100 protein-coding genes and 2 tRNA genes (2 of these 102 cut by a window edge) are annotated in these 115,343 nt (G+C 63.0%); 36 read left to right on the top strand and 66 right to left on the bottom strand.

The genetic code is table 11. The annotated features are described in order from the left end of the window. The 4 genes from QQS38_RS13700 to uvrB form a co-directional block, all read right to left on the bottom strand. A protein-coding gene (locus tag QQS38_RS13700) for an FTR1 family iron permease (protein WP_479645911.1) crosses the window boundary here: on the bottom strand, positions 1-8 show its start. The gene continues 835 nt to the left of window position 1, outside the view; the window shows 8 of its 843 coding nt (coding positions 1-8); the start codon lies at positions 6-8; its stop codon lies off the left edge, out of view. A 48-nt stretch (positions 9-56) separates the two neighbouring features. Next, positions 57-389, bottom strand: coding sequence for a cupredoxin domain-containing protein (locus tag QQS38_RS13695; protein WP_479645910.1), 333 nt, complete (start codon positions 387-389; stop codon positions 57-59). Positions 390-420: 31 nt separating this feature from the next. Continuing rightward, a complete protein-coding gene (locus QQS38_RS13690; protein ID WP_479645909.1) occupies positions 421-969 on the bottom strand; it encodes an iron transporter in 549 nt (182 codons plus the stop codon). Positions 970-1,247: 278 nt separating this feature from the next. After that, complete coding sequence (gene uvrB / locus QQS38_RS13685) at positions 1,248-3,338, bottom strand: excinuclease ABC subunit UvrB (protein ID WP_479645908.1); 2,091 nt, start codon at positions 3,336-3,338, stop codon at positions 1,248-1,250. Between the two features lie 328 nt (positions 3,339-3,666). Here uvrB and QQS38_RS13680 point away from each other — a divergent pair, with 328 nt between their 5' ends. After that, complete coding sequence (locus tag QQS38_RS13680; RefSeq protein ID WP_479645907.1) at positions 3,667-4,866, top strand: amino acid aminotransferase; 1,200 nt, start codon at positions 3,667-3,669, stop codon at positions 4,864-4,866. 140 nt (positions 4,867-5,006) lie between these two features. On the opposite strand, the gene QQS38_RS13675 is transcribed toward QQS38_RS13680, so the two are convergent. Beyond that, positions 5,007-6,251, bottom strand: a complete 1,245-nt coding sequence (locus tag QQS38_RS13675; protein ID WP_479645906.1) for a DUF3734 domain-containing protein — start codon at positions 6,249-6,251, stop codon at positions 5,007-5,009. A 9-nt stretch (positions 6,252-6,260) separates the two neighbouring features. Continuing rightward, positions 6,261-7,058, bottom strand: a complete 798-nt coding sequence (locus tag QQS38_RS13670; RefSeq protein WP_479645905.1) for a 3-hydroxybutyrate dehydrogenase — start codon at positions 7,056-7,058, stop codon at positions 6,261-6,263. Between the two features lie 194 nt (positions 7,059-7,252). Between QQS38_RS13670 and QQS38_RS13665 the strand changes: the two genes are divergently transcribed. Further along, positions 7,253-8,224, top strand: a complete 972-nt coding sequence (locus QQS38_RS13665) for a potassium channel beta subunit family protein (protein ID WP_479645904.1) — start codon at positions 7,253-7,255, stop codon at positions 8,222-8,224. 151 nt (positions 8,225-8,375) lie between these two features. Continuing rightward, positions 8,376-9,221: a 23S rRNA (adenine(2030)-N(6))-methyltransferase RlmJ gene (locus QQS38_RS13660; protein ID WP_479645903.1), complete on the top strand. Its 846-nt coding sequence runs from the start codon at positions 8,376-8,378 to the stop codon at positions 9,219-9,221. Between the two features lie 49 nt (positions 9,222-9,270). On the opposite strand, the gene QQS38_RS13655 is transcribed toward QQS38_RS13660, so the two are convergent. The 3 genes from QQS38_RS13655 to cueR form a co-directional block, all read right to left on the bottom strand. Further along, on the bottom strand, positions 9,271-9,564 hold the full coding sequence (locus QQS38_RS13655; RefSeq protein WP_479645902.1) for a hypothetical protein: 294 nt from the start codon (positions 9,562-9,564) through the stop codon (positions 9,271-9,273). 317 nt (positions 9,565-9,881) lie between these two features. Continuing rightward, positions 9,882-10,028 (bottom strand): DUF3563 family protein, encoded by a 147-nt coding sequence (locus QQS38_RS13650; protein WP_479645901.1) that lies wholly within the window; start codon positions 10,026-10,028, stop codon positions 9,882-9,884. A gap of 204 nt (positions 10,029-10,232) precedes the next feature. Then, positions 10,233-10,664: a Cu(I)-responsive transcriptional regulator gene (cueR, locus tag QQS38_RS13645; protein WP_479645900.1), complete on the bottom strand. Its 432-nt coding sequence runs from the start codon at positions 10,662-10,664 to the stop codon at positions 10,233-10,235. Positions 10,665-10,811: 147 nt separating this feature from the next. On the opposite strand from cueR, the gene QQS38_RS13640 reads away from it, so the two are divergent. After that, entirely contained in the window at positions 10,812-11,027 is a 216-nt protein-coding gene (locus QQS38_RS13640; RefSeq protein ID WP_479645899.1) for a heavy-metal-associated domain-containing protein, read from the top strand. Between the two features lie 263 nt (positions 11,028-11,290). On the opposite strand, the gene QQS38_RS13635 is transcribed toward QQS38_RS13640, so the two are convergent. From QQS38_RS13635 to imuA, 3 genes are read right to left on the bottom strand one after another with little or no spacing between them, the layout of a single operon-like run. Next, on the bottom strand, positions 11,291-14,440 hold the full coding sequence (locus QQS38_RS13635) for an error-prone DNA polymerase (RefSeq protein ID WP_479645898.1): 3,150 nt from the start codon (positions 14,438-14,440) through the stop codon (positions 11,291-11,293). A 6-nt stretch (positions 14,441-14,446) separates the two neighbouring features. Then, positions 14,447-15,922: a Y-family DNA polymerase gene (locus QQS38_RS13630; protein ID WP_479645897.1), complete on the bottom strand. Its 1,476-nt coding sequence runs from the start codon at positions 15,920-15,922 to the stop codon at positions 14,447-14,449. After that, entirely contained in the window at positions 15,852-16,559 is a 708-nt protein-coding gene (gene imuA / locus QQS38_RS13625; RefSeq protein ID WP_479645896.1) for a translesion DNA synthesis-associated protein ImuA, read from the bottom strand. Before imuA ends, QQS38_RS13630 begins: the two co-directional genes overlap by 71 nt. A 326-nt stretch (positions 16,560-16,885) precedes the next feature. Here imuA and QQS38_RS13620 point away from each other — a divergent pair, with 326 nt between their 5' ends. Then, positions 16,886-17,776 (top strand): helix-turn-helix transcriptional regulator, encoded by an 891-nt coding sequence (locus tag QQS38_RS13620; protein WP_479645895.1) that lies wholly within the window; start codon positions 16,886-16,888, stop codon positions 17,774-17,776. A 183-nt stretch (positions 17,777-17,959) separates the two neighbouring features. Here the strand turns inward: QQS38_RS13620 and QQS38_RS13615 are convergent, their stop codons facing one another. The 10 genes from QQS38_RS13615 to QQS38_RS13570 form a co-directional block, all read right to left on the bottom strand. Next, entirely contained in the window at positions 17,960-19,474 is a 1,515-nt protein-coding gene (locus QQS38_RS13615; RefSeq protein WP_479645894.1) for a hypothetical protein, read from the bottom strand. A gap of 95 nt (positions 19,475-19,569) precedes the next feature. Continuing rightward, positions 19,570-21,435 (bottom strand): hypothetical protein, encoded by a 1,866-nt coding sequence (locus QQS38_RS13610; protein WP_479645893.1) that lies wholly within the window; start codon positions 21,433-21,435, stop codon positions 19,570-19,572. A gap of 751 nt (positions 21,436-22,186) precedes the next feature. Continuing rightward, the gene (locus QQS38_RS13605) at positions 22,187-22,477 is read right to left on the bottom strand and encodes a hypothetical protein (protein WP_479645892.1); all 291 of its coding nucleotides are present in this window, start codon (positions 22,475-22,477) and stop codon (positions 22,187-22,189) included. Between the two features lie 327 nt (positions 22,478-22,804). Further along, a complete protein-coding gene (locus QQS38_RS13600) occupies positions 22,805-23,869 on the bottom strand; it encodes a hypothetical protein (RefSeq protein ID WP_479645891.1) in 1,065 nt (354 codons plus the stop codon). A gap of 137 nt (positions 23,870-24,006) precedes the next feature. After that, positions 24,007-25,260 (bottom strand): cytochrome P450, encoded by a 1,254-nt coding sequence (locus QQS38_RS13595; RefSeq protein WP_479645890.1) that lies wholly within the window; start codon positions 25,258-25,260, stop codon positions 24,007-24,009. Continuing rightward, positions 25,257-25,889: a CatB-related O-acetyltransferase gene (locus tag QQS38_RS13590; protein ID WP_479645889.1), complete on the bottom strand. Its 633-nt coding sequence runs from the start codon at positions 25,887-25,889 to the stop codon at positions 25,257-25,259. The genes QQS38_RS13595 and QQS38_RS13590 overlap by 4 nt, the downstream gene beginning before the upstream one ends. Before the next feature lie 299 nt (positions 25,890-26,188). Next, complete coding sequence (locus tag QQS38_RS13585; protein ID WP_479645888.1) at positions 26,189-26,614, bottom strand: hypothetical protein; 426 nt, start codon at positions 26,612-26,614, stop codon at positions 26,189-26,191. Positions 26,615-26,668: 54 nt separating this feature from the next. Beyond that, on the bottom strand, positions 26,669-31,468 hold the full coding sequence (locus QQS38_RS13580; RefSeq protein ID WP_479645887.1) for a trehalase family glycosidase: 4,800 nt from the start codon (positions 31,466-31,468) through the stop codon (positions 26,669-26,671). Between the two features lie 130 nt (positions 31,469-31,598). Beyond that, positions 31,599-32,432, bottom strand: coding sequence for a CHAP domain-containing protein (locus QQS38_RS13575; RefSeq protein WP_479645886.1), 834 nt, complete (start codon positions 32,430-32,432; stop codon positions 31,599-31,601). Between the two features lie 125 nt (positions 32,433-32,557). After that, on the bottom strand, positions 32,558-32,839 hold the full coding sequence (locus QQS38_RS13570; RefSeq protein WP_479645885.1) for a hypothetical protein: 282 nt from the start codon (positions 32,837-32,839) through the stop codon (positions 32,558-32,560). A 267-nt stretch (positions 32,840-33,106) separates the two neighbouring features. On the opposite strand from QQS38_RS13570, the gene QQS38_RS13565 reads away from it, so the two are divergent. Continuing rightward, positions 33,107-33,697, top strand: coding sequence for a DUF3455 domain-containing protein (locus QQS38_RS13565; RefSeq protein ID WP_479645884.1), 591 nt, complete (start codon positions 33,107-33,109; stop codon positions 33,695-33,697). 3 nt (positions 33,698-33,700) lie between these two features. Here the strand turns inward: QQS38_RS13565 and QQS38_RS13560 are convergent, their stop codons facing one another. Genes QQS38_RS13560 through QQS38_RS13550 form a run of 3 tightly spaced genes read right to left on the bottom strand, consistent with a single transcriptional unit; the run spans position 33,701 to position 38,048 of the window. Continuing rightward, positions 33,701-35,083 carry a polysaccharide pyruvyl transferase family protein gene (locus QQS38_RS13560; RefSeq protein WP_479645883.1) on the bottom strand — a complete coding sequence of 461 codons (1,383 nt, stop codon included), beginning with the start codon at positions 35,081-35,083 and terminating at the stop codon, positions 33,701-33,703. Then, the gene (gene menD, locus QQS38_RS13555) at positions 35,080-36,951 is read right to left on the bottom strand and encodes a 2-succinyl-5-enolpyruvyl-6-hydroxy-3-cyclohexene-1-carboxylic-acid synthase (RefSeq protein ID WP_479645882.1); all 1,872 of its coding nucleotides are present in this window, start codon (positions 36,949-36,951) and stop codon (positions 35,080-35,082) included. Before menD ends, QQS38_RS13560 begins: the two co-directional genes overlap by 4 nt. Then, positions 36,948-38,048, bottom strand: coding sequence for an aromatic ring-hydroxylating dioxygenase subunit alpha (locus tag QQS38_RS13550; RefSeq protein ID WP_479645881.1), 1,101 nt, complete (start codon positions 38,046-38,048; stop codon positions 36,948-36,950). Before QQS38_RS13550 ends, menD begins: the two co-directional genes overlap by 4 nt. A 386-nt stretch (positions 38,049-38,434) precedes the next feature. Between QQS38_RS13550 and QQS38_RS13545 the strand changes: the two genes are divergently transcribed. Then, entirely contained in the window at positions 38,435-39,397 is a 963-nt protein-coding gene (locus QQS38_RS13545; RefSeq protein ID WP_479645880.1) for a response regulator transcription factor, read from the top strand. Positions 39,398-39,430: 33 nt separating this feature from the next. Here QQS38_RS13545 and sctC read toward each other — a convergent pair whose 3' ends face one another. The 13 genes from sctC to QQS38_RS13480 all read right to left on the bottom strand — a co-directional run bounded on the left by sctC (position 39,431) and on the right by QQS38_RS13480 (position 52,871). Then, positions 39,431-41,275, bottom strand: a complete 1,845-nt coding sequence (gene sctC / locus QQS38_RS13540) for a type III secretion system outer membrane ring subunit SctC (protein WP_479645879.1) — start codon at positions 41,273-41,275, stop codon at positions 39,431-39,433. Positions 41,276-41,362: 87 nt separating this feature from the next. Continuing rightward, positions 41,363-42,817: a helix-turn-helix transcriptional regulator gene (locus QQS38_RS13535; protein WP_479645878.1), complete on the bottom strand. Its 1,455-nt coding sequence runs from the start codon at positions 42,815-42,817 to the stop codon at positions 41,363-41,365. A 266-nt stretch (positions 42,818-43,083) separates the two neighbouring features. Then, complete coding sequence (locus tag QQS38_RS13530; RefSeq protein WP_479645877.1) at positions 43,084-44,235, bottom strand: hypothetical protein; 1,152 nt, start codon at positions 44,233-44,235, stop codon at positions 43,084-43,086. Between the two features lie 145 nt (positions 44,236-44,380). After that, complete coding sequence (locus QQS38_RS13525; RefSeq protein WP_479645876.1) at positions 44,381-44,680, bottom strand: hypothetical protein; 300 nt, start codon at positions 44,678-44,680, stop codon at positions 44,381-44,383. 34 nt (positions 44,681-44,714) lie between these two features. Continuing rightward, the gene (locus tag QQS38_RS13520) at positions 44,715-46,391 is read right to left on the bottom strand and encodes a hypothetical protein (RefSeq protein WP_479645875.1); all 1,677 of its coding nucleotides are present in this window, start codon (positions 46,389-46,391) and stop codon (positions 44,715-44,717) included. 458 nt (positions 46,392-46,849) lie between these two features. After that, positions 46,850-47,662: a type III secretion system export apparatus subunit SctT gene (gene sctT / locus QQS38_RS13515; RefSeq protein ID WP_479645874.1), complete on the bottom strand. Its 813-nt coding sequence runs from the start codon at positions 47,660-47,662 to the stop codon at positions 46,850-46,852. Positions 47,663-47,681: 19 nt separating this feature from the next. Beyond that, complete coding sequence (locus tag QQS38_RS13510; RefSeq protein WP_479645873.1) at positions 47,682-48,194, bottom strand: type III secretion protein SctO; 513 nt, start codon at positions 48,192-48,194, stop codon at positions 47,682-47,684. Between the two features lie 2 nt (positions 48,195-48,196). Then, positions 48,197-49,528 carry a type III secretion system ATPase SctN gene (gene sctN / locus QQS38_RS13505; protein ID WP_479645976.1) on the bottom strand — a complete coding sequence of 444 codons (1,332 nt, stop codon included), beginning with the start codon at positions 49,526-49,528 and terminating at the stop codon, positions 48,197-48,199. 75 nt (positions 49,529-49,603) lie between these two features. Next, on the bottom strand, positions 49,604-50,353 hold the full coding sequence (gene sctL, locus QQS38_RS13500) for a type III secretion system stator protein SctL (RefSeq protein ID WP_479645872.1): 750 nt from the start codon (positions 50,351-50,353) through the stop codon (positions 49,604-49,606). Next, entirely contained in the window at positions 50,338-51,036 is a 699-nt protein-coding gene (locus QQS38_RS13495; RefSeq protein ID WP_479645871.1) for a type III secretion protein HrpB4, read from the bottom strand. Before QQS38_RS13495 ends, sctL begins: the two co-directional genes overlap by 16 nt. Before the next feature lie 14 nt (positions 51,037-51,050). After that, positions 51,051-51,842 (bottom strand): type III secretion system inner membrane ring lipoprotein SctJ, encoded by a 792-nt coding sequence (sctJ, locus tag QQS38_RS13490; RefSeq protein WP_479645870.1) that lies wholly within the window; start codon positions 51,840-51,842, stop codon positions 51,051-51,053. 27 nt (positions 51,843-51,869) lie between these two features. Beyond that, positions 51,870-52,253 carry a type III secretion protein HrpB2 gene (locus QQS38_RS13485; RefSeq protein ID WP_479645869.1) on the bottom strand — a complete coding sequence of 128 codons (384 nt, stop codon included), beginning with the start codon at positions 52,251-52,253 and terminating at the stop codon, positions 51,870-51,872. A gap of 33 nt (positions 52,254-52,286) precedes the next feature. Continuing rightward, complete coding sequence (locus QQS38_RS13480) at positions 52,287-52,871, bottom strand: HrpB1 family type III secretion system apparatus protein (RefSeq protein WP_479645868.1); 585 nt, start codon at positions 52,869-52,871, stop codon at positions 52,287-52,289. Between the two features lie 373 nt (positions 52,872-53,244). On the opposite strand from QQS38_RS13480, the gene sctU reads away from it, so the two are divergent. The 11 genes from sctU to QQS38_RS13425 all read left to right on the top strand — a co-directional run bounded on the left by sctU (position 53,245) and on the right by QQS38_RS13425 (position 62,776). After that, positions 53,245-54,348: a type III secretion system export apparatus subunit SctU gene (gene sctU, locus QQS38_RS13475; RefSeq protein ID WP_479645867.1), complete on the top strand. Its 1,104-nt coding sequence runs from the start codon at positions 53,245-53,247 to the stop codon at positions 54,346-54,348. A gap of 10 nt (positions 54,349-54,358) precedes the next feature. Further along, entirely contained in the window at positions 54,359-56,443 is a 2,085-nt protein-coding gene (gene sctV / locus QQS38_RS13470) for a type III secretion system export apparatus subunit SctV (RefSeq protein WP_479645866.1), read from the top strand. A gap of 29 nt (positions 56,444-56,472) precedes the next feature. Further along, positions 56,473-57,114, top strand: coding sequence for a type III secretion system protein SctP (gene sctP, locus QQS38_RS13465; RefSeq protein WP_479645865.1), 642 nt, complete (start codon positions 56,473-56,475; stop codon positions 57,112-57,114). Between the two features lie 57 nt (positions 57,115-57,171). Further along, the gene (gene sctQ, locus QQS38_RS13460; RefSeq protein ID WP_479645864.1) at positions 57,172-58,449 is read left to right on the top strand and encodes a type III secretion system cytoplasmic ring protein SctQ; all 1,278 of its coding nucleotides are present in this window, start codon (positions 57,172-57,174) and stop codon (positions 58,447-58,449) included. Next, on the top strand, positions 58,433-59,083 hold the full coding sequence (sctR, locus tag QQS38_RS13455) for a type III secretion system export apparatus subunit SctR (protein ID WP_479645863.1): 651 nt from the start codon (positions 58,433-58,435) through the stop codon (positions 59,081-59,083). Before sctQ ends, sctR begins: the two co-directional genes overlap by 17 nt. Positions 59,084-59,113: 30 nt before the next feature. Continuing rightward, positions 59,114-59,377 carry a type III secretion system export apparatus subunit SctS gene (sctS, locus tag QQS38_RS13450; protein WP_325340092.1) on the top strand — a complete coding sequence of 88 codons (264 nt, stop codon included), beginning with the start codon at positions 59,114-59,116 and terminating at the stop codon, positions 59,375-59,377. Beyond that, positions 59,374-60,186, top strand: a complete 813-nt coding sequence (locus tag QQS38_RS13445; protein WP_479645862.1) for a hypothetical protein — start codon at positions 59,374-59,376, stop codon at positions 60,184-60,186. The genes sctS and QQS38_RS13445 overlap by 4 nt, the downstream gene beginning before the upstream one ends. 152 nt (positions 60,187-60,338) lie before the next feature. Further along, on the top strand, positions 60,339-61,604 hold the full coding sequence (locus tag QQS38_RS13440; protein WP_479645861.1) for a secretion protein: 1,266 nt from the start codon (positions 60,339-60,341) through the stop codon (positions 61,602-61,604). A gap of 19 nt (positions 61,605-61,623) precedes the next feature. Continuing rightward, on the top strand, positions 61,624-61,854 hold the full coding sequence (locus QQS38_RS13435) for a type III secretion protein (protein ID WP_479645860.1): 231 nt from the start codon (positions 61,624-61,626) through the stop codon (positions 61,852-61,854). Between the two features lie 153 nt (positions 61,855-62,007). Next, complete coding sequence (locus tag QQS38_RS13430; protein WP_479645859.1) at positions 62,008-62,172, top strand: hypothetical protein; 165 nt, start codon at positions 62,008-62,010, stop codon at positions 62,170-62,172. Between the two features lie 136 nt (positions 62,173-62,308). Beyond that, positions 62,309-62,776 carry a type III secretion system chaperone family protein gene (locus QQS38_RS13425; protein ID WP_479645858.1) on the top strand — a complete coding sequence of 156 codons (468 nt, stop codon included), beginning with the start codon at positions 62,309-62,311 and terminating at the stop codon, positions 62,774-62,776. A 73-nt stretch (positions 62,777-62,849) separates the two neighbouring features. On the opposite strand, the gene QQS38_RS13420 is transcribed toward QQS38_RS13425, so the two are convergent. Next, positions 62,850-63,365, bottom strand: coding sequence for a hypothetical protein (locus tag QQS38_RS13420; protein WP_479645857.1), 516 nt, complete (start codon positions 63,363-63,365; stop codon positions 62,850-62,852). A 222-nt stretch (positions 63,366-63,587) separates the two neighbouring features. On the opposite strand from QQS38_RS13420, the gene QQS38_RS13415 reads away from it, so the two are divergent. Both QQS38_RS13415 and QQS38_RS13410 read left to right on the top strand, forming a co-directional pair. Then, complete coding sequence (locus QQS38_RS13415) at positions 63,588-64,202, top strand: GNAT family N-acetyltransferase (RefSeq protein ID WP_479645856.1); 615 nt, start codon at positions 63,588-63,590, stop codon at positions 64,200-64,202. 315 nt (positions 64,203-64,517) lie between these two features. Continuing rightward, the gene (locus QQS38_RS13410) at positions 64,518-65,843 is read left to right on the top strand and encodes a hypothetical protein (protein WP_479645855.1); all 1,326 of its coding nucleotides are present in this window, start codon (positions 64,518-64,520) and stop codon (positions 65,841-65,843) included. 188 nt (positions 65,844-66,031) lie between these two features. Here QQS38_RS13410 and QQS38_RS13405 read toward each other — a convergent pair whose 3' ends face one another. Next, positions 66,032-68,146, bottom strand: coding sequence for a winged helix-turn-helix domain-containing protein (locus tag QQS38_RS13405; RefSeq protein WP_479645854.1), 2,115 nt, complete (start codon positions 68,144-68,146; stop codon positions 66,032-66,034). A gap of 673 nt (positions 68,147-68,819) precedes the next feature. On the opposite strand from QQS38_RS13405, the gene QQS38_RS13400 reads away from it, so the two are divergent. Then, positions 68,820-70,070, top strand: coding sequence for a hypothetical protein (locus tag QQS38_RS13400; protein WP_479645853.1), 1,251 nt, complete (start codon positions 68,820-68,822; stop codon positions 70,068-70,070). Between the two features lie 80 nt (positions 70,071-70,150). Here the strand turns inward: QQS38_RS13400 and QQS38_RS13395 are convergent, their stop codons facing one another. After that, a complete protein-coding gene (locus QQS38_RS13395) occupies positions 70,151-70,615 on the bottom strand; it encodes a lytic transglycosylase domain-containing protein (RefSeq protein WP_479645852.1) in 465 nt (154 codons plus the stop codon). Positions 70,616-71,063: 448 nt separating this feature from the next. Here QQS38_RS13395 and QQS38_RS13390 point away from each other — a divergent pair, with 448 nt between their 5' ends. Next, entirely contained in the window at positions 71,064-71,771 is a 708-nt protein-coding gene (locus tag QQS38_RS13390; RefSeq protein WP_479645851.1) for a DUF3455 domain-containing protein, read from the top strand. Positions 71,772-71,811: 40 nt separating this feature from the next. Here QQS38_RS13390 and QQS38_RS13385 read toward each other — a convergent pair whose 3' ends face one another. Next, positions 71,812-75,039 (bottom strand): autotransporter, encoded by a 3,228-nt coding sequence (locus QQS38_RS13385; protein ID WP_479645850.1) that lies wholly within the window; start codon positions 75,037-75,039, stop codon positions 71,812-71,814. Positions 75,040-75,599: 560 nt separating this feature from the next. On the opposite strand from QQS38_RS13385, the gene QQS38_RS13380 reads away from it, so the two are divergent. The 5 genes from QQS38_RS13380 (at position 75,600) to QQS38_RS13360 (ending at position 79,312) form a co-directional block, all read left to right on the top strand. Further along, positions 75,600-76,085, top strand: coding sequence for an HD domain-containing protein (locus QQS38_RS13380; protein WP_479645849.1), 486 nt, complete (start codon positions 75,600-75,602; stop codon positions 76,083-76,085). A gap of 520 nt (positions 76,086-76,605) precedes the next feature. Then, positions 76,606-77,052, top strand: coding sequence for a hypothetical protein (locus QQS38_RS13375; protein WP_479645848.1), 447 nt, complete (start codon positions 76,606-76,608; stop codon positions 77,050-77,052). Positions 77,053-77,100: 48 nt separating this feature from the next. Then, positions 77,101-77,799 carry a 2OG-Fe(II) oxygenase gene (locus tag QQS38_RS13370; RefSeq protein WP_479645847.1) on the top strand — a complete coding sequence of 233 codons (699 nt, stop codon included), beginning with the start codon at positions 77,101-77,103 and terminating at the stop codon, positions 77,797-77,799. Positions 77,800-77,813: 14 nt separating this feature from the next. Further along, positions 77,814-78,500 (top strand): prolyl 4-hydroxylase family protein, encoded by a 687-nt coding sequence (locus tag QQS38_RS13365; protein WP_479645846.1) that lies wholly within the window; start codon positions 77,814-77,816, stop codon positions 78,498-78,500. Between the two features lie 92 nt (positions 78,501-78,592). Next, positions 78,593-79,312: a 2OG-Fe(II) oxygenase gene (locus tag QQS38_RS13360; RefSeq protein ID WP_479645845.1), complete on the top strand. Its 720-nt coding sequence runs from the start codon at positions 78,593-78,595 to the stop codon at positions 79,310-79,312. A 50-nt stretch (positions 79,313-79,362) separates the two neighbouring features. Here QQS38_RS13360 and serB read toward each other — a convergent pair whose 3' ends face one another. Further along, complete coding sequence (serB, locus tag QQS38_RS13355; protein WP_479645844.1) at positions 79,363-80,343, bottom strand: phosphoserine phosphatase SerB; 981 nt, start codon at positions 80,341-80,343, stop codon at positions 79,363-79,365. A gap of 399 nt (positions 80,344-80,742) precedes the next feature. Between serB and QQS38_RS13350 the strand changes: the two genes are divergently transcribed. Continuing rightward, complete coding sequence (locus QQS38_RS13350) at positions 80,743-81,621, top strand: helix-turn-helix transcriptional regulator (RefSeq protein ID WP_479645843.1); 879 nt, start codon at positions 80,743-80,745, stop codon at positions 81,619-81,621. Between the two features lie 32 nt (positions 81,622-81,653). On the opposite strand, the gene QQS38_RS13345 is transcribed toward QQS38_RS13350, so the two are convergent. Beyond that, positions 81,654-82,367: a hypothetical protein gene (locus tag QQS38_RS13345; protein WP_479645842.1), complete on the bottom strand. Its 714-nt coding sequence runs from the start codon at positions 82,365-82,367 to the stop codon at positions 81,654-81,656. Between the two features lie 717 nt (positions 82,368-83,084). Here QQS38_RS13345 and QQS38_RS13340 point away from each other — a divergent pair. Further along, on the top strand, positions 83,085-84,020 hold the full coding sequence (locus tag QQS38_RS13340; protein ID WP_479645841.1) for an autoinducer binding domain-containing protein: 936 nt from the start codon (positions 83,085-83,087) through the stop codon (positions 84,018-84,020). Between the two features lie 58 nt (positions 84,021-84,078). On the opposite strand, the gene QQS38_RS13335 is transcribed toward QQS38_RS13340, so the two are convergent. After that, on the bottom strand, positions 84,079-84,870 hold the full coding sequence (locus QQS38_RS13335; protein ID WP_479645840.1) for a helix-turn-helix transcriptional regulator: 792 nt from the start codon (positions 84,868-84,870) through the stop codon (positions 84,079-84,081). Positions 84,871-84,996: 126 nt separating this feature from the next. Between QQS38_RS13335 and QQS38_RS13330 the strand changes: the two genes are divergently transcribed. Both QQS38_RS13330 and QQS38_RS13325 read left to right on the top strand, forming a co-directional pair. Further along, on the top strand, positions 84,997-85,896 hold the full coding sequence (locus QQS38_RS13330; RefSeq protein ID WP_479645839.1) for a LuxR family transcriptional regulator: 900 nt from the start codon (positions 84,997-84,999) through the stop codon (positions 85,894-85,896). 155 nt (positions 85,897-86,051) lie between these two features. Next, positions 86,052-86,633 (top strand): low affinity iron permease family protein, encoded by a 582-nt coding sequence (locus QQS38_RS13325; protein WP_479645838.1) that lies wholly within the window; start codon positions 86,052-86,054, stop codon positions 86,631-86,633. A gap of 14 nt (positions 86,634-86,647) precedes the next feature. Here QQS38_RS13325 and QQS38_RS13320 read toward each other — a convergent pair whose 3' ends face one another. Beyond that, positions 86,648-87,352 (bottom strand): FadR/GntR family transcriptional regulator, encoded by a 705-nt coding sequence (locus QQS38_RS13320; protein ID WP_479645837.1) that lies wholly within the window; start codon positions 87,350-87,352, stop codon positions 86,648-86,650. Positions 87,353-87,563: 211 nt separating this feature from the next. Between QQS38_RS13320 and QQS38_RS13315 the strand changes: the two genes are divergently transcribed. From QQS38_RS13315 to QQS38_RS13300, 4 genes are all read left to right on the top strand, one after another. Beyond that, positions 87,564-88,889: a C4-dicarboxylate transporter DctA gene (locus QQS38_RS13315; protein ID WP_479645836.1), complete on the top strand. Its 1,326-nt coding sequence runs from the start codon at positions 87,564-87,566 to the stop codon at positions 88,887-88,889. A 126-nt stretch (positions 88,890-89,015) separates the two neighbouring features. Then, on the top strand, positions 89,016-90,038 hold the full coding sequence (gene alc / locus QQS38_RS13310) for an allantoicase (protein WP_479645835.1): 1,023 nt from the start codon (positions 89,016-89,018) through the stop codon (positions 90,036-90,038). 11 nt (positions 90,039-90,049) lie between these two features. Continuing rightward, entirely contained in the window at positions 90,050-90,559 is a 510-nt protein-coding gene (locus tag QQS38_RS13305) for an ureidoglycolate lyase (protein WP_479645834.1), read from the top strand. A 64-nt stretch (positions 90,560-90,623) separates the two neighbouring features. After that, the gene (locus QQS38_RS13300; protein WP_277430631.1) at positions 90,624-90,887 is read left to right on the top strand and encodes a hypothetical protein; all 264 of its coding nucleotides are present in this window, start codon (positions 90,624-90,626) and stop codon (positions 90,885-90,887) included. Here QQS38_RS13300 and QQS38_RS13295 read toward each other — a convergent pair. The 9 genes from QQS38_RS13295 to QQS38_RS13255 form a co-directional block, all read right to left on the bottom strand. Beyond that, positions 90,882-91,580 carry a response regulator gene (locus tag QQS38_RS13295; protein ID WP_479645833.1) on the bottom strand — a complete coding sequence of 233 codons (699 nt, stop codon included), beginning with the start codon at positions 91,578-91,580 and terminating at the stop codon, positions 90,882-90,884. The two genes, QQS38_RS13300 and QQS38_RS13295, sit on opposite strands and share 6 nt — an antisense overlap. A gap of 2 nt (positions 91,581-91,582) precedes the next feature. Then, on the bottom strand, positions 91,583-94,453 hold the full coding sequence (locus tag QQS38_RS13290) for a DUF4118 domain-containing protein (RefSeq protein WP_479645832.1): 2,871 nt from the start codon (positions 94,451-94,453) through the stop codon (positions 91,583-91,585). Between the two features lie 75 nt (positions 94,454-94,528). Beyond that, positions 94,529-95,110: a potassium-transporting ATPase subunit KdpC gene (gene kdpC / locus QQS38_RS13285; protein WP_479645831.1), complete on the bottom strand. Its 582-nt coding sequence runs from the start codon at positions 95,108-95,110 to the stop codon at positions 94,529-94,531. 118 nt (positions 95,111-95,228) lie between these two features. After that, a complete protein-coding gene (kdpB, locus tag QQS38_RS13280) occupies positions 95,229-97,364 on the bottom strand; it encodes a potassium-transporting ATPase subunit KdpB (RefSeq protein WP_479645830.1) in 2,136 nt (711 codons plus the stop codon). A 13-nt stretch (positions 97,365-97,377) separates the two neighbouring features. Next, on the bottom strand, positions 97,378-99,186 hold the full coding sequence (kdpA, locus tag QQS38_RS13275) for a potassium-transporting ATPase subunit KdpA (RefSeq protein WP_479645829.1): 1,809 nt from the start codon (positions 99,184-99,186) through the stop codon (positions 97,378-97,380). Then, positions 99,183-99,266 carry a potassium-transporting ATPase subunit F gene (locus QQS38_RS13270; protein ID WP_479645975.1) on the bottom strand — a complete coding sequence of 28 codons (84 nt, stop codon included), beginning with the start codon at positions 99,264-99,266 and terminating at the stop codon, positions 99,183-99,185. The genes kdpA and QQS38_RS13270 overlap by 4 nt, the downstream gene beginning before the upstream one ends. A gap of 238 nt (positions 99,267-99,504) precedes the next feature. Continuing rightward, positions 99,505-99,771, bottom strand: a complete 267-nt coding sequence (locus QQS38_RS13265) for an SGNH/GDSL hydrolase family protein (protein ID WP_479645828.1) — start codon at positions 99,769-99,771, stop codon at positions 99,505-99,507. Between the two features lie 68 nt (positions 99,772-99,839). Further along, positions 99,840-102,254 (bottom strand): two-partner secretion domain-containing protein, encoded by a 2,415-nt coding sequence (locus QQS38_RS13260; protein ID WP_479645827.1) that lies wholly within the window; start codon positions 102,252-102,254, stop codon positions 99,840-99,842. Positions 102,255-102,559: 305 nt separating this feature from the next. Further along, positions 102,560-104,122 (bottom strand): hypothetical protein, encoded by a 1,563-nt coding sequence (locus QQS38_RS13255; protein WP_479645826.1) that lies wholly within the window; start codon positions 104,120-104,122, stop codon positions 102,560-102,562. 591 nt (positions 104,123-104,713) lie between these two features. Between QQS38_RS13255 and QQS38_RS13250 the strand changes: the two genes are divergently transcribed. Then, a complete protein-coding gene (locus QQS38_RS13250) occupies positions 104,714-105,139 on the top strand; it encodes a hypothetical protein (RefSeq protein ID WP_479645825.1) in 426 nt (141 codons plus the stop codon). Positions 105,140-105,197: 58 nt separating this feature from the next. Here the strand turns inward: QQS38_RS13250 and QQS38_RS13245 are convergent. The 11 genes from QQS38_RS13245 to QQS38_RS13195 all read right to left on the bottom strand — a co-directional run. After that, positions 105,198-105,274 (bottom strand) — tRNA-Pro (locus QQS38_RS13245). A gap of 53 nt (positions 105,275-105,327) precedes the next feature. Beyond that, positions 105,328-105,750, bottom strand: coding sequence for a MerR family transcriptional regulator (locus tag QQS38_RS13240; protein WP_479645824.1), 423 nt, complete (start codon positions 105,748-105,750; stop codon positions 105,328-105,330). Between the two features lie 47 nt (positions 105,751-105,797). After that, entirely contained in the window at positions 105,798-106,214 is a 417-nt protein-coding gene (locus QQS38_RS13235) for an integration host factor subunit alpha (protein ID WP_479645823.1), read from the bottom strand. A gap of 55 nt (positions 106,215-106,269) precedes the next feature. Beyond that, a complete protein-coding gene (gene pheT, locus QQS38_RS13230; protein ID WP_479645822.1) occupies positions 106,270-108,699 on the bottom strand; it encodes a phenylalanine--tRNA ligase subunit beta in 2,430 nt (809 codons plus the stop codon). Positions 108,700-108,811: 112 nt separating this feature from the next. Further along, positions 108,812-109,825 carry a phenylalanine--tRNA ligase subunit alpha gene (gene pheS / locus QQS38_RS13225; protein ID WP_479645974.1) on the bottom strand — a complete coding sequence of 338 codons (1,014 nt, stop codon included), beginning with the start codon at positions 109,823-109,825 and terminating at the stop codon, positions 108,812-108,814. 135 nt (positions 109,826-109,960) lie between these two features. Continuing rightward, positions 109,961-110,320, bottom strand: a complete 360-nt coding sequence (gene rplT / locus QQS38_RS13220; protein ID WP_004192938.1) for a 50S ribosomal protein L20 — start codon at positions 110,318-110,320, stop codon at positions 109,961-109,963. Positions 110,321-110,349: 29 nt separating this feature from the next. After that, positions 110,350-110,547, bottom strand: coding sequence for a 50S ribosomal protein L35 (gene rpmI, locus QQS38_RS13215; protein ID WP_115534628.1), 198 nt, complete (start codon positions 110,545-110,547; stop codon positions 110,350-110,352). A 233-nt stretch (positions 110,548-110,780) separates the two neighbouring features. After that, on the bottom strand, positions 110,781-111,302 hold the full coding sequence (gene infC / locus QQS38_RS13210) for a translation initiation factor IF-3 (RefSeq protein WP_479645973.1): 522 nt from the start codon (positions 111,300-111,302) through the stop codon (positions 110,781-110,783). A 49-nt stretch (positions 111,303-111,351) separates the two neighbouring features. After that, positions 111,352-113,259 (bottom strand): threonine--tRNA ligase, encoded by a 1,908-nt coding sequence (gene thrS, locus QQS38_RS13205; protein WP_479645821.1) that lies wholly within the window; start codon positions 113,257-113,259, stop codon positions 111,352-111,354. A 294-nt stretch (positions 113,260-113,553) separates the two neighbouring features. Next, a tRNA-Val gene (locus tag QQS38_RS13200) sits at positions 113,554-113,630 on the bottom strand. Positions 113,631-113,699: 69 nt separating this feature from the next. Continuing rightward, on the bottom strand, positions 113,700-115,343 hold the 3' portion of the coding sequence (locus tag QQS38_RS13195; RefSeq protein ID WP_479645820.1) for a RelA/SpoT family protein. 591 nt of this gene lie beyond the right edge of the window; 1,644 of the gene's 2,235 nt are visible here — the last part of the coding sequence; its start codon lies off the right edge, out of view; the stop codon is at positions 113,700-113,702.

Here is a 115,343-nt window from a genome sequence, read left to right as displayed (position 1 = left end):
TGGCCCATCCGATGCTCTCCGCGCGCACGACGTTCGAGGGCCGTGCGCAAAAACCGCTACTTCACGACGATGACGCCTTGCGCCGCTTGATGGAAATCGTCGAAAAACTTGTATTCGCCCGGCGACTGGGGAGCAACCACCACGACCGATTCAGCGCCCGGCGCGAGAACCTTTTCCTTGCGCAGTTGGACACTTTCGAATTCGGCGGCGCCCTTGCCGGTGTTGTGCACTTCGATGCGGATGCGCTTGCCTGCGGGCACCTCGATGCGCGCGGGCGTTAGCTTGCCGTCGGCCATTTCCAGCTTGACGGTGACCGCATCGTCCGCCCGCGCCGCCATGCAAGCGACGGCCAGCGAACAGGCCAGCGCGACTTTCAAACGCAAATTCATGCTTTCGCTCCCCTTTCTCGAGCCATGCGGCTTAATAGCCGCCCTTCTTGCCGATACCGGCGAACGTGAAGTCGTACTGCAACGTGATCGGCTTGAACCAGGCGCCCACGCCGGTTTCTTTGTCGATATGACGGCCGAACGCCATGTGGCCCGTTTGCATGGGCGGCTCGACGACGATCGTCAAATGGTATTTGCCGGGGCCGGCCAGTTTGACGTTGTCGCCATAATGCGGGCCGTCATCGGCCACCATCGGCATCAAATCGCCCTTGATCGACTGCGCGCCACCCGCCTTCTTCAGTTCGTAGTGAACCTGCAGATAAGGCATCCAATCGCCTTCCGCGAACCCCGTGGGATTCTTTTTAACCGCGTGGATGTCGGCCTCGAGGTGAATGTCGGAATCCGACGCCTTGCGCATCATCCCCTCCGGATCCATCGTGATCGGCTGCAAGTAGACAGCGCCGATTTCCATGCCGCCCTGAACCTGGGGCTTGCCGATCGGATACTCGGCCGCCGATACGGCCATTGCGGCCAGCGCCGCCACGGCCGCCACGCCGCTCTTCATCCAGGTGGAACGATGCATCGAAAACTCCTCTTTTTCTTGAACTGGTCGAAATATTCAACGACGCCACGCGCCGCCGAGAGCCGCCTAACCGTTCGCCGCCAACGTGCTCATGCGCCCGATTCGAGCCGAATCCCGAGCCAACCCGAGCGCTACCGGAAAGGCGAGGAACACGAACACAAACGCAAATGCGAACGATTATCAATCAGCACCAAGTGTACACGAATGGCATCGTTAAGACAAAGCGACCCTTGCGCGCATGGGGTCGCCCCTGCCTAGTCCGCCGAATGGGTTAAGGGTTAGCTCGCGCCCGTGATCGAATCGCCCACGTTCGCGCCGAACGCGCGCTCGCGCAGAACGGCCAGTTGATCGCGCGCGGCCGCGGCTTTTTCGAATTCGAGGTTCTTGGCGTGCTCCATCATCTGCTTTTCCAACCGTTTGAGCTCTTTGGCCAGTTCCTTCTCCGACATATCCTCGAATTTCGCGCGCTGCTGCATTTCCTTGAGTTCGGCGCGGGCGTCATCGGCGTTGTACACACCGTCGATGATGTCTTTGATGCGCTTGACGACGCCGCGCGGGGTAATGCCCATGCGTTCGTTGTAGGCGATCTGCTTGGCGCGCCGCCGCTCGGTCTCGTCGATCGCGCGTCGCATCGAATCGGTGATGCGGTCGCCATACAGAATCGCGGTGCCGTGGACGTTGCGCGCCGCGCGACCGATCGTTTGTATCAGCGAGCGTTCGGCGCGCAGGAAACCTTCCTTGTCCGCGTCGAGGATCGCGACGAGCGAGACCTCCGGAATATCGAGCCCCTCGCGCAACAAGTTGATGCCGACCAGCACGTCGAATGCGCCCAGCCGCAAATCGCGGATGATTTCGACGCGCTCGACGGTGTCGATGTCGCTGTGCAAGTAGCGCACTTTCACGCCATGGTCGGCGAGAAATTCCGTCAACTGCTCGGCCATGCGCTTGGTCAAAACGGTGACGAGCACGCGTTCGTTGACGGCCACGCGCGCGTTGATCTCGCTCAGGACGTCGTCGACCTGCGACGTGGCGGGACGCACCTGCACGAGCGGATCGACGAGGCCCGTCGGACGCACCACCTGTTCGACGACCTGCCCCGTCTGCTTTTTCTCGTAGTCGGCCGGCGTGGCGGAAACGAAGACCGCCTGGCGCATCTTGCGCTCGAACTCGTGGAACTTCAGCGGCCGATTGTCCAGCGCCGATGGCAGCCGAAAGCCGTATTGCACGAGATTTTCCTTGCGCGAGCGATCGCCGTTGTACATGGCGTTCAGTTGCCCGATCAACACGTGCGATTCGTCGAGCAACATCAACGCATCGGGCGGCAGGTAATCGACGAGCGTCGGCGGCGGCTCGCCGGGGGCTGCGCCCGAGAAATGACGAGAGTAGTTTTCGATGCCTTTGCAAAAGCCGAGCTCCTGCAACATTTCCAGATCGAACCGGGTGCGCTGCTCGAGACGCTGCGCTTCGACGAGCTTGCCTTCGCCATGGAAAAACTCGAGGCGCTCGCGCAATTCCGCTTTGATCGTCTCGACCGCACGCATGACCGTTTCGCGCGGGGTCACGTAATGCGACGACGGATACACGGTGAAGCGCGGGATCTTTTGCCGCACGCGCCCTGTCAGCGGATCGAACAGTTGTAGCGACTCGACCTCGTCGTCGAATAGCTCGATGCGCAGCGCCATTTCGGCATGCTCGGCCGGAAACACGTCGATCGTATCGCCGCGCACGCGGAATGCGCCGCGCTGGAAATCGGCCTCGTTGCGGTTGTACTGCATCGCGATCAACCGCGCGATGACATCGCGCTGACCGATCTTGTCGCCGGTGCGCAGCGTCAAGATCATCTGGTGATATTCGCTTGGGTTGCCGATACCGTAAATGGCCGACACCGTCGCGACGATCACCACGTCGCGCCGCTCCATCAGGCTCTTGGTGGCCGATAGCCGCATCTGCTCGATGTGCTCGTTGATCGACGAGTCCTTTTCGATGAACAAGTCGCGCTGCGGCACATACGCTTCCGGCTGGTAGTAGTCGTAGTACGAAACGAAGTACTCGACCGCATTGCGCGGAAAAAACTCGCGAAACTCCGAATAGAGCTGTGCGGCGAGCGTCTTGTTCGGCGCGAACACGATCGCGGGACGACCGAGCCGGGCGATGACGTTGGCCATCGTGAACGTCTTGCCCGAGCCCGTCACGCCGAGCAGGGTCTGATAGGACAAACCGTCCTCGATGCCCTCGACGAGCTGGGCGATCGCGCTCGGCTGGTCGCCGGCGGGCGGATAGGGCTGATAAAGGTGAAACGGGGAACCCTCGAATTCAACGAACTTCGATTCGTCGAGGGCTTCGGCGGCATGCGGCTGAGCTTCGGACATGGAAAAGGCGCTTCCTTCGCCGACAAAAGAGCCATTTTAGCGTTTCGCGGGCGCGCGAGCAGCGCCGTGTCCCCGCGCCCACCCACGCCGCCGCGCCGCAAGCGCTCTGGCAAGCTCGCCCCATGCGAAAAGTGCACGGTCGTTCAAACGGATGGAAGCCGCTCGGGCGTCGAAAACACCCAAAAGCGGCGCCTGGATTGGTTACAATCTCACATTCAGCGCCCGCAAAACCGCCATTGTGGATTCGACGACCCGCCTGACGGCGTCGGCCCCGGCGAAAGCGGCGCATGCATCGGCCCGCCAGTTTCTTACTACCGCCATAGACACCATGTCCCTGTTCTCCGCTGTCGAACTCGCCCCCCGCGACCCGATCCTCGGCCTCAACGAGGCCTTCAACGCCGATACGCGCCCGACCAAAGTCAATCTGGGCGTAGGCGTCTATACGAACGAAGAAGGCAAGATTCCGCTGTTGCGCGCCGTGCGCGAGGCAGAGAAGGCGCGTGTCGAGGCGGCGCTGCCGCGCGGCTACTTGCCCATCGAAGGTATCGCCGCCTACGACGCAGCCGTGCAGAAGCTGCTGCTCGGCGACGCGTCGCCGCTGATCGCCGCGGGTCGCGTCGTCACGGCGCAAGCGTTGGGCGGCACGGGCGCGCTCAAGATCGGCGCCGATTTCCTCAAGCGCCTGAATCCCGCCGCCAAAGTCGCGATCAGCGATCCGAGCTGGGAAAATCACCGGGCCTTGTTCGAAGGCGCAGGCTTCGAAGTGGTCGCTTATCCCTACTACGATGCGCAGACGCACGGCGTCAATTTCGAAGCGATGCTCGCCGCGCTCAACAGCTACGCTGCCGGCACCATCGTCGTGTTGCATGCGTGCTGCCACAACCCGACCGGCGTCGATCTGAGCGATGCGCAGTGGAAGCAGATCGTCGAGGTGGTCAAGGCGCGCAACCTCGTGCCGTTCCTCGATATCGCCTATCAAGGGTTCGGCGACGGCATCGACGCCGATGCCGCGGCCGTGCGACTGTTCGCGGCGGCCGAGTTGAACGTCTTCGTGTCGTCTTCGTTCTCGAAGTCGTTTTCGTTGTACGGCGAACGCGTCGGCGCACTCTCGATCATCACGGATAGCAAGGACGAAGGCGCACGTGTGCTCTCGCAACTGAAGCGCGTGATTCGCACGAACTACTCGAACCCGCCGACGCACGGCGGCGCGATCGTCGCAACGGTGCTGGGCACCCCGGCGCTGCGCGCCACGTGGGAAGAAGAGCTCGGGCAAATGCGCGACCGCATCCGCGCGATGCGCAATGGTCTCGTCGAGGGCCTCAAAGCCGCCGGCGTAGCGCGCGATTTCAGCTTCGTGAACGCACAGCGCGGCATGTTCTCGTACTCCGGCTTGACTTCGGCGCAAGTAGACCGCCTGCGCGAAGAATTCGGCATCTATGCGGTGGGCACCGGCCGCATCTGCGTAGCCGCGCTCAATACGCGCAACCTCGATACGGTCGCGAACGCGATCGCCCATGTGCTGAAGTAAGGCCTCGCGACGCCGCCGACCGAGGGCGCGGGCCGTGTGCGCCACGTGGCTGCGGCTCGCCGTCCCGGCTCCCATGGCCCTTGCTTGACGCCTGGACCCGACAATGGCGCCCTTTCATGGGGGCGCCATTTCGTTTTCGGTCACCGCAAATCGCGGTGGATGTCGTGCGTGACGAACCCCGCGTCGTTTTCCGGCATATCCAGCCAGCCCGGCTGCGCGAGGCTGTCGCGAATGTCGCGCAAACCGCAACGCCAATGCTCGCGCATGGCCGAGGCGCCGAACTGATAGTCCTTGAAATTGCCGTCGAACTCCTTGTCGCGGTAAATCAGTTGGAACACGTTGTACCGATGCGACGACGACAGTTCCTGGGCGAGCTTGCACCACGGATCGTCTCGATGCTCTGGGGCTACCCGCTCAAGCACCTCGCGCAAGACATGCCTGAAGCGTTGCGAGTGCTCCATCATGTCCGTCACGAGCCGGGTACGGCTCGAGTATTGGATGTCCTTCATCCGCCCCTGCACGTCGGTCAGGTTCGTGGGAACGGGACCGCGGGCGCTCCATAGGTCCACCTGAAATGCGAGCGTATCGCGGCGCGGCGAGGCCTGGACGACTTCGGAGAGCGGCGTGTTGGACATGAGCCCGCCGTCCCAGTAAAACTCGCCCTCGATCTCCGTCGCGGCAAACCCCGGCGGCAGCGATCCGGAGGCAATGAAATGCTCGGCCCTGAGCTTCTGATGCTGGTTGTCGAAGTAAACAAAGTTGCCCGTGCCGACATTGACCGCGGCGACCGAAACGCGCGTCTCGCCCGAATTGATGCGATCGAAATCGCATAGGCGCTCGAGCGTCGCTTTCAGCGGCGCGGTGTCGTACCAACTGGCCGTGCCTGGCGAGCCGGAGACGAACGGCAACGGCGGCGGCATGCGCGGCACGAAGAACCCCTTTTGGCCGTCGACGATGGCGCTTAATGCCTGCATCGTCGTAAAGGCCGTGCGCACGGGGCCCGCCGAATCGAATAGCGCATGTTCGACCGCGGGGGGAATCGGCACGCCGTAGGCAGGCTGGCACACCAGATCCCAGAACGCCTTCAATTTTGCGACGCGATGCTCGGGCGCATTGCCCGCGATGATCGCGGTGTTGATGGCCCCGATCGAGATGCCGGCCACCCAATTGGGCACGATGCCGGCTTCATGCAAACCCTCGTAGACGCCGGCTTGATAGGCGCCGAGCGCGCCGCCCCCTTGCAAGACGAGCGCGACTGTCTGGTAAGGAGGCAACGCCGCGGACGGCGCAACGCTCGCCGCTCGGCCTGCCCTGGCTTGCCCGCCGGTATCGCTCGTCGAAGCGGCGGCGCTTGCGCGCACGCGCGTGGCTTTGCGCTCCCCCATGAAATCTCCTTATTGCATGCACCAGCCGTGCGAAACGAGGAACGACTGCCCCGTCAGCGCGGCACTCGGGAACGTGCAAAGGAACAGCACGGTTTGCGCGACATCTTGCACGGTGGTGAAGACGCCGTCCACCGTCTGGCCGAGCATGACGCGCTTCACTACCTCTTCTTCGCTGATCCCCAGTTCTTTCGCCTGCTCGGGGATTTGCTTGTCGACGAGCGGCGTGCGCACGAAGCCCGGACATACGACGTGCGAGCGCACGTTATGCGCCGCGCCTTCTTTCGCGAGCACACGTGAAAGGCCGAGCAGCGCATGCTTGGCCGCGACGTAGGCCGACTTCAGCGGCGAGGCTTCGTGCGAATGGACGGACCCCATGTAGATGACGATGCCGCCGCGATCGCCTTTGTACATGTGCTTGAGCGCGGCCTTGGTGGTGAGAAAGGCGCCATCGACGTGGATCGCCTGCATTTTTTTCCAATCGGAGAAGCTGTAGCTCTCGATCGGGTTCACGATCTGAATGCCCGCGTTCGATACGAGGATGTCGATCGAACCGAACTGCGCGGCGACTTCGTCGATGCCGCTGTTCACAGCCTCCTCGTTCGTTACGTCCATGGCGACGCCCATTGCCTTGCCGCCCGCGGCGCGAATTTCCTCGGCCACCGCCTGTGCACCGGCCAGGTTCAAATCGGCGATCGCCACGGCTGCACCCTGCGCCGCCAGCGTAAGCGCGATTTCCTTGCCGATCCCGCTCGCGGCGCCCGTCACCACTGCGGCCTTACCGTTCAGACTCGTATTCAACGACGACATTCGTCACCCCCTTAAGCATGCATGGACAATGACATCATGGCGCACGGCGTGCGACAAGCTAGCCGAACGTCATATGACTTTCGGCCGAATTCAGCGCGACGACCGACTTCGCTATTGTGCCCCATCGGCCGGCATGAACGCGATTCGGCGCGAATGGGATTAAGCTCTGCGGGTCGACTTTTCAGGAGGCATACATGAATTACCGGCGACTCGGCCGTTCGGGCCTGCAAGTGAGCGAACTTTCGTTGGGCTCGTGGGTGACTTACGGCAATCAAGTGGATCGGCGTGCGGCGCGCGAATCGCTCGCGGCGGCACGCGACGCAGGCGTCAATTTCTTCGATAACGCGGAAGTCTACGCGGGCGGCAAGGCCGAGGAAATCATGGGCCAAGCGCTCAAGGAACTGGCCTGGCCGCGCGTGAGCTACGTCATCTCCACGAAGTTCTACTGGGGCTTGCACGAGGCCCCCAACCAGCACCACACGCTCAATCGCAAGTATCTGCACAACGCGATCGACGGTTCGCTCGCTCGCCTACAACTCGATTACGTCGACCTTGTGTTTTGCCATCGCGCCGATCCCCATACTCCGCTCGAAGAGACGGTTTGGGCAATGAGCGACATGATCGCACGCGGCAAAGCGCTCTATTGGGGCACCTCCGAGTGGAGCGCCGACGAGATCCGCGCCGCTTACGAGATCGCCGAGCGCCACCATCTGCACAAGCCGGTCATGGAGCAGCCGCAGTACAACTTGTTCTGCCGCAAGCGCGTCGAACAGGAATACAAGCGGCTCTATGAAGATATCGGACTCGGGCTGACCACCTGGAGCCCGCTCGCGTCGGGCTTGTTGACCGGGAAGTATCGTTCGGGCGTGCCGGCGGGTAGCCGCGCGGAACTGCAAGGCTACGACTGGTTGCGCGCGCGCCTGGTCGACGCCGACAAGAACGAATGCGTCGGCAAGCTCGAACAGGTGGCGTACGAACTCGGCTGCAGCGTCGGGCAATTGGCGATCGCGTGGGTGCTCAAGAATCCGCACGTCAGCACGGTCATCACCGGCGCATCGAAAGTCGAGCAAATCGCGGAAAACATGAAAGCGAGCGACGTCGCAGCGCGCATCACGCCCGAGATCACGCAACGAATCGAGGAAATCGTCGCTGGCGTCGAGCCGTAGCGGCGCGCAGCGCGCGAGGCGACGAGGGCGCTGCCGTACAATACGCGCCCTGCCCGCGCGTTCGTAAAGCTCGAGCGCCCCGGCTCGCGCGCTCGCCCGGCACGCACCGGGCGCCGCGCAGCCGCCCTGAAGTTTTGACTCTTTCGCCCGTATGCTCAGCTACCGTCACGCGTTTCATGCCGGCAATCACGCCGATGTCCTCAAGCACGCCGTTCTCGTGCAGTTGCTGCGCTACTTGGGGCAGAAGGACAAGGCCTATTGGTACATCGACACGCATGCCGGTGCGGGCGTGTACTCGCTCGTCGAAGGTTACGCGACCAAAACCGCGGAGTTCGAAACGGGCATCGCCAAGCTCTGGCAGCGATCGGATTTGCCCGAGGTGCTGGAAGATTATCTCGCGCAGATTCGCGCGCTGAACCCCGATGGGCAATTGCGCTACTACCCCGGGTCGCCGTATCTCGCATGGCGCTTGATGCGCGCCCAGGACCGGATGCGGCTGTTCGAGCTCCACACGACCGAGATCGAGATTTTGCGTCACAATTTTCGCGATGCCGGGCGGCGTGCAATGCTGTACGCCGGCGACGGCTTCGACGGCATCAAAGCGATCCTGCCTCCGCCACCAAGGCGCGCGCTGGTGCTCGTCGATCCGTCGTTCGAGGATAAGCGCGACTATGCGCGGACGCTCGGCTGCATCGAGGAAAGCCTGAAACGGTTCGCCACCGGCATGTATGCGCTCTGGTATCCGCAGGTGACGCGCACCGAATCGCAGCGATTCCCCGAGCAATTGAAAGCATTGCAGCCGACGAACTGGCTGCATGTCACGCTGACGGTGAGCCGTCCGCCATCGGATGGCTACGGGTTATACGGCAGCGGCATGTTCATCTTGAACCCGCCATATACGCTCGCAGCCCAGATGAAGAAAACCCTGCCCTATCTCGTCGACGCGCTGGGGCAGGACGATACGGCCCAATTCAAGGTGGAATCGCGCGTGGCTTAGTCGCTCGGTATAGCCGGGTAGGCACCTCGCGCGCGCCGGTCGGCGGATCCTACTGGCGGGTCCCAGGCGCCATCCGATAGCGGGAACCGGCGGGGGGTGCGGCTCCGTTGGGCGCGGCCCCGTTCGCCCCCGGCAGCGCGATATACGGCGCGACGACGATCGGCGGTTGGCCGCTCGTCGAATCGAGCTCTGCGGGTGTGGGCAACTGCTGCGCCGGCACCATGGGCGCACGCGAGAATGGGGCGTTTTGCAGAACGAGGCCGCTTTGGCCATCGTGAATGCCCGTTTGCGAATCGAGCACCAACGGCTGGCCCTGGGCCAGCGCATAGGAAGCGATCCCCATCAAAGCAAGACATACCGTCGTTCGGACGGCCGCGAATGAACGAGGTGAGGAAGAAAGGCCCATGGGGATGTCCGCAAAAGTACGCCTTGGCATCTGGCGAGAAACGAGCCACGAATGGTCGTACCTTAACGCGCCCCCAACGTCCGCGCTAGTCGCATGGAGCCGATGCGGCGGGGCCGTCACGACCGATGCGCGCGTCCCCGGGCCGAGCTACGCCGCATACGACAAAGCCTCGCCGAGCCAGCGAGGCTTTCAGATAACGTGCACCTTCGCGCGCAAATAGACGCGCAAGCGGCGATCGTGCGCCGCAGGCTAGGTCAGTTCGAGTAGCCGTTGGTTTCGAGCGAGCGCAGGCGGTGCTCGAGATCGACGATGTCCGACGACGAAGCCAGATACGCTTCGCGGCGGGCGCGTTCGGCCGATTCAAACCAGTTGCTCAGCTTTTCGAGGATGTAGGCAAACATGATGTTCTCCAAGGGTCGGGTTATGTCCCCAGCGGATCGCGCATCAGGGATTTCCCGTAAAAGGGTTAACCCGAATTATAGAGATGTCGGCCGAAATTGCGAGTGAAATGCTTGAATAGTGTGCATTCCGCTTTGGAATGGTGCGCGATCGGCGCTGCGCCACTCAGAAATGCACCATAATCGTGCAATTTCTCGCCCTCGCGCTTACCCTTGCCGGCAATGGCTTTGCGCCTGATCCCCCGGTGCCTGGTCGCTCGCTAAACCGTCGAGAATCGGGCAATCCGGGCGCGTATCGCCGTGACAGTGCTGCGCCAGGTGAGTCAGCGTGTCGCGCATTTCCGACAACTGCGCGATGCGGCGCTCGAGGTCGGCCACATGTTGAAGCGCAATCGCTTTCACCTCGGCGCTGGCGCGCGAGCGGTCTTGCCACAGGGCCAACAGCTTGCGAATGTCGTCGATCGAGAACCCCAGATGGCGCGCTTGGCGAATGAACCGCAAGGTATGGACTTCGGGTCGGCCATAGACGCGATATCCTGCATCGGTTCGCCCCTTTGGGGCCAGCAAGTCGACGCTCTCGTAATAACGGATCATTTTCGCCGTCACACCCGATGCTTGCGCCGCTTCTCCGATGTTCATGTCGCTCTCTCCGGTTGAATGCAGAAAGCGTATACCTTCCCATGGCGGGAAGGTATACGCTTCATCGAAACGGGCGGCAATAAGCGCGAACAGGCAGACCGGACCACCGCGGTACGATCCCAACTTTCTTGAAGAGGAAACCTTGCAATGATCGAATTTCAAGTCGAAGGCATGAGCTGTCAGCATTGTGTGGGCGCCGTGACGAAGGCGATTCGTGCGCTCGACTCGGCGGCGCTCGTCGAAGTCGACCTCGAGAAGGGCCGCGTGCGTGTCCAATCGCAGGCGACGCCCGATAAGATCGGCAGCGCAATCGTCGAGGCCGGTTACGAAGTGAAAGGCAACCGTACGATCGTCGATGCCTGATCGTCGATGCTTGATCGGTAATGCCTGATCGGTAATGCCTGATCGGTGACGCCAATCGATAACGCTCGATACCCGATCGGTCGTACGACGCACTGTGGACCGTTGCGGTGATGGGCGCGCCGGGTTACGCCGGCCCGCCATCACGCCCGACGACACCACAACGCTAATCCGCACGTGGCGGCCGCGGCGTATCGCCGCGCCGCCAGCCGTTGAAGGCGTGTGCAACGAACGCGATGCCTGTGCCGCCGCCCGCTTTTCCCCTCTCAATGGAAATTCCGGCTATCCGACTGCAACCCGCCCAAAAGATGCGATAGATCGACGAGCCGCTTGGCCACGAGATGCCGTACCTGTCCCTGACACTGCCATACGCCGTATACGGCAAGCAACGAAGCGCCGAGCACTTCCTTGCGCTGCTTTTCGAGCAAGCTCGGCCAGATGATGACGTTGACGTTGCCCGTTTCATCCTCGAGCGTCATGAAGATCACGCCTTTGGCCGTGCCCGGCCGCTGACGAACCGTCACGATGCCGCAGCCGCGAGCGGGCTGGCCGTTGCGATAGCCGTTCAATTTCGCTGCCGGCATGAGCCTCTTTTCCAGTAGACGGGCGCGCAACAAAGCAAGCGGATGGCGCCGCAACGTCAACCCCGACGAACGGTAATCGGCCACGATGTTTTGCCCCTCCGTCGGGGCCCCGAGGGCGGGCGTATCGTCGATCGCTACCGCCGCGGCCAGCATATCTTTCTCGGGCACGGCGGCCACCGAATGCCATAGCGCTTCGCGACGATTGCCGGCGAGCCTCGATAGCGCATTGGCATCGGCGAGCACGTGCAAATCGTGTCGATCGAGCTGCGCGCGCCGCGCGAGATCGTGCACGCTCTCGAACGCTCTAACCGCCCGCGCGTTTTCGATACGCTCGGCCACCTCCTGCTTCATCCCGCGCAAAAGCGATAGACCGAGGCGGACGGCCGGACGCGCCGCGCCCGCCACCGGTTCGAGCACGGCATCCCAGCCGCTGATCGTCACATCGGCCGGCAGGATCCGCACGCCGCGCCTTCTCGCATCCTGCACGAGTTGCGACGGAGAATAGAACCCCATCGGCTGGCTGTTGAGCAACGCCGCAAGGAAAGCCTCGGGCTCATGACACTTGAGCCAACTGCTCGTATAGACGAGCAGCGCGAAGCTCGCCGCATGGCTTTCCGGAAAACCGTATTCGCCGAAGCCCTTGATCTGCTCGAAAATCGCATCGGCGAAGCTGCGCTCGTAGCCGCGATCGAGCATCCCATTGACGATGCGGTCGTAATACTTCTGCAAATCGCCTTTGCGTTTCCATGCCGCCATCGCACGCCGCAATTGATCGGCTTCGCCCGGGCTGAAGCCGGCCGCGATGATCGCCACTTGCATCACCTGCTCCTGAAAGATGGGCACTCCAAGCGTGCGGCCCAAAGCGACCTCCAAATCCTTGCTCGGGTAGGTGACGGATTCGAGCTTTTGGCGCCGGCGCAAATACGGATGCACGGCGCCGCCTTGAATCGGCCCGGGCCGCACGATCGCCACTTCGATCACGAGATCGTAGAAGGTACGCGGCTGCAGTCGCGGCAGCATGCTCATTTGCGCGCGCGATTCGATCTGGAAGACGCCCACCGTATCGGCACGCGAAATCATCTCGTAGGTTTTGGCGTCTTCGGGCGGCACGTCCTGCATGTCGAAACGCTCGCCGCGCCGCTCGGAAACCAGATCGAGCGCACGTCGTATCACCGACAGCATGCCGAGCGCCAGCACATCGACCTTTAGCAGCCCTAATGATTCGAGATCGTCTTTGTCCCATTGAATGACGGAGCGATCGGGCATCGCCGCGTTTTCGACGGGCACGAGCCGCGTCAGTTTTCCCCGGCTGATGACGAACCCGCCCGAATGCTGCGAAAGATGCCGCGGAAAATTCAGCAACTGTGCGGCCAGCCGCGCCCAGGCTTGAATCAACGGTTGATTGGGATCGAGTCCGGACTCTTCGAAACGCGCCAGCAAATCGCGGCTCGTATCGAACCAATGGTGCGACTTCGCCACCGCGTCGACGATCTGGGGATCGACGCCGAGCGCCTTGCCCGTTTCGCGCAATGCGCCGCGCGGACGATAAGTCGAGACGGCCGCCGCAATCGCCGCCCGATGCCGGCCATATTTGCGATAGATGTACTGCATCACGATCTCGCGCCGCTGATGCTCGAAATCGACGTCGATGTCGGGCGGCTCGCCCCGCTCCTTGCTGATGAACCGTTCGAACAGCATGTTGCCGCGCGCGGGATCGACCTCGGTAATGCCGAGGCAATAGCAGACGGCGGAATTGGCGGCCGATCCGCGCCCTTGGCACAAAATGCTTTGGCTGCGCGCATAGCGCACGATGTCGAACACCGTCAGGAAGTACGCCTCGTAACGCAGCTCGGCAATCAGGGCAAGCTCGTGTTCGAGCTGTTTTTGCACGTCATGAGGGATGCCGGCGGGAAAGCGTCGCCGCGCCCCCTCGTAGGTCTCTTTTCGCAAATAGGCGGTAGGCGTGAAACCCTGGGGCACGAGTTCATCGGGGTACTCGTAGCGAAGCTCGTCGAGCGAGAACCGGCATCGCGACATGACATTGAGCGTTTCGCGCAGCGTCTCGTCGGGATAAAGATTGACGAGCCGCAAACGCGAACGCAGATGCTGCTCGGCATTGGGCGCGAGTTCGTAGCCGCACTCGTGAATGGGCCGGCCCACACGAATGGCCGTCATCGTATCTTGCAGCGGCTTGCGCGAACGCACATGCATGACGACCTGACCGAGCGCCACGACCGGCACGCCCTGACGGTGCGCGACATATTCGAGCGCGCCGCGATGAATGTCGTCCATCGCTCGCCGATGCAGCACTAGGCCCGCCCAGGCGCGGCCGGAAAACGTTTCATCGAGCCATTCGAGCTGTGCCGCAAGCGCCTCTTCCTTCGCCGGAAAATCGGGCACGAGGATGGCCAGGCAATCGGACATCCCGCGCAGATGCGCGAATCCGCTCTCCGGGCGGGAGAGATCGGACGCCGTCAGCCGGTACTCGCCTTTCGGAGCACGCATGCGCGCGAGCGTGATGAGTTCCGACAAATTGCCGTACCCCTCGCGATTTTGCGCGAGCAGGATGAGGCCGAACGACGGCGAGCCATCGGCATGGCGCAAACGGAAATACGAACCGATGACGAGCGGCAACCCGACCTCCTTCGCGGCCTCGTGCGCACGGACGACGCCCGCGAGCGAGCATTCGTCGGTGATCGCAAGGCCCGCATAGCCGAGCTGGGCCGCGCGCTCGACGAGTTCTTGCGCATGCGATGCGCCATAGAGGAACGTGAAGTTGGAGAAGCAAAAAAGCTCGGCGTACGCCGGCAGCCCACCGAGACCGGGAACCATCGCACATCATCCAAATAGGCCGTGGAGAAACCAGCGCGGCCCCGCTTCGGCGTCGCGGCTACTGACACGTTCGCGGTAAATCCAGTAGTAGCTTTTGTCGTCGGCCTCGGCAACGAAGTAATCGCGCGTGACGAGTTCGCCGTCGAACCAGCCCGCCTCGATGCGCTCGGCCGGCGAAACGACGCGCAGCGGCGATCCGTAAAACGGACGATGCGCCCGCGTGAGCAAACGCACGGGCTCGGCGAGCAGCCAGGCCGGCCGCGGCAAGCCTTCAGGCAGCGAGCCTTTCGCGCAGGGCGCATCGAGCGCGAGAGATGCCCACCGATTGGCGACCTCCGGTCGGTAATCGGCAAGCGGCGCGGGGCGCAAGACGTTTTCTTCGCCAAGCCGCGCCACGAGCAATTCGAGCAACCGCGCATGGCTTTGCGCCGCCGCGCCCGGATCCGGAAAGAGCTGCTCGGCCGCAGGCACCGCCGCTTCGACCTTCACGGCCTCGAGCCGCACCGCGATCATCGGGGCCGCCAATTCGATGCGATGCAACCGCTCCTTCAGCAATCGCAGCAGATGCGCCTCTTGCCAAGCCGGCTCGCCCAGCGCGATTTCGATCGACGTAGGCGCGAGCGCTTCCCGGCCGCGCTCGTGTTCGAGCGAAAGCGTGACGGCCGTCACGGCCAATTGCTTTGCGCAAAGCCAGCCGCACAACTGCACGATCAGACGATGCGCGGCATGCAATGCGCCATCCGCATGCTCGATGCGATCGGGCAATTCCAGCCGTGCGGAAAACGTGGGCGGCAACACGAGCCAGTCGAACAACTCGGGCGCCATGCCGAACGCGCGATCGAGCGAGTCGAGCATATGCTCGCCACAGCGGCGCTGTAACCCGGCGCGAGGCAAGCGGCGAATATCGGCAATCGTCGCGCAGCCTAGACCCGCGAACCACTCGGCGAACGGCCGAGCTTCCGGCACGGCGATCATCGGAAGCGGCGACAAGACCCGCTCGAGCGAGCCGAGTCGCACCACGCGGCGATTGCCATAGCGCGCCAGCAACCATGCGCCCTGGCCCGTGGGCGCAAGGCCGATGCGGACCGTAAAGCCCAGCGTGTCGAGCATCGCCCGCGCCTGCCGGCACAAAGCACGCAGACCGCCGAAAAGCCTCAGGCTCGCGCCGACTTCGACGATGACCACCGCTTCGTCGGCAAGCGCGACATCGGGCGAGAACCGCATCAGCGCCACACCGACTTCGCGTTGCGCCGCGGCTTCGCGCCCCGCATCGCGCTCGTACAGATGAACATCGGTAGACAGCGTGAGCACCCCGCCGCGCTTCATGCCAAGACGGATACCGACCGCCCGCGCCGCCGCATCGGCGATGACGACCTTGTCCTTCTCGAGCGCAACGCTGCCGCCCGGCGGCTCAGGCAGCCACTTCGGCCGGAATACTTCGAGCGCCAGTTTCGGCAAATGGACGGCGAGAAAGACGCGCATGGCGAGACAGCAAAACAGGCGTAGGTTGAAGAGGAATCGATAAAGGCTCCGTGCGCGAGGGCCCTCGTCGCTTCACGATATCGACCATCAGCCCTTCAGCCGAAGGCCGCAGCGCCAACCGCAGCAGCGCGGGCGAGGCGTCTTGCGCAACCGTCGAAGGCCGCACCATCACGAACAGGGTTTCGCCCGACTGCGCCGCGAGATGCAGACGCCGCAGCGACGGCGGCTGCGCATACGGCGCCCAGAAGATCAACGCGCCGCAACTGCCGGCCCGCAGGATTTGCTCGGCTGCCCACAGCGCATCGCCCGTTTTCGGCGCTTTGACATGCAAGAGCCGATCGAGCGGCAGCCCGATATAGCCGAGCCCCAAGCCATTCGGAACTTGCGGCGGCTGCAACAACGCGATCGGCCGTTCGCCCAGCGCGCTCAAAGCAGGCCGCAGCAGCCGCAGTTCGCCGATCCCCGCCTGCTGGACGAGCAAATCGACCAACGCGCCGAGAGGCCAACCGCCGCCGGGCAACTCGGCCGACAACGCCGGATAGCCCGTTTCCACTACGCGAGTTCGGCCGTGCGCAAGCTGCGAGGCGCGCCATAGCGACGGGTGAATCTCTTCGGCACGGAGGGAAGCGGCAAGCATCGGCACACCAATACTGTATATCCATACAGGGATATTACACGCAATCGAGCATAGCGGAACTGGAACTTTTTATGTCGCCCGCTTTTCTCGTACCTTTCACCCGCGCCACGATATCTCGTAAATTCCCCTGCACCTCGTAGCCTCACAGCCTTCCCTACTACGAAATACCAAGCGGCACGGACCGGACGCCGTCAATAAAATCCTTTCAGAGACAGCAGGTGCTACCCGCAGGTGCAACCCGACGGCCCGCCGTCTCCATCCGCGCCTCTCGCAAGCCGCCCGGCGCTGCACTCGCTTCCAAAAAACAACGATAGATAGGAACCCCCATGTCATATCTGGACGTGGTCGACGAACGCGAAGACCTGCACTGCGCATCGACATCGGCGCTTTCGCCCGATTTCAAGTCGAGCGCGCATTGCGAGATTCGCTATATCGACGAAATGGACGTGACCCCGATCGCGCGCGCCGAGGAGACCGGCGAGGCGACCTTCCTCGCCGCGGAACTGGGCGCGGCTCGCACGACCGACGAACGCATTCGCATGATTCGCGGCATTTTGAACATCATCGGCTTTAGCGGCCTCGGTTACGCCGCCTTGAAGCTCGACGCGAGAAAGCAGCCCGAACACGCCTATGTGCTGCGCAACTACCTGTCGACGGACTTGCTGCCGCGGGCGCTCGAAGGCGGCTATCTGCTGCGCGATCCGCATATGCGACGCGCCTTCGAATCGAGCCGGCCGCACGTGTGGGACATGCGCTCGCTCGTGAACGCCTCGCGCAAAGACGGTATCGATCCGCCGCTGCGGCGGTTCTTCGACGGCATGCGCGAAAACGGTCTCGCGAGCGGCCTGGCCTTCAGCTTGCCGATCCCGCGCACGTCGATGCGCGCGCTCATCATGTTCGCCGGGCCGCCCGAGCATTGCGAATGGATCACCGATAGCGTCATCGCCCAGGCGATCGGCTTGGGGCTATCGCTGCACCAGCGCTGCGCTGCATACGTGCAAGCGATCTGTCGTCAAGAAAGCGCAAACGGGCTGTCGCAACTGCAGCAGCGCATCTTGGGCGCTGTCGTCGTCGGCATGTCGGACAAAGCGATCGCCGCGCGGCTCAATACGACCGTCCACAACGTCGACTATCACCTGCGCCAGCTGCGCGAAAAGTTCGGTGCCCGCAATCGCAGCCAGCTCGCGTTTCTCGCGGGCAAGTTGCAAGCGGTGTGAGAGCCGACGTCGACGTTGCCGCGAGCGGTTGCTGCGCCGGGGCCAGGTTGGACCAGATTGAACCGGGCGCAGTCCATCGAAACACGCGCGCGACGGTGCTTTTGAGCGCTAGCGTCCTATCCCGTCGGCGCTTCGAGCAACGACGATCGACAACGAGCGAGGCTGCATGGGATAGGCCTTTGACTAACGGCTCGGCGGTGGGCACCCATGAATGTCTTGCTTCGCAATGTCCTTCAAAGTGCGCGTATCGACGCCCCAAGGACTATTCACGACGGGCAGCACGATCGGCTCGCCAACGAGCGAGCGCTGCGTCGGCCGAGTAGCGCCCGGCTTCGACTCCGGCCCACGTAGTTGCGGCAAATGCGCCGCCCACGCGATCGCTTCGGACTCCTCTTCGGGCCGAAGCAGATGGACACGCTCGTCGATACCGAGCGCCTGAGCCATCCCGTTCATCGCGCGCACGATGTTGAGCGTAAAAACCAGTTGCCATGCTTCTTGCCCGGTGAGGGACTCCCCCCGCTTCATCTTGCGCAATACATCGGCCGCGATATCGAGCCCGCCCTCGAAGCTGGGCGACGTCAGCGCATCGGGCAAAGAATACTTTCCGTTGTTGAAGATGACGTTGCCGTCCCCTCCCACATCGAGCACTTCCCGCGTGTGGTTCATAAAGCGGATGCCATGCACGAGAAAATCTCGCACGCTATCGCCCGCTTCACCGCCCAGGCGACTCGCCTCGTATAACGCTTCCAGCTTCGTGCCTTCTATGACGTATCGGAACTGAGCCTCGTCGAAATCGGCCGGTCGGTTCAGAACCAGGCTGTCGTTGAGTGCGGCATAGCGCTCCGGCTGCGGATAGTCGGTGAGGCGCTCGATGAAACGCAGGCTCAGGCTAAAGTTCAACGAAGAAGGATCGGATAGCTGAGGTAAGAAATCTTGCTCTCGCACGATCGTCAGTAAGCGATATGTCGCTGCGGCATCGATCTTGGGCAATATCCGCGACTCGTCGCGCACCACGCCACGCTGCAGCATGTATTGCAGAGCGGCGCCGCGCACGGGCACGCGGTCTATCTGCGTGCATTGCCCCGGCACGGCGCCATCCGGAAAACCGGCGGTGAGTCGCGCGTACCGCTTCATTTCGTTCGCCGCGAGCCGCTGGCCCCCCGCCTCTATCGCCGGCGGCGTTCGTTGATTCTCTTCTCTGCCGAACAGCGCATTCCACAGGGCAACCTGCCCCATCGACCACGTGCTGATTTTGACGACCTTCCCGGGACGGTTCGGATCCAAGTACACCGCATGATCCGTGCCGTGTCCTATCAGCTTCAACGGTTGTCCCGCAAGAGGATCCACGTTCAGCTGCGCCCAACGGTTCGCCGCTTGCAGCCGCTTGCGCAGGGTTCCGTCGACGTTCGGCGTGACGGCCTTGGCCGCTTGCATCGTCGTTTGGAACGCGCTTTCGTCGAACGTACGGGGACCGACGATCTCGCGCATGAGATCGCTCAACTCGCGCTTTGTCCCTTCGATGCGAACCTTCGCCCGCCGCGGTAAGCGCGCGCTGAGACCGGCCACCGCCGCGCCGCCGCTGACCGCCGATGTCGCTCGCGACACATTCTCGTGATCGCGGTTTCGATCTCCAGCGGCTAACCCCGAGCCGTCGAATCCGCCACTCGCTTGGCGCGTCACGTCTTTTCGTCTGACCATCGTGCCTACTATCCTTCCACTTTCGTTGTGCGCGCAGTCATGAAGCGCTCATGCGTGAATGGACCATCGCTCCCATCCGAAGAACGACGCGGCTCTTACGGGTTGAGCCCCTGCGGCGCTTGCGTCCCGTCGATGCCGCCTTCGCCCTGAGTGCTGCGCGGTGAATCCACCGACTCGCGCCGTCTCACGAATCGCTTCCAGCGCGAATCGAACGAGCGACCGTATGCCCAAATCGACATCGCGCCCACGATCGTCTCGAAGGACCCGGCGATCGCATACAGCACGGGCTGATGCAGAAACCACGGTCCCAGCGCATAGCCGACGACCGGCGAGGACAACGTGCCAGCCATTAGGCCAAGCCGTGCAGGGTTGACTCCAACGGCTTCTTTGACGCCCGCGACCACGGGGTTTTGACGCATCGACAGCTTGCCCTCCTTGCCCAGTGCGCGCAGCAACTTGCGTTGGTTGAAGCGCGACAGACGAGCGTGCACCACCGTGCGCTCCTCTTGGGTGGCGCCGCTCTGTTCGAGCGACTGGTCGACGATACGCAGTAGATCCCGTTTGGAGATCTTCGCCTGATCGACCTTGTCGAGCAGCGCGCGCGTCTTCTCGTCGAGAACGAGATCCGGCGGTAGTTTGTTTTCGCGCTCGAGGCGCTTGTAGTTCTTTGCGAAATATTGGATCGAAAGTACGGAGGTGACGAACGATAGGAACACTGCGCTGGTGGAATACATGGCCCCGCCCGCGTGATCGCCGAGTTCTTTCACGACTTCGTCGATCGAACCGGCCATCCCCAGCGAAAGCGCCGCAGCGGGCCCCGCGATGGCCACTCGTTGCAGCAACTCTTGGTTGGAAACCCCCGCTTCTTTCAGCGCTGAAATCTCTGCGCTTTCGGCCGCCGCATCGTCGCCGGCGGCCGCTACCGCCTTCGCGACGGGACCGAGATTCAGGCCTTTTTCCAGGAGCTCGACGACAGGCGCCAAAACCGCTAGCGACGTGATGATCGCCTTGGCCCCTTCCGAGGTTCGATTGGCATCGTCAAACGTCATTCTGCGGCGCGCGTACTCGCGGCCGAAGAGTTCGTTCAACGAGTGATTGATCTGATCGAGCCGAGCTGCCTTTCCGCCGGCTGGCGACGCGGCCGCCACCGACATCGCACTTTTGGAAAAATCTTTGATCAAGTCGATCGACTGCTGGATGTCGAGCGCATCCTCGAGTGCGCTATCGTGCTGGCGCGTCGCGAGCGCGCTGCGGAACGGGTCGTCCTTGAACTTGGTCAGTGCAACGCGCTTGCTCTTGGCGTTATCCTCGCGAATCTTGGCAAGGTCGTCCTCGGTGACCGTCGGCTCGACGCCGGTTTCGACGAAGTCTCTAAACCAAGTCGAAATGAAGTTGTGCTGAGAGCTGTGCGCGACGTGCCGCATCGCGTCCAGCACGGCATCCGGTGTCTTCGTGCTGCGAATGAACTTCAGTTGCGCTCCCTCTCGCTGTAGCCCATGCAGTATCGGCGCGAGCTCGGGGTGCAGTTCGACAAGTCGCGCGACTTCTTGAGGCGCCGCATCGTTGATGTCGAAGCTCTGCTGCTCGAAGTGCTCTTCGATGAAGGCAGCGGCTTCCGGACCGCTTTCGATATTCAACGCGCTCAGCATCTTTTGCCGTGCAGCCAGCATGGCCTGGGCATCCTGCGGCAACTGCGCCACCACGAGAGGCGGCCAGTTGACCAAATGCTCGGCGTTGAATTCGAGCCATGTTTCACCGTCAACACGCAGCATCAGCGGCTGCAGCCAACTCGGCCCCCCCTCCGCTACGGGTGCAATATAGACAGCCTGACGCTCCGCATCGGTAAGGCTTTCGAACCACGCCTCCATCTGCGCGCCCTGAAGCTCGTCTGCCTTTTTTGCTCTCGCACGCTGACCGAGATGCGCCTCGACCTCGGCGATGCGCTGCGTTTCCGTTTTCACGCGGGGGATGATCCTTCGGGTAGTCTCTATCGCCCGGCGCGTTCTCGATGGCTGCGCGAAACCAACATGACGCTTGAGGGCGTTGGGACTGACCTTCACTTCCGCGGCGTCGGCAGCATCGAGCATCTGCGCGACATACTCGATGACGCTCTCGTCGGGGCGTGCCGCTTCGTTGCGATGTCCTTTAGCCGGCCGCTTTGTTCGTGGAGCGAGACCATCCGCACCCGTCAACGCACGCGCTGGTTGGGCTGCTGTGTCTAGCTTTTTTGCATCGAGATTGCCGTCGTTGCCGCGGTTTCTTCCGTCGCCAGAAGGCGCTGCATTAGCGGGTGGGATTGTGACCATCAAACTGCTCCGGGTGAGGTTCGTAGGGACGAGGGCCGCGTGCTATGCATTGCATTTCTGCCAATGGCATGTCAGGCAAAACGCCACGCCGACATCAAACAGCGGCACTGCGCGCGCACTTCACCGCTTCGTGGCCGATCACTGCTGTGAGTAAGACCTGCATGCGCAGACGATCTTCCACCGTGGCAATGGCGGGTTCCAATTCGAACGCATCGATCGCTCTGCCTGCGGGGCCAATGCCGAGAGAATTTGCCGGTACAGGCGGCGCGGCATGGGTGCCAGAGCTCGAAATCGTTCATCGGCTCGAATCACCTGGCGACAACATCAAGATATATGGCACTGAAACGGATCGGTGAAACTTTATCGCGATCGTTCTCGCGGGATTACCCCGCACACGAAGGCCGCTTCAGTGGAACGAAGATCGGCACTCCTGCGTCACTCGGCGTGTGCTGGTGAGTTCGTAGCGAATCATTTCCGCGTAGTGATAGACGTAATCCTTTCCCGGCGTGACTGCAGCCACGAGCGCGGGCCTGCCGAGTCTTCTTACCCAGAAATATTGCGGACGGACATAGTTGTGACGTTTCTGCTCGGGGTGAATTCGGAACGGAATCCTGCTGACGCCTCGAAAGCCGAGCGCCGATGCGACGTTCGGGAACTCGTCAGCATACGTGCCGTGGACTTCCACTTTGGATCCCAAATCGATCGCTTGCTGCAACGCCGAACGGGTACCTTATTAGCCACGTACAAAGGCAGCGCGTCACGCATCGTGTGCTCTCCGTGCCAGTCCAACGGGATGAAATCCTCGGGACCGGACACGAGTGCTTGAGCATGCGCTTGCACATAGCGACGGAAACCAACGATTGGGGTTCCGAGCGGATAAGCCGAGCGCTTATATTTTTTTAAACCTCCCCAAAGTTCGAAGAGCGGTTGACCGAGCGACGACGGCTCAACGCTTATACCGTCATCGCCGTTCATTCGAGAAACTCCTTGCCCGATATCGTTGAAAAACATCGTCAAGCCACTGCTAGGAACGCATCTCGTCGTTGATTGCCCCCAGCATGCCGTTCAGGTCCGTCAACATGTCTTGCGCGAGCCGAGTCAGGCTTCGTGCATGCTCTGCCGCAGGCGTGTCTTCTTCGCCATCTGCGACAAGCGAATCGGCCTCCCGTGCGGCTTTCACCGCCTCGTTCGTCAAGTGCGCCGCCGCCGATACGTCCTGAAGCGCAAGCACTCGCTTATGTAGACGCGACAGTTGCTCGTCCAAGACCTTGAAAGTCGTCTCGGCCCGCCGCTGCTCCAAGTACGCGACATCTTCGGCTTCGTGAAGCCGGGACGCTTCGGGGTTTTCGCGCGACGTCACTCGATCTAACGCGTCTTCCATCAATTGATCGAAGGGATCGTCCCCGCCTGCCGCACCCACGTCATAGTCCGCGAGCTCAGCCACGCCCGCGACGCTCGGCTCGCGCAACCATGTGGCCACGCGCATGGTGAACCCGTCGTCGATCGGGTCGACCTCTTTGGGAAAGCTGCCTCTCACTTCCTCGACTATCGCTTCCTCATACCAGCCCATCAGCCGTTCCTTGGCCTTCCCGGATACATGGATGGCCTGAGCCAGATCTTGGGCGGCGACACGTACCTCGGAGCGTGCCCGCATGTATGCGCTCCGGGTTTCGTGCAGCGTCGCGTCGACGGACTCGACGATGCGGGGCAAAGCTTGCGCACTCTGTTGCCAGGCGCGGTGCTCATCCGAAATCGAACGCGGCCCAGCGATGAGATTGGGCCGCCCGCTTACGGCGTCCGGTTCGTTCGTTGCAACGCCTTGCGCGTCACCCTCGACATCGGCGCCAGGCGAGAGAGCAAAGCGCGCCCCTTCCGATCGCGCGTCGTTCACGTCGTCGTCGCCGGCGCGTGGCCCGGTTTTCGACGGAAGATCCGTGCGCTTGTACCTTTTGAGCCCTTCCCAAAGTTCCGAGCTAGGTTGACGAAGCGGCGACGGGTCGACGTCCGCGCCCTCGTCGCCGTTCGGACCGATGTTAAATGGCTCGAACCCACCCCCGCCCTTTCCTGCCGGATTAATTCCTTCGCTCATGTATGCGTTCCAAGGTCAATTGTTTCGGTTTGAATGCATTCGTTACGCCCGTCGCATTCTGGTGTCGTCACTGGGAAAAGATCGCCCGTCCTTTCGAGGGACGAATCTCCGGGCCGGGCATCCGCGTGCACCATCGATCAAATGGACGGCCGGATTTGCGTCATCCGCATATTGTTCAGCCAAAGGTCTCGATACCCATGCACCCGGCCGTTTTGGCAGCGCTTGCTCTTTTCTTCGTCGATGGCGAGCTCGGGCATCCGCTCGACGAGCGCGGCCACGAGCACCTCGATCTGCATGATCGACAACATCCTGCCAATGCACGCGTGCGCCCCCATCCCAAACGTCAACGAGCGCCCCTCTTTTCGATCCGGGTCGATTTCATGGGGAGACTCGAACGCACGAGGGTCGCGGTTCGCGGCTCCCAGCAACAACAAGAGCTTGTCGCCGCGCCTAATCTTGCGGCCCCCTAGTTCGATGTCTCGGGCGGCATAGCGGATGATCGCGTGCGCGGCGGTGTCATAGCGCATCAATTCGCGTACCGTCGAGCGGATCGAAGAACTGTCGGCACACCACCTTTGCCAAATGCGTCGGTCTCTGAGTGCAAGCGCGACCACGTTGCCGATCGACACCGTCGTGGTGACGAACCCCGTGACGAACAGAAAGAGAAAGTTGCCCACTATTTCCGAGCGGCTGATCTCGCCTTGTCGTTCGAGCCGCAGAAAGCGGCTGACCGGATGGTCTGGCGTCGCGTCCCGATCGACGCTGTCGATATACGCTTCCAACATCTCGACGAAGTGCTGCGTGCCCTCCTCAAGATGCGCACGTTCGGCATCGGTCAGGAACAGCGAACCCATCAATTGCATCGCCGGCCCGGACGCGCGGAGCCAGACGAACGATTGTTCCGGCGCGATCCCGAGCATCCGGCAAATAGTGCGAATCGGCAACGCTAGCGCCACTTCGGCAAGATTGAATCGCGGCACATGCACGAGCGGTGCAAGCAGGCGCGTCACTTCCTGAGTCACGAACGCTTGAAGATCGACAACGGCTTCGGCGCAAAACAGCGGCGCCATCAACCTGCGCAGCCGCTCGTGCGACGCGGGACCTTGCAGCAGAATCATGTCCTTCAGGCATGCCGGGTGTTTCGAAGTCACTTGCGTGCGAAAGGCTTCATCGGAATTCTGAAGGATTCTGACGATGATCTCGTGGGACGAAATCAGCCATACGCCGCTGGCGTCCCGATACACCGGTTCAGTCCTGCGTAGATGCTCGTAGATCGGATAAGGATCGTTCGTGCCGTTGCCTAGGATCGACGGGATGATGCTGTCCACGGCCCAATTGGGCTCGCCGGATGTGGCGAGCGAACCGCGAACATCGTTCGGTAAAGGATTCATTGAGCGTGAACCAGCGTCTCGAGGTCCAAGCTGCACAGCGCCGCCACATGCCGTGCAATCTTCTCGGGAGACCAGTTCCACCAGGCGATCGACGTCAGCGTGGCGATGGTCTCTTCATCGAAGCGATAGCGAAGCACGCGCGCCGGGTTGCCGCCCACCACCGCATAAGGGGCAACGTCGGACGTGACCACGGCATTCGCGCCGATAATGGCCCCGTCGCCGACTTTCACGCCGGGTAGGAACGTCGCCCCGTTACCGATCCAAACGTCGTTGCCTATCACCGTGTCGCCCTTGTTATGTAGCTTCGCTCCGGGAATGTCCTGCGGGTCCTGCGCAAACAGATGAAACGGGAAATTACTGAACCAATCGAGACGATGATTGGCGCCGTTCACCAGAAATCTGACGCCAGCCGCGATCGAGCAGAAGCGACCGATAATCAGCTTGTCTCCGATCGATTCGAAGTGATACAGCACACTTCGCTCGAAGGCGTCCGCACCGTTGCGGTCCGCGTAGTACGTGAAATCGCCGATTAGGATGTTTGGGCGCGTAATCGCATTCTTTAAAAAAGTAACCGATGGAAGGCCTGGGACTGGATGGCATTCGCCTGGATTCGGAATGACGAAGGGCATGAATCGAATCGCGCAGTTCTCTAATCAGTGAGATCATGCGCGCAGATCGCGCCTGTGCATGCGATTGCCGCGAAGCACGCGCCGCCTCCGCGAAGACATGCGGTCGATCGATACGCCGGCGCCCGCCCCAGGCCCTCGGACTGAATGCGCACGTTCGGACTCGATTGACCGAGCCGAACGTGAACGCTTCCTTGCATCCGGCGATGCTCATCTAGCCAGTTCGGGCTAGGTTCGACGCCTTGGAGATATCTGGCGATTCAAGGCCATCCGCCTCCGGCGACGACCATTCATCGGTATGTCTAGATGCGGCGAAAACCGTTGTTGAATCGAGATCCTTTGAACTCATCCTTTGCGGCTTCTTCCGCCTCCTTCTGGCCCGGCAGATCAGCGAGATGCGCCGGCGTTTGCTGCGTCGTGGCGCCTGTGCCGGAGGAGGAGGACTGAGCGCTGCTCGAGTCCGTGGACGAAGAACTGCTTTTTCCCGCGACAGCAGAAGCAATACGACTAACAATTCCCATATGAATCTCCTTTGAAAGGGAGGGTTGACGGACAACACAAGTCTTCGGCAAGACGGCCGTCGAAACGGCCGGCCGGTCCGAATTTCTGTTCCTTTGGATGAAGATGCGGATGCTCAGCTCGAGCGCTCGGCGCCCTTCGCCCGAAAAGCCGGCTTCCGGTCCGGTCGTTCCGGGACTTCGCTCATTCAGCAGATCGACGCGCGTCACACTGCATGAATCCGAAGCCCGGAAACCGGCTAGCGTTTGCTCGAACGCTTGCGTTCACTGCTCGCCGGGGCGCCGGAAGGCCGACCGCATGCGCTCGGTCATCTGGCGTTGCTGCTGCGCCATGAGATCGAGCTGCCCGATGGCCAGATTCAATGGATCGTCATCGGATCTGGGCAGGCCACGCGCGTCTTGGTAGGCATGCGTCTTCGCCTGGAATTCACGCAGGTGCTGCAGTGTCGATTCGGCTTGCATCGGACGATCGAGGATTGCCTGGCACTCCGGATAGAGCGAAGCAAAATAGGCGAGCGTCTCGTTGGTCATCGTCATGTCGGCTTCGACCTTGTACTCGCCGCCGCCGCCCGGCGTGCCGTCGTAGCCGTTTTTCTCGAACGTATGACCCGTTAGCGTATACGTCGCCCAAGCCCCTTCGGTGAACGCGATCGCAATCGCCTTGGCCTTTTCGTGCTCGCCGATACGCTCCAGGCCTTCGACGGCCTTCAGGTTGTGCATGGCCCATATCCGCTTGCGCGTGTCCCATTGCTCCGGGCTCCAGTCGGCCGCCGTCGACCCAAGCCCGCCAGGCGTAGCCAGACGCTCCAGCACGGCAGAGACCTCCTCGACGGCTTCCGGCGTGTCCTCCTTCGTGGCGATGCCCGCCCAAAGCAGGTTGGCGATTTCCGCCGTATCGAGCGGATGCAGTTCGTTCTCTCGCAGGCGAAGGTAGGCGCCCACGTGGGCACGCCCATCCGGGGACGTTCTGATGAACGCACGCCGAAGCCCTTCGATCCGCTGGTCATGCACTTGCTGAACCTGTTCGGCCATGTCGTGATGTCCGGCGGCTTTCAGTGCGCGGACGATGACTTCCTCGGCTTTGGCAAGGTGCGCGTTTTCCTGCAGGGAGCCCATGAACGGCAATTCCGGGCGGCCATCGACGGGGTTGTCGTGCGCTACGCTCATGTCGATGCCGCTCGCCGCGCTTTGCCGGTAGTGCGCGTACACGAACTCGGGGTCGACGCCCGCCTGCAGCGCCTTACGCGCCGCTCTCACGTCCTCGACATAGCCTTCGGGCCGTGCGCCGTCCGCATAGTCTCGGTTCCGCAGGACGATGTCGCCTTCCGGAGTCATTGCGACGCCGTTGAAAACCTGTCCCGCGGTGATATCGCCGACACCGCGTTGGCGATTTCGGTATTCGATCATCATCGCCCGGAGGTAGGGCACCAGATGGCGGTCGTCCCCCAACGCCGTCGCGTAATCGCCGGCATTGAGCGTGAACGACATGGGCTGCACGCGGCCGCTGTACTGCGACTCATTGCCGTTGTGGACCTCCCCGTCCTGTTCGATCTCGTAAGCATCGTTGTCGAGGCAAATACGGGCACGATCGAATCTGCGGGCGGCCAACAGACCCTTGACCGTCGGAATGCCGTCCCACCCGTAGCGCGCGAACCAGAACCGACGAGACGGCACGGGCTGCGGTTGATGGGGCAATGGTCTCGTCGATGCACCCACCGGCGGAGTTCGCATATCGGTGACGTTCTCCTCGCGCATCCTCTCGACATGCGCGCCCAACGGCACGGCCGGATACGGCTCGTACTTCCAGGGCTCGCCGGGCGGGACCTGTCTCGTGAAGTTCTCTTTCAGGAAATCGGTCAGATCGAAGTCGGACCAGAGTTTGAGCGACTCGAGATCGAGTTCGTCGATCGCGACATCCTCTCCGCCAAGCTGGCCGGTCTTCTGGAACCAGTAGTCGGCCTTCAGTTTTTTGAAATCGCGCATGATCTGCTCAGGGTCGCGCTTGGGCACGCACGTAATGAACGAGATGCTGTCATTGCCGTCGAAGAACGCCCTGAGACGTTGACCGATCGCACTATGCGCGCCGTGGATGTCGGTACGAAGCTGGACCAGTTTGGCGAGATCGCCGTAGGTCTCCATGTGCGTCGGCACGAGTTTCGGTTCGACTCGCCACGCTTTGGGGTAACGGCTGAAGAGGCTGCGCAGTTGCTCCTGCATCGGCGACAATTTGAAGCCGGGCGCTGCGGGCGCAAACCGCGACGGCTCGTTCCTCTTCACCAACCGGCCGCGCTGCTCGCGCGGCGTAACCTGCTCCGGCGGCGTCGTGCCGTTCAAACGGTTCGGGCCCACCGGCGCACTGACCGGCTCGCTCGATCGCATCCTCAAGCCGCGCATCGCTTGCAAGAAATAGACGTAGGCGGCCGGGCCTCCGCCCTTGTGCGCTTCCACGGTGCGATGCTCCGTAATGTCGTAGTCGCCCCAGAAATTCTCGCGGGCCATCGCGTCGCGCATGGCGGCGCCTGCCATGCCAGGGTCGCCGCCGGCCTGCGCAATCGTTTTCGCGAAGTCGAGAAGATCGGCCAGTTTCCGTTGCTCCTCAGGCTTTGCATACTGCAGCACCTGCACGCTGCGCCCGCCTCGCGCCAGCGGCAATTCCGGCGGCAACGCCAAATCGGGTGCAAGCGGCGGCACCAGCACGTCGCTGCCCGCCTGATTCGACCGCCATTTCTCGTAGGTGTCCGGATCCATCGTGACCTGGCGATACACCCTGCCGGTGTCGTCTACGCTGAGCGTCACATTGCGGGAGAGCTTGACGCTGCGATCCTTCCATAACGGATGGAAGTAGGCGCCGAGCCCCGCGCTGCCGCTAATCGGCCCCGCCGGGGTTTGATGCGTGCCGAGCGGCAGGCCGGGCAGGTTTTGACTGACCCCGAACACGCCGAGGCTTCGCCCGACGTCTTCTTCCAAGCTGGTGATGTCCGCTCCCCCCCGCTGGCGGGCCGCCTTGTTGCCGCGCGATACGCCGATCTGCGGCGCGATGCTGGCCCAGCCGTTGGTCGGATGGTGAGGGATGGTGATGGCCGCGACACCGGTCAACAACGCGAAGGTCGCCTTCGAGTTTTCGGCGGCGCTACGTGGAATGACCGACATATGGGGATCGAGCCACGCTGCCTTCGTGAGGCCTTCCCACGATCCTTGCGCGAGTGCATCGACAGCCTTGCCCGCCCGTTGCTTCACCTGTTCGAAGGTCTCGTCTTTGTCGCCCGTGATGCGGATGGTCACGGCTTCCCCCTTCGCTTCCTCCGCATGGCCACCCACTTCACCCACCGCATAACCGCCAACGAGTTTGGGCACCAGATTCCATTGAGCGACCAAGCCCATCACTTTGGTGCGCGTGGTCCGATCCACCGAACGGACGGTGATATCGACATACGCTCCATCGGGCCCCTCGTTTGCGCTCAGCGAAACAGAACTTTCTCGCCCGCGCAGCTTGGCAATGGTCGGCAGCGGCGTGACACTCGGCACCCACGGGATGTAGCTCAACGCGTCGGCCACGAAGTTCGCCCATCCCGTTATGTTTCTACCGCGCACGCCGCTCGATGAAAACTCGATCTCGGAACCCGGTTGCATACCGTCGAGCAGGCTGCCGAAACCTTCGGCCCGGCTCGCCCAGCCCTCGTTCAAACGCGTGAGCGCTTTGATGGGGTTGCCGACTGCCGAATCTTCCTCGAGGCCTCGTGCGCGTGCCATCGAGTGCAACGAATCGATATCGAGCGGCTCGGCGATATCGGCGGCGATGTCCTGCCACACGGGAAGGTTTTCCAGTGTCTTCCTGTCGATATTGAGCAACTCGGCAGTTGCCTTTGCGATCTTGCCTTCGGCAAGATGCCCGACCCTCATCGGGGCACGAAATCCCTTGCGGTCGATGCGCTCGCTCATGACCGTGAGTTTCGCGACCAGTGCTGCGTCGGCGATCACGTCTGCGCGTAGCGTGTCCGGCCTCTCGCCGGCAGTTGGCAAACGCCTTCTCGCATCCTTCGAGATGCCGCTCATGGCTTGCTGCGTCAGGGCATCCATGAGGCGCTGGTCGTTTACCGGGAACCGCTCGCCTTTGAATGCCCGCGCGATCCAACTCGCCGGCTGACCGCCGCGGCCGAGAATACCCCTTACCGTCTTGCGCACGTTGGACAGGGTTTCCGTATCCGTCACCTTCGCGCTGCGGAAAAGAAAGGCGGCTTCGATTTGATCAGGGGTCGGGTTGTCCGATTGCACGGCGAGCAGCGCGCGGGCTGCGAGTGCAATGCGGTCCGCTTCCGGAGAGCCGGAATCAAGCGCCTGCCGCGCCAATTCACTCGCCTCTTCCAGGTTTGTCGCTCGTCCGTTGGCGGCCGGGTGGGTGATCAAATGTCCCGCGGCCGTCAGCGCGGTCGTCATGCGCTCGCGTTGTTCGTCGGTATCGGTCGGTTTCACCCACGGCGATGGCGCCATCGCCTCCAACACTTTCCAACCCAGCGGCGTTTTGGCTAGTGCGCAGTGCGCCTCGAAGATATCGGCTTGCGTCGTGGGGTCGGCTTGCTCGGGATGATGCCAATTGCGAATGGCCGCCGCAGCGCGAGCAGGATCTTGACGCGTCGCATTGGCAAGGACGAACGTGAGCATCACGCCGTGCGAATGACGATGCCCCGTAGCGGCCTGCATCCCCAGCAGCGTCGCGCAGAGCTGCACATGCTCGGGATTGGCCGGGTCCAGACCTGGGAACGACGACGCAATGGTTTGTCGCGCCAAATCCTCTTGCGCCAAAATGCCCTCATCGCCAAAGGCGGCAGACGAATAGCCCGCGACGCTTGCGAAGTGAGCGTTGATGGCATGCTCGAAATCCTTGGAGAAGTCCGCGACCTCGGTGCCCTTATGCCGGCGAAGCCCCCGTAGCAAGCCCGCTCGCTTGGGCACCTCCGGCGCGACGAGCGGGGGCGTGCCGCCAGGGCCGTTGCTCGCGCCGTTAGTCGTAGTGAGCGATCGAGCGGCGCCGGACGAGCTCGGACCAGAAACTTTTCGCGACGCCATACGCGTCTCCTTTTTGCGTTCTTTAGATTCGATGGAGTTCTAGCAGCCACCTCGTCCATTCGCGCGCGACTCTGGTCTCGAGGCCGGAGAGTCGCGCGTGGACGAGTGCCGCGATGGGTCTACTACGGCGCTATCGGGACAAGATCTCTACGCTGTCGCGGTTGCACGTACTACTGTCCGTGCAGACTGCTTGCGATCCATCTCTGAGAACGTTGTTCGATCCAATCAGCACGACATTGCCGTTCTTGTCGACATGGTCGACGATCTCGACATGCTCGTCGCCGCCGACGATGCAGACATCACCCCTTTTCGCGTGGCTCTTGCTCACCTCATGCCAGCCATCCTGATGCAAGAGCTCATTCTTGAGCGTGGCGACGCTGTTGGTATGTTGCGACTGCGGGATCTCGCCGGCTTTCACGAGAACGGCCGAGGCGAAATTCGCGCAGTCCACGTGATCGGAGATGCCGTGATCCATTTTCACGTCCTGGTTAGCGACGATCGAGTCCGCGGAGCGGCCCTGCAATTTCTCGGCAATGTCCGCAGGGTTGCCGCCGGGCGCGATGGGCGCATGACTGCCACCGCTATCGGCCGCGGAATAGTTGACAGGCTGCATGTGGCTCCCGCCACCGCTGCCGCCGCCGGTGCTGTCACCGCCGCTGCCAGCCGATGACATCGCCTCGCTCATCCATGAAATCAGAGCCGACAGAATGGGCAGCAGCGCACTGATCAAGCCGCTGTTGAACGAACTGCCCGCAGAGCTTGAATTCGCGCCCGAGGACGAATCGATTTGCTTCCACTCTTTCTCCCATTGGGCGAAGTCCGCCTGCGAGGAGGACGGCGTTGGTTGGAAGACTTCCGGCGTCGTGGTGAATGTCGCAGTAAGGTACGAAGTTGCCATGGCTTTCCCTTGATGAAATAAACCCGCAGGCGCCCGACAGATCGCCGCGATCCGTTGGTGGCGCACAAGAACGAACTTCCTATCCAGCTAGCGGCAAATCACGAGAAAGAACGACGTGGTCGCCCACTGGGGTCAAGCTGCTGCTATGCTCGCGAAGCAATGAAGCGTCGCTCCGCATCGAGAACCGCGGGTTAAGCGCTCTCGTCGCTGTCGCCGTCGCCGTCGTCTTTGTGATCGCTCTTTTTCAATGCCGAAGCGAAGCCGCCGGCCCCATTGCTGCCCATCGCCGCCGTCATCGACGTCATCGTCGCCATCAGCGCGCTGAGCATCGGTCCGTCCATCGAGCTCGAGCCGGAACTACCGTCCGCCCCGCCGATGCCTAGTAGCGATTCGGCGCCGTTCACGATTGGCGAGATGCCGGTCACGTCGCCCACCACCGACGCGGCACCACTGAGAATGTCTCCGATTGACATGGATTTTCCTCGGCGTAGTTGAAGGGCCCCGTTGCATCGTCTGCCATACGCCGCCGGCGTGGCTCCAACTCACGGGGTAACTTACTATGACGCCAATCGAGATCGCGAAAGGTGCAACCCGCGCATCGGTGCGTGGAAAAACGAAATTGCTGGGTGAAAAGCGAACTGAAAGCATCTGTCGCGCTAACATGCGACGTGTCCCCATATGAGCCTGCGCCGGAAATGAAACATCGCGCCCCGCCCCGCTTCGCTCTTCTCGTAAACCGCGTGGCATCGATCGCGCTGCTTACGAGCGCCGTCGCCGGCTGTGCCGACCCGTCCTCGGCGCAGCGGGCCGCCCGTCCCAGCGAGCCGGTTCTCCCTTCGAACGACACGCTGCCGGCCTCGCTGCGGGCGGCGCCGCAGGAAGTCTTGCAAGAAGCGCTGAGTGCAGTAGGCGAGTCGACGTACGAATGCCGAAGCGAGGGCAGCCGCTTGTCTTGGGCCCTAGCGGGCTCCGACGCGACGCTCGTCGATCGCGCTCGGCACAGCGTGGGCACGGTCATGCCCGGTCACAACTTCATCGCGTACGACGGGAGTCGATTCGCCGGCGCCCCGGCCGGCGAAGAGATCGTTACCGCGGGCGCGTTGACGTGGCAGCGCCTCGTCCCGCGCGATGAGCCCGGCGCGCACAGCGATCGCGGCCGCTTCGCCGCGGTCACCTCCGTGCAGCGCGTGCTGACTTCGGGAGGCGTGCCGCCGGTCGCCTCCTGCAGCCAACAAGGACAATCGCTGCTCGTGCCGTACACCGCAACGTATCTTTTTTATCGAGCGGCCGAAGCCGGAGCCGCCGATGCGGTGTCGACGGCGACACGTTGATCCTCAGCGCGCCATGGCAGCGGCCAGCTCGACTCCCATCTGCTCGAAGCGCACTCGTTCGCCGCTTGCGAACGCCAGACAATGCGCCCGCAACGCGGGCCAATCCTGCACATCGTCGAACAGCCGCGCGAGCGCCTTCTGGTCACCGTCGGCATCGGTGCACGCGGCATACCATCCGTCTAATCCGGCCTCGGTCAGCAACCGTTCCACGCGTTCGTCCAGCGTCAGGCCGAACACCGGCACGCCGCGCGCCAGCGCCAGCACGGCCGCGTGATACCGCGTGGTCACCACGCAGCTCGCGTGCGCAACGACGCCGGCGACATCCTCGAGCGCAGCGACCCCGCGTGCGACGATCGGCAGTTCGAACTCGAGCTGCGCCGCGATATCGGCGCATGCGGGGCGATCCAACTGCTCCATCGCGACCAGCACCGGCGAAAAGCCTCGGGCGCGCAATTGCACCGCCATCCGCGCGAAACGCATGACGTACTCGCGGTACGCGTATGCGCGCTCCTTGTCCCACGTGTGGAAATAAGCGCCTGCATAACGAGGCGGCGTACCGATGTCTTCGGCCGAATCCGCCGCGGCCGGCAAAGCGCGCGCGGTCACCGGCCACCAGAACGGATTGCTCGGGCATAACGCCGCGACCTTGTCACCGAGCCCCGCAACGCGCGCCGTTCGCGAGGGCGCATACGTCCACGCGCAATCGGCGCCGGAGCGAGCGGCGATACCGAGCGCGGCCAGATCGCGCCTGGCTGCGTCGTTCCGGCAGAGGATGTCGACGCCGTCCGCGCTCTGCTGCGCAAAGCGAGTGAGTGCGTCGGTCATCTTGCCGCTATCCACCCCGTACGCGAAAGCGCGGCTTCCATGGGCGACCGCGAGCGCCGCGCCGCCGATCAGAATGCCCGCAAGTGCGTCTGAGAACTTCGACGTGTACGTCGACCCCTCGACGTTGATCACGAGGTCATACGCCGGCATCGCGTAGTCGAGCGCATCGGGTATGTAAGCGGCGTGCAGAGGCATTTTGCGGACCGACGCCAACACGGGATGATCGAGCAGGCCGCCGAGCACGAACAGTTCGAGTTCCAGGCGCCGCGGCGCGAACAGGCGATGCAATTGGCGGATCGTTTCGATCGTCCGCAGATCCGCGCCGGTGTTGCCCGCGCCGGCATAACTGAGCAACAGTACGCGCAAAGATCCGTCCGGCCTCGTTGCTTGCGACCGTTGGACGGATCCTTCGCGACGCGAACGCTCGCGTGCGGATTCGATGCGCGTCAGCATATCCTCGAGAAACACGGCCTCGGGTCGATCCGCGCGCTCGTAGCGTTGCAGCGCCGCAAGGGATGCGGCCGATCGCCGGTCGGCGACCTCGGATATCGGTGCGCTCATCGCATGTGCGCCTGTTGCTGTAGCGTGCTAGCGAGGACCCCCAACTGTTCGACGGCCGAATGCGCAGGCACATCGACTTCGACGATCGTGACGCCCGCATGAGCGCGGGCCGCCGCAAGGGCTTGCCTCAGCGATAACCGATCCTTCGCATGCGCATAGGCGAGTCCGAAGCCACGCGCGAGCGCGTCGAAATCGATGCGATACGGATTGCGGATGGCTCGCTCGAAGCCCGGCGCGGTCGATACGGGCAGAAAATCGAAGATCGCCCCGCCACGGTTGTGCATCACGCAAACGCAGGCCGGCGTGCTCAGCCGCTGTGCGCTACCCAAGGCCGGCAGATCGTGCAAAAAAGCCTGGTCGCCAATCACGAGCAGCCCCGTGTCGCCGCGCCCGATCACTTCACCGAAGAACGTCGACAAGGTGCCGTCGATACCGGATACGCCGCGACTAACGTAGCACGTCTGCACATCTTCGCGATTGTCGTAGAGGATATCGGCGTGCCGCACCGACAGTGAGTTGCCGATGTGAACGAACACGAAGCCACGCGTAGCGAAAATCTCCTGCGCGGCCACGACCTCGCCCCAGGGCAGAGCTTGCACGACCTCCTGCCGAATCGTACGCCCGCGCTCGGCAAGCGCAGCCCAGGCGTCGCGCCACTCGCGCGATACGCACCGCGCTTGGACCGTATCGGGGCTGCCGGCGCTCACCTGCTCGATCAGCGCATCGCCAAGCATCGCAAGGTCGCTCGCAGATGGTGCAACGAGCACATCGCGCGGATCGAGCATCGGATGCAGATAGTCACGCTCGCAAGCACCGCGCGCAACCTTGATGGTCGGCGCCGGGTGCGCGCTCAAATACGCAAGCACGGGCGGCGAAACGGGCGCGAGGCCGAGACGGACGATCAACTCGGGCGGGTATTTCGCGAGCGGCGAACCCTGGGCCAGGACATCGAAGCCATTGACGACCAGCGCGTCGCCGTGCCCGTCGCCAGCCAGGCCTGCGCGCACTCCGCTCGATGCATCCGCGAGAATCGGAAAACCGGTCGCGCGCCCCAGTGCGAGAATCGCGTCGGGCGCCACAGCGGGGTCCGGCCCGGCGACGATCAATCCGCGCAGCGGCCCACTACCGCAAGAGGAGGAACGTGCGAGCACGCGCGCAACGATCTCGCCGGGCGTCTGGCCGGCGCCCGGCTGGCGCCGGCCCCGAGGATCCCAACGCATCGGCTGCGCGCCAGCGAACGTAGCGGCCTCGCGGGTGGCCGGGCTCACGGGCGAAGGTTCGCTCGAATCGAACACGCCCCCGAGCGGCAGGTTGACGTGGACCGGCCCTTGAACACACGCCGCCACCGTGCGCGCCACCTCCTCTTTCACTCCGGCAATCGCCGCGGGCTCGTCGATGGGATCTGGCAAGTCCAGTTGGCTGCGCACGAACGCCCGGCACGCGCCGATGTGATCGCACATCTGACCGAACCCCGCGCCGCGCAAATGCCGTGGCCGGTCGCAACTCAAAACCACGAGCGGGAGATGGCATGCCTCCGCCTCGATCAGCGCCGGCACCAGATTCCCGACGGCTGAGCCGGACGTGGTGACGATCGCGACCGGTTCATCGGTCGCCTTCGCCATGCCTAGCGCGATGAACGCGCCGCTGCGTTCGTCGACCGCGTTCACCCGCTCGATCACGCGTGCGTCGGCGTCCAACAGGATGCACAGCAGCGACGCCCGCGCTCCGCCTGAGAGCACCACGCGCCGAACGCCGAACTCACACACCGCGTCGACGATGCATCGCAACCAGACTTCGTTCAACGACAGCGGTGTCGACCGTGCGCAGTCGTCAACCTCGCTGCGCAAAACCGAGGTGGCCCCGCTCATCGGCCCGCCTCCATCTCTGCTCGCGCGACGACGCGCTGCGCAGCGTCGCAGACGCCGGCATCCCCCGCAGCCGATTCGTTCGCGATCAGCCGCTCCATGATCCGTCGCGCGCGGATCGCACCCGCGTCGATCGACAGCATCACGGGACGCATGGCCCAAAACTCGCGTGTGCCGATGGCTCGCTGCTGGGCCTCGAGCATCGGCAAGTCCTCGTCCCTGAACGGCGCCATCAAGCCCTCGACCGAGCTTTGAACCAGCGCCGCGCCGGCCTCGCCCATTTCGCGCGGCAGGCCGAATGCAAAAAAGTAGTGCGTGCTGGCCTCGGTTTCCGGCGTCAGCCAATGCGCCGATATGCCAACTCGCGTCGCTTCGAGCGGCGCATCCGTTTCACGCACGCGAACGACGATGGTCAAGAGACCGGGCGGCTCCCAGCGCACATCGAGCCCGCGATCGGCCCGCTTGCCCGGCGCCACGCTGAAGGCTTGCGCGACGAACGGCTGCAGCATCTCTGCGCTCGTTTCGCGGCACACCCATACTTTGTCGCCGTCGTCGGCGTGGCGCAACGTGGCGCGCGCCAGGGCGTCGCTGCCCAGCGTGTCGGGATGCAAGTACTGAAAGTGGCTCAAGTCCAAAAGGTTATCGGCACTCAATTGATAATTGGCCTGCGTCAGCAGATAGCCTTCGCTCGTGAAGTATTGGTCCGGATCGAGAAATGGAAAATCTCGTAGTGGCACGCTATCGGCCAGCTCCGGATTCCCCGGCCAAATCCAAACCGCGCCATAACGCTCACGGGTGGGGTATCGACGTACCGTCGCGGCTGAAGGCAGCTTGCCGTCGCCATGCGGATTGAACACGCAACTGCCCGTCGCGCCAAAGCGCAACCCGTGATACGGGCACTCGAGCGCGCCGTCGACGACGCGCCCGCGCGACAATGGGGCAAAGCGATGCGGGCAACGGTCATCGAGTGCAACCGCGGCACCGTGTTCGTCGCGGTAAAGCACGACCGGCCGATTCAGCAGTGTGCGCGAAAAGGGCGAGCCGGCCGTGACCTCCTTGCTGAAGGCAGCGACATACCAAGCATCGTGAAGAAACGCCATACGAGTGAACTCCGCGTCAAACGCCGCGCACAATCGGGCAATGTGCGGCGGCATATCCGTGGCGTCCATGATAAGGATGCGCCGTAGCAATACGTTCAACAATTCTCAGATTGCCTTCCTACGGAAAACAGTAGCTTTTCTCGCCTTCCATTTGCCCATTTCACCAAATAAGCTAACAATAAGCTGACCGAAATAAATACCCGCTCTTATTCAGGCAACAGCAAAACTTTACCGATTTTATGCAGCGCCCGAGAAGCTACAAACGGTTACAAACATGATAAATGCGGCACCTCTACTATGGCGTCGTTCGCTCCGAACTCGATCGCCGGGTTGCAGTTCTCTTTGCGAGGGAGTCCGGCTGGCGATCGGATTCACACGGAGGAAGCATGATGCTCGCAGTAATGACCCAAGACGCCGCCTTGTTCAGCTTGATCTGCCAGTGCCTCGAAGCGGAGGGCACGCAGTGCAGCCGGTTTGACGATCACGTCGCGCTTGCGCGCGCGGTGTATCGCGAGGATTACGGTGCGATCCTCGTCGACGCGGCCGCGGGCATCGATCCCATGCTTCCGGTGCTGGCTCGCCGAGCTTGCTATGCCGACCGTCGTGCGCCGCTCATCGTCGTGGGCGCATCCGACGATCGGAACACCATCGCGCAACTCGTCGATGCGGGCGCCGACGATGTCGTGCTCTCCCCCATCGATCCACGCGAGCTCGCTTTGCGCGTGCACATCGCGCTGCGGCGCTTTCAGCCTGCTCAGCCCGGCGATGCGGACGACCGCCTGGAGTATGGCGCCTATCGACTGGACCGCCGCACCTGCACCGTGTTCGTGGAAGGGGAAGCCATCCGGCTCACCACCCGTGAGTTCGCGATTGCGTGGCTGCTGTTCTCGCGTCCCGGCGAATACGCGAGCCGCCGCCATATCGCGGGCGCCGTTTGGAGCAGTTCCGAAGATATCGTGGGACGCACGCTGGAACAGCACATTTACAAGCTGCGCAAGAAGCTCGATCTGAGCGGCCAGCACGGCATTCATCTGCGCACGATGTACGCCCATGGCTATCGCGTCGAAATGGCCGAGGTCAAAGACGCCGATCCGGACATTTCGCCCGTGGCGCTCGCGCCGAGCAATGTCACGCCCCTCGCACCGCGCGCGGAGAAAACCGAGCGTCTTTCCCATCACGCCGCCTGTGCGGAAATCCATCCCGCCGACAGCGAGACCGCGCGCAATGCGCCGTCTTGGCCCGACCCGGCGGCGGCGGCCGTGCGCGCCGCGTGCAGCACCGGCACGGCGAAGGCCATGTGTCTCACATGGCCCGAGGTTTCACGTTCGCCGTATCGGCGCGGCAGCTAGACTAGACCTCGGCTAGACGCCGCGCGCACGGGCTCAGAACTCGATGATGCGCGGCGACAACAGGAACAGGCGTTCCATGTGGCTGTGCTGGTCGTTACGCGTGCGAAACAGCGCGCCGATGAGCGGGATCTTCGACAACCCCGGTACGCCGGTCTCGCCGTTGGTCGCGCTGTCGAGCCGGTAGCCGCCGATCAACAAGCTCTCGCCCTGCCCCACGAAGGCTTCGGTATTGATCGTGCTCGTCGTGATGATGGGGATGTTGTCGACGCTCTGGCCGGTCAGCGAGCCATCTTCGACATGAACGTTGAGCTTGATCTGCATTTGGCCGTTCTCTTCGACGACGAGCGGCAGCACGCGCAGCGAGACGCCCGTCGACACGCTGTAAAGATCGGCGGACGTATAGCCCGACACACGCACGAAGAAGCGTGTTTGGTTATCCATGATCGCCTCCACGTTGTTCAGCGTCGCGACCTTCGGACTTGCATCGATCCGTGCCAGATTGCTCTGTTGGAGCGCATCGATTCGCGTGAGCAGATAGCGGCCCGCATTGCCGAGCACCGCCGTGAGCGAGGCGCCCGCGGGCGTCGTATCGATAACGGTCGTACCATCCGCCAAGGTCTGCGTGCCGAACGTCGGCTGGATGTTGCCGTTGTAACCGTTTTGTTGCGTCGTGCCGGTGCCTGTCTGCAAATCGACGTGGCTGTTGTGCGCACGCCAATCCACGCCGATCTGCTTGAGCGCGTTGTCGTCGATCTCGATGATGTGCGCTTCGATCTCGATCAGCTTCGGCTTCACGTCGAGCTTCTCGATCAACCCCTGATACTGCCCCTCGCGCTGCGGCACGTCGCGAATCAAGACTGAGTTCGTTCTTGGATCGGCTTCGATCACCGGCAACGATTGCGGTGCGCTTGCGGAGAAGTCGGCGCTGCCGCTGCTGCCATCGCCGCCATAGAGCGTGTTGGAAAGACCCGACAGCATCGGCATGCCGGACGAAGCGCTACCTCCCGCTCCCATGCCGCTCAGCAGGCCCGACAGCCCCGTCCCAACGCTGCCGTTGCTAGGCATGGCGTTCGGCAATGGGGGGTTGATGCCTGCGGTCAGGCCGTTGCCGGCCGCGCTGCCGCTCACGTCCTGCATGGGCTGCATGCGCTGCATCGTCGGTTCCTTGGCAGCCCGATAATCGAACCCGCCGAGCGCCCCCGGCCCCGCGCCGTTCGCGCCTTTCGGGTGATACATGCTGGACAGCACGCTTGCAACGCCCGGCACGGTCACCGACTTTCCATCTATCTCCACTTTGTGATCGGCCGCCCACGCGTGCTGCAGCTTGAACACGCGAATCACCGAACCGGTGCGCTGGTCGGCGTTTTGATCGAGCCGCTTCGCGACTTCGGCCACGAGTTGCACGTAGGGCGCCGGCCCGCTCACGAGCGCCGTGCCTTGACTCGCGTCATAGACGATGGGGAAACGCGGGCTCTCGATATGCAGTTGCGCAAGCGCGCTGTTCAGATCGTCGGTGCTGGCATGATCGAGCTTGATCACCTGACGCGTCACGCTATTGACATCGCTGATCGACAGCACCACGCCGTCATAGAACCATACCAAGCCGAACGTCGACGAAAGCGTGTCGAGAAAGCGCTGGGGGGACATATCGAAATGTCCCGTCACCGTGCCATGCACGTCGTTCGAAATCGTCGCGGGCACGCCCTGGCCGGCCGCGAAATCGCGCAATACGTCTTTGAGGTCTCGCCCCTCCGCCGTCACGTGAACCATGTTGCCATGCCATTTGATCGGCGCCGCGGCATCGGCGATCGTTCCCGCACCGACCAACGAAAGGCACGCTGCCGCCCAGGCTGCGCACATGAGCCGTTTTTGCTTCATTGTTTCCCCGATCGAAAAGTAAACCGCGACAATCACGCCGCGGCGTTGCAAATAAACCGGCGCTAGCCGTGCGCCGGACTGCCGGGCTTATCGTTCTAGCGTTTCGGAAGGTGCTTCTTGAAACTGCCTGCGATAACCGCTGACGAGCGTCGAACGGTTATGCACGCCCCACTTGTTCGCCGCGTTCAGCACGTTGCGATCGCTCACGGCGGGGTCGTTCAACAGTTCGGCGCGAATGCGCTCCATGCGTTGACGCCGAATCAATTCGGTCGGCGACAAGCCAAGGAAGTTTTTGAAGGCGCTCTGCAAGGCGCGCTCGGTGACGCCGATTTCGGCAGCTACCTCGCGTACCGATAGGTCATGGCGATCGAGGTTCTCTTGCAGATAACGATAAGCGCGCCGGTACTTTGCCGGCAGCCGTGCGCCGACGTCGTCGAGCTGCGGCGCCGTGCGGGCGGCGCGGTTCGCGAACGGCGCGATCGCCAATGCGTCGTCGCGCAAGCATTGCGTCGTGATCAATGCATAGCGGCTGTAGTACTGCATCGATTCGCGGGCCCGCCCCTGCGCCTGGCGCAACTTCGAGACGCAGTACAAGTACTCGAGCTGGCGCCGTCCAATGGCGCCCGCGTAATCGACGCGATGCAGCGGCTCCATCAGCATCTCGGCCAATTGCGGCGCCTCCAACGCAAGTGCCGCGAGCACGACCTCGAGCCGCGTCGTGCAAGCGTACTCGTTCAATCCGGCCCGCTGCGCCCAGTTCAGATGCGCGATCACGCCTTCCATCGCCGCACGGCTGCCGGCAGCGAGCTCGCGCAGGTCGCGCAAGTAACCGATCCGATGGCGCAGCAGGGGCGTCGCGACGCGCATGGCCTGCGCTTCGCAGATGTCGGCGCCATCGCCCGCGGCCGCGCCCGTCGACGGGCGCGCATCGACCATCCCCGATCGCCAATAGACATGATCGACGAGCGGCGCGCAAGCCAGCAGTTCTCGCTGCACGGCAAGGTCGAAGCGCAACGTCGCAATCAGATCGCGCCAATGGTTGGCGCCGCTCTCGCTCGATGCCTCGACCAATTGCGCCAGCTCGTCCAACGCGTCGGATGCATCGCCGGAGCGGCCAAGCTGGTGCAGCGTGCAAATGATGCCGAAGCGCGCTTCGAATTGCAGCAGCGGATGGATCTCCTTCTCGTCCATGACGCGCGTGAAGCACGAGAACGAGGTGGTGAGCCGATGCCGAAAGAAAGCTTGCCAGCCCGCGTTGCGGCACGATGCGGCGCGAATCGCATAGCGCGGCGAGCGAATCGCTTTCTGTGCGCGTCGATATTGCTCCTCCAATTCGTCGCCGATCCCGCTCACCATTTCCAGATCGGCACGAAGCTGTAGCAACCACGGCAACTCCTCGCTGCGGTGCCCGCCTTCGAGCCAGCGGCTCGCCTGGGTGCGGGCTGCGCTGAAATTGCCTTCGCACAGTTTGTCGAGAAATCCGTCGGGCAGGCCTCGCACCGAAAGTGCGGACGCGAGAGGGAAATAGGCGGCCGTAAACATCGCGCAACTCCTCGTGAATGTGCCACGCTCGCGCTTCGATGGCGTGAGCGCACGGGAAAGAGACGTGGCGCTCACCGCATTTCGATTCGCTGAGTCAGCAGCGCGACCGAGAGTGCAACCCACAAGGTGCAACCGATCGCATTCGCCTAATTTAGCGAAATGCGATTTGTATATCCCTCAACAAATCTGATTACCTCCGTGAAATTGAGAAGTATTGAGGATTGTTCGAGAAATCGCGTAAAACGTGCCGACGCCAGCCCTTAAAACTACGAAACGGCCCCGTCGCTCGGCATTGCCGGGACCGCTTCCAACGCTTGATACAACTGCGTCAATGCATGATTTGCTTGGCCCGCGAGTTCCTCGGCGAAACGCTGCACTTCCGGCGTGCCGGTTTGCGGTCCGTGTGCGGATGGCGCAGCGTTGAGTGCACGTTTGACCGCTCGCGTCGCGTGCTGCGCAAGTTCCCATGCCTCGCGAAGGCCGACGATCCGTGTTTCATAGGCGTCCATGGGGCCCGGGCGAGCCTCGTCGAATGCCGTGTGCGTGTCGAGGCCAGGTCGCAATTGCCGACGCGCATCGGCCCGGGCTTGCTCGCTCTGTGCCACTGCGCTGCGAGCGGCCTTGCGCTGCGGCAGCGCCTTCGACGCCGCAAGTCGCGTTTTGCGCAGCTGCGCGTCGAGGTCATCGACGATCGCCGAGACTTGCCGCGCGGCCGCTTCCAACACGTCGCGGCTACCAAACCTCGATCCGTCGATGCCGGCGAACGTTCGATCGGACATGCCCGCGTCTTGCGGCAGCGCCGGCTCGTCGCGGAGCGTGGCCAGCGGGACCATTGCGGAATCGTGGAAGCGATGAGCGTCCGGCGCGACGTCGAGCCGCGCGCTGGGGAAGTGCGCCGGGTCTTTCTGCGCTCCCCCCTCGTAGCTGTTCGGCGTGGTGTGGATAAATGGCTTCGGCGGCAGTTCCCGCGCGCGCGCGCTCGGCAGCTCCGCTCGACTCGCACGCGTAACCAACCTCGGCGCGCCATGGATAGCGGCAGCGACGCCTGCCCCGGCGGCATCGAGTTCCGCATTCAACCGTGCGATTTGTTCCTCGGCGAAGCGATCTACCGGCCCCTTCTTGGCTTCGAGCGTCCGGTGATTGCCGGACGGAGCCGCTGAAAGCGCGCGGCGGCGAGGGCCGCCTGTCGCGGGTGCGTTCGGCAAGGGCCTGCCTTGGACCCCTTCGCTTTGCTCGCCGTCGAGGGCTCGCGCGGCATTCGTTTCTTCGTAGCCCGAAAGCCCCGATAAATTGCGTGAACGGGAAGGTTTGACCGGCAGTGGACGCACGTCCCTCGAACTACGGCCCTCTGCCTGCGAGGGCTGCTCGGCGTTGCCGCTGTTCCAGCGCGGCGCATCCCGTTTGATGTTTTTGTCCATGGCTGTCTATCCACATAGGGTATGCGCGTAAGCTACGACATTCCTACGGAAAACAGCCAAGGTGATGCGAAGCGCCGGAAGATTCGGCGAACCCCGCGTGTTGGGACCACGCGGCGCTACTCACGAGTGCGGCCGCCGCACGAACTCACTCCCACTCTTTGACCAAACGCCGATGGCCTTCCCGCGCTTCGCTTTCGGTCGCATGACGCACGCTCGCGAGCGGTCGTTGCGTGTCCACGTCGAACACGACCGATTCGAAAAGCTCGAGGGCGGCCGGATCGGATGCGCTTTCATGCTGAACGCCCAACCAAATCGTCGAAATCCAGCGGCCGTTCGGCAGCGTGGTCTTCTCCACCTGCGCGTAGCTCGCATCGCCTTGCAACGCTCGCCACGTGTTCGCATCCGTCGGCGTGCCGTCTCTCAAGTAGTAGGTGTTCGTCATCATCTGCCTTTATGGTTCGACCTGCCATTCCGTGAGTCTATGCCGTCGCTTCGCTCGGAATCAGCTTTTCCAATCGAGACAAATCCTGCTCTTTGAGCTTCGGCGCGAGATGCTGTGCAATGAACTGCCGCGTCTTCCAGCCGAAAAACTCCAGATACGAAGTATGATTGGGACGCTGCAATCCGGAGGCCATCCCGACGAAAAAGACGTCGTGCTCTTTCCCGTCGACATGCAAACGCGTACACAGCGCGCTCTCATCGAACGCCGGGTCGTCACCGTGCACCGGCACTTTCATCTCCGGCGTCAATTTAGACGCAAGCTTGCTCAGAAAATTCGCACTGGCCGATTTCATGCCCATCGCGAGAATCACACGCCCGCTTTGGAGCTCATGTAAGCTGCCGTCCTTGTCGCGAACCGCCAGCGAAGATTGCCCCGCTTCGTCTCCCGCTGTGATCGTTTCGAGGCGGCCGGGTTGCACATGGACGAGTCCTTCATCGAAATACGGTTTGAGACCCGCGTAGGGTCCCCACAAACCGTTATCGATATCCTCGCGGCTTTTCGGGCCAATCCATACGATCTTGCGATCGCCGAGCAACTCGCGCATCGACATGCCCGCTTTCTCGGCGACCTCGCGAATGCGCAGCAACGGGGTTTTGGACGAATCGCCCCAGCCGACGATCGTGATGTCGCCCGGCGACGCGCGCACGATGTCCAAAATATGCTCGTCCGGTGCATCGACCGTGGCGCGCAGCATGTCTTCGCTGTGCATCACCGCTTGATCCGGCAGCGCTCTTTCTCTCATCGCAGTGAGCCGCGCCGTTTGCTCGTCGATGTACGCTTTGGACGCGGGATCCTTCAATGGCACGCTGGGCCGCCCCAACCCGGTCGCATCGATGATGTGATCGGTCAGCACGTGCACCGTCCGGCCCGACGCGTTATCCCGCATCGTAACGCGATACCGTCCCTGCTTGTTTTCGACCTCCTCGATCTCGGTGACCACCGTGTTGACGAGGACCGGCGAACCCTTTCTCGATGCGGCATACAAACCGATTGCCGCCGCGTCGCCGATATCGGCGGCTGTCGGATAGAGATCGGAATTCAGATCCTCCACTTGCACGGGACTACCGTGCAACGGATTCTGCGAACGCATCGGGTTGTCGAACGCGGCGTGATCGCTGCCGGCATAGCCGCCGCGCGTTTCGCTGTTCAGCAGATGCATGCGCACGGAGCCGAAGTTGCCGTCGCCGGAACTCGATGCGTCGACGACCAAATTGTAGTCTGCGAACCCGAACTCGTGTGCACAATGGGCGATCGTCTGCCCTTGCGGTCCGCCCCCGATCGTCACTTGGGGAATAAAAAATTCGCGCTCGGACAGGCGTGCCCTGATGTCCTCCGATCGGGCCTGCAGGTCCGCCCGGATCGCATGCATCAATGATGCGCGGGTTGCCCCGGGCGCCGCCAACATCAGCATCTCGAGCCGCAACAGCCTGTCCTCGGGGTTGCTCACGCCCTTGGCGAGCGCTTCGGCGGAATAGTGGCGCAGCTTTGCCCCCGCCTCGCCGCGCAGAGCCGGATCTTCGAGCACCCGGCTGCGCAGCGTCCCGACCGCACTGTCCGACAAGGGAGATTCGAGCGTCAGCAGCCGCTTCACGTCGTCGTGAGTCGAGATATCGTATCCGAGCTTGCTGAGCTCTTCGCCGAGTATGTCGAGCAAGTGGTCGCTTTCCACGCCGGCCGAAGCGCTACCGGACGCGACGTCATCGCCGCGGCGCGGCGCGGAAGCACGCCTGCGCGCCGCGTCGGCTGAGAAACGTCGACCGGCCGCGCTGCCCGACAAGCCTCGCAAGCCCCCCAACTCATTGGACTCCTGCAATGGCTTGGCATCGCCGGTATCTGGGGTTGCTTCCGCGCCGGCAGCACCGCCCGCCCCAATTCCATGCGCGGGGCGCAAGTTTCCCGCAGAATGCGGGCGATTATTTCCAGAGGTACGCATACAGCACCCGTCTCCCAGACAATACGCTCTCTATTTGCCGAAGGCTCAATGCAGCACCGCCTCGGCCCTATCGCAATGGCATAAGCTAAACGATGCCATGCGCCAACGTTCGAAGAGCGTAATGGCGCGAAGCGGTGCCTAATGCGCCGAAGGAACGGTCTGATTGGGCGAGCGCGCCGCTACTTGGCCGAACTCGACATCGACTTCAATTGCGCGCCAAGGCCCGTCAATACCAACTGATCCTTCACCTGATTGATGAAGATGCCGATGAAGAGCGCGAGCATCAGAACCGTCAAAGCGCCTTTGACCGGTTGCGCCAAACTGATCAAATCGAGTTTCTCGGCAGACTTCGAAATAAATCCGAATGCGAAATCAACCAGCACCAAAATGAACAACATCGGCGCGGCGAGCTTCGCGGTCGTTTCCATCAGGGTGTCGGTCTGCCGCAACACGAAACTCTCGAGAACGCTCGCGGCCACCGGCGTATTCGACGTGAGCGGCCACCATTGATAAGACTCGTACAGCACGCCGAGCAGAAACGTCATCCCGCCCAGCGCCCAGAACGCGACGCTGGCCACCTGAGCCAGCAAAGTGCCGGTGGGCGTCGAATGGTCCTGGTGCAAGGGATTCGTCATCTGCGCGTTGTTGTACCCGGTCAGATCGTCGACGTAAATGCCGGCGGCTTCGGCCACCCAGAACACGGTCGAGGCGGAAAAGCCCAATACGAGCCCAATCACGATCTCTCTGACGGCGATTTCCACGAGCGCGACGTTCGATAACGTCGTCATCATCGATGCAGGCTGCCCATACGCAATGAAGGAACTGAACAGCAATACGATGCCGTTGCGCACGACGCCCTGAAGAATGCCGTCCGACGTGGGCGGAAAGATGAATAGCATCACGTATAGCCGCAACGAACACAGCCCCAGAACCGTGAAGGCTTGTGTCAGCGTGATGCCAAGCTGAGAAAGGGTCGTCAGAGCATCGTTCATTCGTGGCTCATGGGTTGCGTCATACGGCGGGTCGTGAAGCCAAGCGCATTCGTGCGAGCACCGCTTCCTCGGCCTCTTCGTCCGCGATGTCGTTTGCGGCGTTCACGCACATGCGCCCGATATCCTCGATGCGCTCTTTACACATGTCGATGCGCCCGCGGTTCGCCGCAATCGCACGTATCGAAGCGGCGAGTTCGTCCTCGTGCGCGTGCACGATCTGTTCCGCCTCGGCCAGTTCCTTTTCGCATTCCCTCAGCCGCTGCTCGACGATCTCCGTGTACCGCATGCTGGCGTTCATGTCGGCGAGCGAAAATGCCTCGTCGCCGCACATCATGCGCGCGATGCGGTCGTGGTACGCCTGCAGGAGATCGCTTTCATGACGCACCGCTTCGCGCTTGGCGTCGCGCTGCGCTTCGAGCCGCGCGTGTTCCTCGCGCTCAGACGCCAGCTTCGCTCGCAGCGTCTCCTCGAGCTGCGTGCGGCGCTCGACGGTCCGCTCGAGCGCGGCGGTGCGTCGATCGGCAGAGGGCATCTTCAACGACTCCGGCCGCCTGCAAGCGCAAATAGCCGCGCCTGGGTATCCTGCGCGGAGGCAAATTCCCCGGTTCCTTGAGAGAAGAAGGCGCGAATCGCGTCGATCTTGTTCACCGCTTCGTCGGCAACCGGATCCCCCCCCGGCTTGTACTCGCCGATCTGCAGCAGCATCTCGACTTCGCGATGCTTGGCAAGCAGCTCGCGCACCCGCGCGGCGGCGCGCATATGGTCGGGCGAGGTCACTTGCGGCATCACGCGGGACAGACTTCCCAAGACGTCGATGGCAGGGTACTGATTCTTCGCCGCGATCTCGCGCGACAGGATCATATGGCCATCGAGGATCCCTCGCACTTCTTCCGCTATGGGATCGCTGCCGGATTCGTCCTCGGCCAACACCGTATAGAGCGCGGTGATCGAACCGTGCGATCCCATCCCCGCACGTTCGAGCAAACGCGGCAGCTCGGCGAAGATCGATGGCGGAAAGCCGCGCCGCGCAGGCGGCTCGCCGGCCGCAAGCCCGATTTCCCGCTGGGCGCGGGCAAAGCGAGTCAGCGAGTCCATCATGAGCAGCACCCGCTTGCCCTGGTCGCGAAAGTGTTCGGCGATTGCAGTTGCGACGTAGGCGGCCTTCGCGCGCTCGATGGACGATCGGTCCGACGTCGCGCACACGACTACCGAGCGCGCCATGCCTTCCGGTCGAAGAATCATTTCCACGAACTCGCGCACTTCTCTGCCGCGCTCACCGATCAGCGCGATCACCGTCACGTCGCACGGCGTGCCGCGCGCGAACATCCCCAGCAACGTGCTCTTGCCCACGCCGGCAGGAGCGAAAATGCCCATGCGCTGGCCTTCCGCCAATGTCATCATGCCGTCGACCACGCGCACGCCCGTCGGCAGCGGCGCGGCGATCAGTTGGCGGCTCATGGGGTCCGGCGAGTCGGCGAACACCGGTCTTTCGTCGTCCGCTTCGACCGGGCCCATGCCGTCGATGGGATGCCCGAGCGCGTCGATCACCCTGCCGAGCAACGCATCGCCCACCGGGACCGACAACGGACGCCCGAGCCCGATGACCTGCGTCGAGCGCGACACGTCGGCGAGCCGCGCAAAGGGCGACAGCAACGCGACATCGCGCGTGAAGCCGATCACCTCCGCATGTTGCAGCAGCGCGCCATTGGCCGACCGTAGCTCACAGAGCTCGCCGAGACTCACGTCGAGCCCGCCCACTTTCATGAGCGTGCCGATCACCTCCAACACTTTGCCGCTACGCGCAACGTTGCTCGCCGAGAGCAGTTCTCGTTCGATCGCGTCGGCTAAATCCTCCACAGCGGGCATGCGCCGCTGGCTCGGCTGCGCAGCAAACGCGGCGAAATCGATTTGTGGCGTATCCATCGGGGCGTCCGATCGGGGTCAGTCCGCCGCCGCGTCGGCAGCGTCGGCAATGTTGTGCAGCTCACGCAGCGAATGCTTGAGCGCACGCGCCACGGCCGAGCGCATCGCCCGCAGTTGCGTGGTCAAGCTCGCATCGATAGAACCGAAATCCGACTCGCAAATGCAGCTGCCCGCCTCGAGCCGCTTGTCCGCCACGACCGAAAGCGGGAACGGGCGCCCAAGCTCGCGCCAGCGCGCGGACAGTTTCTCGAACGCAATGCATGCTTTCTCGTAGTCGACCGGGCTGACGCTGACGCGTAGATACGTCGCGCCTTCGACGATGCGGTCGATCGTCGTCAATGCGCGCTCGAACAACGTTTCCGATTGCTGCACCCGCACGATCTGCTCGACGGCCAGCGTGACGATCTCCGCGAGGCGCTCACGCAGCTTCGTCTGAATCTGCCGCTGCTCGTCTCCGACATCGGCAAGCCGATCCATCCAATCGGCCAACGCTTGCTTCTCCCCCGCTTGATAGCCTCGTTGCGCTGCAGATTCGTATTCCCGGTGGGCCTGCTCGATGATCGTCTCGGCCTCGGCGTGCGCCGCATCGACGATGGCCCGCGCTTCCTCGCGCGCCTGCGCGAGCATGGCGTCGCGGTCTTCGGCGAGTTGCGCGTAGCCTTCGTCGATCTCCACCAACGCGCCGAACGCATCGCGCGGAATCACATCCGCATGCGCCCCGACCCGCGCATCCGGCAAAGCGCGATCCGACCTCAGCCAAATAACCATGCCCACTCCGGAATCAATTCAGGCAACCGTGCGAGCAGTCGCGCAGTGCCGAAGGCGTCGACCTCGCCCGCGCTTTCATATATCCACGACGGCGAGCGCATATCGCGCGGTAATGCAAGGCACAGCAAAGAAAACGGCGCGGCGCCGGCGGGCGCATCGCGCAAGAGCAGCGCGCTTCCCTCGCATGCAAGCGCTTGCGCGTCGAGCGTATCCAACGCGCGCGCCGGCGAGCGCACCGTCGAGCGGGCGATCTCGGGCACGCTCGACGCGTCGCGCGCGCCTTCCATGAGCCGGTCGATCGGGATGCCGATCCATTCCGAGAGCTGCTGACGGCTACGCTTGTCGATCAGGCGCCGCACGTCGGCGCGACGCAACATCAGCGCACGCATGCGCAAAACGCGCAGCCCCCACTCGGGCGGCAAGGCGTCGAGCACGGCCAAGTTCGGCACGCGCAGAGCATCCAGCGACGGAGGTCTCACGCCCGCCACACTCGTGAGCGAGCGCGACAGCGCATCGATTCGTGCACGTCCCGCACTCGCGAGCGCGGCGCGCAACGGTTCGATCGCCCCGGTTGCGACGCCGAGCGCGGCGGCAAGCCACGACGGATGCGCCCAGCGCGCAGCGTCGCGAACATTGCGTTCGTACGCGGCAAAGGCAGCCGCCATCCGCGCGAACGGAAACATAGCGGGCGCGCCCATCAAGTGGCCGATGAAGATTTGCGATTCTGGAACCGTGCAAGCAGCGCTTTGAGCTTGGCGCGAAGCGCCTCTTTTCCAGCCGCCGCCGGGATGCCTCGTTTCGTCCACAAGTACAACCCCGCCGCGCAGACGAGGAAGACCAACGCGGCGCCCGCAACCAGATGCACCGGCCAAGATGTTTGCGGCGCCTTCGACACGTCCAAGGGATCGGCCGGGACGGCAGTCACGCTCACGGCTTCGTAGGTGAGCCCTTCGACGCTGTGCATCACGAGCGTTTTGATTTGCGGCAGCAAGGCGTTCACATCGGAATCGGAACGGTATTTGATGAACACCGACGCCGACGAAGGCTTGATCTGCTGCGCGAGCGGATCGTTGTTCGGCAGCACGATTTGCACACGGGCGACCACCACGCCATCGATCTTCGACAAAGTCGCCGAGAGTTCCTGCTCGAGGCCGTAGATGAAGCGCACGCGCTCCTCGGTCGGCGTGGACACGAGACCGTCCTTCTTGAACAGCATGCCGAGGTCGTCGTACTTGTTGTGCGGCAGCCCGCGAGCGCGAAGCACTTGCATCGCGCGCAGAACTTGATCCTTGTCCACTTCGAGCGTCCAGGTCTTGCCGTTGTCCGACGTGGTTTTAGACGCATCGACCCCCTGCTCCAGCAGCGCGACGACCATCTCGTTGGCGTCCTGTTCCGACAGATTGCCGTACAGTTCCTTGTTGCAGCCCGCCAGCGCAGCGAGCACCGCGAACGTCATGCACAGCATGCCGGTGCGTGCGACGCTCGTCATTGCGCCCCTCCTCGTGTGCGGCATGGCTTATTGATTCTTCATCAAGGTGTCGAGCGACGATCTGGACGAATTCATGACGCCCATCTTCGCCTGCATATCGAGTTGCGTACCGGCGATTTCGAGCACCACCTTGGTCCCGGCCGCGGTCATTTCCTGCATCGACATGCCCGCTGCGTTTTGCGTCAACGACAGCGCGTCGTTGACCGATTGCTGCAACTCCGCATCCTGCGCCGCCGCCAGCTTCGCCACGACGTTCGTATCGCCGCCCGTTTCATGCGGCGCCTCCATGCGCGGGCTCTGCATCAACGTCTTGAACTTGTCGCCAAGCTGCTGCATGGACGGGTCGGTCGCCGGCTGCGTAGTCGCCTGCAATGCGGCCTTCACCTGTTCTGGGGTAATGACGACGCTCATGTCCAACCTCCGGGGTATGCAATAGAATCGAGATCAAATGCGCAAATAGTTCGGTTGCGGCGGCACTGCCGCGCGAGCCGACCCTGCCGTGTCGCTCGTCGAAGCGCCCTGCTCGGCCCCTGCCGTGGACGGCCCATCGTTCAACGTCGCGATCGACGCCGGCATCTCGAACCTTCCTCCATTGCGGTAGGCGCGCACGGCCGCCCGGAGGTCTTCGCGCGCTTCCAGCACGCGAACGAGTTGGAGCGTGTCGCTGCTCGGATCTTGTTCCATCGCCTCCGTCGCGCTGACGCGCCAGCTCGGGTCGCCTTTGACGGCCAGACAGAACGCCAGCAGCGCTTTGGCATATGAGAATTGCGGCGCATTCGCGATGACCCACGAGAACACACGAATCGCGTCGTCCCATCGGCCGTTCACCATGTGCAACAACGCGGTGAACGCCTCTAACTCCGCCAGTTTCGGGCGCAGCACGCGCACGGCATCCAGCACCATTTCGACGTCGAATGGGTCGCCTTGCACGGCGGGGAATTTACTAGTAAGCGCCACAGACACGGTCTCGATCAAACCGCTGACAATGTCCTGACTGCAGTCCAGATAATCGGGCGATGTGACGCTCATGGCGCGAGGCTCCTGCAAGGTAGGGGTCTGGGGAACACGAGCCAAGCTCTGCGCGGCCGCTCGCATTCCGATCGTCGACGACAGCCTAACGATACTCATCCGCCCCGCTGTCCCGACACCTAGACCACGAAGCGGGCGATGCTGGGGCGAAGTTCAGCGAAACGATCGCGCATCCGGCGCAACGAACGTAAGTGGTGGGACCGGTGCACATATTGTTCGGGGCTGCGACGCGCTTCGCCGTGCCATCGCCTGGTTCGCGTCGACTAGCGCCCACGGCGTGCAATCCAGTTACCGTCCATCATGGATTCGCATGGCGCGAGGCAGTTCTCGATGCACGCCGCAAGAGCCGAGACGCAGTCTGCAGGGGTAGCCGATGAGTGAAGAAAAAACCGAAGAGCCCACAGAAAAACGGCTGCGCGACGCACGCGAGGACGGCGAGGTAGCGAAAAGCACCGATCTGACCGACGCCGTCACGATGGCTGCGGCGCTCGCCACCCTGATGCTGGCGTCGGGCGCATTCGCGGGCGCGTTGCGTTCGATCGTCTCCACGGCCCTCCAATTCGTGTCGGGCGATCACTCGCTCGAGCACATGTTCGCCAAGACGATCAGCCTCGGTTCGCAGGCGCTGATCGTCATCGTTCCGTGCGTCTTGGCCGCGGCCGCGGCCGCGCTCGCCGCACTGATTCCGCAGATCGGTTTTCAGATCAGCATGAAGCCGGTCGTACCCGATCTTGCCAACGCGAGCCCCGTGTCGGGCATCAAGCAGATCTTCTCGTCGCGCACGCTGATCGAACTGGCGAAGATGCTCGTCAAGTCGGTCGTCATCGGCTTCACCATGTGGGTCACGATCAAATGGATGTTGCCGCTCGTCGTCGGCTCTCTGTATCAACCGCTGCCGCAGTTGTCGAAGATGTTCTGGGACATGCTGATCAAGCTGTGCTGTGTCGCAGCCGTGGCGTTCGCGGTGATCGGCGCCATCGATCTGAAGATCCAGCAGGCGATGTTCTTGCGCAAGCAGCGCATGTCGAAGGACGAAGTCAAGCGTGAGCACAAGGAGCAGGAAGGCGACCCGTTGATCAAAGGCGAGCGCAGAAAGCTCGCGCGCCAATTTGCGACGGAGGATGCACCACGCCTGCGCGTGGGCTTCGCCAACGCGTTGATCGTCAATCCCACGCACTACGCCGTGGCAATCCGCTACGCGCCCGACGAGCACCCGCTACCGCTCGTCACCGCGAAAGGCATGGACGAGACGGCTGCGCAATTGCGGCACTTCGCGCAGGAAGCGAGCGTGCCGATCATCGGCAATCCGCCGGTCGCGCGAGCGCTCTACAAGGTGGGGATAGACGAGCCGATTCCCGAGGAGTTGTTCGAAACCGTCGCGGCCATCTTGCGCTGGGTCGAATCGATCGGCGCGCAAGAGCGGATACGCGCGGCAAAGAACGCATCGCGGCACGGCATGAACCCGGCGGCGCATTGAGAGAGTCCAGATGTTCAAGACATTGAAATTACCCGCATTCGGCGAAGTCGGCATCGCGTTGCTCGTCGTGGCGATCATCTCGCTGATGATCTTGCCGCTACCGCCTGCGCTGATCGACATGCTGCTCGCGCTCAACATCACCATCAGCGTGACCTTGTTGATGATCACGATGTACGTGCCGAACGTGATCTCTCTGTCGGTGTTTCCGTCGCTGCTGCTGTTCACCACCCTCTATCGGCTGTCGCTGAACATTGCCTCGACCAAGTCGATTTTGCTGCATGCGGACGCCGGCCACATCATCGAGAGCTTCGGCGAACTCGTCGTGGGCGGCAATCTCGTGGTGGGTCTTGTCGTCTTCGTCATCATTACGACCGTGCAATTCATCGTGATCGCGAAAGGGTCGGAGCGAGTGGCGGAAGTCGGCGCGCGCTTCACGCTCGATGCGTTGCCGGGCAAGCAGATGAGCATCGACGCGGACTTGCGCTCGAACTTGCTCACGCCCGAGGAAGCGCGCCGCAAGCGCGCCAAGCTAGCGATCGAGAGCCAGTTGCACGGCGGCATGGACGGCGCGATGAAGTTCGTCAAAGGCGATGCGATCGCGGGCCTCATCATCACCGCCATCAACATCGTGGCCGGGATCGCGGTGGGCGTCGCCTATCACGACATGTCCGCGGCGGAAGCCGCCAATCGGTTTTCCATCTTGTCGGTGGGCGACGCGATGGTGTCGCAGATTCCCTCGCTGCTGCTTTCCGTGGCGGCCGGTGTGATGATCACGCGCGTGGGAGACGAAGGCGAATCCAAACCGCTGTCGCTCGGCGACGAGATCGGCAAGCAACTGACCACCAGTGCACGCGCGCTTTATTTTGCGAGCTTGCTGTTGCTCGGCTTTGCTGCGGTGCCGGGCTTTCCGAGCGGGCTGTTCTTGCTGCTGGCCGCCACGTTGGCATTTTGCGGCTACCGCCTCGGCAAACGCGAGCCCGAAGCCGCGACGCATTCGAGCGAGGCGGTCACCGCGATGCAGCGAGCCGGCGCGAAGGTCGACGTGCCTGCCATCCTGACGCGCGCGCCGCAGTTTGCGTGCCCTGTCGGCGTGCGCATCGCCCCCGACCTAGTAGACCGCCTATCGTCTGCCGCGCTCGACAAATCGTTCGGCGCCGAACGCGCGCGCTTGCAGGAATATCTCGGCCTGCCTTTCCCGGGCATCACGATCTGGACCAACGACGCGCTGCCGCCGTCGACGTGCGAACTGCTCATGCACGACGTGCCCTATTGCGCGATCGAGATGCCGCCGGGAAAGGTGATGTTGCCCGATGTCAATTCGTTCGGCGTCGATAGGACGCTGCAGGCGGAAATCGCCGCCCTCACCGATCGGTGCGAACAGCGGGGCGGCCTCGACGGCGGCCCCGGCCCTACATGGTGGATCGAGGAGAAGCAGTTGCCGGCCAAAATGCCGGCGTGGCGTCCTGAGCAAGTCATCGCTCATGCCTCCGTTGCGATGCTGCGCCGGCACGCGTCGCTCTTCTTGGGCATTCAGGAAGTGCAGTGGATTCTCGATCAGCAGAATGCGGAATACCCGGGGCTCGTGACCGAAGTGCAAAAGGTGCTGCCGCCGCAGCGTATCGCCGATGTGTTGCGGCGCCTGCTCGAAGAGCAGATTCCCATCCGCAACGTCCGCAGCATCATGGAAAGCTTGATCGTCTGGGGCGCCAAAGAGAAGGACATGTTGATGCTGACAGAGTATGTGCGCGGCGACATCGCTCGCTTCCTCGCGCATCGCGCCACCGGCGGGACGCGGCAGTTGCCGGCGGTCATGCTCGATCTTCCCGTCGAACAGCACATTCGCCAGTGCATCAAGCAGACGCCGACCGGCAACTACCTTGCGTTGCCGCCGGAGGAAGCGGGCTACTTGATCGACCAGATCCAGTCGTTCGTCGGCGAGACGCCGCGTGACGGCGTGGCTCTCGTCACGTCGATGGATATTCGCCGATACGTGAGGCGGATGATCGAAGCGAGACTCGGCTGGCTTTCCGTCTACTCCTATCAAGAGCTCGGCGAGCACGTGGACCTACAACCGCTTGGCCGCGTGACCATCTAAGCCATCCGGTGCTCATCGTCAGGACATCCATGATCGAATCCCGCGTGCGGCGCATCATCCCCGGCGAGCTCAGGGCGCAACAAAAGGCCGACGATGCACGGGCACGACGGTTCGACTATGCGGCGCTCGCACGGCGAGCACGGTCCGGCCAATCGCCGGCCGCGCCAGCGGATGACGAACAGGAGGCGGCGACAGGCGCTGTCGTCGCCGGGCCTGCGCATCTTTTTCATTGGCGCGACGATGCGACCCGAGAGGATCATGCCGGCGATCGGATCGATACTGACGACGCAGCCGCGGCCAGTCAGCGCGAAGCGCTGGTCCAGCAGGTTTCCAGCGCCTCGGTGCCCGTCGTCGACGCGCTGTTTCGCACGCAGGCTCACTTCCTGGAGTTGGCGACGTCCCTCGCAAGCGAAGTGGCGGCGTTCTGCGCCGACCCCGCCATTGGCAGCGCCGGCAATTGGGACGTCCAGATGCCGCTCGATAAAACGATCTTGCCCGACACGACTTTGTATCTCTCGCTTTCGCCGTTCCGGCTTTCGCTTCGTTTCGATACATCCAGCATAGAGACAAAGACCTTACTCTTGCACCACAGCACCATGCTCGAGCGCGAAATTGACTCGCTCCTGAAAGCGTGGAACGCGCCGCGCGACATCGAATTGATGGTGTGGTGAGTGAGATCGCCGGATCCCCACGCAGTGCGTGAGCGCTGCCCAATCGACGACAATCGCATGGATTACCCGATCGCCGAAATGCCTACGAATGTCGAGGATGTCGATAGGCGCGCCACATCCTCGATCGATCCCGGCGAGATGCGAGGAGTTGGAGACGCCGATAACGCAACGCATGCCCGCAGATTGCCGTTGCGCGCCATTTCACCGCTCGTTGCTCGCACGGCGAGGCTCGTTTGCAATGCCCAGACCGCTTCGATCGCCCGACGTCTGCCGGACATCGATGCGTGGCAAGCGTGCGCGCAAGACGCAGGCGCCGCACCGTTCGACCTCTTGGGCGAGCCGGGCTTGCTCGAGCTCGCTCATCCGGCCGGACGCATTTTCGTGACGTTCGATCTGGCCGCCTACCCCGCCCTCGATATCGCAGCATGGCCCGCGCGCGGCGACACCGCGGCGCCCGCCGATGCCGAGCGCGCATTGCGCGTCGCGGTGGCCGGCGTGATACTCGAACCGCTACTCGGGCGCCTGTCGATATTGGGTTTGAACGATCTGCACGTGGTGCGACTGATGCGCAACGCCCGCGAAATCGCGACACGCGTCGATCTGGCGAGAATCGATCTGTCCTTCACGCTCGACGGGCGCGCTCATGCCGCCTTCGTCGCCATCGAACCCGCGCTGCTGCCGCTGCTGGAAGGCTTGCACGCGGCGCAAGCCGCCAGCGCCGTGCAGGCGGCGTTGCACAGCCCCCATGCCCTATCCCCCGGACAGACCACGCTCGCGGACTGCCTCGTCCCCGGACGGATCGTGCTGGGTGCACGACGTCTGCCGATCGAAACGCTGCGCGCGCTCGTCCCGGGCGACGTGCTGCTGCGCTCGCTCGCGAGCACCCTCTCGCCCCTCGTCTCGGGCGCGGCCGAGCATGCCGCGGCCAGCGCCGTCGCAGCATGGGGCACGCCCGGCCTTGCCCGCCTACACGCACCCGTGACGATCGACAAGCACACGCTTCTCATTGTGAAAGAGCCGACAATGACCGATAAATCTTACCCAACCGACCCCGGCGATTCGCTCGCCTCTTCCAATCAACAGGAGAGTCCGATCGATATCGGGGAGTTGGATCTGCCCGTTCAGTTCGAAGTCGATACGGTCGCCTTGCCGCTATCGCAGCTCTATGCGCTGCGGCCCGGCTACGTGCTCGAACTCTCCACTCCCGTCGCCGAGGCGCAGTTGAAGCTCGTCACCCATGGCCAGACGATCGGCTACGGCGAACTCGTCACCGTCGGCGAACACCTCGGCATCCGAATCCTGAAAATGGCGCACGGCGATGGTCCAATTCAGTAACGTCACCGGCCTACTGCTCGTCGTCCTCGCGATAAGCCTCATCCCGTTCGTGGCCATGGTCGTGACGTCCTACGCGAAAATCGTGGTCGTGCTCGGTCTGCTGCGCAATGCACTGGGCGTGCAACAGGTGCCGCCCAACATGGTGCTCAACGGGATCGCCATCCTGGTCTCGCTCTACATCATGGCGCCGATCGGCATGCAGGCCGCTCAATCGTTGGAGGGGCAACAAATCGACGGGCAACCGACGCAGGCCTTGATTCAGGTGTTCGGCGCCGCCCGCGAACCGTTCCGCCGCTTTCTCGAGAAGCACGCGCATGAGCGCGAGAAGCGTTTCTTCATCCGCTCGGCCAGCGTCGTGTGGTCGAAGGAGGCCGCGAGCGGGTTGCACGAAAACGACATGATCGTGCTGGCGCCCGCCTTCACGCTGAGCGAACTGACGGACGCATTCAAGATCGGCTTCTTGCTCTACATCGCATTCATCGTGATCGACCTGATCATCGCCAATGTGCTGTTGGCGATGGGGTTGAATCAGGTGCAGCCGACCAACGTTGCGATTCCGTTCAAGTTGCTGCTGTTCGTCGTGATGGATGGTTGGTCGACGTTGATCCACGGCCTCGTGACCACGTACCGTTAGCATGCGGCATCAAACGCGGAAGACAACAGCATGGAAATCGATACGCTCATTCGCTTCACCACGCAAGGCATGTTGCTCTGCTTGTACGTGTCGCTGCCGATCGTGATCGTCGCGTCGGTCGCCGGGCTCGCCGTTTCTTTCCTGCAGGCGATCACGTCGATGCAGGACCAGACGTTGTCGCACGGCGTGAAACTCGTCGCCGTAATGATCGCAATCGCGATCGCGGCGCCGATTTCGGCGGCGGCCATCTTGCATTTCGCCAATGAGGTCATGCAGACGGCGATACCGCAATGAAAACCGTTCGAGCGACGACGCCATCGGCCGCCGCGAATCTCGGCACGCCCCGCGAGGCCCAGCGCGCTGCCGATGGTCATGACGAGGCGCGACGCCAGGCAGTGCTCTATCGAGGCACGCGCTTCACCCATGCGCAAAACGAACCGCCCGATACCGTGCCTGCTTCCCCGCAGGCGCGCAAGCGGCGCGCGAGGCTGCCCCAGGCACGAAGAAGCGCACGGCAAGTGCATGAAAACGAATCCGGCCATGTCGCTTCACATGAGGAAGCACATGACGCCATGCGCGGTCGCGGCAAGGACGGCGGGGGATCGAGCGGTGACGGCGGTAATTCGCACGGCGGCCAAGACGGCCGCGAGGACGCCCGCGCAAGGGTACCCGAGGTGCGCAGCGTCGCGACCTCGCCTGTGCGCCCCTATACGGGCGGCGCACTGCCTCTGCCCGCCGCGCGGCTGCCCGACCCCGAACACGCCGAAGCGGTGCGCACCGCCTTTTGCGACGCACTGCTCGCACTGCGAGACGATTCGAGCGCGATGCGCGTCGTCGTGGCTGCGGAACTGCAACTGGACCGCCTCGACGCCATGCAGGTATCTCGATCGCTTCGCACCCCCGAAGCGATGGGCGCGCTACGACAACGGCTCATCGATGCAAGCAAAGACTCGCGCGGCAAGAAAACCCCGTTCAATTTGCTGCTGCCATTGTTTTTGCTCATGAGCGAACGGCCGCTCACATCGACGAGAGAGAAGGAATCGCGCGGCAGGCTGACATTGCAACGCAATGCAACGCTCGCCCGGAGTCAGCGCGCTGCATGAGCCGGAGAAACATCGAATCGGCGTGCTTTCGCATGTCCATTGCCGCCTTCGCATGAGTCCGAGCATGGCCTCGTGCAACGACTAAAGTAGCGTCAACGGCTCCTGCGTATGCAGGCTCGCAGCCGAGATCCGATCAACTCAATCGCCACACGATGAAATTACTGCGCATTCTGACTGGCGTCCATGCTGGGGTGGAGTTGCACCTCGGTGCCGGCGCGCATCGGATAGGATCCGACGACGATGCCGACATTCGCATCTCCGACTGGAGCGGCGCCGACGTGCTGCTCATGGTCGACGAGACGGGCGTCGTGAGTGCTCAGCGTCTGCTCCCCGAATTACAGGCGCTCACGCAGCCTGAGGGGCAGCACGCGTCGGCGAGCGACGGCGGTGAAACCATGGACCCCGGCACGGTGCTGTTGATCGATTTCGTGCCGATGCGATTCGACGACACGGTGCTTTGCGTCGGCGCGAGTGACGCCGTCTGGCCCAGCGACCTCGACCTATTGTCGACCTTGCTCGTCAAGCCCCAGGAGGCGCGCCACGAAGCCGAGCGCTCGCGTCAGCGCAAGCTCGTCGGCGCCGTGCTAGGTTGCGCGATGCTCGGCGCCGTGGTCGTGATCGGTTCCGTGCTGATCACGACGGTCGTGAGCCGTGCGGCGCTGCCGCGCGATTCGGGCGATCTTGCGCAGCGTGTCAATCGGGCTCTCACGCAGGCACATATGAGCGAATTGCATGCGCGGCCGCACGGCAACAACGTCATCGTCAGCGGCATGGTGCCCACGACAGAAGACGACGCAACGGCGCGCAGGGTGCTGACGAAGTTATCGTCGACGGCGATCAAGCGCCAGTACGACATCGCTCAAAACGACGCGCGCGATATCGAAGACGCACTCGGGGTTCAGCAGGTGCACGTGGCATACGCCGGACAGGGCGCGTTCAACATCACCGGCAAGGTGGCCAATCCGGCCGATGTCGAGGCTGCGCTGACCCGTATCCGCCACGATCTGAGCACGAACGTGAAGGAATTGCGCATGCAGCTCACGCAATCGAGCGACTCCGCGCCGCCGCCTCCTTCTTTCTCGGAATTGATGTCATCGGATGACGTGCGCTATGCGACAACGCCCGACGGCGTCAAGCATATCTACGTCGATCCGGAAATAGCCGACGCCCCCGCGTCCGACGCGAGCGTCGGCGCAGCCGCGGGAGCGGACGGCGCGAGCGCCGCACAACCCACCGCCGCCCAGCCGGGCGCAGCCAGCGGTGTCGCGCTGGCCGCCGCGAGCCAGCCGAACGCTGCACCCGGTGTCGCCCCGACCGCAACAAGCCAACCGAGCGCCACACGCGGTGTCGCGCAACCGGCTGGGGCCGCCGCGCGCCCTTCTGCCGTCGCATCGGCGTTCCTGCCGTTGCCGAAATAAACCAACGGAGATGATGGAAATGTACGAGCCATTCGAATCTTGCGCGACCGACTTCAGAAACCTGAAGGGCACGCTGGCAGATCCTGCCGCGAGCCAACGCTTGACCGCGATTCGGGAGGCGCTCGAAGCGAGCGCAAGGAACATCAGCGCGGCCACGGGCGCCACCGAGATCGATCGCGACAACCTCGCCAAGCTGTATCGAGGCATGTTGGCCGCAAGCCGAATCGTTTCTCACTTGCAGGATAGGTAAGCGGCGGCTTAGCGCCGCTCACTGGCAGTACCAGACACAGGTATCGAGCTGTTCTTGCACGGAGTCGTAGTCGTCCGTGTCTATATGTAATCAGGCAACTTTTCAACTTCTGACCAAGGAGGGCATATGGGTAGTCTTACTTCTCTCGGAGCCATGGCAACGGCGGACGCCGAACAGGGCATCATGACGGCGGCCAGCATGAAGTTTCAGACGGATTCGGCCAACAACAGCTTGCAGGTGAGCGCGGCCGATGCCGTTGCTAAATTAGCGACGTCCATTGGGAACAAAGTCTCCCAGGTTTCGGGCGCGGCGCACTGACGTGCCGGGCTGATTGCAGCCTGCGCGTGCTTCTGTTGCGCGCTGTCGTACCGATGTCGGCCGGCATGAGCCATTGGCGCTTGCCGGCCGTTTTTACTAGCGGCTCGCTCGAGCCACATTCGTTGCCCCGAGTACCTTGACCAGCTCTGACGGTTCAGAACGCTACGCGCAATTGGTCCGCGATCTCTGCGACACGGTAGGGCTGCCCGATGTCGACCACGTATTGCGCACGCGCCAAATCGAAGTGGAAGGCTTCGACGTCCGGCTCGATTACTTCGACAACGACCTCGAAGCGATGTACGCGAACTTCCATTACGGCGCGGTGACAGCTGGGCGCACCCTCATCGTATTTCGGTTGATGCTCGAAGCGAATCTGGTGATTTACGCGCAGGACCAGGCACAACTGGGGCTCGACACCGATACGGGCGGCATCGTGCTGGTGCTACGGGTGCCGATGACTCCTGACGTCGATGGGGGCGTGCTCGCCGATTTGCTCGCGCACTACGCCGAGCACGGGCGCTATTGGCGGCAGAACATCATCGAATCGACCGACGACATGTTCGAAGGCCTCGTCTCGGGCGAATTCATCTGGCTGAGGGCATGATCCGGCGGACGCCGATCAAGATCGAACCCGAGCGGCGACGATAACGATCGGCACGCCGCTCGAGCAAGCGTGCTCAATGCACGTTCGCCATCGCCCTTGCGATAGCTTGGATGAGTCCGGCCATGCTCTCGCCGATTTTCGCCAATGAATTCCATAGGTGGTGCAATGGCGATTGCCCGTCGTTGAACATCGGCGGGCGCATCGGCTGATTGGGCGGCATCGTCGGCATCGGTGGTTGTCGAACTTGCTGCGGCGGCATTTGCGCCGAATTCTGCATCGAAGGACCGGCTACACCGGGCGGCAGAGAATAGCCCGTCGGAACGAACGGCGCAGCAGCCGCCGCTGCAGAAGGCGATGCGGCGTCGGGCGACGCACCCGTGGCATTTTTGCTTGCGCGAAAGGAACCGTTCGTCCATTTTTTCGACGTCACGCTTTTGCCTTTGTTTGCCAGCAGTTTCAGCGGGCCAGACAACTCGCGTGCTTCGGCCGCCCCCGCATCGACCTGCGGCGCCGGTGCGGCCGCCGGCCCAGTGGGCGCCGGCGCCGCTGTCGGGCGTGCGACGGTAAGTTTGGTAGTGGGCGTGCTCATCGCAATAGGCCTATCTGTCGAGATCGCGGAACCGGCGTCGAGATGCCGAATGTGCTACGAAGATAGGCCGAACGATCGACACGCGCCGCGATACATGCGAAGCGAGCGTTGGCCGCCCGAACACCTTCGCTCCGACAGGGTCGGCTTCGCGACACTGGCCCTGTTCCCGCCGAGCACGCCACAAAATGCAACTCGCACGAACAACCTCGTATGGAGTGGTCGATGTCTGCGTTTCACGCGCCCGAATTGATCGAATCCGACGAACTCCTTTTGCGCCCGCCTGAGCCGCGCGACGCTCAATCACTCTTCGACGAAATGTTCAGCGATCCCGACACGGTGCGCCACCTCACCTATCTTCGCCATACGACACTCGAGGAAACGCTCGCTTTCATCGCTATGGCGCAAAAGGATTGGCAAAGCGGCGAGCTGCCGCGTTGGGTGCTGGAAGACAAGGCGAGCGGCCGGCTCACGGGGATGATCGAGTTGCAGCCGCGGCCGCCCCGCGCGGAATTCGGCGTCATCATCAGCCGTCGCGGCGGCGCCCGGCGGCGGCGCGCAGGACTCGACGCTTTGCGCAAATTCCTCAAATGGTTGATTGCGCAGCCGCAGATCTATCGCGTCTTTGCATGCTGCGCCGTCGACGGTAACGCGTACACCGCGATGGAACGTCTCGGCTTCACGCTCGAAGCGAAGCTGACCAACTACGAGGCCCGCCCCAATCTCGGGCTGCCCGCCGGCGACAGCTATCTGTACGCCATGACTCGCCCTTTGGTGCCGCCCCACGTGGGGGAGGCGTTTGCATGGATGGATCGGCATTTCGGTGTCGAGCTTGACTGACGCCGGGCACGAGCATACCGGCGCGCACCGATCTCCAAAGGCCGGCAAGCGCTCCGGTCGGCGTGTTTTCAGAGGACCACTTTGATGTCCACTACAACCCCTAGATTGATACCCGGTCCGATTCCCGCACCCTCGGGCGCCCCCGCCGGGGCGGCGGTAGGGCCATCGGACGGCCCTGCGAACGCGAGCGCCGCCCGCCCCCAGACCACCGAGCGCGCACGCGGGGGCCGGCTCCACAGGCTCTCCGAACTTCTGACTTCCCGTCGATCCGGGACGCCGAACGACGCACCACGCGCGACATTCAGAGCGCGCGGGGTGGACGCTTCCGCACCGATCCCCCCGGTCGATTCGAGCGCGCCGCGCGGCCAGGCGAACTACGGTCCCGCTTATTCCTCGTACACCCAGCCCGACGCCGCCCAGGCACGCTACCGCGCTGCAGGAATGCGAGGCGCCGGCGGAGCGTTGACGGCGATAGGCCATGGCGCCGCCGCGCTGGCCATTGGCGTGGTGGGTGCAGCCGCGATGAGCAGTTTCGGTTTCTTCCCAGTGCTGATCGGCGTCGCCGCCTACTCGTATATACGGCGCGCGCACTACTACAAACTCGCATATGGTGGCATGGGGCCGTATGGAGGTATGAACCCGTATGGCGGCATGAACCCGTATGGCGGCATGAACCCGTACGGCGGCATGAACCCGTACGGCGGCATGGGCCCGTATGGCGGCATGGGCCCGTATGGCGGCATGGGCCCGTATGGCGGTATGAACCCGTATGGCGGTATGAACCCGAACGGTGCAATGAACCCGTATGGAGGCATGAACCCCAACGGAGGCATGAGCCCGTACGGTGCAATGAACCCGAACGAAGGCATGAACCCGTATCGCGGTATGAACCCGTACGGCGGCATGGATCCGAACGGCGCCGTGCCTCCGTACGGGGCCATGAACCAGTTCGATGCCATGAACCAGTACGCCGGCATGAACCCGCACGGCGACATGAACTCATACCAAGATCCCTCACAGCCGCACCGCCCGTGGCAACAGCCCGAGCCATACCCGGCGTGGCAAGGACCCGCCCCCCATCAAGACCCGCAGCAGCAACCCATGATGCCCCCTCAGGCGGGATCGGTTGCGCGCCCCCCGTCGGCGCAGCTTCAAGGCGCCCAGCCGGTGGCACAACCTCTTGCGCCCCAAGCAGTAGCGCAACCTCGCCCCGCTCGGCCGGTTGCGCAGCCTCGCCTGCCCCAACCGGCGGCGCAACCGGCCCATGCCAGACCTGCCGTGCAGCCTGAGCGCGCTCAACCGCCTTCGGGGGGGCCTCGCCACGCCAAGCCGGACGAAGCGCAGCAGCCTCGCCGCAACCTGCCCCCTTCGCGGCCTCGTCATGCGAAGCCTGAAGCCTCCGCTAGCGCTTCGGGCTTCCAGTCCGTCGTGCCCGGCGAAGGGGAAGAGATGGGCGCGAGCCCGGCCGCCAATGCATCGGCAGGCTTCTGGGCCGGCGGCAACGGCGTGACCACTCTCTCGGAGCGCTTCGCGCAACCAGCGGCTCAAACTGCGAGACCCGCGCAGCGCCCCATGCCGAGCTCACCGAATCCAAGCATCGTAGACGAGGGCGACCCCTTGGCGCTCTCCGGCGCCCGATGATCGGATCGAGGCTGGGTGGCCCATGATTCACGCCCGCCACCGAGCTCGTAGCGTCGAACTCAAGCGCATGGCGATGAGGACTGAGCGCGGGCCCGACGGCGAAGGCATATTAGGTCCGCTAGAGCTTCACCGCGCCTGGCGGCCTCGCACGGAAGACTACCCCCGCGCCTTGGCGCCACGATCGGCCCCTACGCCTCGACGTGGCGCCGGTCTTTCAGACAAGGTTGCGCATTTCCCTCGACGGAAACGAGCGCCCCTCCCCCCCTCCACATTTCCCACGTTTCCGGCAAACACTCGATGAGACCGGCGAGCGCATGCCGTCGATACACATCGTCGGCGCACGCACTGGCAAGCTCATAGAGCTTGCGCCAGGCGGCCGTGGTCTCATGGCGTGGCCCCTGCGTCAGCAGCAACTCGTTCGCCAACGCCTTCCACAACCTCATTTCCTCCCGCGTGCGCAGCGACGCGCTTGCACCGACACGCGTCAGCACGGTCCGAATCATGCACACGTACTCTTTCGCCAGCGACAACGCGCGCCAGAGCGGAGCAGACGCCTCGATGAGCGCGATCGCAATTTCGAATCGGTCGTTGAATACCGACCATTTGAGCGCGGCCCGAAGCTCGTCGAGTTCAAGCTCGAAACGCCCCCTCTCATCGCCAGCCGCACAGACACCGAGCTGCAAGTCCGTCGCAAGCCGTGCCACGAGAGAACGAGCATGCGCTGCAGCCACCCGTCCCAACTCGTTTTTCTGCGCTAGCGCATCGCTCGCGAACAGACGGACCGGCACTGGGAGCCTCAGAACAACGGCGCCCTTGCGCTCGATCCGCTCGACCAGGCCCCCACTGAGCAGATCGTCCAGACGCGACTCGCACTGCGCCCGCGTTCGCGCCGCGTCTTCGCTGCCGCCATCCCCCGGCGGCGCGATCTGCACCAACATACCGATCGCCGCATCGCGGGTGAACTCGCCGCTGAAAATGCCGAGCCAACGCAGCTGCGCCTGCGTTTCGTCATCGAGTTCGTCGTGGAGCAGCCCGACTACCATCGCGATCGCGGCCTCGGGCGAGAGCGCAGTGTCGGCCTTTCCCCCACGGCGAGTCATACGCTCATCGAGCTTGCTTGCAAACGTCAGCAACGCGGCCTCGAGCCGCACGCGCTCGTCCATGCAATGAGCGACCGCCGCTGCGGCAAGTTCGAGCGCGAGCGGTGCGCCGCCGAGCCGCCGCGTGAGGAGCGCGGCCATCGAGACTGCGGCTGGCGTGCAACCATCCGCCTCGAGCGCGGCAACCACATCGGCATCGATTCTCGAGCGCCGCCCCAGCTTGTGCCGATGCGCATCGCGCAGGATCGCAAAGCGGGTGAGCAGCAGGCGACACGCGTCGGACGCTAGCGCCTCTTCGATTCTGAAATCGCGGTGACGCGGCGCGCTGAGCGGACCGACGGTCACGACTTGTTCATGACCGATCCACAGTGGCTCGGTGGAGGTGACGATCACCTGCAGCGCGGGTGTAGCGGTCAGAAGCCTTGCGATCACCTCGCCGAGCGACGCTCTCAACCGTGCGCAGCAATCGACGATCAGCAGCAAGCGGCGCCCGCCGACCGCGGCGGCCAATTGTTCCGGCGTGCTGCAATCGTGTGCCCGCTCGATCCGCAACGCCAACGCAAGTGGACGAACGAGGCCCTCCGGCGGCATCTGCGGCGATAGCGCAACCGACCCGATCCCGTCGGGGAAATGCGTGGCCACGCGCCGCGCGACCTCATGCGCGAGACGCGTCTTCCCCAGTCCTGCCGCGCCGACCAGCGTAATGGCGCGAGACGTCGACATCAGGCCGAGCAGTTCGGAGAGTTCCGCATAGCGGCCGATAAACGGCGTACGACGCAGCGGCGAGCATGCCGTCGACGGGTCGGGAATGCCCAGCGCGGCACTGAGCGGATAGGCGGTCGCCGGCTCGCGCGCGGCGGGCGCCGTGCTTTGCGCCTCGAGGAGGCTGACGGAGCCGGCAAAACGATAGCCGAACCCTGCCATCGTGGCGATCAGATCGCGATCTTCGCCCAGCGCACGGCGCAACGCCGACACCTGCACCTGCACGGAATTGATCTCGACGTTCGAGCGGCCCCAAATGCGGTTCGCGAGCTCGGCGAACGACACCGGCCGGCCATCGGCTTCAACGAGCGCCGACAAGAGAGCGAGCGGGCGAGCGCCGACGGCAACCGGCACGCCATCCGCGGTGAGACGCAGCGGGTCTCGTGACAACCGATACCGGCCGAAAACGACGACGGGTCGTGTAAGTCGCAGCAACGTCACCTTCAATCTCCGAGGAGCCCGTATACATTCTCGTCGCGAACTGCGTCGCCAAATGCGCAAATATTCGTAGTTTCGCGAACTTTTGGAAGGCTTGGCTTGGACTCATTTACGCCCCGAAGAAGGACGGAGGCGAACGCGGCGGCAACATCCGACCGGATCTGCCCCCTCGAGGCAACGCATGCGCCGGAACCTCGGCACGCTCGGTCGCGCAAGCTTCGCTGCGCAAACGACGCCTTCGTGCTCAGGGGGCGAGTCGCGCCGGCGGCCCTGTATCGTCTCGTGGATTGAACGCATGTCGCCATATGACAGGCGGATGTCGTTCAGCATTCGAGATTCGGAATCAACCGTTGCATTCATGTCGCACCGAAGGATCGCTATGTCCGACCCCAGAGTTTCCGGTGGCGCCCCGCGGGGCGTGCCGCCCGACCATGCAGGACAACCGCCGGAGCGCGCTGCGCAGCCGCCCGCAGGCCGCCCGACCAGTCAGGCAGCAGGGCAATTCGGGCCGAGCATCCCGCCACGACCGGCACATGCCCCAACGGCGGGCATAAGGCAGCCGCAGCCGGGCAGGCTTCGGCAACTCATGCATTTCTTGAGCAACTCGAGGCAGCCCTCGGGGCATCCTTCCCAGCATGGAAACGTAGCGCCCGGCCAACCTCCACAGCAAGCGCCGGTGAGCTACGGCCAGCCGTACCCCAACGGCGGCCCGGGGCAGGCGCAGCCCTACGCGCAGCCCTACCAGGCGACGACGCAACCCGGTCGTGCGCGCGGCTACGTGCGACCGGTGCTGATCGGCGGGGCAATCGCCTCGGCAATGCCGACGCTCGAGTTGTTTGCCGCCTTATCGAGCGGCGCTGGCGGGCTCGGAGCGAGCACGGTGCTGGGAATCGGCATTCCGGTCATCTTGCGCTCGTTCGTGTTCGGCGCCGGCATCGGTGCGGGGGTGAAAGCGGTTCGGCAACACCTGCGAAAACGCGCACAGCAGCAACCCGTCGCTTGGCAAGGGCAACAACCCGGGCAGCAGACGTACCACGGGCAGCAATCGGGGCAGCAGATGTACCCGACGCAGCAATCCGGGCAGCAAATGTACCCGATGCAGCAACCCGGGCAGCAGATGTACCCGATGCAGCAACCCGGCAACATGCCTGCGCCAGGTTACGGCCCGCCGCCGCAACTGCCCGGCGGGTATCAGCAAGGCTATCCCGCCTATGCGGGACCGCCGCAGCAAGGGCCGGTTAGGACGCCACAAGCGTGGCCCCAGCAAGGCGGTGGCCCTGCTACGCCGCAACCGCCCATGACCGGGCGGCCCATGGGGACGTTCGGCCCGCCGCACCCGAGCTATGGCGCGCCGGGGCAGCATCCGGCAGCACAAGCGCCAACCGGCGCCTTCGGGCCGCCGCCGGCAGGCTACGGCGCGCCTGCGAGGCCGGCGCCGGCGCAAGCGCAAGCGCAGCAAGCGAGCGCGGCCTCATCGCCGCCTGTGCCGCCGCAGCCATCCGATGCCCGCGCCCGGCAACCGGCGCCGCCCGCCGGGCGTGCGTACCCCAACAATACGGCGGGCGCGCAGACCGCCGAGCAAGTGTTGGAAAGGTTCGCACCGGAACGGAGAATGGAGGTCTTCAACCAGATGCTGCAGGGGCTGCGCAATTATCCGGTCGTGCGCGAACGCGCGCCGGGATTCGCGAATCTCGCGCAAGCGATCCCGCAGCTCTCGCACGACGCTCGCACGCCGAGTGGCCGTGTCGATGAACAGCTAATCGCTTTCCGGAAGCTGCATGCCGAAGAAAGGAACTTGTCCAACCGCGGCGCGGAGGCGCTTCACGCTGCGCTGCGCGAGGTATTCGGTTCGCTGACGGCCGGGGCGCAAGCCGCATTCTTGCGTGACAACCAAGATACCGACTTCGCCACGCCAAAGACCGTTTGAGCCCGAGGCCGGCGCGCTGCGGCGCCCGACCGATTTTCCTTCCACACCGCTCGATCCCGAATCGGCGCGGGATTGTCCCGCTACTCGGAGGCAAGCGCGCTCGTCGACCGCGCAGATGCGTGCGCCTCGTTCACCGCGCTTTCTCGTTGTTGCGGCAGCATTCCCCAGCGCCGCAAAATAGCGGCGATCTGGCGCGCGTATTCGTCGCGCAGTGCGGGCGTGGCGGAATGATAGGCGCCTACCGCCGCCCAGGTGTTGCCGTATTTGTTGATTTGCCGGCGCAGTTGCCACGCCGCGATATAAATGTTCTTGCAGGGCGACATCAACGCCTCTCTGTCGATGCCATATTGCGCCAGCGTAGCCAAGTGAATGGTGTTGATCTGCATCACGCCGTAGTCGATCGAGCCGTTTGCATTGACATGCTTGGCGTCGGGACGATTACGCGATTCCTGCCATGCGATCGCTCGCAGTATCAGCGGGTTGACGTGTTGATACGCAGCCGCATCGTCGAAGCAGTTGCCATACGCGAGCGATGCCGCGCCCATGCCCCAGACTCCGATCAGGCAGGCGAACCCGGCACGAGAGAGAAAAAGCGCACGCCCCCTGGAGACGGCAAAGCCCTTGCGGCGAGAGGCTTCGTGCGCTGAAGGTGAAGATGAGACGCTCATTGAAGTCTGAATAGGCGCATGAGGCCGTCATTGTTTTGATGCGCCATTGTGCGTCCAGCGCCGCGGCTGCACGGCTTCATGAGCGAAGTTCGAACGATGAAAACGAACGCGAGCACGACCGCTCGATTCTCAGCGATCTCGACCTATTGCTCGCACAGCTTCACGCGATAGCGAAGCGCTGAGTGCACAGACGAAGTAGCAGCATCGAAGCGCATGAGGCACCCAGTAAGATTGGTCATCTTGACTAAGCGGCTCGACCGGCGCGCGTGCACGCGGCGTCGCTCTCCGCACAACAGTGGCCGGGCAGCCGGACGGGGGACTTGTCATGCAGCGTAAACATCACGATATCGCGACCGGCGCGGCGAGCCGATTCAGCCGGGCCGCCGGCAAGGCCGGTCGTCGCACGGCCATCGCGGCGCACGGCCTATCGATCACCTTGCTCATCGTCGCGACCGGCTGTGCCGCGCCGCCCTCGCCTCCAGTCAATAGCGACTTGCCGGAAGGACTACGCGCGTACCCGGGCGCCATATTGGCCGATGTATTGAGCGCGCGCGGCGAAGCCGTCTATGAATGCAATCGCAGCGGCAACGATCTGTCCTGGGCGTATCGAGGCGTCGAATCGCCGCTCTTCGATTCAGCCGGAAAGCGTATCGGAACAGCCGCGCCAGGCGGGTATTTCATGGCCGACGACGGAAGCTACGCCGTCACTCGGGTGGACGCCAAGGCGTCGATGGGCCAGCAGGACTTGCCCTGGGCGCGACTCGTTTCGCGTTTCAATGCAGGCGAACAGGCAGGCGCGGGGCGATTCGCTCGCACGCAGTTGATCCAACGCGTCAACACAAAGGGGGGCGTGGCGCCCGAGGGGACCTGCCCCGCCGAAGGCGCCATGCTCTACGCGCCCTATCGCGCCACGTACCTCATCTATCGAGCGCCGGCCGGCGCAAACGCGGCAAGCTCCGAATCCGGTGCGGACACCAGCGCAGTGCAGAGCGCCTCGGTGTCCGGCAAGACGCTCCCCCTGCCCGCGCGCTGAGCGTGAGCCGCGGCGACGTAGCCAGCGAGACTGCGCCGGACTATGTCCAACGCCCTTCGTCGTCGACCGCCTCGAGCACGGGGAACGGCACGCTCAAGTTCGCGAAATCGTGATCTCCGGTCGCGCTCGTTCGGGTATTGAGCGAGATGCCGATGTTCAGCCCGGGGCTGCGCGTCGCGCTGTTACGCTCTCTGATCGACAGCTTGCGCGGCACCCACGCCTTCGGATTGCCGAGGATGTCGCCGCGCCGCGCTTCGACGAACGCATCCACTTCCGGATCGTGGCCGCTTTGCTGCGCAAGCGCCGTCAGCATATCGATCGAAGCGGCCGGGTCGCGAAGCAATCTCAACCCGTATTTGTACGCATGATTGAACTGGCGATTATGGCGCACGGTCGCTATGTACTCCTGCACGCGTGCGCGGGCGAGCGACAACGGGTCGGCCAGCGCCTCGGACTTGCTCGCTGCGCCCTGTGCCTGCGACTCATGATTTGCCGCCAGCATGCGCGCGAGATGAGCACCCGCTCCCTCGATCGTCTCCGCGTATCGCGTCGCGCTGAGCTCTTCTCGCTCGAGCGTGGTCGCTCGATAGTTCAGCTTGTCGTTTTCGATCGACAGCGTCAGTTTGGCGGTGCCGCCATTGTCGGCGAGTCCGACCGTCGCGACCAAGGCGTCCAGAGAAAGCAATCCCACGCTGCTGCGCCCGTTCGCATCGAGCGAATGCGAGAATCCCGGGGCAACACCGCCGCGCCACTGCAGGAGGTTGCCCGCCCCAACATACCGCTGCTCGATCCGATGGCGACCGCTTTGCTCGGTCATGCCGCCTTCCTGCCGTGACTTTTCCCAGCCCATCCCCATGGAAGGGCCCGCGCTGACGCCAAAGAGCTTTGCCGTTTTGCCCGATTTCGGATCGCGCGCCGACAGGGGGCCGAAACTCAAGAGCTTGGCGCTCGCAGTCGCATCGACCGTGACGCCCCGCTTGGAAGTCCTAGCACGCGTGTCCGTCCAACCGATCGAGACGTCGGGATGGTCGAGCCCCAGCTCCGCGAGCCGATTGAACGAGCCGTTGGCCCCGTCGTCGCGCGGCTGCGTGGCTTCGTTCAAGAAATGCTCCACGACATCCCAAAAGATCGCTCGGGTCGCCTTGTCGTCGAATCCGCTGCCGTCGGGCTTGAGCCGATGAGGCACGCGCACCGTGACGCCCGAGGCCTCCGTCAACTCCTGAGAGTGCAAGGTGACGTTGGTGGCAAGCCCCACGCGCAGATTCGTCAATGCCATTTCGACGTCATAGCCGACGAGCACGCCGGCACCCACTTGCCGTTGCGACGTCCTTGCCCTGCCGACGAACATTTCGAAACCGTGCGTGCCATGCGCAAATTCGACCACCGTTTCGCGGGAGCGCGACGCGCGCAACGTGAGTCGCGGGGAAATGGGAAGCACGCCCGCATGCGTCATCGCGTTCAAACCGCTCGTGCTCACGCGTTGACTACCGCCGTCCGCCAATCGCAAACGCGCACTGGAGGGCAAATTTTCTATCATCTCTTTGAGCATCGTGCGCACGTCATCGAGGCGTTCGGTCTCGAGCGTCGCACCGATCTGCCCGCCGAATTCCCCGAACAGCTCTTCGGCGGCCGCGCGCACCAAGGACCTCGCCGGGAGCGTCGGGCCACTCGGGCGAGCCAGCGAGCGCAGGTTATCGAGCGACTTCCAGAACAGCGAGTCGTCGGGCACACGGGCGACCTTGCCCCATAGCGCGAGCCGCTCCGGTGTATAGGCTCGTTTGGCAACCGTCTTGAACGGCTTGGTCTTGGCCAGTTGCTGCGGCGTCATCGTGGCCCAGCATGCCGTGGCGCGCCGCAAGTCGGCCAAGACCTCCGGAGGTGCGCCTTTTACCTTGTCCAGTTCGGCGCACATCTGTTGTGCACGGCGCGCCACCGCGACGATAGCGTCTTCGTCCATACGTTCGTGCGCGAAGCCGCCTCGCTCGAGCCACGTATGCAACGCGGCCAGCTCGACCAGCGAATGTTTCGGTCGCGCATGCGTGAGCACCGCTGTGCTTTGCATCGCCGGATTCGACGTCAACGCCGAGAGGCTCTCGCGCAGCCCCTGCCTATAGAGTTCCCGCTCCTGCATCGCCGTCTTTCTGGTCGCGCCTTGCGTCCCGAGCCGCAATGCGGACAGGGGCGATCCCTCTCGGCCACGAAATAAGCGCGGCAGCAGCGTTTTCCATCTGCTTTCGCCAACGCGCGGAATGGTCTTCAGCACGAACTTGTTCAGACGCTCGCGAACCTTCGACAGCTCGGTGCCGCGTCCGTCTTCGGTGAACGACTGCTGCCACGCAAAGAGCGCTCCTTTTTGATCCGGCGTCAGCGCATCGCGCCCCCGTTCCAGCCGAGCCGCAGCGGCGTCGAAGGCGCGCCTCGCCAAAGCGTGCGGCCCGCGTTCATCGAACCCGAGCGGACCGCGGCCGATCTTGGCTCGCAACGAGACCGTGCCAGGCGCGCCATCGTGCACGCCGAGCGCGGGCGCCTCCCGCGGCAATGGATCGAGCACGTCGGCGCTCTCGAGCAGCGTCTTGAACGCCGCCCGGTGCGCATCGTCCTTGAATGGCGCGGATGCCGAGGTGCGCAATGCATCGAGTATTCCGAAGCCTTCGGTCGAACGCGCGAGCAGGCGCACCGTCAGCCAGGCCTCGCGGTCGGTTTCATTCGAGGACACGCAAGTGTGAGGCGTGTCGAAATCGAGCGAGCCGATGCGCGCGAGCGCACTCTGCGCTGTTGCTGCATGCGTTATGCCCGCCTGCCGCAACGCTAGCGCCAGCAGCGCGCCGCGCATGGCTGCTGCAGCTTCGGTCCTGGGCGGCAGATTGCTGCGCGAAGCCACCTCGTGTGCCGTGCGCGCCAGCAGGCTCGCTTGCGCGCCATAATGCGACCGGTCATCGAATAGCTGCCGCACATAGGCTCGCAGCGCATCTGGGTTCGTGATCGTATCGAGCGCCGTGCCGACGAACAACGCGGCCGGATACCCGCCGGATGCCGTGCGAGCGCTCGGGCGTCCGATCACCTGCGAGACGAGTTGGGCGGTATCGATTCGCGGCGTGTTTCCGGCCGCCTCCACGAATGGGGCGTTTGCCTCGCCGAGCTTGCCGCTGTGAACGAAACGCGTCGAACCCGAGCTTTGACCGTGCTTGGTGTGCTGGTAGAACGCCGTGCTCACATCGACCCTGCGCGCGCCAAGCTCATGCCTCGCACGCGATAGCGTCCGCTTCATCTTTTCAAGTGCTCCATGAGGGATCACCGGCTGCGGCGCGCCGGGTGCGCAAGGCTGCGAACCCGCGTTCGACGATGCGGGGGTTGCCCCCCCGGATACCCCGGCCGATTGCACATCAGGCTGCTTTTCGCCGGCGGTTCTGCGCGGCGAGACTTTGCGCCAGTTGAAATCGGGCATGACGGCATGGCGTAGTGGAACCGGGTCGCACTATGCGGGCCGAATGTGACACGCCGCTTCATCGGCCATGTCGCGGCGCGAAGCGGTGGACTGGCGAACGAAATGGAGCTAGCGCCGTTCTCGTAGGGACCCACGCTTTCCGCCCCCATAACTTACGTTTCCTGCCCTCCGAAACAGCGCCTAAAACGAGGAGAACTTCGTTTCACCAACGACCCCTTCGCATGAACGAGCGCATCGGCGGTGGCCTTATAGTCTTATAGCGACACTGCTTTCACATCAACCCATTTTCACCGTTTCACGCAAACACGGCTTTAAACCCAACAATCGATCGACGGCTTATAGCGCGCCACCCGATCAAGCAATCTTTTTAACGAATATCGAACATGAATATCGAGGGATCGACGTACGATCGTCGCGGTCTATTAGCGCATCTCGAGCAAAAATTCAAAATAGACTGGAATGGAATCCATGGCATCAATCACTGGCTTCGCGTGCATTGCTTCGGCACGCAAATCGGTATGCGTAGCGGTGCGGATTTGCTCGTCGTCGAATTGTTCGCCTATCTACACGACTGCTGCCGAATCGCCGAACGACTCGATCCATTGCACGGAGAAAGAGGGGCGGAATTCGCCTATCGATTGAACGGCACGTTTTACACCTTGTCCGAGCTGCAGCTCGATCAGTTATGCACCGCGATTCGCTTTCACAGCGATGGCTGGATACATTCGGATCCGACTATTCAGTCGTGTTGGGATGGAGATCGTCTTGATTTAGGTCGAGTCGGCATACAACCTCATCCTGATTTTATATCGGAACATGCAAAGCGTTTTATCGACGATACATCGACTGTAATCGCCGATATTCAATAGAATCTTTCCAATTCAAGCTGACGATCGAAGCTCTCCATCAGGGCGCTCGATCAACCCAATTCGTGCGTCTCTCTCAACGCATGAATACTCGGTCTAGTAGGCCATTTTTCTCATTACTCCTTTCATCAACAGGGAACTCGATATGACGATCACCGCTCCCGGTATCACGTCTATTTCGCCTATCTCCACGGGCACGCCCGCTACGAAACCGAACGCCGATCGAAAGGCGGCCATGCAGCCGGGCCAAGCGACTCAAGCTCCGGTACTCAGCCAAAACCTTGCAATGTTGGCCATGTTGCGCAAACAGGGGGGCGCTGTGGACCGGCAAGACGCTGCGTGGGAACCGCCGCGCAGCGGAAGCGCAAGCGGCCTGTAGCGGCCTCGAGGCAAGCACGGCGTTCGTGTTTGCCTCGCCGTTCCGGCAGCCGAATGTCCCATGGTTCGGTGCGAGCGCTTGCGATGCCCTCCCGTAGGCGCTTCGGACCGGACCCGATGTGTGCCTGAACATTTCCCGATCCGTATGTTCGAAAAACCATCCGTCCTGTATCACGGCAGCCCCTACCTTTTCGACGAGGCGATGCCCTCATTTCCGACGCCGACCACCGATCCGCAATGCTGCAAGGGCGTGTATGCATCGGATGACCGGCGAATCGGCCTTGCTTTTGCCTTGAGATGCCGCGCCACGAAGCCCGGCGCATTCCAGCGGCCGAGGTGTTGGCGCAAGCAGAACGTGGTTTTCGTTGCCGTGAGCGACGACACGATCGATTGGGACGCAGCAGGCTTTTTGTACCACATGCCGCCCGCCACCTTCTCGTCCGAGAACGGGTGGGAATGGCTCTCGACGACGAAAGTCGCCCCAATCCACCGTGAGACCGTCAAGACCGGCGAGTTCTTGAGGTTCGTCTCGCGATGCGCGCACGAAACCATCTACGAAGTGAGCGAACACGCTTGTGACCCGGCAGCTTGACCCGCCATCGATCGATCATCGTCATTCTTTTCCGCGAGCTCAATCCCTATGGACCACCCCCGAATCGATATCCGTGAAAACAATATTGTCTTGCCGGACGGTCATCGGACTCGCGTGCTGACTTACAAGAAGCCACGCGGGGCGGCGCCGCAGGTCGTCGTGCTCGAAGGCTTCCTGACGCACGCCGAATGCGACGAGTTGATCCAGCTCGCACGAAACAGGCTGAGCCCCGCCGAAGTCGTCAGCTCGAAAACGGGCGACGCCTTCGTGTCACCGGCGCGCGTTGCCGATATGGTGGCCTTCGACGGCGCCGAATACGACTTGACCCGGCGAATCGAAGCGCGAATCGAAGCGCTGACGCAATGGCCCGTCGATCGTTTCCAGGATGTTCAAATCATCCGCTACGGCATTGGCGGGCAATACAAGCCGCACCACGATTGCTACAACCCCGACATGCCCGCGTTCGAGAAGATCCTCGAGATCAACGGACAGCGTCTCGCGACGTTTCTGATGTACCTGAACGACTGCCCTAGTTCGGGCGCCACCGCGTTTCCACGTCTGGACGGCATGTTCGTCTGCCCGCAAAAAGGCAATGCGCTTTTCTTCCGCTATCCCCCGAACGCCGATGGCAAGCCCGATACCAGTTGCCTGCACGCCGCCGGCCCCGTTCTCGAAGGAGAGAAATGGATCGCGACGACGTGGCTCTGCGAGCGCCAATCCCCCACCTCGACGCCAATCAAGTTTTGACATCGCCCGACATCATGGACACCACCTACCCCTGGATCAGCATCGAGCAAAACATCTTGACCTGCCCCGACGGACACCGCGTCAAGCTGCACGCGTATTCGATTTCGCCGGAGCTTGCCCCTCAAATCGTCGTATTGGGCGGCTTGTTGTCGGAGACGGAGTGCGATGAATTGGTTTCGCTATCGGGCGCGCGGCTGCAACCCGCGATGGCTGATGATGTCAGCTCATCGACATCGCTCCATCGTCGCGCAGAAACGGTCGAACACGCGCACTTCGCTCGCGCCGAGAGCGACTCGATCGCGAAGATCGAGGCACGCATCGCGGCGCTGTCGCAGTGGCCCGTCGGCGATGCCTACGGGTTGCGCGTCACGCGTTACCGCGAGGGCCGCGACCTCGCGATGTATCGCGGCGCCGTCGATCTGCAGGATACGGAGCACGACGCCGATGCACGACACGCCGGACGGCCGATTGCCACCGTCCTCATGTGTCTCACCGATTGCCCAAGCGCAGGTGAAATTTCGTTTGCGCAAACGGGTCTCTCCGTCTGCGCGCACAAAGGCAATGCAGTGTTTTTCAACTATCCCGATGTGGGAGAGACGGCCGACGGCCGCGGCACGCTCGGCGGGTTGACGATTGCGGCCGGCGAAACTTGGATCGCCACGAAGTGGTTGGCGCGAAAGCAACATGAATGGCGCGGGTGACGGGGGTGACTGCGTCGATGAAGACACGCGCCGCTTGGGTGCCATGCGCCAATCGTCGAAGGGCCGAATACGTGGAAAGCGAGACTAGAAGCATGCATTCACCACACGCGACCTATCCCTCGATCGAGCTACGCGAAAGCGCGGTGCGCTTCCCGGACGGCAGCGCTCCTCGGATCCTCGCTCATCGCGCGTTCGCGCCTGCATCCTCACAAATGGTTCTCCTGGAAGGCTTTCTGAGCCATGCCGAATGCGACGCGTTGATCGAGCTATCGAGCGGCACGCTCGAATCCGCACGGGTCGTCAGCGCGGTAACAGGTGAAGGATCGTTCACGACTGCACGCATCGGACATGTCGGCCTGCTTTTCGGGGCCGAGCACGATTTGATCGCGCGTATTGAACGGCGGATCGAGGCGCTAACACGCTGGCCTCGTTCGCACTTTCAGCCCATGCAACTGTCGTACTATGGAGTAGGCGACGGATTCAAGCTGCATCACGATTACTTCGACCCGGCTATCCCGGCCTATCACGACGCTTTGAAACGGCGCGGCCAACGCCTGGCCACGCTCATCGTGTATTTGAACGATTGCGAGGGCTCGGGGAACACGGTGTTTCCGCTGCTCGACGGCTTGTTCGTCACGCCGCAAAAAGGAAATGCGCTGTTTTTCAGCTATCCGGGAACGGCTACCGAGCCGGATCGACGCTTCGTGCACGGTTCCACGCCGGTATCGGCCGGCCACAAATGGATCGCAACGACGTGGTTGTGCGCTCGGCCCCAAGTTCGCGAGCGGCGAGTGCAATCGCACCGCGACTGATCGGCCATTGCGGTCCGAGCAGGCCGCTTGCGCCGGGGCCGCCGGGCGGCCTACGAACCTACCCTCGAAAGAAACAAATTGGGCAGCGCGTCGAGTCCAGCGTGCTTCACCTCGTGAATCACGCCGCCTCGTTTTCTAGCCGCTTGCGCCACCCCATTTTTGGCGTGGTACGCAACGCCGACATCCGCCTCGCTCAACATCGGCACATCGTTCGAACCATCACCCACCGCCGCAGCCATCGCGCCCGCCGGTCGCCTCGCGCGCACTTGATCGGCCTTGGCCAGCGCATCGAACACCTCGCCGATCACGCGCCCGGTCAGCACCTCGCCATCGGTTTCGAGCACGTTGGCAGCTTGAAAATCGAGGCCCAGATCCGCCTTCAATGGCTCCGTGAAATGGGTGAAACCGCCCGAAAGCACGCCCACCTCTGCCCCGACGCCCTTGAACGCAGCAATCATTTCGCGCGCGCCTGGGCTCAACTCGACGTGTTCGCGATAGACCTCCCGCAATTCGGAAACGGGAAAGCCCTCTAGAAGCGCCACGCGTTCACGCAAGCTTTCGGCAAAATCGATCTCCCCATTCATCGCCCGCGTCGTGATCGCCTCGATCTGCTTGCCGATGTCGCGCCCGGTCACGCCGCGCGCGTCGAGAATCGACTGCCATTTGCGCGCGATGGCGTCGATGCATTCGCCCAAAATGAGCGTCGAGTCCATATCCGATGCGACGAGCCCGATGCGATCGATGCTGCGCCAGCCAGGAACCACCGCGATGTCCACACCGTGGCGCTCGGCGAGCGCCTGCAATCGCATCGCGCGCTCCGGCGCCACGCGTCCAACGTCGTGCAGGCGATAGGCATCGCCCGTCGCAAGCGGCAGGCGCACGGTGGAACCGGCCGGCTGCATCAAACGGATGAATTCGTCCAACACATGGTCGGGCAGATACGGCGCTTGCACGACGAGGTGGTTCAAGCGGTCTTCGACCACCGTGGCGGACGCACGCACGGGCGCACTGCGACGCTTCGTGCCCAACATTGCCAACGCGGCCAACTCATTCGATGGCTCGCGCCTGCGCGAGGAAACGCCCTCGCGCGCAAGTTCGCCCTGCGACGTCGACGGTTTGCCCGACGGTAGCTTCGAGGACGCGTCACCGCGCGATTGGACGTTTAGGGATGGTCTGCGCATACCGGAATGGAGTGGAGTGAGTTGGTCGAAGCAAGAGCGGAATCGCCGCGGTGCGGCGACGCAAAGTGTAAGAGCGCGCCGCCTCCGCCCGAACCATGAGATTCGTAGTAAGCGGCGAATCCGTCGGGACATGAGCATGAAACACTACTGAACGACGCAGTTCCCCGGCCGACATCCGCGCGACTATAGTCGAAAGCCACGAAACGTCGCGCGACCACGCGCCGTGCCGCACCTATGATGGAGGACTTCATGACACAACCCGAAACGCGCAAGCGCTCGCCCAAAGGAAGCGACCCACTGGGCACCCGACAAGCGATCGACTTCATCGAAGTCGCCGATTGCCAGCTCGTCGTCGGTAAGAACGCGGTGCGTCGCGGCGAACCGAACGGCCGCGACCGGGTTTCCGAAATCGCAACCGACCTCGCCAACGCCCATTCCGCGCACGAGCGCCAACAGTTGCTACGCATCGCGCTGCGCACGATAGGCTTCGATTGGTTCTGCTACTGTCGGCTCGTGCGGCTCGGCGAAATGGTCAACCGCGCCCGCTACTTCGATCTATGCTCGCCGCCAGGCTGGGCGCAGCGCTATGTCGATCAGCGTTACTTCGACCTCGATCCGCGGATGGCCTTCGCGTGTCGCCACAACGGCCCCCTCGTTTGGGACCACGACACGCTCGCGGCCGACGGCGCAATCGCGGTGGGCGAATCGGGCGAGCGGATGCGCCGCTTTCTCGACGATGCGGATGCCTGCGGCACGCGCAGCGGCATCGCGTTCGGGCTCGTCGATCCGGCCAGTCTCGAGCACAGCGTCATGATCTTCAGCTCGGTCAACCGCACGAGCGAATGGATCGACGATCGCGTAGTCGGCCAAGCCTATGCGCTCGGCCTCGGCGTGCATGCATTCTTGGCCGAGCAAATGGCTTCGATGGCGCAAACGCCCACCCTTTCCGATCTGCAGCGGCGCATCCTCAATTTCACCGCGACCGGTCTGAGCGACCGCGAAATCGCTCAGCAGTTGAATATGTCGCGTAGCAATGTCGACTATCACATGCGCCAAATCCGCAAGAAATACGGCGTACTCAATCGTGTGCAGCTCGCGTACCTCGCGGGCAGGCTGCTCGTCGTCTGAAGCTCATCCGTGGCCATGCCGCCGCGCCGATCTCAGGCACGGATGGGACTCGCGTTTTCATGGCCGCGCAAATCGATCCATTGAACCTGGGGATAGGCTTGGCGAGCATAGTCGCGCAAAATGCTCGGGAAGCGCGCGGCGTCCAACAACAAGCTCCATCGCAGCGATAGCGACACTGCTACTAGGCCGCACTCTGCACTCTCGCCGGTGACCGAGCTGTCGGTCAGCACGACCGCGCGAATCGGCGTTTCGCGGCCCGGGCGCAAGAAAGGGGACACCATCCCGGGCGCCATTTCGAAGCAAGCCATCGGGTCGAGCTTTCGAGGATTGACGTGCGCCTTCTTGGCGGCCGCCCTAGTCAGGCCTAGACGCTCGGCTAAATCCCTGAGCAGCGTGCGCGAGAGTACGGCGTCGCCGATCGCCGTGCATAGAGCGAACCTGCCGTCCAGCTCGATCGTCACCGTCTTTTGCACACGGGCAGGCGCAACGATGCTGTCTTTCTCGGCGGCCGTCAACGAAGGGCGATGCGCGCGAAAGTAGGGCTCGGCGCCGTGCGCGCGGCAAATGTCGCACAGCAGCTCGACGCTTTCGTGCGGCAAGGTGACGTCGCCCAATAGCGCCGGACCGTCGAGCCGCGACGGCAATCGCTCGGCAAGTAAACCTGCGCTCGAATACGCCGGTGTGACGGACTGAGCGACGAGCTCGCGCTGATGCCGCTGCGGTTCGCAATCGATGGGGCCATGCACGTGAAACGCTCCTCGTCATCGCACGATCGGGCCAATCGTGGCCGCGCGCCCGCTTTGGTCCGTGCAACGCGCCGAGCGGCGTCGCTTGCGTCCAGGTTCGTGCGGGCGCAGGTTCGCATGAGCGCCAAGCATAGCGTGCCTGGTAACGCACAGCGCGACGCACACGAACCCATTGCCGACTATGCGAACAATGCTTCGCTCGATGGCGCCACTCCCAGCGTTGCGCGCAAGAGGTCGATGCGCTAGCCGAGTACCGGCGCGAAGCCGCCGCTGACCTCGATCGGGTGACCGGTAGCGCATCGCGCTTGCCCCGCAGCGAATCGGTGCGCTCTCATCCGATTGGCTTCGCATCCCGACATGTCGATCGAGGCGCCGGTGATACCCTGATGTCTTTGCCGGGCCCCGATTCCAGCGCAATCATGGCACTGCGCGTCCAGCGCGCGTGCTGCGCTTCGCCTGCCTTCCGGATGGCTTCAAAAACACCAGTAGGCGGGTCTTACCTGCCCCCGCGCTCGCACGAGGCATCTCTTACCGAGGGCGGTCGATTGCCTCGAAAGTGCGAGCGGAAACCCGAACTTTCGTAGTGATGCCCGGTTAGCGCACGCAAATCCATAGGGCGACTACTGCTTCGCTGCTGGCGCGAACGCGGCCGCCGCTGGAATACTGTTCCCTTTCACGTTCGGCATGCGGGGGCATGCTTTTCCCGGAGCAAGAAATATGAAGCGGTATGGCACGAGCGACACGAATACCGATGTTTCGAACTTCCAGGTTTTCGGCGACGCCGATCTCGACGGCGCGACCGATGCAATCCCCGACTGCGACGCGCCCGGTGGTCAGCGGCTTGCCGGCATCGGCCACGAGCTGGCGAAAGCGGACAACGCCCAAGCACGCCAGGCATTGCTGCGCCCGGCACTGCGCGCGGCCGGTTTCGATACGCTGTGCTACATGCGCGTCTCGCGCATCGGCGACACGATCAACCGGCTCGCCTACTTCGACGCATTTTCCCCGACCGGCTGGGCGCAACGCTACTTGTGCGAGCGCTTCTATGAAATCGATGCGCGGCTCGCCTATTCGTCGCGCCACGAATGGCCGATGCTATGGGACTTGTCGACGCTCGCCACCGCGGCGCCGGTTGCCGGCGGGGGCGCTCAGGCCATCGGCGGGTCGGCTCCGTCCGCCCCGAACCACACGGCGGCCGTGGCGCGCACGGCGCGCTTCGCGGCGGCCGCGCGTGAGGCCGGCATGGTGTCGGGGGTATCGTTCGGCCTGGGCACCCCCGATGCGCTCGACAAGTGCGTCGTCATCTTCTCAAGCGCGGCAGCCACGAAGGCGAGACTGCCCGACATGGCGATAGGCCATGCGTACGCGCTGGCGGTAGGCTTGCACGAGTTCCTCGCGCTGCGAGCGCCGCAACTTCATCGCCCGACGTACTCGATCGAATTGAGCGACATCCAGCGCGCGATTCTGGAATTCGTCACGCACGGTCTGAACGACAAGGACATTGCCGAACGTATCGGCACATCGCATCACAACGTCGACTATTACGTGCGCCAACTCAAGAAGCTCTACCGCGCAACCAATCGCGTGCAACTCGCTTATATCGCTGGATGCGTGCTCGGCGCGTCCGGCGCACGCAGCGACGCCAATTTGTAGCGCTCGCCCAAGCGCAGGACCGTGCGCGACGAAGCGAACCTTCCCAAACGCGGCCGCATCACGACTGTCTCCATCCCCAGCGCGCCGCGAGATAGGCAAGCTGCGCGCGGTTCTCCACATTGAAGGCCTTTTGCAGCGTCTTCACGTGATGCGTGATGCGGTGCAACGAAGATGACATTTGCACGGCAATTTCGTGATCGGACGCGCCCTTCACGAGCCGTTCCAATACATCGGCCTGCTCATTCGTCAACGTGACGATCCGCGCGCGCCGCGCCCGGTCGTCGATATACGGCTGCATCAGGCGGCTCACCGTCAGGCTCGCCGCCAGTACGCCGCCCATCACCCGATCGTCGATCCACCGCGTATCGACCGCTTCCGAGGTCAAGCTGAGGGCAACACGCAAATCGGCGCGCGGCGCCGGCAGGCCTAAAATCAGTCCGCTGTGCATGCCGTGTGCACGCAATGTCGATAAAAGGCTGCGCACTCGCGGTTCGCCGGAATTGGAGCGCTCCTCCAATTGATCCAGATGCCAAGTGACGGGCAGACCGCTTTCACGTAGCGAATTAAGCCGGGGATCGGTTTCATACAGCCGATTCTTCAAATAAGCCGTGGTAAATGACATGTCTCCCAGCTCGCGCATCGTATAGGCACGCAGTATGCGCCGGCCGACCGTTTCCAACGCCATATACGAGAGCGACGAAAAGCCCGCCTGCCGCAAGCGCTCGCGGCATTCGCGCAAGTGCGCCTCGTGCGCCCCCAAGTCGATCCCGGGATCGATTTCGCGCAGATACGCGAGCGCATCGGCTTGCGAAAACCATACGAGCGCCGGAAATTCGTCGTCTATTGTCATCAAAAGAGAACCTCTCCCGCCGGTATCGTTTTTTACGTTTATTATTACGCGATGTTACGCGCGCCCATACGGTTCGATCAAACCATGCGTCGCGCCGCGGCATGACTCTCGATCGGAGGCTGACCGATGCATTACCCTGCATTGCGCAAAGACGACTCGGCGCTTGCGCCACTCGCGCAGACGTGTGGTTCCGAACCGGCAACGGGCGCTCGCGTCCGGCCGATCGAGGTGGTCTGGTGCAACGACCCTCGCCAGTTCGGTGCGCCGGCCCGCCATGCGCCGCGGCTCGGCGTCGCCGCCGCGCTGGCCGCGGCGCAGAACGCGTGCGAGCGTGGTCGCATGGTGAGCGGCCTGCTCCATCTGATCGGCTTTTCCACCTTCGCTTACTTCGGGCTCGAGGTCGTGCGCGACCGCATCGAACGCCTGTTCTTGCACGAAGCCTTCACGCCCGGCACCTACCGCGGAGAATACGTGCGCGAACGCTATCACGAGGTCGACCCCCGCACTCGCGCGGCCCGGCGTGGAAGCCTACCGCTCGTGTGGGATTTACAACAGTTGCGGACACAACCATCCGGCGCGCAGCACGACGACGGCACGCAGGAAGGCTTGGAGAGCTTCATCCGGACGATGAGGGAAGACGGCATGCGCAGCGGCCTCATGTTCGCCATGTCGATTCCCGGTACGCGGCTGCACGCGTTCATGAGTTTCACCGGGCAACACCGCAGCCGCGACTGGATTTCGTCGACCATCTTGGAACAGGCGCTTTCTATCGGCATGTCGGTCCATACGATTGCGTCGCAGCAATTGATTGCAGCCGCAAGCGACCGCACCTCCGGCGGCTTGACCGAATTCGAGCGGGAGTTGTTGCTCGGCATCGCCGAGGGGGCCTCCGACAAGGAGATCGGGCGCCGCCTGCAGACGAGCGCGCACAACGTCGACTATCACTTGCGCAAGCTGCGCAAGCGTTTTGGCGTAGTCAACCGCACGGAGTTGACTTACCTCACGTCGAAGCTGGAGCTGATCTAGCGCTGGCGCCCGTTCGCCTCGCGCACGACGCAGGTCGAGATTAGGGCCCGCGCTCGGATCGCAACGGGCTTGCGGCCCATCAGGCACAAGCGTTGCTGGAGGACCCTCGCAGCCGGCAGCGTCATAGCGCCCGCCGAATCAGAAGGAGCCTCGCCATGCGCCACGACGACGAACAATCGCCGCACACCGCCCCGTTGGAGACGGTGCCCGACTCATCGAGCCCTGCGTACGCGAATCGCCATCCCCTCACCCGCGCATTCGACAGCTTCGCCAGCGCGGTGACACGGTGGGCCGGCTCGCCCATCGCGTTCACGCTCGCCGTCTCGGCCATTGTGATTTGGGGCCTGTGCGGGCCCTTCTTTCATTATTCCGACGCTTGGCAACTGATCATCAACACGAGCACGACCATCATCACCTTCTTGATGGTGTTCGTCATCCAGCAAAGCCAGAACAAGGACAGCGTCGCCGTTCACCTGAAACTGAACGAACTGATTGCCGCGTATCGGACCGCCAACAACCAATTGATCGGCATCGAAGACGCATCGGAAGAGGACTTGCGCCGGATCGCCAATGCGTACTTGGAACTGGCCAAGAAGGCCGCGACGACGAAGGCCGATCGCGAGACGATCGACAAATCGGTAAGCGAAGCGAAAGCCGCCCCGAGCGGCGAGCACGAACACAACCTCGATGCAGCGCCGCAGGATAAGGTCGACCCGACAGGCGACCCTCGGAAATAGACGATGCGAGCGCGTCAGCGCCCCGGCTCGCGCGGCGGCGTAGGAAAATGCACGCCCGCGCGTTGCGCCGCCGCGGTGATGTGCGCCTCGATGCTGCGCCCAGCCGCTTCTGCGTCGCGCGCCTTGAGCGCGTCGACGATCGCTCGATGTTCCCGATAAGTCGACTGCAGCAGGTCGCGCCGGTAGAACGGCAGGCGTTGGCTTTCCTGCATGATTTCGCCGCTGCTGCGCAAAATCGCCTCGATGGCGCCGTTGCCGGCCATCGAGACGATGGACATATGGAACGCAAAATCGAGTTCGGCCGCCGCATCGAGATCGCCTTCGGCCAGCGCGTCGTGCAAGCGCGCCATATTCGATTCGAGCGTTGCGATCACCTCGTCGGTCATCGCGAGCGCCGCCATCCGCGCGGCAAAACCCTCCAAGGCGTAACGAACCTGGTAGGTATCGGGCAGCGATGACTGTTCGGCATAACGCCAAGCCTGGCCGCCGAGCGCCTGCGCACTTTGCACATAGACGCCTTTGCCCGCCCGTATCGTCAACATGCCTAGCGCTTCGAGCGTCGATAAGGCCTCTCTTAACGCCGCCCGGCTGATGTCGAGTTCTTCCGACAATTGCCGCTGGGCCGGCAATACGCTGCCCACGGGATACTCGCCGCGCTCGATCCGCCCGCGAATGGTCGCGGTTGCCGCTTCCGTCACCGTCTGTGTGCTACTTCTCATCGTGCAGAAGAATCGTCTGGTCGGACCAGCATTGTAACGCCCGTGCAATGGGTCATCCGCCCGCAGCGCTTGGCTTTCCGGCACGCACGGGGTAAACCACGAGCCCAACGGTGCTTGACGCAACTATATCGGCTTCCTAATCTTCGTCATAACGCGTCTGGTCTTACCAGTTAGACCAGATGAATACCCGCCACCGTCATTGGAGGAAGCCGTGCTCAGATTCATCAATTCGCTATTCGGCCGCGTGATGGTTGCGCTCATCGTCGGTATCGTCCTCGGTGCGCTGTTTCCGCACTTTGCGCAGTCGCTACGGCCGTTCGGCGACGGCTTCCTCAAACTGATCAAGATGGTGGTCGCCCCCATCGTGTTCTGCGTAGTGGTGAGCGGCATTGCCGGCGCCGGTAATTTGAAGAAAGTCGGCCGCGTCGGCGGCAAAGCCATCGTCTACTTCGAATTCATGACGTCCATTGCGCTCATGATCGGCGCGGTATTGGCCATGGTCGTCAAGCCCGGTGCGGGCATGAACGTGGACGTGCATACGCTCGACGCCCAAGCGTTGGCGACCTATTCAGAGCACGCGAAGAGCCTCAAGGACGTCGGCGCCTTTCTGTTGAAGATCATTCCCGACACGATCTTCGATGCGTTCGCCAAAGGCGACATCCTGCAAGTGCTGGTGTTCGCCGTGCTGTTCGGCGCGGCCCTGTCGCTGCTGGGCGAGAAGGCGAAGCGCGTGAACACGCTGATCGACGAATTCGCGCAAGTGTTCTTTCGCGTGATGGGCTTCATCATCAAGCTCGCGCCGCTCGGCGTGCTCGGCGCGATCGCGTTCACCACGGGCACGTACGGCGTCGCCTCGCTCAAGCAACTCGGCCTGCTCGTCCTGATCTTCTACGCGAGTTGCGCGCTGTTCGTCGCCATCGTGCTCGGCGCCGTCATGCGCCTGTCCGGTTTCAGCCTGCTCAAGCTCTTGCGTTATCTGCGGGAAGAACTCGTGATCGTGTTCGGCACGGCCTCCTCCGACGCGGTGCTGCCGCAAGTGATGCGCAAGCTCGAATGGATGGGCGTCAAAGATTCGACCGTGGGCCTCGTCATCCCGACCGGTTACTCATTCAATCTGGACGGCTTCTCGATCTACCTGACCCTCGCCGTTCTGTTCATCGCTCAAGCCACGAATACGCCGCTGTCGATGCACGACTTGATCGTCGTCATCTTGGTTTCGCTCGTGACATCGAAGGGCGCGCACGGCATCCCCGGCTCGGCCATCGTAATTCTGGCGGCTACGCTCTCGGCCATCCCCGCCATTCCGGTGCTCGGCCTCGTATTGATCCTGCCGGTCGATTGGTTTGTCGGGATCGCTCGCGCCGTGACGAATTTGATCGGCAACTGCGTGGCGACCGTCGTGGTGGCCGCTTGGGAACGAGACATCGACCACGTACGCGCGCACCACGTGTTGGATCGAACGCCCGGCTTCGATTTCGTGCCCGAAACGGCGGCGCCGCACACAGACGGCCCCATTGCGGGCGCGGCCGCGATCTGACCGATAGCCTCGTTTGCTTCCCGCCGGCCTCGCCCGGCGGCTGCATGGGGACCCCACCGCCTTTTCGACGAGCGAGGCTGCCCCGCCTCGTCTCGCCAGCATGCTTAGCACTCCCAATCGAACATCATGGCCATTCCGACTCTCGACCCTCACGCCCCCGACTTCACGCGCCGCTGCCTGAACTTGGCGGACCCGCGCTTAGGCGCCAAAGCGCTCGCGGCAAGCGACGAATTCTTCGCGCCGAAAGAGCGCATGCTCGACCCGCAGCCGGCCGTGTTCATTCCCGGCAAGTACGACGATCACGGCAAATGGATGGACGGCTGGGAGACGCGCCGCAAACGCACGACGGGCCAGGACTGGTGTGTCGTCAAACTGGCCCGCCACGGCACGATCGAAGGCGTCGATATCGATACGAGCCACTTCACGGGCAATTACCCGCCCGCGGCATCGATCGAAGCGTGCGCCGCCGCGGACGAGCTGCCGCCCGATGATGCCCGATGGCACACGCTCGTGCCGCCCACGGCGTTGCAAGGCAATCAACACCATTACTTCGGCGTGTGCGATACCGGCGCGTTCACGCATATCCGCATCACACTGTTCCCCGACGGGGGCGTCGCACGCTTGCGCGTGTACGGCAGGCCTGCGCTCGATGCCGGCCGCGGGGAGGAGGCTTCCCGCAACGCTGAACTCGTGGACTTCGCGGCCGCGCTCAACGGCGCGCATGTCGTCGCTGCAAACAATCAGCATTTCGGCCTTGCATCGAACATGCTCATGCCCGGCCGCGGCGCCAACATGGGCGACGGATGGGAAACCCGGCGACGCCGCGAACCGGGCAACGATTGGGCCATCGTCGCCCTGGCGCAACCGGGCACGATTAGAAAGATCGAAGTCGATACTGCCTTCTTCAAAGGCAACTACCCCGATCGCTGCTCGTTACAGGCCGCCTATGTGAAGGGCGGCACCGACGAGTCGCTGATCACGCAGTCGATGTTCTGGCCCGTGCTGCTGCCCGAGCAACCGTTGCGAATGGATGCGCAACACTTCTACGAACGGGAACTCGCCGCACTGGGCGCCGTCACGCATGTGCGCTTCAATATCTTCCCCGACGGGGGCGTCTCGCGCCTTCGGTTGTGGGGCGAGCCCGCATGAGGCGCGAACCGATGAGCCGCGCCCTTCTCGTCGAACCGCTCACGCCCGCGGCTTTTGCGCCCTTCGGCGACGTCATTGCGCTGAACGGTGCGCGCCGCTTCCCGATCAACGGCGGCACGACCGAGCGCTTTCACGACCTCGCGAAGATCGATGTCGCCGAAGCCGGGGGGCGGCCCCTCGTCAACGTCTTTCGCGGGCAACCGCGCGCGCTGCCGTTCGAGGTGACGATGATGGAGCGCCACCCGCTCGGCAGCCAGGCCTTCATTCCGCTGGGCGAGAACCTGCGTTACTTGGTTGTCGTCGCCCCGTCCGGCCGATTCGACGAGCAGCGCATGCGCGCTTTCAGCGTGCAAGGGCGCATGGGCGTGAACTATGCGCGCGGAGTTTGGCATCACCCGTTGATCGCGCTCGATGCGGCGAGCGATTTCATCGTCATCGACCGCGGCGGCGACGGAGCGAACTGCGACGAGGTCACGCTCGCGCAACCGTGCCGCCTGTCGTTCGAAGAAGCGATGACCTAGCGAGCGGCTGCGGCGCACCTGCCCTCGCCTCAACGGATTCGCGATTGCCGGTAAAATGGCCGGCATGGACAAGTGCCGTTATTGCGGAAAAATTCGCGACGAATGGGAGTGCCATGGGCAGGAATGCCGCACAGCGATCGCCACGGCGCTGCGCCGGCAACGCTTGGGCCTGCCGATGGTGCCCAATGTCATCCGCAACGAAGTGCCCGCGGGCGCGAGCACGAGCGAAGTGATTGCCGTGCTGTCGCGTCAGCGGTTGCGCGCACGGCGCGCGAACGAAGAGCGGCGAGAGCGCCGAGAGGCGGACGGTTACGAGGACGAGTCATAACGCGCCCACGAGCCGGTAGCCGACACCGGTCTCCGTCATGATGTATTCGGGCTGCGCAGGATCGCGCTCGAGCTTCTGTCGCAAGTGCCCCATGTAGATGCGCAAATAGTGCGCGCTTTCCACACGAGACGGCCCCCATACTTCATGCAGCAATTGACGGTGCGTCAGGACCCGGCCCGCGTGACGCGCCAGCGCAACGAGCAAGCGATATTCGATTGGCGTCAGATGCACGGGCTGCCCCTCGCGCCTCACGATCCGCATTTCGAAATCTATTTCCACCACCCCAAACTGCAGCTTCGACGATTCGTTCGAACCGGCGCGATTGTGCCGGCGCAACTGCGCGCGAATACGCGCCATCAGTTCCGGCACGCCGAAGGGCTTGGTCAGATAGTCGTCGGCGCCCGCATCGAGCGCAGCCACTTTCTCTTGTTCGCGCGTGCGCGCAGATAAGACGATGATCGGCACCGACGACCAATCGCGCAATTGACCGATGACGTCCGCTCCGTCCATGTCGGGCAAGCCGAGATCGACGATGACCAAATCGGGCCTAGCGCTGGCTGCCAGCGAAAGGCCGCGGCGCCCCGACTCGGCCTCCAGCACACGCATGTGCTCGGTCTCGAGCGATGCCTGCACGAAGCGGCGAATCGGTTTGTCGTCCTCGATGAGAACGACGGTAATCGTGGATTCGGACATCCCTAAGCTCCGTTCGCGGACGCGGGCGGCATCGACTGCGGCGGTTGCGGCGTTTGCTGCCCGGAGGCGGGCCCAGCCGCAGCCGGCGGCAGGTCGTCCGCCTCATTCCCAGACTCGTCGTCCTCCAGCGCATCGGGCTCGATCGCGGGCGTCTCGTTGGCCGGAAATGTACACCAGAACGTCGCACCCGCCACCGCGCCGCCAGGATCGAACCGATTGAACGCCCCGATCTCGCCTTCGTGCGCTTCGACGATCGCACGGCAAATCGCCAAGCCCAGACCGATGCCGGGCTTGGCCGATTCTTTTTCGCCGCGCGTAAACTTCTCGAACAAGCGCGATTCGATCCCTGCAGGCAACCCTGGGCCGCTATCGTGCACCTGAACCTTCACGAAGCGCCCCTGCGCCGTCGTGATCGTCTGTGCGGCGATCGCGATGGGCGAGCCCGCAGGCGTGTACTTCGTTGCGTTTTCGAGCAGGTTCACGAAGAGCCGTTCGACGAGCACGGCATCGAGTCGCACGAGCGGCAAATCATGCGGCACGCGGGTTTCGATCGGGCGGCCGGACAGAGTCCGACGGCACGCCGACAATGCCGAGCCGACCACCTCCTCGATCGACGACCATTGGCGGTTCAGCCGCATGCCGCCCCCTTGCAGCCGCGCCATGTCGAGCAAGTTCGTGACCACACCGGTCATGCGCAACGCCTCGTCGTGAATCGCTTCGGCTAGCTCCCGCGCTTGCGCGGCGTTGGCTGCTTCGCCGCTGGGCCTGTCCGCGAGCATCGATGCGAAACCGACGATCGACGTCAGCGGCGTGCGCAAGTCGTGCGAAATCGCGGACAGCAAAGAATTGCGCAGACGCTCCGACTCCATGTTGACGAGTGCATCCTGGGCGATTTCGACGTAATGCACGCGTTCGAGCGCGAGCGCGATCTGCGCCGCGAACGTATCGATCATGCGGCGCTGCTCCGGGATGTCGAGCTCCTCCATGTGCGGCGACAAAATCGCGATCACGCCGCGCGTGCGCATCGGCGCCTTCAGCGGCAGATACAGCGCGGCGGCAGCGGGCAGCGTATCGGTGCCGTGCCCTGCGTTCTTTTGCTGGTCGTACACCCACTGCGCGATATCGAGATCGACGGCCGACGCATCGAGCGTGACCGCTTCGTCGGGGTGCTCGACCTTCTGCTTCACCTTCTCCGTGCTATCGGGCAATAGAATCGCCACGCGCGCTTGCAGCATCTCCGCGACGTGACGCGTGCCGACCTCGATGATCTGCGCCGTGGTCAACGCGGCGCCAAGCTCGCGCGCCGTCTCGAACATCGCGCCCGTTCGGCGCTCGCGCAACGTCGCGATACGTGCTTGCCGGCGCAGGCTCGCCGTCAGGTTGCTGATCGTCAGCGAAGTGACGAGCATGACCGCGAACGTCAGCAGGTATTGCGTATCGGAAACGGTAAACGACATGCGCGGCGGCACGAAGAAGAAATCGAACGCACCCACGCCCAGGAACGAGAACATCAGGCCGGGCCCGCGCCCGAGCTTCGCGGCGACGAAGATCGTGCCGAGCAAGTACAACATGACGAGGTTCGTCAGCGAGATTCGATCGACGAAAAAACTCGCGACGAACGTGATCGCCGCGCAGATCCCGAATGCATAGGAGTAAGAAGTAACCGACGAATGCTTGCCGTCCGCGCCGGTCCAGGCGAAGCGCGCCACGGCCTCGCCCCGCTCGGCGCTCTCGCGCATCGCGCCCGAATTGACGAGCGTGACATCCAAGTCGTGCGCCGCGCGAATCAAGCTCTCGCCGGTCGAACGCCGCAGCCATCCGCGCCATCGAGAAGTCGGGACGGCCCCTATCACGAGCTTCGACACGTTGCGCATGCGTGCATAAGCAATGAGCGTGGGCGTCGCTTCTTGGCCTTGCAGCGTCACCGTTTCGGCGCCCAGTTCGGACGCGAGCTTCAATGCATCGAGCGTGCGCTTGCGAAGCGTATCGGGTAGCCGCTGCAGCTTCGGCGTCTCGACATACACGGCAAGCCAGTCGGCTTTGAGGCTCGCGGCAAGACGCGCCCCCGCACGCACGAGCGTGGTGGACTCGGGGCCGGCGCCGACGCAAACGATGATGCGCTCGCGCGCCTGCCAAATACGCTCGATCGATTGATCGGCGCGATACTCGCGCATTTGCGCGTCGACGCGATCGGCCGTGCGGCGCAACGCCAGTTCGCGCAGGGCGATGAGATTGCCTTTGCGGAAGAAGTTGCGCACAGCGTTTTCGGCCTGATGCGGCAGATAGACCTTGCCCTCGCGCAGGCGATCGAGCAACTCTTCCGCCGGCAAATCGACCAGCGTGACCTCGTCGGCCAGATCGAACACGCGATCGGGAACGGTCTCCCGCACGCGAATACCCGTGATTTGCCCGACGACATCGTTCAGCGTTTCCAAGTGCTGAACGTTGACGGTCGTATAGACGTCGATGCCCGCATCGAGCAGCTCGTGCACGTCTTGCCAGCGCTTCAGATGACGCGAGCCCGGGACGTTCGAATGCGCCAACTCATCGACGAGAATCAACTCGGGCTTGCGCGCAAGCGCCGCATCGACGTCGAATTCGTCCAGCTTGCGGTCGCGATACGCGATCGTGGCCGGCGCGATCGTTTCCAGCCCTCCGAGCAGGGCCAGCGTTTCCTTGCGGCCATGCGTCTCGACGATACCCACGACGACGTCGACGCCGTCCTCGCGCCTGCGCCGCGCCGCTTGCAGCATGGCGAACGTCTTGCCCACGCCGGCCGACGCGCCGAAGAACACCTTCAGCCGGCCCCGCCGGCGTTTCTTCTCATCGCGCGCGATCTTATCGAGCAGTGCGTCGGGATCGGGTCTTTCCATCACTTCTGTTCACCATGACCGAAACGGTTGCACCGCGATCGGCGAGCCGCTCGCTCGCACAGGCTCATCGTCGGTTCAGCGCAGCGGCTTCAATTGATCGAGCGCGAGGTTCAACTCGAGCACATTCACCCGCGCCTCGCCCAGCACACCCCATTGGCGCCCCGACGTATTGCGCGCGATCAGCGCATCGACCTGCTCACGCGCGAGCGCTCTCGCCTTCGCGACACGCGCAGCCTGATAGGCGGCCGCTGCCGGCGAGATCTCCGGATCGAGCCCGCTGCCGGACGAGGTGACGAGATCGACCGGCACGGGCGCCGTATTCGCCGGATCGGCGGCATGCAGTGCATTTAATCGCCCCTTCACTTCGTCCGCAAGGGCCGGATTGGTCGGCCCGAGGTTGGAGCCGCCAGAATTCTGCGCATTGTACGGATTCGGCGTCGTGGCAGACAGACGACCCCAAAAGTACCCGGGGGCATCGAACTGCTGTCCGATCAGCTCGGAGCCGACCGGCTCCCCGCCCCTGACGATCAGACTGCCGTTGGCTTGATGCGGAAAGACGGCTTGGCCGAGCGCCGTGACGAGAACGGGATAGGCAATGCCCGTGACCACCGTCAATGCAACGAACAACACCAAGGTGGGTCTCAGTAGATTTTTCATCATCGTTCGATACCAACAAGTCGTGTTACTAGGCACACCGGACGCCGGGGCGGCGTCGCGACGCGAATCGATCGGTGCGCGCACTCAGTGCCGTGCATGCGGCGCCGCGTGCGGGCCGTCACGCCCAGCCCCCCGCCGCGATGAGCATGTCGATGAGCTTGATGAATGGGAACGGCAGCAAAATGCCGCCTAGCCCATAGATCAGCAGATTGCGGCGCAACAGCGACGCCGCGCCGAGCGGACGGTACGGCACGCCTTTCAACGCCAGCGGGATCAAGAAGACGATGATGAGCGCGTTGAAGATCACCGCCGACAAAATCGCCGATGCGGGCGAGGCCAAATGCATGACATCGAGCACGCGCAGTTGCGGGTAAGTCGTCGCGAACGCCGCCGGGATGATCGCGAAGTACTTCGCCACATCGTTGGCGATCGAAAATGTGGTCAGCGCTCCGCGCGTCATCAGCATTTGCTTGCCGATCTCGACGATCTCGATGAGCTTGGTCGGGTTCGAATCGAGGTCGACCATGTTGCCGGCTTCTTTGGCCGCCTGCGTGCCCGTGTTCATCGCGACCGCGACATCGGCTTGCGCAAGCGCGGGCGCATCGTTGGTGCCGTCGCCCGTCATGGCGACGAGACGTCCCTCGGCTTGGTGCGCGCGGATCATCTTCAGCTTCGCTTCGGGCGTCGCCTCGGCGAGAAAATCGTCGACGCCCGCTTCCGCGGCAATCGCGGCCGCGGTCAAGCGGTTATCGCCCGTGATCATCACGGTCTTGATGCCCATCCTGCGCAACTGCGCGAAACGTTCTTTGATGCCTCCCTTGACGATGTCCTTGAGCTCGATCACGCCCAGCACGCGCGCTGGGGCGCCATCGCCCGCTTTTTCGGCGACGACGAGCGGCGTGCTGCCGCGGCGCGCGACGTCATCGACGGCCTGTTGAACCTCTTGCGGATAGCGGCCGCCGTTTTCTTCGACGTACTTCTTCACGGCATCCGCCGCTCCCTTGCGAATCTGGCGATTCGGCACGTCGACCCCGCTCATCCGTGTTTGCGCGGTGAAGCCGAGGAACGTAGCGCGCAACGCGCCCATGTCGCGTTCGCGAATATTGAAGCGCTGCTTGGCCAACACGACGATGCTGCGGCCTTCGGGCGTTTCGTCTGCGAGCGACGACAACTGCGCCGCGTCCGCCAGCGCCTCCTCCGTCACATTCGGCGCAGGGAGGAAAGACGCCGCTTGCCGGTTGCCCAGCGTAATCGTGCCGGTTTTGTCGAGCAGCAACACATCGATATCGCCGGCCGCTTCGACGGCGCGGCCCGAGGTCGCGATCACGTTCGCTTGCATCATTCGGCTCATGCCTGCCACGCCGATGGCCGACAGCAGTCCGCCGATCGTCGTCGGAATCAAGCAAACGAGCAAGGCGACGAGCGCCGTGATCGTCACCGCGTGGCCCGCCTTCGCAGCCGCCACCGAGAAGATGGAGAACGGTAGCAACGTGGCCGTCGCAAAGAGCAGCACCAAGGTCAACGCCACGAGCAAGATCGTCAGCGCGATCTCGTTCGGCGTCTTTTGCCGCTTGGCCCCTTCGACCATCGCGATCATGCGATCCAGGAACGCCTCGCCGGGGTTCACGCTCACGCGCACGACGATCCAGTCCGACAACACGCGCGTGCCGCCCGTCACCGATGAGAAATCGCCGCCCGACTCGCGGATCACGGGCGCCGATTCGCCTGTAATCGCCGATTCGTCCACCGAGGCGACGCCGTCGATCACTTCGCCGTCGGCGGGAATCGTGTCGCCCGCTTCGATCAAGACCACGTCGCCCTTGCGCAGATCGGTGGACGTCACGACGAGGATCGGCGATTTCGGGTGCGGCTCGTTGAGCTTCTTCGCCATGACTTGGTGCTTGGCGCTACGAAGCGATGCCGCTTGCGCTTTGGAGCGCCCTTCCGCGACGGCCTCGGCGAAGTTCGCGAACAACACCGTGAACCAGAGCCCGAGCGCGACGGCCAGGATGAAACCCGAGGGTGCCTCGGCTTGACCCGCAAGCGCAGCGAGCCACAGCACCGTAGCCAGGATGCAGCCCACATAGACGCAAAACATGACCGGGTTGCGTAGCTGAGTGCGCGGCCCCAGCTTCTTGAAAGAATCGACGATCGCCGGCCTCAAGAGCGCCGAGTCGAACATCGACCGCACCGCGGTTCGAGTCTGTCCGACGTTTTCCGAACGATGGATAGGCGGTTCAGTGACAGTAGTCATGCTTTCCTCGAAATCAACGACCCGAGATCATCGTGAGATGCTCGACGATGGGACCCAGCGCCAAGGCCGGCACATAGGTGAGCGCCCCGACGAGGACGAGTGTGCCGAGCAGCAGCACCACGAATAGCGGACCGTGCGTCGGCAGCGTGCCGGAAGTCGCGGCAATGCGCTTCTTGTTCGCGAGCGAACCGGCGATGGCGAGCACCGGCACGATCGTCGCGAAGCGCCCGAACCACATCGCCACCGCGAGCAGCACGTTGTAGAACGGCGTGTTCACCGAGAGCCCGGCGAATGCGCTGCCGTTGTTGTTGGCGGCCGAGCTGAAGGCATAGAGAATCTCGGAGAAGCCGTGCGGCCCGGGATTGGAAATGCCGGCGGTTCCAAGCGGCGAAAGCACGCCGATCGACGCTCCGGCGAGCACGAGAAACGGCGTCGACAAGATCGCGATCGACACCATCTTCATTTCATAGGCTTCGATCTTCTTGCCGACGTACTCGGGCGTGCGGCCGATCATCAATCCGGCGACGAACACGGCTAGCAGCGCGAACACCAACATCCCGTACAGGCCGGAGCCGACGCCGCCGAAAATCACTTCGCCGAGTTGAATCAACATCAACGGGACGAACCCGCCCATCGGCGTCAGCGAATCGTGCATGGCGTCGACTGCGCCGCACGATGCGGCCGTCGTCGCGACCGTGAAGATGCCCGTGCCTGCGATGCCGAAACGCACTTCCTTGCCTTCCATGTTTCCGCCCGGTTGCGAAGCGGACTGGCTTTGGTCGACGTGAAGCGAGGCGAAGAGCGGATTGCCCGCCTGCTCCGCGCGGATTTCTCCCCAACATGCCACGGCGAACGCGATCGTCATGGCGGCAAGGACCGCGTAACCTTGCCGGCGGTCGCCGACCATCGTGCCGAACACGACGCACAAGCCCGCGGGGATGATCAGGATCGACAGTATCTGCAAGAAGTTCGACAGCGGCGTCGGATTCTCATAGGGATGCGCCGAGTTCGCGTTGAAGAAGCCTCCGCCGTTCGTGCCGACCATCTTGATCGCTTCTTGCGAGGCGACCGGCCCCATCGCGATCGTCTGCTTATCGACCTTCACCTCCTGCATGACAGGATTGCCCTTGGCGTCTTTGACGGGATTGCCTTGCGCATCGTTTTGCGGCATTCGATATGCGGTGACCTGCAGCGTCGGCACTTCTTGATACGACTTGAAGTTCTGAATCACGCCCTGGCTAATGAGGACGAGCGCCACGATGGTCGCGATCGGGACGAGGACATAGAGCGTGGTGCGTGTGAGGTCGACCCAGAAATTGCCGATCGTCTGTGCCGTATGACGTGCGAAGCCCCGAATCAGCGCCACCACGACGGCGATACCCGTCGCCGCCGACAGGAAGTTCTGCACGGTCAAGCCCGCCATTTGCGTCAAATAGCTGACGGTAGCCTCGGGCGTGTAGTTTTGCCAATTCGTGTTCGTGACGAAGCTAACGGCTGTATTGAACGCCGCGTCAGGCGCCATCGGGCCGAACGCTTGCGGGTTTGCGGGCAGCCATTGTTGCAAGCGCAGGAAGCCGTACAGGACGAGCGCGCCGAGCGCATTGAACACCAGCACCGCCAGTGCATAGTGCTGCCACGACATTTCGGCGCTTTCGTCGACGCCGGCGATGTTGTACAGCAGCCGCTCGATCGGCTTGCCGATTTTGCGCACGACGACGGACGAGCCGTCGAACACAGCGGCCATGTAGCGACCTGCCGGCATCGCGAGCGCGATCAATACGACGATGAAAAGCGCCGGTTGTAGGAAGGCGTTCGGGCTCATTCGAGGTCCTCCGCGCGCAGCAGCGCATAGATGAGATACCCCAACAAAACCAGCGTCGAGGCGCCGGCGAGCCATATCATCCAAGCCGTGGTCACGACCGACCTCCCGGCTTGCGGTTGCGCAGCCGCTCGCAACCCGTGGTAAGCGCCATGCACAGCCCCAAGAAGATGGCGATGCCGACGAGATAAATGAAATCCATTTTTGTGTTCTCACCTAGCGGATCAGGACAGATGAGAGCGTAGGTGAGATCGAGTAAACGCCACGATAAGAGTGGCGCTCCAGCCGTAAAAAAAGCGTAAACGTGTGCCAGCCTCGCCGTCAGTCGGGCGATATATCGGACTGCCCGAACAGCACCCGCGGCGTCAGCACAGCGGCCATCTCCGCGTCGCCCGCATCGTTGGGATGCAGGTGATCCTCGCAATCGAAACGCAGCAGCGAACGCGAAGGGCGTTGCGGGTCGCGCAACACGGCATCGAAGTCCGCCACGGCATCGAATGCCCCGCTGCCGCGAATCCACGCGTTGACCTGCTGACGAACCTGCTCCTTGTCGCGGCTGTAATAGCCGCGAATGGGCGAGCCTTCCAACGCACCCTCGAACGGCGCGATCGGCCGATACGCCTAACGGCAAGCCGCGTTGAGTCCCTCACTGCCTATTACTGCCTATTGAGTTGCCATGCGAGCACCGGATGCGTGGCGCCAGCCGGCATCGCCCATACGCCACCCGGTCCGAAATTCCAGCCGACGAAACTAGCCGGGTTCGACATCTGGGCGGTCGTGAGTCCATTGGCGTCGAGCACGCCCGGTCCGCCGTTACTTTGTCCGCTCGTTTGCGCGTCCCAATAGACATCCGTCGCGACCGACCCGCCGCTTGCTCCGACGGTATTGCCGTTGGTGATACCCGCGAGCTGCGCGCCCTGATGTTGAATCGGCGATTCGCCCGCGACTCGACCGGTAGCGAACGATTGCGTGATCGTGCCGTTGTTGTAGGCGGCAAGCCCTGCGGCGACGATCGCATAAGGATCGCCCGCCGCGTTGCCGGTCGCATACGACTGCGCGATCGTGCCGTCGTTCACGGCGACGAGACCGCCACCACTAACCGCCGGTGTCACACCGAACGCGACGCCGCCGACGTCGCCGGTGGCGAAGGACTGGACGATGGCCCCGCTATTGTGACCGACCAGGCCGCCGTTGATCCCGTCGCTCGATACGCCCGCATCGGCGCCGGAGCGCATGATCGTGCCTTCGTTCGAGCCGACTAGGCCGCCGCCCGTGGCGGCATAGCCCGCGACACTGCCCTGCACGGAGACGTTGGCCACGACGCCTTGATTGTCCCTCGCCAACAGGCCGACGGCGCTTGCCTGGCCATAGTCGTTATAGCCCGGCAATGCATACGAATTCGTCATCTTGAAGTTGCGGACGAACCCGCTCGCGCCGATTTGATCGAAAAAGCCCACGCTCACCCATGCCGCATCGAGCGTGTGACCCATGCCGTCGAATTGACCCGTGAACGTATGCGTCGTCCCATACGTGTCGTTCCCGATACCGACCAACGTCGACGACGGCATGCCGTGGTAATCCGATTCGAGGTCTCTACCCAATGCGTAATTGCCGCCGTAGTCGGCATTCGGGCTTTGCAGCAGCTTCAGATCGTCGAGTGAATTGATCGTCTGATAGCCCGTGATCTGCGTCGGCAGGCCACTGAACCGGGGCGACGTCCATGCTGGATTGCCGAGCAACGTTCCGGGACGATAGCTGCCCTGCATGTCGTAAAGCAGACTGACGATGCCCCCGCTCTTCGACCAATCGAGCGTGCCGTTGTTGATCACGCTGACGCCGTTGTCGATCGCCGTTGCATCGGCGCGCAAAGTCGAACTTCCGCCCCCCGCATTTCGAATCGTCGCGCCCTTGCCGACGGTCACCGAACGATAAGCGGCGAGCGTCAGCGAGGCATCTCCGCGCCAATCGATGTCTCCCGCCACCTCGATGTCTCCATCTCGCCCCGACGCTCCCGTCGTTTGTACGTTCAAGGACGTGCCGGCGCTCATGCTGCGCGAAAAGTATCGAGCAGCCGCGGCATCGATCGCGATACGCGGCGTCGTCACGTTCCAAACGCCGGCGAGCACCGCGGGCATGGCGCCAACGAATGCAAAGCCAGCCGCACTCGTGTCGACCGTGCCCCCTTTGCCCTCGGCGTTGTGCGCTTCTATCGGCTGGGCGAACGTAATGCCGCCCGTATCCGCGACCAGCCAAACGTGGCCGTCGCGCGAGGCCGTGCCCGTCGCTCGGATCGCGGCATGATTGCCCGAGAGCGCATAGATATTGCCGTCGGCGGCTTGCAAGCTCACTTGCGCCGCATCGATCGCCCCGCGATTGACGATCGTGCCGTGACTGCCCGCTTTCACGAAGACCTGCTGCCCCGTCGATGCGTCTTGCAGCAGAACAGCTCGACCGGCGGCCAGTTCGACCGAACCCTGCCGCGCCTCTATGGTGCCGAAGTTGTCGACTTCATCGCTCGAAATGAGGAATACGTCGCCGCCGCTCGAACCGATCTTGCCCAAATTGACGACACGCCGTGTCGATGCGCCGTCGAACGTCAACGGTCCGCCGTTCATGAACGCCGCCGTATCGACATCGAGCGTGGACGCGACGAAGCGGCCGCCCGTCGACACGACGCCGCCCGCCCCGACCACCACGCCCTGCGGGTTGATCAAATAGAGGCTGCCGGTGGCCGAAAGCTTGCCGAGCAGGAACGACGTATCGCCGCCGGCCACGCGGTTCAACGTAGCGCCGCTGCCGTTGTCGAACACGACGCTATTGCCCGCGCCAATCGAGAAACTGCGCCAGTCGATGACGCCTTTGCTCGATGTTTGATGGATCGTCAGCGAACCGGCGTCGCCGCCGATCGTGCCGGTCCCGGCGACGAAGCGACCGCCGCCGGGCAGCGCGCCGGCGCCGAAGGCGCTCGACTGGTACATGACGAACACCGCCGCGGCGAGCGGCATCGCACGCATCGAGATCCGTTTTATGGATCCCGCCAACTGCAAACAAAGCTGCGTCATCGCTTTCATCGCGCCGCCCTTCGGTTACGACGACACGCCGCGTTGACGCTACGGGCCGCCGGCGGTGGCGTCGAAGTCGATTATGGAAATGAATATCTATTGAATGTCAGTTTCGAGCGAATGATCTCCGTTCTCGACCCGAAAATTATTGTTGATATTCGCATTTTCCGAAATCGTCAAATTCGGCCAAACGTTCGTCGCTTTCGACTCGCGATGCGCTGCTCGCAGCAAACAAAAAAAAGCCTGGGGCGTCGACGCTTTACGTCTTCGCACCAGGCCCTCCCATTTCTAGTGGCTCCCTGTCGTGGTACGGCTCAAATATCCGCGTTTTGATTGACGAACGTCTGGAAGGTGCCGTATGTCGGCTGAATCGGCGTCAAATCGTCGAGCACGATCCCATAGGTATAGTCTCCGCTCGTCAATTCGTAAAACATCACGGATTCGATCTGATCCGATTTACGTGCACCATAGAACTCCGTCAATTGTTTTTGAACATAGGCGGCGCGGTTCGTTTCGGTGAATTCTGGCGCCGCATTCCACTCGGTGATCATGAACGGCACACCATATCGGGCCTTGCAGTACACCGGCAGATTGAAACCGGGGCCGGCGCCGTCGGAGCCGACGGTGAAGATGTCGCCATACGGCGAATAGTTGTGCCACGTGGTGACGTCCCAACGCACGGCCGGGTGCCCCGTCGTGCCGTCGGGTTGCTTGCCGTCCCACAACATGTCAGCCGCCGCCACATCGGCCACGCAGAAATTGACGCCGCAACGGGCAGTCGGCTGCACCGATTTCACGCCGTCGATCATGCCTCGAATCACGCCGCGCATGATCGGCCAATTGGCGTTGTTGAAATCGGTCGGATTCGTCCCTGCCGTCGTCGAGTTCAAGATGATCGCCGGATCACGCGTCAGTTCATTGCCGCACTCGTACGTCGTCACGCCGTAGGGGGCCAACGCGGAGGCGATCGCTGCCGCGTTGGCGTGGACCGCGTCGTAAGCCGCCGTCTCACTCGTATAGAGCGTGCCGGTGGCATCGCGCAAACCGTAGTTGATCAGCGTCAACAGCTCGATCTTGGCGGTATTGAACGCCTTGGCCATTGCCACGAGCGGATTCAATTGCGTCGACTTGTTGACGCAGCCCAACCGATAGCTCGTGCAGCCAAGCGCCTGCAGGGCCGCGACTGTCTGAGTGGGCGTGAACGGATAGTCGTAATGGCCGTTGATACCGTAGAACCTCCCCGCGTTCGCCGCGTTCGCAACACGCGGATCGGCGCAAGCGAGCCATGCCCCCGTGAAGGAGCGCACGTAGAACTGTCCCCCGCTCGTCTTCAGATAGAACATAGCGCCATACCAGAGCAACAACGCGGCGCTCGGTGCGGCCCGATCCTGCACGCCGTTCTTGAAGACGCTACCGCCGGACATCGTCCAATAATTGTTCGCTTTGTCGAAGATGTAGGTGGCGGGCGGAATCGCCGTGCCATCGACGGAGGTGCCCCCAAGGCGGGGATCGAGGCACTGCGTCCACGAGGGTCCGACGTATCGATAGAAGGCTTTGCTCGTGTTCTCGCCGTAAATCGAGCCGTCGTACCACAGCAGCATCGTCATGTTGTATGCATGCGAATCCTTGACGGCGTTCTTATAGACATAGCCCTTGGAAAGCGTCCAGACGTTGCCCGAATTGTCGGTGATCGACGCGGCCGAGGGAACGGTCGTGCCGTTGGGCGACGCTGTTGCACCCGTTGCCGCGTTTGCGACCGCGCCCGCATTGCCGCCGGCGATATTGCCCAGCGCGTCGGTACCGCCACCGCCGCATGCGACGAGGACATAGCTGCTTGCGGCAGCGGTAAGGCACCCGATGAATTGACGTCGTTTCATGACTGAAGCTCGAAAAGAAGTGGGTCGGGGCTCGAGGCTTCGGGGCGCTTGGCCGCCTGACCTTCTGCACGCTTTGATATCGCTTAGTAGTCCTAACTAACTGGCGTTAGGCTGCAAGTCGCTACCCTGTTTCTTCGAGCTATCGGGGGGTCTCGTTCAACCGGCCTCGTTGCTGCAACCTTGCTGTTGCGTGGTCAGTGGCGCTACTTGTTGATGTGCAGTATTCCAAATACGGCTTCGCGGCGAAATCGGCGCAGTCGGAGATTGGCGTCGGCTTCGCAGACCGGCTCGTAGGATTCATCTGACAAAAAGAGACGAGGCGCGTTTGTAGGGCAGGCACGCACCGGCGCGCGAAAGGATTGGACGACGATGTCGTGGGGGCAACGAATGTTCGATCGGGCCATGGCCGGATCGGCCGCCGCAGCCGATCTGGAACCGAAACACGGCAAGCGTTACTTATGCATCGGACTCCATGCGTCGCATGGGTGGTCGTTCGGCCGTCGGCTCCTGTCACTCGAAGCCGCAGCGCAAACGACAGCGCCGCGCCATCGGCCTCTGGCCATCACCACTAGCAGGACAGGATGATGTTCAATGACTAGCGTAACGAGAGATGAATTCGAAGCACGCATCGAGGCCGTCGAGGCTCGGATGGACGCGCGCATCGCGGCGGCGATAGCGCGGTTGGATGCGTTCGAGGTGCGCGCCGAGGAAAGGGAGCAACGGTTGCTCGCTATGTTCGCCGAGCGCGATAAGCGGCTCGATGAGCGTGACAAACGACTCGACGAGCGCGACAAGCGATTGGAATTGCTCTATCAACAGGCAGCGGCTACCGCACAAAGCGCCTCGACGCTCGAAACGCATATGTGGCTGGCTACATCGACTGTCGTTCTGGCCGTGATGGGAACCGTCGTCGGCACGTACTACGCGACGCAATCGTCCCATCTCGGCATGGCGCAGGTGGTCATTTCCGCCTTTCAACAAGGCCAGCAAACGCAAGCGCCGTTCATAAGGCAGTAGGCTTCGCGCGAGCAATAAAAAACCCGCGTCAGCGTTAACTGACGCGGGTTTTTTAATCTGGTCGGGGCGAGAGGATTTGAACCTCCGACCACCTGCACCCCATGCAGGTACGCTACCAGGCTGCGCTACGCCCCGAAAGCATGAGAGTATAACAGACACTCTCACCGTTTAGAACCACTTGCGTAAAACTATCCGCGCAGTAGTTCGACAATGCCGATGAGCTCCTTGCGAAGCTGCACGACATCGACGTTCCCGCCGCCTTCCGCAGGCGATGCCACGATGCCGCCGCCCTGCTGGATCTGAGGCGCCTGCGGCGCCTCGGCCTCCTGATCGATCACCGCCCCGCGCGCATCGAGCTTGTTGCGCGCGCCGTTGATCGTAAAACCTTGTTCGTACAACAATTCACGAATGCGCCGTATCAATAGCACTTCGTGATGCTGATAGTAGCGACGGTTACCGCGACGCTTAACCGGGCGCAGTTGCGTAAACTCCTGTTCCCAGTACCTCAGCACATGCGGCTTTACGCCACACAACTCGCTGACCTCACCGATCGTGAAGTACCGCTTCGCCGGAATCGGAGGCAAGACGACTTTCTCGACCGTCGTTGTCATCGTCGGTTAACCGTCGTGGTGAAAGGCGCGCCGCAACGCGTTGAAACCTAGCGCGGCAAAGCAGCCTCGGCGCCGCTTTCGACCAGCGCTTTCAGCTTTTGACTTGCGTGAAACGTCACGACGCGTCGCGCCGCAATCGGAATCGCTTCGCCCGTCTTCGGATTGCGTCCCGGCCGCTGCGGCTTGTCGCGCAATTGAAAATTACCGAAGCCCGACAACTTCACACTATCGCCGCCTTCGAGCGCGTCGCGAATCACTTCGAAAAACGCCTCGACCATATCCTTGGCCTCGCGCTTGTTCAACCCCACATTGTCGAACAACAGCTCGGCCAATTCGGCTTTGGTCAGGGTCGGCGTTTCCGTGGAAGCGGACGAGCCGACAGGCAGTGTCGGTATTTCGCGAATCATGGCGCCACGCTGCGCCGCAAGTAGGGCTTCGAAATCACTCGAGTTCATTTCGTTCATGTCTAAAAACGGCGACTAGCCGCGCGCGGACACCCTTGCGAGCATCCTCGCGTTATCAGCGCAACCGCGCACCGTAGACTCGAGCCAAGCGATCCACTAGGGTTTTGACGGCCAAATCGACCGTCTCGTCCTGCAGCGTGCCGCCAGTATCTTGCAGGGTCACACGGAAGGCAAGGCTTTTCTCATGCGCCGCCATCCCACCGGAAGTGCTTGATTTTGCACGAAATTCATCGAAGAGCGCAACCCTTTGAACAAACTTGCAAGCGTCCTCGCTCAATGCCTCGTGCATCTCGTCGAGCAAGGCCTGCACTTCCACGGTTTGGTCGACAACCACCGCAATGTCGCGCCGCACGGGCGGATACTTCGAGACTTCCGCCGGCGCAGGCAATGCCCGCGCCATCAGCGCCTGCGCATCGATTTCGAAGAGAATCGGCGCATGCGGCAAATCGTATTGCTGCATCCAGCGCGGATGCAATTCGCCGATCCAGCCGACGCTTTGTCCATCGAGTTCGATGCGGGCGCTGCGGCCCGGATGCAGCGCCGGATGCGCAGCCGCAACGAAGCGCGCGACGCGCGGTGCGAACAAGGCCTCGACGTCGCCCTTCACGTCGAAGAAATCGACCGTGCGTGAGGCCAACCCCCACTGCTCCTCGGCGACGGGACCATAGGCGAGCGCACCGATGCGCTTGGGCTGCGCATAGCCCTCGACAGCCGTCTCGCTTGCCGCCACGGATGCATCGCGCAAGAACACCCGCCCTGCTTCGAAGACGCGCACGCGGTCGGCGCGGCGATTCAAGTTGTGGCGAAGGACGTCGATCAAGCTGCCGAAGAGCGTCGTGCGCATCACCGACATCTGGCTCGCGATCGGATTGACCACACGCACCGGCGCGTCGTTGCCGGCGAAGTCGCGTTCCCAGCTTGCGTCGACGAAGCTGAAGTTGACCGTCTCCGCGTAGTCTCGCGCCGCGAGCGCGTGGCGCAACGCGTGGATCGAGCGGCTCGTCTCGTTCGTCGCGCGCATCTCGTTCGCCGCCACCGGAGGACGCGCGGGAATCTTCTCGAAGCCGTAAATGCGCGCGACTTCCTCGATGAGATCTTCCTCGATCTCGATATCGAAGCGATACGAGGGCGGCGTGACGGCGAAGACCTCGCCGTCGAATTCATGTTCGAGGCCGAGGCGCGTGAAAATGCGCGCCATTTCATCGGCCTCGATCGCAATGCCGATGACGCGCTGGGCACGGGCGACGCGCATCGTCACGGGCGGCCGCTGCGGGAGATTGACGATTTGATCGTCCACCGGGCCCGCCTCGCCGCCACAGATATCGAGAATGAGGCGCGTGATGCGTTCGATATGCAACGCCGTCGTGTCGTAGTCGACGCCCCGCTCGAACCGATGCGCGGCATCGGTCGAGAAGTTGTATTTGCGTGCGCGGCCGCGAATGCTGTCGGGCCACCAGAAAGCCGCTTCGAGATAGACGTTCGTCGTATCGAGCGTGACCGCCGTGCTATCGCCGCCCATGATGCCGGCCAGGCTTTCGACTTGACGGTCGTCGGCTATGACGCCCACCGTATCGTCGAGCTCCACCGTGTTGCCGTTGAGCAGCATCAGGCGCTCGCCGCGACGCCCCCAGCGCACCTCGACGCCGCCGTGAATCTTGTCGAGATCGAACACATGGGACGGGCGGCCGAGTTCGAGCATGACGTAATTGGAGATATCGACAAGCGCCGAAATGCTCCGTTGCCCTGAGCGCTCGAGCCGCTCGACCATCCACTGCGGTGTCTTGGCGCGTGCGTTCACCCCGCGGATCACGCGGCCGGAGAAGCGCCCGCATAAATCGGGCGCCGCGATTTTCACGGGCAAGCGCTCGTCGAGCTTGACGTCGACGGGCTCGATCGCAAGTGGCCTGAGCGGCGCGCCGGTAATCGCGGCCGTCTCGCGCGCAACACCGAATACCGAAAGGCAATCGGCCTTGTTCGGCGTCAGCTTGATTTCGAAAATCTGATCGTCGAGGCGTAACGCCTCGCGGATGTCCTGACCGATCGGCGTGTCCTCCGCCAAGATCATGAGACCGCTGTGGTCTTCCGAAAGCTTGAGCTCCCGCGCCGAACACAGCATGCCTTCGCTTTGCACGCCGCGCAGCTTCGAGAGCTTGATGACGAACGGCGCACCGCCCTCTTCGGCCGGCGGCAATTGGGCGCCGACGAGCGCGACCGGCACCTTGATGCCGGGGGCGACGTTCGGCGCACCGCACACGATGTTGAGCACAGAGCCCGTTCCCGCATCGACCTGACAAACGTTGAGCTTGTCCGCGTCGGGATGCTTGACCACTTCGAGCACGCGACCGACGACGACCTTCGAGGTCGGCGGCGCGGCAGAACGCAGCGACTCGACTTCGAGGCCAGCCATCGTCAAGGCGTGCGACAGTTCCTCCGTCGTCAGTTGCGGATCGACAAACGTTCGGAGCCAGGATTCAGGGAATTGCATGTGTGTCTACGTTCGTAGGTGTGGGTCCATGCCCGTCCGGCAGCGCGCGATGAGCGTTCGCTGGGCCAGGCACCGCTTGCGGCTTTCGGCTTGCGCGAGATCTCGACGCGCGCTACGCGAATTGCCGCAAGAAGCGCAGATCGTTCTCGAAGAACAGCCGTAAATCCTGCACGCCATAGCGCAACATCGTCAGGCGTTCGAGGCCGCTGCCGAATGCAAAGCCGATGTACCGTTCGGGATCGAGGCCCATGTTGCGAATCACGTTCGGATGCACTTGGCCCGAGCCCGAAATCTCGAGCCATTTGCCCGCGTTCTTGCCCTCTTCGAACTTCATGTCGATTTCGGCCGAAGGCTCAGTGAACGGGAAATACGAGGGCCTAAAGCGCACGAGGATATCGTCGCGCTCGAAGAACTTCTTCAGGAAATCGGTGTAGACGCCCTTCAAATCGGCAAAGCTGATGTTCTCGTCGATCCACAGACCCTCGACTTGATTGAACATGGGCGAGTGCGTCGCGTCGCTATCGACGCGATAAGTGCGGCCGGGAACGATGACTTTGATGGGCGGCTTATTGCTGCGCGCGTAGCGCACTTGCATCGGGCTCGTATGCGTGCGCAACAACAACGGGCGGCCGCCCGCATCCTGACCGTCGACGTAGAACGTGTCTTGCATCGAACGCGCGGGATGGTTTTCGGGGCTATTGAGCGCCGTGAAGTTGTACCAATCGGTTTCGATCTCGGGACCGTCCGCCACGTCGAAACCGATCGAGCCGAAAATGCGTTCGACCCGCTCCCAGGTCTGCATCACGGGGTGCAAGCTACCGGCGCCGCGGCCGCGCCCGGGCAGCGTGACGTCGATGGCCTCGGCCGTGAGCCGCTGCTCCAGCAGGGCCTGCGCGAGCGCGTCGCGCCGCGCGGTGAGCGCAGCCTCGACTTGCTGCTTCGCGACGTTGATGCGTGCGCCCTCGGTCTTGCGCGCCTCGGGCTCGAGCTTGCCGAGCCCCTTGAGCAGTTCGGTCAACATGCCCGCCTTGCCGAGAAAGCGAGCCTTCTCGTTTTCGAGCGTTGCGCCGTCGGGCGCCCGGGAGAAAGCTTCTTGCGCGTCGGCGACAATCCGGTCCAGATCCATTGATCCCATCATTTCAGCGTCGGTGAAGATTACGAACCAGCAAAAAAAAGGGGCTCGGTGAAGAGCCCCGTTTTCCTATCGGGAACCCGGCTTACACCGGTGCTCCCGACGAACCACGCAGTACTAATCGGTCAATTAGGCTGCAACGGCGGCTTTCACCTGCTTCACGATCGCGGCAAAAGCGGCCTTGTCGAACACAGCCATATCGGCCAGCACCTTGCGGTCGAGTTCGATCGACGCCTTCTTCAGGCCGTTGATGAACACGCTGTACGTCATGTCGTGCTGACGGACCGCCGCGTTGATACGCGTGATCCACAGCGCACGGAATACGCGCTTCTTGTTGCGACGGTCGCGGTAGGCGTACTGGCCTGCGCGCATGACCGCTTGCTTCGCGATGCGGTAAACGTTGTTGCGACGGCCGCGGTAACCCTTGGCCAGGTTGATGATCTTCTTGTGGCGGGCACGTGCCGTAACCCCACGTTTGACTCGAGGCATGTTTCGCTCCTATGAGTAAAGGTTAAGGGTTAGGCGAAGGGCATCATGGCGCGCACGGAGTCCAGATTGGACTCGTGAACGGCCGTCGAACCACGCAGGTGACGCTTGTTCTTCGTGGTTTTCTTCGTGAGGATGTGGCGCTTGAAGGCTTGACCGCGCTTGACGGTACCGCCCGGACGCACCACGAAGCGCTTTGCAGCGCTCTTCTTGGTCTTCATCTTAGGCATGACGAACAACTCCGTTATTTGATGGCGATGGGTGTGCGGCCGGCCGAAAAGCCCCAGATCCGCCCTTTGAAACCCAGTCCACTTGTGTACGGCTAGCCGTTGCCGGCTGCCGCATTTTCGAGAAACGTGCCTGGCGCCGCCAGGCACGAACATCGAAATCCGCTTTTACATCTCTGACTGCTTCGCCGCATACGCCCGCCGGCCGCAACGCGGCCGAACGGCGCAGCCTCACGTTACTTCTTCTTTTTCGGCGCCAAGACCATGATCATCTGGCGGCCTTCCATTTTCGGCATCTGCTCGACTTGACCGACTTCTTCGAGGTCGGTGCGCAAGCGCTCGAGCATCCGCATGCCGATTTCCTGGTGCGCCATTTCGCGCCCACGAAAACGCAACGTGATCTTCGTCTTGTCGCCCTCATCGAGGAAGCGAATGAGGTTGCGCAGCTTGACGTTGTAATCGCCGTCATCGGTACCCGGGCGGAACTTCACTTCCTTGACCTGGATGACCTTCTGCTTGAGTTTCGCCTCGTGCTGCTTCTTCGCTTCCTGGTACTTGAACTTGCCGTAATCCATCAAACGGCAGACCGGCGGAACCGCTTGCGGGGCGATTTCCACCAGATCGACGTCCTGCTGTTCCGACATGCGGAAAGCATCAGCCAGTTTCACGATGCCGAGCGGTTCGTTGTCGACTCCGACTAGACGCACCTCGGGTGCAGAAATTTCACCGTTGATGCGATGCGACTTATCAGTAGCGATGTTGTGTTTCCTCTAAAAATTAAAAAAACGAGCCGCGCTGCCGCAGTGGCTACTTGAATGCCTGAATGTCTCGACGCAGGCGTTCAACGAAGGCATCGACAGGCATGACACCCAGATCGACGCCGCCACGGGCACGCACGGCTACCGTTTGTGCTTCACGCTCTTTGTCGCCCACCACGAGCAGGTACGGCACTTTTTCGAGCGTATGCTCGCGTATTTTATAGCTAATTTTCTCGTTGCGCAAATCAAGCTCAATTCTAAGCCCTTGTTTTTGCAACGATTGGGCCAGCGACCGCGCGTACTCGGCCTGGCTTTCGGCGATATTCATGACCACGGCCTGCGTGGGAGCCAGCCAGGACGGCATTGCACCAGCATGGTGCTCGATCAGGATGCCCAAAAAGCGTTCCATCGACCCCACGATCGCCCGGTGCAGCATGACCGGCCGGCGGCGGCTATTATCCTCGGCCACGAACTCGGCGCCGAGCCGCTCGGGCAGCACCATGTCGAGCTGCAGCGTGCCGCATTGCCAGGAACGGCCGAGCGCATCCTTGATGTGGTACTCGATCTTGGGGCCGTAGAACGCACCCTCCCCCGCGAGCTCTTCCCACTTCAAGCCGCAAGCCGTGAGCGCCTGACGCAACCCTTCCTCCGCACGGTCCCACACCTCGTCGGTGCCGGCGCGCTGGTCGGGACGCAGTGAGAGCTTGATGTCGATGTTCTCGAAACCGAAATCGCGGTACACGCTCATCGCGAGCGTGTTGAATTTGATCGATTCCTCGATGAACTGCTCTTCCGTGCAGAAGATATGTGCATCGTCTTGCACGAAACCGCGCACGCGCATGAGCCCGTGCAGTGCGCCCGAGGCTTCGTTGCGATGGCACGAGCCGAATTCGGCGTAGCGCAGGGGCAGGTCGCGGTACGAACGCAGGCCGTGCTTGAACACTTGCACGTGACCCGGACAGTTCATCGGCTTGATCGCATAGTCGCGCTTTTCCGATTCCGTCGTGAACATGTTCTCGCGATAGTTCTGCCAATGACCCGAGGCCTCCCACAGCGAGCGGTCCATGATCATCGGCGTCTTGATCTCGAGATAGCCGTCCTCGTTCACGCGGCGGCGCATGTACTGCTCGACCTGCTGCCACAACGACCAACCCTTCGGATGCCAGAACACCATGCCCGGCGATTCGTCCTGCAGATGGAACAAATCGAGCTGACGACCGAGCTTGCGGTGATCGCGCTTCTCGGCTTCCTCGAGCATGTGCAGGTACGCGTCCTGGTCTTCCTTCTTCGCCCAAGCCGTGCCGTAGATGCGCTGCAACTGCTCGTTCTTGGAATCCCCGCGCCAATACGCGCCCGCGACCTTCATGAGCTTGAAGACCTTGAGCTTGCCCGTGGACGGCACGTGCGGGCCGCGGCAGAGATCCGTGAAGCCGCCGTGCGAATAGAGCTTGATCTCGTCGCTCGCGGGAATCGACTCGATGATCTCGGCCTTGTACTTCTCGCCAATGCTCTTGAAGTACGCCACGGCTTCGTCGCGCGAGACGACGCGGCGCGAAACGGGCTCGTCCTGCTTCGCGAGCTCTTGCATCCGCTTTTCGATTCGCTCGAGATCTTCGGGCGTAAACGGCCGCTGATAGGCGAAATCGTAATAGAAGCCGTTGTCGATGACCGGCCCGATCGTGACTTGCGCCTCGGGGTAAAGATCTTTTACCGCATAGGCCAACAAGTGAGCGGCCGAATGACGAATGATGTCGAGGCCGTCCGCATCTTTTTCCGTCACGATCGCAAGCGATGCATCGCGCTCGATCAGCGTGGACGTATCGACGAGCTCGCCGTCGAGCTTGCCGCCCAGCGCGGCTTTCGCAAGCCCGGGACCGATCGAGGCCGCAACCTCGGCCACCGTCACCGGGTGATCGTACTGTCGAGACGAACCGTCGGGCAGGCGTATCGAAACCATTGCGTTCTCTCCGAGATGCCGAGTGCGGCACCAAAAACAATCGGTTGGCGGCAACAACCCAAACTACAGGTGCTTGCTCAGCGAAAGACGGATAAAAAAAATGCGGCCCCGCTTTCGAGGGGCCGCATTCACTTTCACTACTAGCAGACTAACAGGGCGAAAGAGGTCCTCGACTAGCGTCGTTCCGAAAAGGTTTCGGTCAACGTTCGCGGTGTCATAACCGTATTCGCCTTGTGCGCTAAGCGCATTTAACTGCCTTGAATATCCGGCATGCGCCGGGCATTCGATTTTCGTTGGTAGGCTCGATTGGACTCGAACCAACGACCCCCACCATGTCAAGGTGGTGCTCTAACCAGCTGAGCTACGAGCCTGAAGAAGACGAGATTATATGGAGCTCATCTGACCTTGGCAAGCCCTTTTATGCTTCCACATGCAAAAAATTACGCCTTGCGCGCGGCGCGCACGACGCCGGTCACTTCGCCGAGCAACGTGCAGGCGCGCTGCACTTGTGATGAGGTCGACACCTCGACGGTGAACTGCATGAACGCCGCGTTGCGCCGGCTCATGGTCTTCACGCCGACCACATTCATCTTCTCGCGCGCGAAGACTTCGGAGATATCGCGCAGCAGGCCCTGACGGTCCTGCGCCTCGATCACGATATCGACGGGATAGACCGACGAGCCGCGCCCTTTCATCACGTCGGCCGACCACGCCGTTTGCAGCACGCGCTCGGGGGCCCGCGCCGCCATCCGCTGAAACGTCGCGCAATCGCTGCGATGGATCGACATGCCCTTGCCGCGCGTCACGAAGCCGCTGATCTCGTCGGGCGGCGCGGGCCGACAGCACCGCGCGAGCTGCGTGAGCAGCGCATCGACGCCGACCACGAGCACGCCCGTCGACGCGCCGCGCGCCACGCTTGCGCCGCTGCCGCGCTTTTCGAACTGCTCGGGCAGATCCGGCTGCGGTTCGGGCGGCGCGGTATCGGAGAGCGCCTGCTCGATGCTGCGCAAGCTGAACTCTTCCTTGCCCACGACGTTGAACAGATCCTCCGGCGACTTGAAACCGAGCTTGGCCGCGAGTTGATCCAGATTGACCGACGTCTTGCCTTCGCGCTGCAACGTCTTTTCGACCAGCGCTCGACCGTTGGCGATGGTCTCTTGCAAGTCCACCGCGTTGAACCACGCGCGCACCTTTTGCTTCGCGCGGTTGCTGTGCAAATAGCCGAGCTGGGGATTGAGCCAATCGCGCGAGGGCCCGCCCTCCTTCACCGCCACGATCTCGACCGTCTGCCCGTTTTGCAGCGTCGTGTTCAGCGGCGCCATCGCCCCGTCCACGCGGGCGCCGCGGCAGCGGTGGCCGAGCTCGCTGTGCAAGTGATAAGCGAAGTCGAGCGGCGTCGCGCCTTGCGGCAGCGCGATCACGCGCGCTTGCGGGGTCAACACGTAGATGTGGTCGTCGTCGAGCGTCGCTTGGCGCAATTGCTCCCAAGCGTTGGCCGCATCCGGCTCCCCTTCGGCGACGTCCTCTTTCCAGGCGAGCAATTGCCGCAACCACGCGATTTTCTCGTCGTATTTGTCGCTCGCGCTGAACTGCCCGCCGTAGCCGCGCGCGCCCGCCTCCTTGTAGCGCCAATGCGCGGCGACGCCGTATTCGGCAAAGCGATGCATCTCGTGTGTACGGATCTGCACTTCGAATGCGCGGCCATCATCGCCGATGACGACCGTATGCAACGACTTGTACCCGTTGGGCTTCGGTCGCGAGATGTAATCGTCGAATTCCTTGGGCACCGGCTGCCACAGGTTGTGCACGATGCCGAGCACCGTGTAGCAATCCTTGATGTCCGGCACGATGACGCGAAACGCGCGCACGTCGTAAAGCTCGGCGAAGTCGAGCGCCTTGCCGCGCATCTTGCGCCAGATGCTGTAGATATGCTTTGGCCGCCCGCTGACCTCGGCCGCGATGTGCGCGGCGGCAAGCTCGTCCTGCAGCCGTGCGATGGCCTGAGCAACGTAGCTCTCGCGCTCGACCCGTTTTTCGTCGAGCAGCTTGGCGATACGCTTGTAGGTGTCCGGATCTTCGAAACG

The sequence above is a fragment of the Trinickia sp. Z7 genome, from assembly GCF_056498045.1.
The sequence above is the reverse complement of the archived record's forward strand: the minus strand, read 5'-3'. Positions and strand labels throughout refer to the sequence as shown.

What these genes read in the sequence shown, in the direction of transcription:
- sctN (WP_479645976.1), bottom strand. Translation starts at nt 49,528, where the DNA reads ATGCCCGCTGTGGAGGATTTAGCCGACGCGATCGAACGAGAACTGCTC.
- sctS (WP_325340092.1), top strand. Translation starts at nt 59,114, where the DNA reads ATGGAAATCGATACGCTCATTCGCTTCACCACGCAAGGCATGTTGCTC.
- QQS38_RS13620 (WP_479645895.1), top strand. Translation starts at nt 16,886, where the DNA reads ATGTCATATCTGGACGTGGTCGACGAACGCGAAGACCTGCACTGCGCA.
- kdpA (WP_479645829.1), bottom strand. Translation starts at nt 99,186, where the DNA reads ATGAGCCCGAACGCCTTCCTACAACCGGCGCTTTTCATCGTCGTATTG.
- QQS38_RS13580 (WP_479645887.1), bottom strand. Translation starts at nt 31,468, where the DNA reads ATGGCGTCGCGAAAAGTTTCTGGTCCGAGCTCGTCCGGCGCCGCTCGA.
- QQS38_RS13290 (WP_479645832.1), bottom strand. Translation starts at nt 94,453, where the DNA reads ATGGAAAGACCCGATCCCGACGCACTGCTCGATAAGATCGCGCGCGAT.
- pheS (WP_479645974.1), bottom strand. Translation starts at nt 109,825, where the DNA reads ATGGATCTGGACCGGATTGTCGCCGACGCGCAAGAAGCTTTCTCCCGG.
- thrS (WP_479645821.1), bottom strand. Translation starts at nt 113,259, where the DNA reads ATGGTTTCGATACGCCTGCCCGACGGTTCGTCTCGACAGTACGATCAC.
- QQS38_RS13650 (WP_479645901.1), bottom strand. Translation starts at nt 10,028, where the DNA reads ATGTTTGCCTACATCCTCGAAAAGCTGAGCAACTGGTTTGAATCGGCC.
- QQS38_RS13295 (WP_479645833.1), bottom strand. Translation starts at nt 91,580, where the DNA reads ATGTCCGAATCCACGATTACCGTCGTTCTCATCGAGGACGACAAACCG.
- QQS38_RS13335 (WP_479645840.1), bottom strand. Translation starts at nt 84,870, where the DNA reads ATGACAATAGACGACGAATTTCCGGCGCTCGTATGGTTTTCGCAAGCC.
- QQS38_RS13380 (WP_479645849.1), top strand. Translation starts at nt 75,600, where the DNA reads ATGAATATCGAGGGATCGACGTACGATCGTCGCGGTCTATTAGCGCAT.
- QQS38_RS13430 (WP_479645859.1), top strand. Translation starts at nt 62,008, where the DNA reads ATGGCAACGGCGGACGCCGAACAGGGCATCATGACGGCGGCCAGCATG.
- QQS38_RS13370 (WP_479645847.1), top strand. Translation starts at nt 77,101, where the DNA reads ATGGACCACCCCCGAATCGATATCCGTGAAAACAATATTGTCTTGCCG.
- QQS38_RS13570 (WP_479645885.1), bottom strand. Translation starts at nt 32,839, where the DNA reads ATGTCAATCGGAGACATTCTCAGTGGTGCCGCGTCGGTGGTGGGCGAC.
- QQS38_RS13485 (WP_479645869.1), bottom strand. Translation starts at nt 52,253, where the DNA reads ATGAGCGTCGTCATTACCCCAGAACAGGTGAAGGCCGCATTGCAGGCG.
- QQS38_RS13340 (WP_479645841.1), top strand. Translation starts at nt 83,085, where the DNA reads ATGAAGCGGTATGGCACGAGCGACACGAATACCGATGTTTCGAACTTC.
- QQS38_RS13440 (WP_479645861.1), top strand. Translation starts at nt 60,339, where the DNA reads ATGAAATTACTGCGCATTCTGACTGGCGTCCATGCTGGGGTGGAGTTG.
- sctV (WP_479645866.1), top strand. Translation starts at nt 54,359, where the DNA reads ATGTTCAAGACATTGAAATTACCCGCATTCGGCGAAGTCGGCATCGCG.
- rpmI (WP_115534628.1), bottom strand. Translation starts at nt 110,547, where the DNA reads ATGCCTAAGATGAAGACCAAGAAGAGCGCTGCAAAGCGCTTCGTGGTG.
- QQS38_RS13560 (WP_479645883.1), bottom strand. Translation starts at nt 35,083, where the DNA reads ATGAGCGCACCGATATCCGAGGTCGCCGACCGGCGATCGGCCGCATCC.
- QQS38_RS13525 (WP_479645876.1), bottom strand. Translation starts at nt 44,680, where the DNA reads ATGATGACGAACACCTACTACTTGAGAGACGGCACGCCGACGGATGCG.
- sctQ (WP_479645864.1), top strand. Translation starts at nt 57,172, where the DNA reads ATGGATTACCCGATCGCCGAAATGCCTACGAATGTCGAGGATGTCGAT.
- QQS38_RS13680 (WP_479645907.1), top strand. Translation starts at nt 3,667, where the DNA reads ATGTCCCTGTTCTCCGCTGTCGAACTCGCCCCCCGCGACCCGATCCTC.
- QQS38_RS13375 (WP_479645848.1), top strand. Translation starts at nt 76,606, where the DNA reads ATGTTCGAAAAACCATCCGTCCTGTATCACGGCAGCCCCTACCTTTTC.
- serB (WP_479645844.1), bottom strand. Translation starts at nt 80,343, where the DNA reads ATGTTGGGCACGAAGCGTCGCAGTGCGCCCGTGCGTGCGTCCGCCACG.
- QQS38_RS13495 (WP_479645871.1), bottom strand. Translation starts at nt 51,036, where the DNA reads ATGTTTCCGTTCGCGCGGATGGCGGCTGCCTTTGCCGCGTACGAACGC.
- sctR (WP_479645863.1), top strand. Translation starts at nt 58,433, where the DNA reads ATGGTCCAATTCAGTAACGTCACCGGCCTACTGCTCGTCGTCCTCGCG.
- QQS38_RS13630 (WP_479645897.1), bottom strand. Translation starts at nt 15,922, where the DNA reads ATGCGCGTCTTTCTCGCCGTCCATTTGCCGAAACTGGCGCTCGAAGTA.
- QQS38_RS13655 (WP_479645902.1), bottom strand. Translation starts at nt 9,564, where the DNA reads ATGGGGATCGCTTCCTATGCGCTGGCCCAGGGCCAGCCGTTGGTGCTC.
- QQS38_RS13240 (WP_479645824.1), bottom strand. Translation starts at nt 105,750, where the DNA reads ATGACAACGACGGTCGAGAAAGTCGTCTTGCCTCCGATTCCGGCGAAG.
- QQS38_RS13590 (WP_479645889.1), bottom strand. Translation starts at nt 25,889, where the DNA reads ATGCCCTTCGTCATTCCGAATCCAGGCGAATGCCATCCAGTCCCAGGC.
- pheT (WP_479645822.1), bottom strand. Translation starts at nt 108,699, where the DNA reads ATGCAATTCCCTGAATCCTGGCTCCGAACGTTTGTCGATCCGCAACTG.
- sctJ (WP_479645870.1), bottom strand. Translation starts at nt 51,842, where the DNA reads ATGACGAGCGTCGCACGCACCGGCATGCTGTGCATGACGTTCGCGGTG.
- QQS38_RS13665 (WP_479645904.1), top strand. Translation starts at nt 7,253, where the DNA reads ATGAATTACCGGCGACTCGGCCGTTCGGGCCTGCAAGTGAGCGAACTT.
- QQS38_RS13530 (WP_479645877.1), bottom strand. Translation starts at nt 44,235, where the DNA reads ATGGACAAAAACATCAAACGGGATGCGCCGCGCTGGAACAGCGGCAAC.
- sctC (WP_479645879.1), bottom strand. Translation starts at nt 41,275, where the DNA reads ATGAAGCAAAAACGGCTCATGTGCGCAGCCTGGGCGGCAGCGTGCCTT.
- uvrB (WP_479645908.1), bottom strand. Translation starts at nt 3,338, where the DNA reads ATGTCCGAAGCTCAGCCGCATGCCGCCGAAGCCCTCGACGAATCGAAG.
- QQS38_RS13535 (WP_479645878.1), bottom strand. Translation starts at nt 42,817, where the DNA reads ATGTTTACGGCCGCCTATTTCCCTCTCGCGTCCGCACTTTCGGTGCGA.
- kdpC (WP_479645831.1), bottom strand. Translation starts at nt 95,110, where the DNA reads ATGAAAAATCTACTGAGACCCACCTTGGTGTTGTTCGTTGCATTGACG.
- QQS38_RS13615 (WP_479645894.1), bottom strand. Translation starts at nt 19,474, where the DNA reads ATGGTCAGACGAAAAGACGTGACGCGCCAAGCGAGTGGCGGATTCGAC.
- QQS38_RS13250 (WP_479645825.1), top strand. Translation starts at nt 104,714, where the DNA reads ATGACTAGCGTAACGAGAGATGAATTCGAAGCACGCATCGAGGCCGTC.
- alc (WP_479645835.1), top strand. Translation starts at nt 89,016, where the DNA reads ATGGCCATTCCGACTCTCGACCCTCACGCCCCCGACTTCACGCGCCGC.
- QQS38_RS13325 (WP_479645838.1), top strand. Translation starts at nt 86,052, where the DNA reads ATGCGCCACGACGACGAACAATCGCCGCACACCGCCCCGTTGGAGACG.
- QQS38_RS13445 (WP_479645862.1), top strand. Translation starts at nt 59,374, where the DNA reads ATGAAAACCGTTCGAGCGACGACGCCATCGGCCGCCGCGAATCTCGGC.
- QQS38_RS13435 (WP_479645860.1), top strand. Translation starts at nt 61,624, where the DNA reads ATGTACGAGCCATTCGAATCTTGCGCGACCGACTTCAGAAACCTGAAG.
- imuA (WP_479645896.1), bottom strand. Translation starts at nt 16,559, where the DNA reads ATGCTTGCCGCTTCCCTCCGTGCCGAAGAGATTCACCCGTCGCTATGG.
- sctL (WP_479645872.1), bottom strand. Translation starts at nt 50,353, where the DNA reads ATGGTTATTTGGCTGAGGTCGGATCGCGCTTTGCCGGATGCGCGGGTC.
- QQS38_RS13320 (WP_479645837.1), bottom strand. Translation starts at nt 87,352, where the DNA reads ATGAGAAGTAGCACACAGACGGTGACGGAAGCGGCAACCGCGACCATT.
- QQS38_RS13390 (WP_479645851.1), top strand. Translation starts at nt 71,064, where the DNA reads ATGCAGCGTAAACATCACGATATCGCGACCGGCGCGGCGAGCCGATTC.
- QQS38_RS13510 (WP_479645873.1), bottom strand. Translation starts at nt 48,194, where the DNA reads ATGCCCTCTGCCGATCGACGCACCGCCGCGCTCGAGCGGACCGTCGAG.
- QQS38_RS13360 (WP_479645845.1), top strand. Translation starts at nt 78,593, where the DNA reads ATGCATTCACCACACGCGACCTATCCCTCGATCGAGCTACGCGAAAGC.
- menD (WP_479645882.1), bottom strand. Translation starts at nt 36,951, where the DNA reads ATGAGCGGGGCCACCTCGGTTTTGCGCAGCGAGGTTGACGACTGCGCA.
- QQS38_RS13480 (WP_479645868.1), bottom strand. Translation starts at nt 52,871, where the DNA reads ATGAGCGTCACATCGCCCGATTATCTGGACTGCAGTCAGGACATTGTC.
- QQS38_RS13670 (WP_479645905.1), bottom strand. Translation starts at nt 7,058, where the DNA reads ATGTCGTCGTTGAATACGAGTCTGAACGGTAAGGCCGCAGTGGTGACG.
- QQS38_RS13235 (WP_479645823.1), bottom strand. Translation starts at nt 106,214, where the DNA reads ATGAACGAAATGAACTCGAGTGATTTCGAAGCCCTACTTGCGGCGCAG.
- sctU (WP_479645867.1), top strand. Translation starts at nt 53,245, where the DNA reads ATGAGTGAAGAAAAAACCGAAGAGCCCACAGAAAAACGGCTGCGCGAC.
- QQS38_RS13635 (WP_479645898.1), bottom strand. Translation starts at nt 14,440, where the DNA reads ATGGTTCCCGGTCTCGGTGGGCTGCCGGCGTACGCCGAGCTTTTTTGC.
- rplT (WP_004192938.1), bottom strand. Translation starts at nt 110,320, where the DNA reads ATGCCTCGAGTCAAACGTGGGGTTACGGCACGTGCCCGCCACAAGAAG.
- QQS38_RS13395 (WP_479645852.1), bottom strand. Translation starts at nt 70,615, where the DNA reads ATGGGCGCGGCATCGCTCGCGTATGGCAACTGCTTCGACGATGCGGCT.
- QQS38_RS13550 (WP_479645881.1), bottom strand. Translation starts at nt 38,048, where the DNA reads ATGGCGTTTCTTCACGATGCTTGGTATGTCGCTGCCTTCAGCAAGGAG.
- QQS38_RS13350 (WP_479645843.1), top strand. Translation starts at nt 80,743, where the DNA reads ATGACACAACCCGAAACGCGCAAGCGCTCGCCCAAAGGAAGCGACCCA.
- kdpB (WP_479645830.1), bottom strand. Translation starts at nt 97,364, where the DNA reads ATGACTACTGTCACTGAACCGCCTATCCATCGTTCGGAAAACGTCGGA.
- QQS38_RS13545 (WP_479645880.1), top strand. Translation starts at nt 38,435, where the DNA reads ATGATGCTCGCAGTAATGACCCAAGACGCCGCCTTGTTCAGCTTGATC.
- QQS38_RS13415 (WP_479645856.1), top strand. Translation starts at nt 63,588, where the DNA reads ATGTCTGCGTTTCACGCGCCCGAATTGATCGAATCCGACGAACTCCTT.
- QQS38_RS13305 (WP_479645834.1), top strand. Translation starts at nt 90,050, where the DNA reads ATGAGCCGCGCCCTTCTCGTCGAACCGCTCACGCCCGCGGCTTTTGCG.
- QQS38_RS13695 (WP_479645910.1), bottom strand. Translation starts at nt 389, where the DNA reads ATGAATTTGCGTTTGAAAGTCGCGCTGGCCTGTTCGCTGGCCGTCGCT.
- cueR (WP_479645900.1), bottom strand. Translation starts at nt 10,664, where the DNA reads ATGAACATCGGAGAAGCGGCGCAAGCATCGGGTGTGACGGCGAAAATG.
- QQS38_RS13640 (WP_479645899.1), top strand. Translation starts at nt 10,812, where the DNA reads ATGATCGAATTTCAAGTCGAAGGCATGAGCTGTCAGCATTGTGTGGGC.
- QQS38_RS13675 (WP_479645906.1), bottom strand. Translation starts at nt 6,251, where the DNA reads ATGGGGGAGCGCAAAGCCACGCGCGTGCGCGCAAGCGCCGCCGCTTCG.
- QQS38_RS13600 (WP_479645891.1), bottom strand. Translation starts at nt 23,869, where the DNA reads ATGAGCGAAGGAATTAATCCGGCAGGAAAGGGCGGGGGTGGGTTCGAG.
- QQS38_RS13300 (WP_277430631.1), top strand. Translation starts at nt 90,624, where the DNA reads ATGGACAAGTGCCGTTATTGCGGAAAAATTCGCGACGAATGGGAGTGC.
- sctP (WP_479645865.1), top strand. Translation starts at nt 56,473, where the DNA reads ATGATCGAATCCCGCGTGCGGCGCATCATCCCCGGCGAGCTCAGGGCG.
- QQS38_RS13690 (WP_479645909.1), bottom strand. Translation starts at nt 969, where the DNA reads ATGCATCGTTCCACCTGGATGAAGAGCGGCGTGGCGGCCGTGGCGGCG.
- QQS38_RS13660 (WP_479645903.1), top strand. Translation starts at nt 8,376, where the DNA reads ATGCTCAGCTACCGTCACGCGTTTCATGCCGGCAATCACGCCGATGTC.
- QQS38_RS13595 (WP_479645890.1), bottom strand. Translation starts at nt 25,260, where the DNA reads ATGAATCCTTTACCGAACGATGTTCGCGGTTCGCTCGCCACATCCGGC.
- QQS38_RS13365 (WP_479645846.1), top strand. Translation starts at nt 77,814, where the DNA reads ATGGACACCACCTACCCCTGGATCAGCATCGAGCAAAACATCTTGACC.
- QQS38_RS13385 (WP_479645850.1), bottom strand. Translation starts at nt 75,039, where the DNA reads ATGAAGCGGACGCTATCGCGTGCGAGGCATGAGCTTGGCGCGCGCAGG.
- QQS38_RS13270 (WP_479645975.1), bottom strand. Translation starts at nt 99,266, where the DNA reads ATGATATGGCTCGCCGGCGCCTCGACGCTGGTTTTGTTGGGGTATCTC.
- sctT (WP_479645874.1), bottom strand. Translation starts at nt 47,662, where the DNA reads ATGAACGATGCTCTGACGACCCTTTCTCAGCTTGGCATCACGCTGACA.
- QQS38_RS13330 (WP_479645839.1), top strand. Translation starts at nt 84,997, where the DNA reads ATGCATTACCCTGCATTGCGCAAAGACGACTCGGCGCTTGCGCCACTC.
- QQS38_RS13420 (WP_479645857.1), bottom strand. Translation starts at nt 63,365, where the DNA reads ATGAGCACGCCCACTACCAAACTTACCGTCGCACGCCCGACAGCGGCG.
- QQS38_RS13260 (WP_479645827.1), bottom strand. Translation starts at nt 102,254, where the DNA reads ATGAAAGCGATGACGCAGCTTTGTTTGCAGTTGGCGGGATCCATAAAA.
- QQS38_RS13255 (WP_479645826.1), bottom strand. Translation starts at nt 104,122, where the DNA reads ATGAAACGACGTCAATTCATCGGGTGCCTTACCGCTGCCGCAAGCAGC.